Source organism: Azospirillum baldaniorum (genome assembly GCF_003119195.2).
GTDB classification, from domain to species: domain Bacteria; phylum Pseudomonadota; class Alphaproteobacteria; order Azospirillales; family Azospirillaceae; genus Azospirillum; species Azospirillum baldaniorum.
On record NZ_CP022260.1, the window covers coordinates 332,436 to 447,778 of the forward strand.

At 67.2% G+C, this 115,343-nt stretch carries 100 protein-coding genes (2 of these 100 cut by a window edge); 67 read left to right on the forward strand and 33 right to left on the reverse strand.

The features are described from left to right. From Sp245p_RS28130 to Sp245p_RS28145, 4 genes are all read right to left on the reverse strand, one after another. Positions 1-622: the 5' end (the start) of a DUF6513 domain-containing protein gene (locus Sp245p_RS28130; protein ID WP_014242239.1), read on the reverse strand. It extends 746 nt beyond the left edge of the window; 622 of the gene's 1,368 nt are visible here — the first part of the coding sequence; it begins with the start codon at positions 620-622; its stop codon lies off the left edge, out of view. After that, positions 615-1,256: an amino acid kinase family protein gene (locus tag Sp245p_RS28135; RefSeq protein WP_014242240.1), complete on the reverse strand. Its 642-nt coding sequence runs from the start codon at positions 1,254-1,256 to the stop codon at positions 615-617. Before Sp245p_RS28135 ends, Sp245p_RS28130 begins: the two co-directional genes overlap by 8 nt. Then, complete coding sequence (locus Sp245p_RS28140; RefSeq protein ID WP_014242241.1) at positions 1,253-1,687, reverse strand: dihydroneopterin aldolase; 435 nt, start codon at positions 1,685-1,687, stop codon at positions 1,253-1,255. The genes Sp245p_RS28135 and Sp245p_RS28140 overlap by 4 nt, the downstream gene beginning before the upstream one ends. A gap of 63 nt (positions 1,688-1,750) precedes the next feature. After that, positions 1,751-2,323, reverse strand: coding sequence for a DUF3280 domain-containing protein (locus Sp245p_RS28145; protein WP_246119826.1), 573 nt, complete (start codon positions 2,321-2,323; stop codon positions 1,751-1,753). On the opposite strand from Sp245p_RS28145, the gene Sp245p_RS28150 reads away from it, so the two are divergent. Next, entirely contained in the window at positions 2,322-2,951 is a 630-nt protein-coding gene (locus tag Sp245p_RS28150) for a hypothetical protein (RefSeq protein WP_014242243.1), read from the forward strand. The genes Sp245p_RS28145 and Sp245p_RS28150 overlap by 2 nt on opposite strands. Before the next feature lie 15 nt (positions 2,952-2,966). On the opposite strand, the gene Sp245p_RS28155 is transcribed toward Sp245p_RS28150, so the two are convergent. From Sp245p_RS28155 to Sp245p_RS28165, 3 genes are all read right to left on the reverse strand, one after another. Beyond that, entirely contained in the window at positions 2,967-4,277 is a 1,311-nt protein-coding gene (locus tag Sp245p_RS28155; RefSeq protein WP_109139107.1) for a quinoprotein dehydrogenase-associated putative ABC transporter substrate-binding protein, read from the reverse strand. Positions 4,278-4,298: 21 nt separating this feature from the next. Beyond that, the gene (locus Sp245p_RS28160; protein WP_082188271.1) at positions 4,299-4,751 is read right to left on the reverse strand and encodes a c-type cytochrome; all 453 of its coding nucleotides are present in this window, start codon (positions 4,749-4,751) and stop codon (positions 4,299-4,301) included. Positions 4,752-4,851: 100 nt separating this feature from the next. Then, entirely contained in the window at positions 4,852-6,735 is a 1,884-nt protein-coding gene (locus Sp245p_RS28165) for a methanol/ethanol family PQQ-dependent dehydrogenase (RefSeq protein WP_014242246.1), read from the reverse strand. 479 nt (positions 6,736-7,214) lie between these two features. On the opposite strand from Sp245p_RS28165, the gene Sp245p_RS28170 reads away from it, so the two are divergent. Together Sp245p_RS28170 and Sp245p_RS28175 are read left to right on the forward strand one after the other, a co-directional pair. Beyond that, positions 7,215-7,409 (forward strand): hypothetical protein, encoded by a 195-nt coding sequence (locus tag Sp245p_RS28170; protein WP_014242248.1) that lies wholly within the window; start codon positions 7,215-7,217, stop codon positions 7,407-7,409. A 327-nt stretch (positions 7,410-7,736) separates the two neighbouring features. Further along, the gene (locus Sp245p_RS28175; RefSeq protein WP_041813178.1) at positions 7,737-7,955 is read left to right on the forward strand and encodes a hypothetical protein; all 219 of its coding nucleotides are present in this window, start codon (positions 7,737-7,739) and stop codon (positions 7,953-7,955) included. A 30-nt stretch (positions 7,956-7,985) separates the two neighbouring features. On the opposite strand, the gene Sp245p_RS28180 is transcribed toward Sp245p_RS28175, so the two are convergent. Then, positions 7,986-9,389 (reverse strand): UdgX family uracil-DNA binding protein, encoded by a 1,404-nt coding sequence (locus Sp245p_RS28180; RefSeq protein WP_014242252.1) that lies wholly within the window; start codon positions 9,387-9,389, stop codon positions 7,986-7,988. Between the two features lie 2 nt (positions 9,390-9,391). After that, positions 9,392-10,606: a putative DNA modification/repair radical SAM protein gene (locus tag Sp245p_RS28185; protein ID WP_109139108.1), complete on the reverse strand. Its 1,215-nt coding sequence runs from the start codon at positions 10,604-10,606 to the stop codon at positions 9,392-9,394. A gap of 147 nt (positions 10,607-10,753) precedes the next feature. Between Sp245p_RS28185 and Sp245p_RS28190 the strand changes: the two genes are divergently transcribed. Further along, positions 10,754-11,806 carry a serine hydrolase domain-containing protein gene (locus Sp245p_RS28190; protein WP_014242255.1) on the forward strand — a complete coding sequence of 351 codons (1,053 nt, stop codon included), beginning with the start codon at positions 10,754-10,756 and terminating at the stop codon, positions 11,804-11,806. Positions 11,807-11,818: 12 nt separating this feature from the next. On the opposite strand, the gene Sp245p_RS28195 is transcribed toward Sp245p_RS28190, so the two are convergent. The 4 genes from Sp245p_RS28195 to Sp245p_RS28210 form a co-directional block, all read right to left on the reverse strand. Continuing rightward, complete coding sequence (locus tag Sp245p_RS28195; RefSeq protein ID WP_109139109.1) at positions 11,819-14,359, reverse strand: ABC transporter permease; 2,541 nt, start codon at positions 14,357-14,359, stop codon at positions 11,819-11,821. A 143-nt stretch (positions 14,360-14,502) separates the two neighbouring features. Next, positions 14,503-15,057, reverse strand: a complete 555-nt coding sequence (locus Sp245p_RS28200) for a thioesterase family protein (protein ID WP_014242258.1) — start codon at positions 15,055-15,057, stop codon at positions 14,503-14,505. Beyond that, positions 15,054-15,971, reverse strand: a complete 918-nt coding sequence (locus tag Sp245p_RS28205; RefSeq protein WP_109139110.1) for a LysR substrate-binding domain-containing protein — start codon at positions 15,969-15,971, stop codon at positions 15,054-15,056. The genes Sp245p_RS28200 and Sp245p_RS28205 overlap by 4 nt, the downstream gene beginning before the upstream one ends. A 137-nt stretch (positions 15,972-16,108) precedes the next feature. Next, positions 16,109-17,311 carry a CaiB/BaiF CoA transferase family protein gene (locus tag Sp245p_RS28210; RefSeq protein ID WP_041813185.1) on the reverse strand — a complete coding sequence of 401 codons (1,203 nt, stop codon included), beginning with the start codon at positions 17,309-17,311 and terminating at the stop codon, positions 16,109-16,111. 404 nt (positions 17,312-17,715) lie between these two features. Between Sp245p_RS28210 and Sp245p_RS28215 the strand changes: the two genes are divergently transcribed. The 10 genes from Sp245p_RS28215 to Sp245p_RS28260 all read left to right on the forward strand — a co-directional run bounded on the left by Sp245p_RS28215 (position 17,716) and on the right by Sp245p_RS28260 (position 28,507). Further along, positions 17,716-18,921, forward strand: a complete 1,206-nt coding sequence (locus Sp245p_RS28215) for an acetyl-CoA acetyltransferase (protein ID WP_420867247.1) — start codon at positions 17,716-17,718, stop codon at positions 18,919-18,921. A 29-nt stretch (positions 18,922-18,950) separates the two neighbouring features. Continuing rightward, positions 18,951-19,343, forward strand: coding sequence for a Zn-ribbon domain-containing OB-fold protein (locus tag Sp245p_RS28220; protein ID WP_041813188.1), 393 nt, complete (start codon positions 18,951-18,953; stop codon positions 19,341-19,343). A 12-nt stretch (positions 19,344-19,355) separates the two neighbouring features. Continuing rightward, positions 19,356-19,805 carry a MaoC family dehydratase gene (locus Sp245p_RS28225; protein ID WP_014242262.1) on the forward strand — a complete coding sequence of 150 codons (450 nt, stop codon included), beginning with the start codon at positions 19,356-19,358 and terminating at the stop codon, positions 19,803-19,805. Continuing rightward, a complete protein-coding gene (locus tag Sp245p_RS28230; protein ID WP_014242263.1) occupies positions 19,802-20,572 on the forward strand; it encodes an SDR family oxidoreductase in 771 nt (256 codons plus the stop codon). Before Sp245p_RS28225 ends, Sp245p_RS28230 begins: the two co-directional genes overlap by 4 nt. Before the next feature lie 68 nt (positions 20,573-20,640). Then, positions 20,641-21,696: an ABC transporter substrate-binding protein gene (locus tag Sp245p_RS28235; protein ID WP_014242264.1), complete on the forward strand. Its 1,056-nt coding sequence runs from the start codon at positions 20,641-20,643 to the stop codon at positions 21,694-21,696. A 155-nt stretch (positions 21,697-21,851) separates the two neighbouring features. Then, positions 21,852-23,645: an ABC transporter permease gene (locus Sp245p_RS28240; RefSeq protein WP_165360010.1), complete on the forward strand. Its 1,794-nt coding sequence runs from the start codon at positions 21,852-21,854 to the stop codon at positions 23,643-23,645. Beyond that, positions 23,642-24,724, forward strand: a complete 1,083-nt coding sequence (locus Sp245p_RS28245) for an ABC transporter ATP-binding protein (protein WP_014242266.1) — start codon at positions 23,642-23,644, stop codon at positions 24,722-24,724. Before Sp245p_RS28240 ends, Sp245p_RS28245 begins: the two co-directional genes overlap by 4 nt. 30 nt (positions 24,725-24,754) lie before the next feature. Further along, the gene (locus Sp245p_RS28250) at positions 24,755-25,570 is read left to right on the forward strand and encodes an enoyl-CoA hydratase (RefSeq protein WP_014242267.1); all 816 of its coding nucleotides are present in this window, start codon (positions 24,755-24,757) and stop codon (positions 25,568-25,570) included. Between the two features lie 143 nt (positions 25,571-25,713). After that, on the forward strand, positions 25,714-27,294 hold the full coding sequence (locus Sp245p_RS28255) for a tetratricopeptide repeat-containing sulfotransferase family protein (protein WP_109139112.1): 1,581 nt from the start codon (positions 25,714-25,716) through the stop codon (positions 27,292-27,294). A gap of 10 nt (positions 27,295-27,304) precedes the next feature. Beyond that, on the forward strand, positions 27,305-28,507 hold the full coding sequence (locus Sp245p_RS28260; RefSeq protein ID WP_014242269.1) for a glycosyltransferase family 9 protein: 1,203 nt from the start codon (positions 27,305-27,307) through the stop codon (positions 28,505-28,507). On the opposite strand, the gene Sp245p_RS28265 is transcribed toward Sp245p_RS28260, so the two are convergent. The 3 genes from Sp245p_RS28265 to Sp245p_RS28275 form a co-directional block, all read right to left on the reverse strand. Next, on the reverse strand, positions 28,476-29,000 hold the full coding sequence (locus Sp245p_RS28265; RefSeq protein ID WP_014242270.1) for an invasion associated locus B family protein: 525 nt from the start codon (positions 28,998-29,000) through the stop codon (positions 28,476-28,478). The genes Sp245p_RS28260 and Sp245p_RS28265 overlap by 32 nt on opposite strands. A gap of 5 nt (positions 29,001-29,005) precedes the next feature. Continuing rightward, positions 29,006-32,776, reverse strand: coding sequence for an autotransporter domain-containing protein (locus tag Sp245p_RS28270; RefSeq protein WP_041813191.1), 3,771 nt, complete (start codon positions 32,774-32,776; stop codon positions 29,006-29,008). Between the two features lie 519 nt (positions 32,777-33,295). Continuing rightward, entirely contained in the window at positions 33,296-33,721 is a 426-nt protein-coding gene (locus Sp245p_RS28275; RefSeq protein ID WP_014242273.1) for an OsmC family protein, read from the reverse strand. A gap of 223 nt (positions 33,722-33,944) precedes the next feature. On the opposite strand from Sp245p_RS28275, the gene Sp245p_RS28280 reads away from it, so the two are divergent. The 6 genes from Sp245p_RS28280 to Sp245p_RS28305 are packed head-to-tail and all read left to right on the forward strand — an operon-like array spanning position 33,945 to position 41,644. Then, complete coding sequence (locus Sp245p_RS28280; RefSeq protein WP_109139203.1) at positions 33,945-34,289, forward strand: acyl carrier protein; 345 nt, start codon at positions 33,945-33,947, stop codon at positions 34,287-34,289. Next, entirely contained in the window at positions 34,286-35,494 is a 1,209-nt protein-coding gene (locus Sp245p_RS28285) for an acyl-CoA dehydrogenase family protein (protein WP_014242275.1), read from the forward strand. Before Sp245p_RS28280 ends, Sp245p_RS28285 begins: the two co-directional genes overlap by 4 nt. Positions 35,495-35,511: 17 nt before the next feature. Further along, on the forward strand, positions 35,512-36,459 hold the full coding sequence (locus Sp245p_RS28290) for an amino acid--[acyl-carrier-protein] ligase (protein WP_082188272.1): 948 nt from the start codon (positions 35,512-35,514) through the stop codon (positions 36,457-36,459). A 20-nt stretch (positions 36,460-36,479) separates the two neighbouring features. Beyond that, complete coding sequence (locus tag Sp245p_RS28295; protein ID WP_014242277.1) at positions 36,480-37,382, forward strand: DUF1839 family protein; 903 nt, start codon at positions 36,480-36,482, stop codon at positions 37,380-37,382. 6 nt (positions 37,383-37,388) lie between these two features. Then, positions 37,389-39,830: a glycoside hydrolase family 2 protein gene (locus Sp245p_RS28300; RefSeq protein WP_165360011.1), complete on the forward strand. Its 2,442-nt coding sequence runs from the start codon at positions 37,389-37,391 to the stop codon at positions 39,828-39,830. Then, the gene (locus Sp245p_RS28305; protein WP_109139116.1) at positions 39,827-41,644 is read left to right on the forward strand and encodes a serine aminopeptidase domain-containing protein; all 1,818 of its coding nucleotides are present in this window, start codon (positions 39,827-39,829) and stop codon (positions 41,642-41,644) included. The genes Sp245p_RS28300 and Sp245p_RS28305 overlap by 4 nt, the downstream gene beginning before the upstream one ends. Here the strand turns inward: Sp245p_RS28305 and Sp245p_RS28310 are convergent. The 3 genes from Sp245p_RS28310 to Sp245p_RS28320 all read right to left on the reverse strand — a co-directional run bounded on the left by Sp245p_RS28310 (position 41,613) and on the right by Sp245p_RS28320 (position 43,472). Beyond that, positions 41,613-42,296 (reverse strand): phage tail protein, encoded by a 684-nt coding sequence (locus Sp245p_RS28310; RefSeq protein ID WP_014242281.1) that lies wholly within the window; start codon positions 42,294-42,296, stop codon positions 41,613-41,615. The genes Sp245p_RS28305 and Sp245p_RS28310 overlap by 32 nt on opposite strands. 79 nt (positions 42,297-42,375) lie before the next feature. Further along, positions 42,376-42,696: a DUF6916 family protein gene (locus Sp245p_RS28315; RefSeq protein WP_014242282.1), complete on the reverse strand. Its 321-nt coding sequence runs from the start codon at positions 42,694-42,696 to the stop codon at positions 42,376-42,378. Between the two features lie 107 nt (positions 42,697-42,803). After that, a complete protein-coding gene (locus tag Sp245p_RS28320) occupies positions 42,804-43,472 on the reverse strand; it encodes a phage tail protein (RefSeq protein WP_014242283.1) in 669 nt (222 codons plus the stop codon). A 422-nt stretch (positions 43,473-43,894) separates the two neighbouring features. Between Sp245p_RS28320 and Sp245p_RS28325 the strand changes: the two genes are divergently transcribed. The 6 genes from Sp245p_RS28325 (at position 43,895) to Sp245p_RS28350 (ending at position 63,310) form a co-directional block, all read left to right on the forward strand. Further along, positions 43,895-44,464, forward strand: a complete 570-nt coding sequence (locus Sp245p_RS28325) for a GNAT family N-acetyltransferase (protein WP_014242284.1) — start codon at positions 43,895-43,897, stop codon at positions 44,462-44,464. A gap of 502 nt (positions 44,465-44,966) precedes the next feature. Further along, complete coding sequence (locus Sp245p_RS28330) at positions 44,967-56,894, forward strand: DUF4347 domain-containing protein (protein WP_281291757.1); 11,928 nt, start codon at positions 44,967-44,969, stop codon at positions 56,892-56,894. Positions 56,895-56,963: 69 nt separating this feature from the next. Further along, on the forward strand, positions 56,964-58,823 hold the full coding sequence (locus tag Sp245p_RS28335; protein ID WP_014242288.1) for a TolC family protein: 1,860 nt from the start codon (positions 56,964-56,966) through the stop codon (positions 58,821-58,823). Between the two features lie 139 nt (positions 58,824-58,962). After that, positions 58,963-59,751, forward strand: a complete 789-nt coding sequence (locus Sp245p_RS28340; protein ID WP_244439498.1) for an efflux RND transporter periplasmic adaptor subunit — start codon at positions 58,963-58,965, stop codon at positions 59,749-59,751. Further along, the gene (locus Sp245p_RS28345) at positions 59,741-61,105 is read left to right on the forward strand and encodes an efflux RND transporter periplasmic adaptor subunit (RefSeq protein ID WP_244439499.1); all 1,365 of its coding nucleotides are present in this window, start codon (positions 59,741-59,743) and stop codon (positions 61,103-61,105) included. The genes Sp245p_RS28340 and Sp245p_RS28345 overlap by 11 nt, the downstream gene beginning before the upstream one ends. Before the next feature lie 3 nt (positions 61,106-61,108). After that, positions 61,109-63,310 (forward strand): site-2 protease family protein, encoded by a 2,202-nt coding sequence (locus Sp245p_RS28350; RefSeq protein WP_014242291.1) that lies wholly within the window; start codon positions 61,109-61,111, stop codon positions 63,308-63,310. A 15-nt stretch (positions 63,311-63,325) separates the two neighbouring features. Here the strand turns inward: Sp245p_RS28350 and Sp245p_RS28355 are convergent, their stop codons facing one another. After that, positions 63,326-63,706, reverse strand: a complete 381-nt coding sequence (locus Sp245p_RS28355; RefSeq protein ID WP_014242292.1) for an RT0821/Lpp0805 family surface protein — start codon at positions 63,704-63,706, stop codon at positions 63,326-63,328. A gap of 456 nt (positions 63,707-64,162) precedes the next feature. On the opposite strand from Sp245p_RS28355, the gene Sp245p_RS28360 reads away from it, so the two are divergent. Further along, positions 64,163-66,112, forward strand: a complete 1,950-nt coding sequence (locus tag Sp245p_RS28360; protein ID WP_165360012.1) for a mechanosensitive ion channel family protein — start codon at positions 64,163-64,165, stop codon at positions 66,110-66,112. Between the two features lie 6 nt (positions 66,113-66,118). Here the strand turns inward: Sp245p_RS28360 and Sp245p_RS28365 are convergent, their stop codons facing one another. Beyond that, positions 66,119-66,559, reverse strand: coding sequence for a hypothetical protein (locus Sp245p_RS28365; protein ID WP_014242296.1), 441 nt, complete (start codon positions 66,557-66,559; stop codon positions 66,119-66,121). Positions 66,560-66,695: 136 nt separating this feature from the next. On the opposite strand from Sp245p_RS28365, the gene Sp245p_RS28370 reads away from it, so the two are divergent. Continuing rightward, on the forward strand, positions 66,696-67,484 hold the full coding sequence (locus tag Sp245p_RS28370; protein ID WP_014242297.1) for a DUF3750 domain-containing protein: 789 nt from the start codon (positions 66,696-66,698) through the stop codon (positions 67,482-67,484). Between the two features lie 3 nt (positions 67,485-67,487). Here the strand turns inward: Sp245p_RS28370 and Sp245p_RS28375 are convergent, their stop codons facing one another. Next, the gene (locus tag Sp245p_RS28375) at positions 67,488-68,348 is read right to left on the reverse strand and encodes an LOG family protein (RefSeq protein WP_014242298.1); all 861 of its coding nucleotides are present in this window, start codon (positions 68,346-68,348) and stop codon (positions 67,488-67,490) included. 229 nt (positions 68,349-68,577) lie between these two features. Here Sp245p_RS28375 and Sp245p_RS28380 point away from each other — a divergent pair, with 229 nt between their 5' ends. Continuing rightward, positions 68,578-70,992 carry a hybrid sensor histidine kinase/response regulator gene (locus Sp245p_RS28380; RefSeq protein WP_014242299.1) on the forward strand — a complete coding sequence of 805 codons (2,415 nt, stop codon included), beginning with the start codon at positions 68,578-68,580 and terminating at the stop codon, positions 70,990-70,992. Between the two features lie 65 nt (positions 70,993-71,057). Further along, positions 71,058-71,552 (forward strand): type 2 periplasmic-binding domain-containing protein, encoded by a 495-nt coding sequence (locus Sp245p_RS28385; RefSeq protein ID WP_144019313.1) that lies wholly within the window; start codon positions 71,058-71,060, stop codon positions 71,550-71,552. Here Sp245p_RS28385 and Sp245p_RS28390 read toward each other — a convergent pair whose 3' ends face one another. Further along, complete coding sequence (locus tag Sp245p_RS28390) at positions 71,553-71,996, reverse strand: group III truncated hemoglobin (protein WP_014242302.1); 444 nt, start codon at positions 71,994-71,996, stop codon at positions 71,553-71,555. A gap of 321 nt (positions 71,997-72,317) precedes the next feature. Further along, complete coding sequence (locus Sp245p_RS28395; protein ID WP_014242304.1) at positions 72,318-72,941, reverse strand: helix-turn-helix domain-containing protein; 624 nt, start codon at positions 72,939-72,941, stop codon at positions 72,318-72,320. A 419-nt stretch (positions 72,942-73,360) separates the two neighbouring features. Between Sp245p_RS28395 and Sp245p_RS28400 the strand changes: the two genes are divergently transcribed. After that, positions 73,361-73,675, forward strand: a complete 315-nt coding sequence (locus tag Sp245p_RS28400) for a hypothetical protein (RefSeq protein ID WP_014242308.1) — start codon at positions 73,361-73,363, stop codon at positions 73,673-73,675. A 14-nt stretch (positions 73,676-73,689) separates the two neighbouring features. Here Sp245p_RS28400 and Sp245p_RS28405 read toward each other — a convergent pair whose 3' ends face one another. Further along, positions 73,690-74,346: a hypothetical protein gene (locus Sp245p_RS28405; RefSeq protein WP_014242309.1), complete on the reverse strand. Its 657-nt coding sequence runs from the start codon at positions 74,344-74,346 to the stop codon at positions 73,690-73,692. A gap of 90 nt (positions 74,347-74,436) precedes the next feature. On the opposite strand from Sp245p_RS28405, the gene Sp245p_RS28410 reads away from it, so the two are divergent. Continuing rightward, positions 74,437-74,628: a hypothetical protein gene (locus Sp245p_RS28410; RefSeq protein WP_014242310.1), complete on the forward strand. Its 192-nt coding sequence runs from the start codon at positions 74,437-74,439 to the stop codon at positions 74,626-74,628. A gap of 109 nt (positions 74,629-74,737) precedes the next feature. Continuing rightward, positions 74,738-75,535 (forward strand): AcrVA2 family anti-CRISPR protein, encoded by a 798-nt coding sequence (locus tag Sp245p_RS28415; protein WP_041813197.1) that lies wholly within the window; start codon positions 74,738-74,740, stop codon positions 75,533-75,535. Positions 75,536-75,545: 10 nt separating this feature from the next. Here Sp245p_RS28415 and Sp245p_RS28420 read toward each other — a convergent pair whose 3' ends face one another. Then, a complete protein-coding gene (locus tag Sp245p_RS28420) occupies positions 75,546-76,439 on the reverse strand; it encodes a GIY-YIG nuclease family protein (RefSeq protein ID WP_014242312.1) in 894 nt (297 codons plus the stop codon). A 479-nt stretch (positions 76,440-76,918) separates the two neighbouring features. Here Sp245p_RS28420 and Sp245p_RS28425 point away from each other — a divergent pair, with 479 nt between their 5' ends. The 4 genes from Sp245p_RS28425 to Sp245p_RS28440 all read left to right on the forward strand — a co-directional run bounded on the left by Sp245p_RS28425 (position 76,919) and on the right by Sp245p_RS28440 (position 80,711). After that, the gene (locus tag Sp245p_RS28425; protein ID WP_014242314.1) at positions 76,919-78,046 is read left to right on the forward strand and encodes a hypothetical protein; all 1,128 of its coding nucleotides are present in this window, start codon (positions 76,919-76,921) and stop codon (positions 78,044-78,046) included. 5 nt (positions 78,047-78,051) lie between these two features. Next, on the forward strand, positions 78,052-79,641 hold the full coding sequence (locus Sp245p_RS28430; protein WP_129557249.1) for a primase-helicase family protein: 1,590 nt from the start codon (positions 78,052-78,054) through the stop codon (positions 79,639-79,641). Positions 79,642-79,903: 262 nt separating this feature from the next. After that, positions 79,904-80,176, forward strand: coding sequence for a hypothetical protein (locus Sp245p_RS28435; protein ID WP_014242316.1), 273 nt, complete (start codon positions 79,904-79,906; stop codon positions 80,174-80,176). A 79-nt stretch (positions 80,177-80,255) separates the two neighbouring features. Beyond that, entirely contained in the window at positions 80,256-80,711 is a 456-nt protein-coding gene (locus Sp245p_RS28440) for a hypothetical protein (protein ID WP_014242317.1), read from the forward strand. 68 nt (positions 80,712-80,779) lie between these two features. Here the strand turns inward: Sp245p_RS28440 and Sp245p_RS28445 are convergent, their stop codons facing one another. Then, on the reverse strand, positions 80,780-81,454 hold the full coding sequence (locus Sp245p_RS28445; RefSeq protein WP_014242319.1) for a recombinase family protein: 675 nt from the start codon (positions 81,452-81,454) through the stop codon (positions 80,780-80,782). Between the two features lie 277 nt (positions 81,455-81,731). Between Sp245p_RS28445 and Sp245p_RS28450 the strand changes: the two genes are divergently transcribed. From Sp245p_RS28450 to Sp245p_RS28465, 4 genes are all read left to right on the forward strand, one after another. After that, the gene (locus tag Sp245p_RS28450; protein ID WP_014242320.1) at positions 81,732-82,049 is read left to right on the forward strand and encodes a hypothetical protein; all 318 of its coding nucleotides are present in this window, start codon (positions 81,732-81,734) and stop codon (positions 82,047-82,049) included. After that, entirely contained in the window at positions 82,046-82,588 is a 543-nt protein-coding gene (locus tag Sp245p_RS28455) for a hypothetical protein (protein ID WP_041813201.1), read from the forward strand. Before Sp245p_RS28450 ends, Sp245p_RS28455 begins: the two co-directional genes overlap by 4 nt. A gap of 307 nt (positions 82,589-82,895) precedes the next feature. Further along, entirely contained in the window at positions 82,896-83,090 is a 195-nt protein-coding gene (locus Sp245p_RS28460) for a hypothetical protein (protein ID WP_014242323.1), read from the forward strand. A gap of 153 nt (positions 83,091-83,243) precedes the next feature. Next, complete coding sequence (locus Sp245p_RS28465) at positions 83,244-83,558, forward strand: hypothetical protein (protein WP_014242324.1); 315 nt, start codon at positions 83,244-83,246, stop codon at positions 83,556-83,558. A gap of 18 nt (positions 83,559-83,576) precedes the next feature. Here the strand turns inward: Sp245p_RS28465 and Sp245p_RS28470 are convergent, their stop codons facing one another. Beyond that, positions 83,577-84,449 (reverse strand): LAPAL motif-containing putative phage structural protein, encoded by an 873-nt coding sequence (locus Sp245p_RS28470; RefSeq protein WP_014242325.1) that lies wholly within the window; start codon positions 84,447-84,449, stop codon positions 83,577-83,579. A 213-nt stretch (positions 84,450-84,662) separates the two neighbouring features. Between Sp245p_RS28470 and Sp245p_RS28475 the strand changes: the two genes are divergently transcribed. The 26 genes from Sp245p_RS28475 to Sp245p_RS28590 all read left to right on the forward strand — a co-directional run bounded on the left by Sp245p_RS28475 (position 84,663) and on the right by Sp245p_RS28590 (position 111,660). Beyond that, positions 84,663-85,133, forward strand: coding sequence for a hypothetical protein (locus tag Sp245p_RS28475; protein WP_014242326.1), 471 nt, complete (start codon positions 84,663-84,665; stop codon positions 85,131-85,133). A 415-nt stretch (positions 85,134-85,548) separates the two neighbouring features. After that, a complete protein-coding gene (locus tag Sp245p_RS28480) occupies positions 85,549-86,856 on the forward strand; it encodes a terminase large subunit (protein ID WP_014242328.1) in 1,308 nt (435 codons plus the stop codon). Between the two features lie 86 nt (positions 86,857-86,942). Next, the gene (locus Sp245p_RS28485; protein ID WP_041813203.1) at positions 86,943-88,229 is read left to right on the forward strand and encodes a DUF4055 domain-containing protein; all 1,287 of its coding nucleotides are present in this window, start codon (positions 86,943-86,945) and stop codon (positions 88,227-88,229) included. A gap of 3 nt (positions 88,230-88,232) precedes the next feature. Beyond that, positions 88,233-89,279, forward strand: a complete 1,047-nt coding sequence (locus Sp245p_RS28490) for a phage minor head protein (RefSeq protein WP_014242330.1) — start codon at positions 88,233-88,235, stop codon at positions 89,277-89,279. A 62-nt stretch (positions 89,280-89,341) separates the two neighbouring features. Continuing rightward, positions 89,342-90,070: a hypothetical protein gene (locus Sp245p_RS28495; RefSeq protein WP_014242331.1), complete on the forward strand. Its 729-nt coding sequence runs from the start codon at positions 89,342-89,344 to the stop codon at positions 90,068-90,070. A 78-nt stretch (positions 90,071-90,148) separates the two neighbouring features. After that, entirely contained in the window at positions 90,149-91,147 is a 999-nt protein-coding gene (locus Sp245p_RS28500; RefSeq protein WP_014242332.1) for a major capsid protein, read from the forward strand. A 50-nt stretch (positions 91,148-91,197) separates the two neighbouring features. Continuing rightward, entirely contained in the window at positions 91,198-91,368 is a 171-nt protein-coding gene (locus tag Sp245p_RS35215; protein ID WP_014242333.1) for a hypothetical protein, read from the forward strand. Then, a complete protein-coding gene (locus Sp245p_RS28505) occupies positions 91,369-91,893 on the forward strand; it encodes a DnaT-like ssDNA-binding protein (RefSeq protein ID WP_014242334.1) in 525 nt (174 codons plus the stop codon). A gap of 3 nt (positions 91,894-91,896) precedes the next feature. Next, positions 91,897-92,256: a hypothetical protein gene (locus Sp245p_RS28510; protein WP_014242335.1), complete on the forward strand. Its 360-nt coding sequence runs from the start codon at positions 91,897-91,899 to the stop codon at positions 92,254-92,256. After that, on the forward strand, positions 92,253-92,573 hold the full coding sequence (locus Sp245p_RS28515) for an HK97 gp10 family phage protein (RefSeq protein WP_014242336.1): 321 nt from the start codon (positions 92,253-92,255) through the stop codon (positions 92,571-92,573). The genes Sp245p_RS28510 and Sp245p_RS28515 overlap by 4 nt, the downstream gene beginning before the upstream one ends. A 3-nt stretch (positions 92,574-92,576) precedes the next feature. After that, positions 92,577-93,002 (forward strand): hypothetical protein, encoded by a 426-nt coding sequence (locus Sp245p_RS28520; RefSeq protein ID WP_014242337.1) that lies wholly within the window; start codon positions 92,577-92,579, stop codon positions 93,000-93,002. A gap of 87 nt (positions 93,003-93,089) precedes the next feature. Next, the gene (locus Sp245p_RS28525) at positions 93,090-94,283 is read left to right on the forward strand and encodes a phage tail tube protein (protein WP_014242338.1); all 1,194 of its coding nucleotides are present in this window, start codon (positions 93,090-93,092) and stop codon (positions 94,281-94,283) included. A 58-nt stretch (positions 94,284-94,341) separates the two neighbouring features. Next, positions 94,342-94,758, forward strand: coding sequence for a hypothetical protein (locus tag Sp245p_RS28530; protein WP_014242339.1), 417 nt, complete (start codon positions 94,342-94,344; stop codon positions 94,756-94,758). Positions 94,759-94,856: 98 nt separating this feature from the next. After that, positions 94,857-95,129, forward strand: a complete 273-nt coding sequence (locus tag Sp245p_RS35515) for a phage tail assembly chaperone (RefSeq protein ID WP_464882550.1) — start codon at positions 94,857-94,859, stop codon at positions 95,127-95,129. Continuing rightward, positions 95,122-97,809, forward strand: a complete 2,688-nt coding sequence (locus tag Sp245p_RS28535) for a tape measure protein (protein WP_129557250.1) — start codon at positions 95,122-95,124, stop codon at positions 97,807-97,809. The genes Sp245p_RS35515 and Sp245p_RS28535 overlap by 8 nt, the downstream gene beginning before the upstream one ends. Beyond that, positions 97,802-98,137 carry a phage tail protein gene (locus Sp245p_RS28540; RefSeq protein ID WP_158310429.1) on the forward strand — a complete coding sequence of 112 codons (336 nt, stop codon included), beginning with the start codon at positions 97,802-97,804 and terminating at the stop codon, positions 98,135-98,137. The genes Sp245p_RS28535 and Sp245p_RS28540 overlap by 8 nt, the downstream gene beginning before the upstream one ends. Then, positions 98,137-101,463, forward strand: a complete 3,327-nt coding sequence (locus Sp245p_RS28545) for a hypothetical protein (protein WP_014242343.1) — start codon at positions 98,137-98,139, stop codon at positions 101,461-101,463. The genes Sp245p_RS28540 and Sp245p_RS28545 overlap by 1 nt, the downstream gene beginning before the upstream one ends. Then, positions 101,463-102,902, forward strand: coding sequence for a hypothetical protein (locus tag Sp245p_RS28550; RefSeq protein ID WP_014242344.1), 1,440 nt, complete (start codon positions 101,463-101,465; stop codon positions 102,900-102,902). The genes Sp245p_RS28545 and Sp245p_RS28550 overlap by 1 nt, the downstream gene beginning before the upstream one ends. After that, on the forward strand, positions 102,902-104,692 hold the full coding sequence (locus tag Sp245p_RS28555; RefSeq protein WP_041813211.1) for a WD40/YVTN/BNR-like repeat-containing protein: 1,791 nt from the start codon (positions 102,902-102,904) through the stop codon (positions 104,690-104,692). Before Sp245p_RS28550 ends, Sp245p_RS28555 begins: the two co-directional genes overlap by 1 nt. Positions 104,693-104,696: 4 nt before the next feature. Beyond that, complete coding sequence (locus tag Sp245p_RS28560; protein ID WP_109139124.1) at positions 104,697-106,796, forward strand: phage tail protein; 2,100 nt, start codon at positions 104,697-104,699, stop codon at positions 106,794-106,796. Between the two features lie 10 nt (positions 106,797-106,806). Next, complete coding sequence (locus tag Sp245p_RS28565) at positions 106,807-107,148, forward strand: hypothetical protein (RefSeq protein WP_129557251.1); 342 nt, start codon at positions 106,807-106,809, stop codon at positions 107,146-107,148. A gap of 29 nt (positions 107,149-107,177) precedes the next feature. Further along, on the forward strand, positions 107,178-107,531 hold the full coding sequence (locus Sp245p_RS28570; RefSeq protein ID WP_014242348.1) for a hypothetical protein: 354 nt from the start codon (positions 107,178-107,180) through the stop codon (positions 107,529-107,531). Further along, positions 107,528-109,486 carry a hypothetical protein gene (locus Sp245p_RS28575; protein WP_014242349.1) on the forward strand — a complete coding sequence of 653 codons (1,959 nt, stop codon included), beginning with the start codon at positions 107,528-107,530 and terminating at the stop codon, positions 109,484-109,486. The genes Sp245p_RS28570 and Sp245p_RS28575 overlap by 4 nt, the downstream gene beginning before the upstream one ends. A gap of 11 nt (positions 109,487-109,497) precedes the next feature. Further along, positions 109,498-109,950 (forward strand): hypothetical protein, encoded by a 453-nt coding sequence (locus Sp245p_RS28580; protein WP_014242350.1) that lies wholly within the window; start codon positions 109,498-109,500, stop codon positions 109,948-109,950. A gap of 41 nt (positions 109,951-109,991) precedes the next feature. After that, entirely contained in the window at positions 109,992-111,191 is a 1,200-nt protein-coding gene (locus Sp245p_RS28585) for a hypothetical protein (protein WP_129557252.1), read from the forward strand. A gap of 124 nt (positions 111,192-111,315) precedes the next feature. Further along, entirely contained in the window at positions 111,316-111,660 is a 345-nt protein-coding gene (locus Sp245p_RS28590) for a hypothetical protein (protein WP_014242352.1), read from the forward strand. A 627-nt stretch (positions 111,661-112,287) separates the two neighbouring features. Here Sp245p_RS28590 and Sp245p_RS28595 read toward each other — a convergent pair. The 5 genes from Sp245p_RS28595 to Sp245p_RS28615 all read right to left on the reverse strand — a co-directional run. Beyond that, positions 112,288-112,971, reverse strand: coding sequence for a hypothetical protein (locus tag Sp245p_RS28595; protein WP_014242353.1), 684 nt, complete (start codon positions 112,969-112,971; stop codon positions 112,288-112,290). Continuing rightward, entirely contained in the window at positions 112,968-113,249 is a 282-nt protein-coding gene (locus Sp245p_RS28600) for a hypothetical protein (protein ID WP_014242354.1), read from the reverse strand. The genes Sp245p_RS28595 and Sp245p_RS28600 overlap by 4 nt, the downstream gene beginning before the upstream one ends. Next, on the reverse strand, positions 113,236-113,514 hold the full coding sequence (locus Sp245p_RS28605; RefSeq protein WP_041813221.1) for a hypothetical protein: 279 nt from the start codon (positions 113,512-113,514) through the stop codon (positions 113,236-113,238). The genes Sp245p_RS28600 and Sp245p_RS28605 overlap by 14 nt, the downstream gene beginning before the upstream one ends. A gap of 86 nt (positions 113,515-113,600) precedes the next feature. Then, on the reverse strand, positions 113,601-114,017 hold the full coding sequence (locus tag Sp245p_RS28610; RefSeq protein WP_014242356.1) for a hypothetical protein: 417 nt from the start codon (positions 114,015-114,017) through the stop codon (positions 113,601-113,603). 331 nt (positions 114,018-114,348) lie between these two features. After that, positions 114,349-115,343: the 3' portion of a hypothetical protein gene (locus tag Sp245p_RS28615; protein WP_014242358.1), read on the reverse strand. The gene runs 442 nt beyond the window's last position; the window shows 995 of its 1,437 coding nt (coding positions 443-1,437); its start codon lies beyond the right edge, outside the window; its stop codon occupies positions 114,349-114,351.

The window sequence follows — 115,343 nt, forward strand, 5'->3', positions numbered from 1 at the left end:
TCTCGCGGGCGACCCAGGCGGTCTCCTCGGTCAGGCTGAGCAGGTAGGAGGCGCCCGCAGCGGCGCCGCGCAACAGCTCCCTGGGGTCGAGCGAGTCGACGCTGACCGCGTGGCCGGCCTCGCGCAGAGCCGTCACCGCCTCCTCCAGATGGGGAAAGGGGTGGTCGGGCAGCCCGCCGAGGTCGATCACGTCGGCCCCGTCCGCCGCGAAGCGGGCGGCGCGCTCCAGGATCGCCGGGACGCCGAGCAGCGGCGCCTCGACGATCTCGGCGAAGATCTTGGTGCGGTAGCGGCTGAGATCGAGCGGGGCGGCCTGACGCCGGAAATGCTGGGGCAGATCATCCAGCTCGTCGGGACCGCGCTCGAAGGGCACACCGAAATGGGCGGACAGCCGGTCGAGGTCGCCGCGGAACCGCCCCGGCAGCAGGACGAGGTCGGCTCCCTCGGTCGAGGCGAGGCGGCGCAGCACGATCTCCGTCGTCGCCAGCGCCGCGACCTTGATGCCGAGATTGACCACGGTGGCCTGGAACTCAAGCGGCTCCAGCGCGGCGAGCACATGGCGCAGGCGCGGTTCGGCCAGCGCTCCGGTCAGGAACAGGATGTGCTTGGGGCGCTCAGCCATCGGCGTCCTGTTGATCGGCGGGCAGGGCAAGGTGGGTGCCGCACGGGTTGCCCTGGTCCAGCGCCTTGGCGAAGCGCCGGTGCTCGTCCCGCGACACGCACCAGACGGCCCCGCCGTAGCGCGCCATGCGGTCCGGCAAGGCTGGATCGACGATGCCCTCCGTTACGAGCCGGGTCACGGGGGCGACGGCGTCCGGCAATGGAGCGGACTTGACGAGGACCGCGCAGGTGGCGCCGAGCGCGCCGGCCAGCCAGACCGCCAGACTGTCGGACGTGACGTCCCAGCTTTCCGCCACGTCGGCATCCTCCGCCAGGGGAAGCGGCATCCAGACGGTCGGGCTCGGCCGGCCGCGCAGATCGGCGAGGCTGCGGGCGGGTGTCAGCCGCGGCTCCAGGTCGGCCAGGGCGGTTCCGTACTGCTCCATGGCGAGCAGGGCCATGCGGTGCGCGGCGCGGTCGCCAAAGCCGAGCGCCGGCTGGGCGTCGCGGACGGCGTCGGCGAAGGGACCGCCGCCGGGGACGATCACGACCCGCAGGCGCCGCGCCGCGGCCAGGATCTCCAGCCAGCGTCGCAATTCCGGGGCGCGCCACAGGCTGCCGCCCAGCTTCACGACCCACAACGGCGCGCTGCTCATGATGCCGTTCGCGCTCCCTCGGGGCGGGAACGCTCGATAACGATGCCGACGCCGCCGGATTCCGGGACGACGTCCAGCTTCTCCACCTGCACCCGCGCGCGGATCACATCCGGGTTGGAGAAGCACAGCACGAGGATCCGGTCGCCCAGCGTCTCGACAAGGTTCACATGGGCGCCGTCGCGCAGGGCGCGGATGCCGTCGATCAGGAAATCGTAGGACAGCACCTCGTCCAGGCTGTCGGTCATCGGCCGGTCGGGCCAGGGCAGCGTCAGCGAGACGTTGATCCGGACGCGCTGCGTGCGCTCCTTCTCCTGGTCCCAGACGCCGATCCGGAACTGGTCCACATAGTCGCGCAACGTGATGTCGTAGTACCGGACGCGGCTCGCCGCCGGGCGGTACGGCACATAGGAGAGCAAAGCGTCGTCGGCCAAGCGATCCTCCTCCCCGTGTCGGACGAAGGTTGGCTCCCCCGCCTCGGATGTCGTCAGGGTTCGTCACCGGTCGGACGGCGGTGCGGCCAGCAGGCGGTGACGCAGCAGCCATTCGACGCCGCGCCGCCAGGACCGCTCGTTGTCGCCGCGGATGTCCGCGTTCGCGACGGCGATGACCTCGCCGTCTCCGGTGCCATCTCCGGTGCGGCGCATTATAATCTGCATGTTGAGGATCAGCGTGCTGATCTTATGGATGAAACCCGTCACCACGATGTCCGCGCCGGCCCGGCGCCCGAGGTCGCGTTCGCAGCCGTTGCACCGATAGAGCGACGCCGGCACCTCCGCGGCGACGGCGCTGTCGCGAACGCCGGTCACCGCGTAACCGCCGTCCTTCAGCCCGTCGCGCAGCAGCGCCGTCACCCGCTCCAGCCGTCCGGCATGGTCCGGATCGGAGGGTTCCCGGCTGGTGTCCACCAGTTCCAGATCGAAGACCAGAACCTTGGCCGGCGCCTGCGCCGCCGCCGGAACCGCGCCGCTCAGCAGCAGGAACAGGAGCACCGTCGCGGCGAACTCCGTCGGCCTCATCCGAATGGGTGGATGGGCAAGGGCGCCCGATGTCCGGCAGAATCCCATCATGCGTCACCGCTCCGCTGTCCTTGCCGTCGCGTTGCTCACTCTGGCGTCTGTCCCAGCGGCGTCCGTCCCGGCGGGGGCGGCCGGGAGCGATCCGGATTGGCCCTGCGTCCAGATCCTCGTGCCGACCCTGTCGTCCGGCCAGATCTGGCCCGGCGATCCCATCGAGGGGAAGGAAGGCGACTGGCGCGATATTCCCGGCACCGAACCGGTCCTGAAGCAACTCCTCGACCGCCGGCTCGATCCGGAGCAGGAGCAGGCGGCGATCGACCGCTTCGCCGACCATCTGGAGGCCAACGGCGCGGCGGCGGACCGCAACGCCGCCCTCACCGCCCTGTTCGCCGGCGCCTTCGACGCGCTCAACCAGGATCGCGGCCAAGCCATTGCGGCCATCAAGCGCTACGCCCACCAGCAGCGCGTCCTGCTCGACAGCATCGATGCGGCGCTGACCCGTCTCCAGACGCTTCCCGCCGACGCCCCCGAGGCGACTGCGTTGCGTGAGGAGATCGCGTGGCGGCGGCGTATCCTCGACGAGCGGCGGCGCAACCAGACGGCGCTGTGCGAGCAGCCGGTCCAGTTCGAACAGAAGGCCGGCCGCATTGCCCGGGACATCGCCGCCCGCCTGGATTGAGGCGAGCGGGTTCGCTCAGTTCGACGCGCCGCCGGCGAAGGGTTCGACCGTTTCCAGCCCGTATCCCGCCTCCTGCCAGCGCATGGCGCCGTCGGAATACCAGTAGACGTTGCCGTAGCCCCACTCCACCGCGCGCTTCGCGGCGTTCCAGGACATCCAGCAATCCGGCTCGCAGAAGAAGACCAGCCGGGCGGCCCGATCCCCGTGACTCACGGTCTCCAGCCCGGCGCGGAAATAGCGCTCCTGCTCGCCCGACAGGCTGCCGTAACCGACGTTGGGCAGCCAGACCGCTCCCGGCAGGCTGCGGCGTGGCGGCGGAACCCACACGGCCGGCGCCGGACGGTCGGCCGGGCGCGGCGGCGCCGGCATCACGTCAACCAGCCGCGTGTCGGGGAAATGCTCGATCAGCCGCCGCAGCTCCGCCAGGGTCACGGTGGAGGCACCGGTCAGGCCGGCGGGGGTCGGGGCGCGGTACTGGTCCATCCGGTAGCCCGGCGGCTCGATGGCGGCGGCGGTCTTCAGCGCACCGTCGGGGCCGATGATCGGGACGTGGTAGCGCAGCAGGATGCGGTCGATGTCGTCCTGGCGGCGCTTGATGAAATCGTTGAGCCAGTGCTTCCACTCCGGCTCGTCGGAGCGGATGCCCATGGAGATGTTGAATTGCAGCCGGGCGACCGCCGGTTCCTTGACCAGCGGCACGACGGTCAGCGGCTCGGTCTGCTGGGCGGCGAAGTAGCCGGCGATCGGCCCCCAGATCACCGCGGCGTCGGTCCTGCCGGCGGCCACATCCTCGATGGCGTCGCGGGCCGGGTTGTTGGCGCGCGTGTCGGTGTTGAGCTGGTAGGGCTCCGTCCGGGTAATGCCGTAGAGGCGCAGCAGATTGACCGCGGGCGTCTTTTCGACAACGCCGATGCGGGCGTCCTTCAGGGTCGGATCGCCCACGCTTTCCGCCCGGATGCCCGACTTGGTGCGGTAGACGAGGGAATAGACGGTGCGGTAGTAGGGGTTGGTGTTCTGCATCAGCTCTTCGCCGGACGCCGTTCCCATCACGAGGTCGCACTGCCGCGCGCGCAGCGTGTTGCGGACGAAGCCGATGGTCTGCGGCCACCAGTAATAGGTCACTGGTTTCTTCAGATCCTCGCCAATGAGCCGGGCGATCTCGTTTTCGAAACCCTCCATTTTTTCGTTGGAGTAGGGCAGGAGGTTGCCGTCGGCGCAGACGCGCACGGTCTCGCGCTCCGTCACCTCGACGGCGTGGGCCGGCAGGGTGACGGACAGCAGAGCCGCGGCGATGGTGACGACGGTGAGCACAGAAGGAAATGCCATGAAGGGTCTCCCTCCGCCGGATCAGCCGCCGATGCGTTGCGGGCGTCCGCCGGGCAGCGCGCCGTCGGCCCGCGCCTTCAGGTAGCGGTAGATGTCGTCCAGATGATCCATGATGTTCGGGTCGAGGCCGAAGGAGGGCATCACCTTGTCGCCGGTGGCGCCCTGGTTCTGGCGGCCGTTGACCACGACCTCCTTGAACTCGTCGTAGCTGAGGCGTTTGAGCGAGTCCGCGAGGCTGGGGGCGAAGGACGACCCCGACGCGTCGAAGCCGTGGCAGGTGTGGCAGGTCGCGTGGAAGCGGCGGTAGCCGTTGTAGGTTCCCTTGTCCACCTGACCGTCCTTGACGATGTAGGTCGGTGTCCCGTCGGGGGTCGTCGGCGCGTCCTGCGCCAGGGCGGCGAAACAGGCGACGGTGCCCACCGTCAGCGCACCGGTCAGCAAGCCAAGTCTGCGTTGCACAAATCTGCGTTTCATGGATGTCGAGATCCTCGCCCGGAAGCCGGGTCCCAGTAAATGCCGAAGGCTCTAAAGCAAAACCCCCGGTGCGTTGCGGCACCGGGGGCAGGTCTGCCGATCACTTCTGGTCGGGAACGTGGAACACCGTCAGGACGCCGCCGAGCTGGGTGTATTCGCCCAGCGACTGGTGGGCGCCGACCGCGCCGAGGCCGGCGGTCGCCACTCCCCCGCCCTCGGTGTGGCCGGGATGGACGGCGTTGTGCCACGCCTGCGCCCCGGCCTCCTGGGTCAGGCCCGCGGCGAGGCCGATGCCGGCCCAGCCGCCGACGCCCGACAGGACGGCCACATACTGCTTGCCGTTGTGGGTGTAGGTGTTGATGTTGCCGATGATGCCGGACGGAGTCTTGAACCGCCACAGCTCCTTGCCGTCCTTCATGTCGACGGCGACGAGGTAACCTTCCAGCGTCCCGTAATAGGCGACGCCGCCCTTGGTGGACAAAGCGCCGCTCCACACCGCGAAGCGCTCCGGCCGCGACCAGACGATCTTCCCGGCCGCCGCGTCCCAGGCGATGAAGTTGCCCATGCCGCCGTGCGAATTCGGCGTCGGGTACATGGACACGGTCGAGCCGACATAGGCCTGCCCCGCCGTGTAGGAGACGGAGAACGGCTCATAGTCCATGCAGATGTGGTTGGTCGGGACGTAGAACAGGCCGGTGTCCGGCGAGAAGGAGGCCGGCTGCTGGTCCTTGCTGCCCAGCGCCGCCGGGCAGACGGCCGCGGTGTTCTTGTCCTCGCCGTTGGCAAAGGTGCTGTATTTGTCGACGACGTTCGGCCGTCCGGTCTTCATGTCGACGTCGGTCGCCCAGTTGACCGTCGGGTCGAATTTCTGCGCGACGAGCAACTCGCCGGTCGCCCGGTCCAGGGTGTAGGCGAAGCCGTTGCGGTCGAAGTTGACCAGAACCTTGCGCTGCTGGCCGTTCATGTTGATGTCGGCGAGGATGTTCTCGTTGACGCCGTCGAAGTCCCATTCGTCGAAGGGCGTCTTCTGGTAGACCCACTTCGCCTCACCGGTGTCGGGATCGCGGGCGAAGATGGTCATCGACCATTTGTTGTCACTCTTGGCCCGATCCTTGTCGACGGCCCGCTGCGTCGGGTTCCAGGTGCCGGGGTTGCCGGTGCCGTAATAGATCAGGTTGAGCGCCGGGTCGTAGGTGTACCAGCCCCAGGTGGTTCCGCCGCCGCGCTTCCATTCCTCCCCCGGCCATGTCGAGACGCCGAGATCCTTCTGCCCGATCGGCTTGCCCATCATCATCGTCTTCGACGGGTCGATCTTCACGTCGGCGTCGGGACCGGTCGAGAAGGCCCGCCACACCATCTTGCCGCTGTTCGTGTCATAGGCCGTCAGATGCCCGCGCACGCCGAACTCGCCGCCGCTGATGCCGACGAAGACCTTGTCCTTGACCACCAGCGGGGCCGCCGTCAGGGTCTCGCCCTTGGTGTGGTCGCCGTTCTTGGCCTTCCAGACCTCCTTGCCGGTCTTGGCGTCGAGCGCCACCAGCGTGTTGTCCGCCTGCGCCAGGAAGACCTTGCCGTCGGCGACCGCGACGCCGCGGTTGACGGTGTCGCAGCACATCACCGGAATGACGGTCGGGTCCTGGACCGATTCATATTTCCAGATGACCCGCCCCGGGTTGTTGAGATCCAGCGCGAAGACCTTGTTGGGGAACGGCGTGTGAATGTACATCACGTCGCCGACGACGATCGGCCCGCCTTCATGGCCGCGCAGAACCCCGGTCGAGAACGACCACGCCACCTGGAGATTCTTGACGTTGTTGGTGGTGATCTGGTCGAGCGGGCTGTACCGCTGCCCGGCATAGTTGCCGAGCTGGGACGCCCAGTTGTTGGGGTTCGCTTCATTCTTGAGAATACTGTCGTTCGCAGAAACCGAGCCGGCTGCGACGACAGCGACAGACGCCAGAAGCCAGCGAGACAATACCTTCATGACGATCCCTCCCGTGATGGCGCTTATTGTTTACCCAAAAACCAATGGGCTTCTTGCTTATGAGCACAGCGCTGAGTGCAAAAGGGCGTTGTCGCGCGGATGTTGTCGAGCGGTATGTTCGGTTCTGAATTCAATATTCAGAAAAGCTGACGCCAAATTGGTACTTAATGCTATATTGGGACCATCTTCTCGTCAAGGCTCTGCCGAATAGAAAACGTCAAACAATCGCCTTGTGCCAGATTTATCCGGGACCGACCGCAAATTGGGAGTAAGTGGATAATCCTTCAAAACAAGATTTTGTAATTTATTTATTTGCAGTTTTGAACGCGAATTTTGTGCAGGGCAGCAATATTTGCTGCAAAGCAGCGTGGCCCGATCCGTGACGCCGGCTGTTGATGCATGCGTTCCGGCCTTCGTCCGCCTTGGCGGAAGCGCCGAAGGCGCCGGCTCATCGAGCTTTCGTACAGGAAACGCGAACCATGTTTGAACTGGTTCTGGTGATTTGTCTGGCCGTGCGGCCGGACCACTGCGCCGTCGAGCGTCCACTCTCCTTCGAACGGTACCCGACCGCGGTCGAATGCACGCACAACAGCTACGTCCACGTCGTGCATTGGCTCATGGAACATCCCAACTGGAACGTCCGCCAATGGCGGTGCGAGCAGCCCGGGGCCTGACGCCAGCGCCGGTTGCTTCAAGGATAGAACACACGTCACTCAACGTTCCGTTGACCTGCGGCGCGCCGACTCCAGACTTGCGCGAAGGCTTCTCTGGACCTTGCGGCCCGTTCCGTTTCATCCGCTGCACCAACAGCTTTGCAAACTCCCAACGTTTAGGCATTGGTTAACCTTCGATGCCTAATGATTCGGCGCCCTGTGGTTTGGCTCATTTCCGAGCAGCCGGAATCGCGCAATCCTGTCCTCGTCCTGGGCATGGCATGCGGCTTGCTCTCGCTGATCCACACGATGTTGGCACAGCCGTGCCGTTGCGTTTTGGAGCGCCCGATGTTTGTTACCCTGTCGATGATCTTCTGCCTGGCGTCCGACCCGACCCAGTGCCAGACCATCAACCCGATGGTTCCCGACACCGAACCCCTGACCATGTCGAGCTGCCCGATCGCCGGTCAGATCGAGAGCGCCAAGTGGATCAACGACCACCCGAAGTACGAGCTTCAGCGCATCCAATGCACGGTGGGCAAGCGGTTCAAGCAGCAGGGCGTGTGAGGGTTTGGCAGGGGACGGTCGGGTGCCGCCTCACGCCAGCGCCGCGGCCCGTCGCAGGTCGGCCACGAACTCCGCCTGGGCCCGCCGCCGCTCCTCGTCTCCGGGAAGCCTCAGCAGGTAGGAGGGGTGGACGGTGACGAAGCCGTCCCACCCGTCGAAGGCCATCGGACCCCGCTCGCGCAGCACCGCGACGGGCCGGCCGCTCAGCGCCAGGGCCGCGGTGGCTCCCAGCGCGACGACGAGGCGGGGGCGGACGAAGCCCAGTTCCGTCATCAGCCACCAGCGGTAATGCTTGACCTCGCCGGCGGTGGGGGACTGGTGGATGCGCCGCTTGCCGCGCTGGACGAATTTGAAATGTTTGACGGCGTTGGTCAGGTAGAGGCTGCCGCGGTCGATGCCGGCCTCCTCCAGCGCGGCGGTCAGCAGCTGGCCGGCGGGGCCGACGAAGGGGCGGGCCTCGCGGTCCTCCTGGTCGCCGGGCTGCTCGCCGACGATGGCGATGGCCGCACCCTCAGGCCCCTCGCCCAGCACCGCCTGCGTCGCGCCCGGCACCAGCGGTTCGGAGCGCTGGATCAGGCGGTTCAAGTCGGCGAGGCTTTCCGGGGCCTGCCGGGCCATCGCCGCCACGGCCTTTTCGGGCGTGCGGCGGCGCGGGATGGCGGCCTCCGCCTCCAGCATCGCCTGGACGCGGGCGGGGGCGGAGCGGACCATGGCCGGGATAGCCGCCGTCTCCGGCATGTTGACCCAGTATTTCCGCGGCATCTCCGCCCGCATGGCCGTCGGGTTGACCCGCGCCGGGTTGAAGGTGCTCTCGTAATAGCGCAGCCAGCCCTCGGCGAAGCGGTCGTCGGCCAAGGAGTCCGGACGTTCTGCGGGCGGGCCGGTCATCAGGTGTTGGCGGTCCCAGTGCAACGAGCCTTTCGGCGTCAGGATCGTCCACACCATGCTTTCGAAACGCTCGACGAAGAAGGGAGCGACCGCCTCGACGATGTGATGGTCGGGCTCGAACCACGCGACGTAACGCTCTCCGCCGTCCGGGTCCGGTAGGGCGCGGAAGCGCAGGAAGGCGTGCATTTTGTGGATGTCCCGGCGCACCGCCTTGTCGAGCCGCTCCAGCCGGTGCACCAGCGGGTCGGCGTGCTGGTCGAGCAGCGCCCTCTCCCCGTTCAGCACCCGCCAGACCAGCCGGTGCAGCAGGGCGTAGCGTTCCGGATCGCCGTGGCAGACGACGGTTTCGATCAGTTGCCCGACCGCATGGGGCAGGAAGAGCGGCAGGCCGTTTTCGGAAGCGGGCGCCGCATCGTCGCCAAACAGCGACGGCGCGCCGACGCTCCACAGCACCGTGTCGGGTTCCGTCCGAGAGGCGGCGAGGCGGCGCACCGCCCGGCGGAAGCCGTCGAGGTCGGCACCCTCCCGCAAGGTGATCGTGTGCATCGTCAGAACAGGCTCAGCTGGCTGGACGGCGTGACCAAGCGCTGGCGCAGGTCCAGCCGGTCGGTCAGCCCGCCCACGGGATGGTAGTCGGCGGCGATCAGGAAGGGGCGGGCCCGCCGCAGCCCGCTCGAGAGCCGTCCCAGATCCTCCATGCGCAGGCGGGTGTGGCGGCGCGCCGACAGGATCTTGTCGACGGCGCGCGCACCCAGCCCCGGCACCCGCAACAGCATCTCGCGGTCGGCGCGGTTGACGTCGACCGGGAAGCGCTCCCGGTTCTTCAGCGCCCAGGCCAGCTTGGGGTCGATGCCGAGGTCGAGCATCCCACCCTCGCCGCCGGACGCGATCTCCTCCACCGTGAAGCCGTAGTAGCGCAGCAGCCAGTCGGCCTGGTACAGCCGGTTCTCCCGTTGCAGCGGCGGCGGCTTGACCGGCAGCACCGAACTGGCCTCCGGGATCGGGCTGAAGGCGGAATAATAGACGCGGCGCAGCCCGTAGCGCTGATAGAGCGTGCCGCTGGTCTCCAGGACCGAGCGGTCGGTGGCGTCGTCGGCGCCGACGATCAATTGGGTGCTCTGCCCGGCGGGGGAGAAGCGGCGGCGCTCCTCCTTGGCCTCGACGATGCGCTCGTTGACCTGTCCCATCACCGCCTTGATGGTGCCGCCGTTCTTCTCCGGCGCGAAGGCCTTCAGGCTGTGGTCGGATGGCAGTTCGAGGTTGATCGACAGGCGGTCGGCCCACAGCCCGGCCTGCTCGATCAGCCAGGGGCTGGCTTCGGGGATGGTTTTCAGGTGGATGTAGCCGGCGAAGCCGTGGTCGCGCCGCAGGGTCCGCGCCACCAGCATCATCTGCTCCATCGTGTGGTCCGGCGAGCGGATGATGCCGGAGGACAGGAACAGCCCCTCGATGCAGTTGCGCTTGTAGAAGCCCAGCGTCAGCTCCACCACCTCCGCCACCGTGAAGCGGGCGCGGCGGACGTTGGAGGAGCGCCGGTTGATGCAATACACACAGTCGAACAGGCAGTGGTTGGTCAGCAGGATCTTCAGGAGCGAGACGCAGCGCCCGTCCGGCGTGTAGGCGTGGCAGATGCCGGCACCGGTCGTCGAGCCCAGCCCCTCCTTGCCGCCGCTGCGCGGCTTGGCGCCGGACGAGGCGCAGGAGGCGTCGTATTTCGCCGCGTCGGCCAGAATGCCGAGCTTCTCGATCAAGGCGTCGTCCATCGTCCCATCCCACGCTGCTTGTGTGTTCTTAATATGTTCTCATGAGGTGTGGAGGCAAGCGGCGTGTGCGGCACTGGGTGGGACAAAGTCCGATCAGGGTCTCTGTGGCAATCTTGGATGGCAGCGAAGCGGGACCACATATCCGGGATGACCAGAAATCCGCCGCTCCGGCTCGGCCGCCGCACCGTCCTTACCGCCACCGTCGCGTCCCTTGGCTGCGTCTTGACCCGCCCGCTGCTTGCCGCTCAACCGGGGGTCGCGTTCGATCCGGTGCTGCTGGACCGCGCGATCAAGCGGGCGGCCGGGCTCGACCAGATCCACGCGCTGGTCATTGGGCGGAACGGGGCGGTGGTGTCGGCGGAAGCCTTCCGCGGACCGGCGGTGAACCGCGCGGTCAACGTGAAGTCGGTGTCCAAGACCATCGCCGCCTCGCTCGCCGGCATCGCCATCGACCGCGGCGTTCTGCGTGGCGTCGATGTGCCGTTGGCCGAGGCGGCGCCGGGACTGGTTCCGGCGGCCGTCGATCCGCGGGTACGGCGGATCACCATCGCCGACCTTCTGACCATGCAGGCCGGTCTGGAACCGACCTCCGGGCCGGGCTACGGCCGCTGGATCAACAGCCGCAACTGGGTCGTCGACGCGCTGCGCCGTCCCTTCGTCACCGAGCCGGGCGCGCGGATGCTTTACTCGACCGGGAGCTACCATCTGCTGGGCGCGGCGCTGTCCAGCGCGTCGGGGCGCAGCCTTCTGGACTTGGCGCGGGAGTGGCTGGGTGAGCCGCTGGGCATCGACGTGCCGTCCTGGACGCGCGACCCGCAGGGCTTCTACCTCGGCGGCAACAACATGGCGCTGTCGCCGCTCGACCTCTTTCGCTTCGGCGAGTTGTGGCGGCAAGGCGGCCTGTGGAACGGACGGCCGGTCATCAGTGCCGCTTGGGTGGAGGCGTCGTGGGTGCCGCGCACGCGCTCCCCCTTCTCCGGCGACGACTACGGGTACGGCTGGTTCCTCGCCACGGCGAAGGGGCACCGCGTCGCCTACGCGCGCGGCTATGGCGGTCAGATGCTCTATCTGGTGCCCGGGCTGGGGCTGACCGTCGTCGTCACCTCCGACCCCGGCCGGCCGGCGCGGTCGGACGGCCATGTCGGCCTTCTCAACGCCCTGCTGACCGACGCGATCATCCCGGCGGCGGAAATGGCCTGACCGGCCGGTGGGTCAGGCGGACAGCGCATCGCTGCGCAGCCGCCGCATCACGTCCCGTCGCGGCAGCCAAGCCACCAGCACGGCTCCGACCGCCGCCATCGTGGTGACGGTGCCGAGGAAGGCGGCCAGGGGAACAGCGCCTCCGGGGAGGGGCGCGCCGTCGGCAAGGCTGGCGACCACCGCTGCGCCGCCGGCCCAGCCGAGCGGAACCGCGACCGCGGCGACCGCGGCCCCCAGGAGGACGAATTCCAGCACCACCGCCTGGACCATCGAACGTCGCCCGATTCCGAGGGCGTGCAGGATCGCCATGTCCTGAAGGCGCCGCCGGGCGCTGCTGGCGATGGCGCCGAGAAGGACCACGGCCGCCGCGCCGAGAGCGACGGCGGACAGGCCGTCGAGAAGCCCGCGCACGGTCTGGACGGTCGAGCCGAGCGTGTCCAGAACCTCCGCCACGCGGATCGTGGGGGCTTGCGGAATTGCCTGCGTCACCGCCGCCTCAACCGCCGGAACCGCTTCGGGCGAGGACCAGACGGCGGTGACGAGGCTGTGCGGCGGCGGTTCGGGGAAGGGGGAGAGGAGAACCGGAAAATCCAGGTCGAGCCGCGTCCAGTCGATGCGCCGGAGGTTGGCGACCGTCGCGGTCAGTGGGCCGCTCGCCAGGGCCAGCGTGAGGCTGTCTCCCACCGCCAGCCCCAACCGGCGGGCGACCTGCGCGTCCAGCGAGGCGAGCGGCGGGCCGGTATAGCCCTCGGGCCACCAACTCCCCGCGACGATCCGGTCGGTAGCGGCGGGGCGGTCGCGCCAGGACAGTCCACGGTCGCCGCGCACCGCCCAGCCGACGGAGCGCGGGGCGTCCGCCTCGGTGATGGCGATGCCGTCGAGGCGGCTGATCCGGGCGTGCAGAAAGGGCGCCGTCTCGACCCGCCCGACGCCGGGCAGGGCGGACAGGCGCTCGCTCAAGCCGATGCCGTCCGGCGGGGGAACGTTCAGCGCGACGACGGAGGGCGTCTGCGTCGGCAGTGTCGCCGCGACATGGCTGGTGGCCGACCGTCCGACCACGCCGACCGCCACCAGCAGGGTCAGGCCGATGCCCAGCGCGACGGCCACCGGGACCGTCGGCGCGCCGGGCCGACCGAGGTTGGCGACGGCCAGCCGGACCACCGGTCGCCGTCCGCGCGCCAGCCGGCGTGCCATACTGGCGAGCCCGCGCCCCAGCAGCGCGAAGCCTGCCGCCACCAGCCCGGCGAGGAGCAGGAAGCCGGCGACCGCGAGTGGCATGCCCGTCCAGGCGGCGAGCAGACTGGCGAGCGCCAGCCCGAGCAGCACGACGGCGCCACGGGTCCGCCAGCCCAAGGGCCGGGACAAGCCATCCACCGCCCCCCGCCAGATCGCGGCGGGGCTGGTCCCGGCGGCGCGGGCCAGCGGCGGCACGGCGCAGAGCAGCGCGGCCAGAAGCCCGACTGCCCCCGCCAGCAGCAAGGCCGCCGGATCGATGGCGCCGCCCGTCTCCGGCATCCAGTCGAGCGGCAGCGCCTTCACCGCCATGGCGGCCAGCACAGCGCCGGTCGTCACGCCGATGAGCAGCGCCACGCCGACCACCCCCAGAGTCTGCAGCAGGAAGGCGGTGAAGAGATGGCGTGGCGAACCGCCCAGCGCCTTCAGCGTCGCCAGGACCGGCAACCGCCGGACAAGGTGCGCCGACAGCGCCCGGCCGATGCCGACGCCGCTGATCAGCAGGATGGACAGGGACCCGAGAAGGAACAGCGCACGGGCGAGCTGCACGGTGCGGTCCACGCCCGGAATGCCGTGCGAGGCGTCGACGATCCGCCATCCGGCGTCGGGGAAGCGGTCTTCCAGATTGCGCAGGACGGCGTCGGATCGGACGGTTTCGGGCAGGACGAGGCGATAATACCAATAGACGGGCATCCCCGGCTCTGCGAGGCCTGTCGCGTCCAGCGCTTGGCGGTCGATGACGACGCGCGGACCGAGCGAGAAGGCGCGGAAGGCCCGATCCGGCTCATGCTCCAGAACGGCGCGGATCGCGACCTCGGCGGCCCCGAGCCGCAGCCGGTCGCCGACGTTCAGCGCCAGAGCGTCGAGCAGATCGGCGGACACCGCCGCACCCCACCGCTCGTCCCGCCGGGCCAGCGCGTCGGCCAGGGACAGGGTGCCGGATACTGCGGCCGTGCCAACCAGCGGATAACTTTCTTCGACCGCCTTCAACTCGACCAGGGTGCGGGCGCCGCCGGTCACCATCGAGGCGACGGGCCGCAGTTCCGCGGTCTCGCCGACCCTGCCCATCGTGTCGAGGACGGCCCTTTGCTCCGGCGTGGCCGGTGCGTGGAACAGGCGCAGGGAGAGGTCACCGCCGACCGCTTCGCGCGCGGTGGCCCGCATCCCCTCCAGCATGCCGCCGCTGAGCGAACCGACGGCGGCCATCATGGCCGTCCCCAGCGCCACCCCGAGGACGACGATCCAAAGTCCGGCGACGCCGCCCCGCAGGTCCCGCCAAGCCAGCCGCAACGCGATGCGCAGATGAGTCATGGCGGACATATCGTGAAGGTCCCGCCGGCCGGCAACCGGTTCCGTTGCCTACGACGTCCCTCTCCCGTCCCGGGAGAGGGAAGGGGCCCATGCGAAGCGTGGGAAGGGTGAGGGTGAAGCCGAGAATCAGCGCCCTGATCCTCGCACGACCCTCACCCGGCGCCTTCGGCGCCACCCTCTCCCGGGGCGGGAGAGGGATTGGGCGCCAGATGCAGCCGCCGCCGGTGGCGGGGCGGCAGGGGATGGGCGGATTGGACCGCCGCCAGGGCGCGCAGGCGCTCCGCCAGGGCGGGCGGGAAGGGCGTCACCTTGCGGGTGCCCAGATCGACGTGGATCGACAGTTGCTCCATGGTCGCGGCGACCGTTCCGTCGTCGGCCCGGCGGATCTCCAGCAGGCTCAGCAGCCGCTTGTCGTCGGCGTCGAGCAGCCGCAGGGCCACTTGCAAGGGCGTTCCGGCGCGCAGTTCCCGCCGGTAATGCACCGCCACGTCGACGACGAACAGGCCGAGCCCCTCGTCCCGCGTGTAGGTCTCGCCCAGCCCCCAATGCTCCATCAGGGCGTAGCCGACCTCGTCGAACAGGGCGACGTAGCGCACCATGTTCATGTGGCCGTAAAGGTCGATCCAGCTTTCGTCGACGGTGTGCACGCCGGACAGCAGGATGTCGGGCGGCAGGATGTCCGGCGGCAGGGCGTGGTCCTGGGTCATGGGGTGCCTTGGAGGGGGGAGGTCTGGTCCGGCGGGAACACGCCGCGCAGCCATTGCCGGATGGCCGATATGACCGGCGTGTTCCAGCGGTGGACTGGGGCGATGAAGTAATAGCCGCCGATGGTCACGTTGCTGTCGACCATCTCCACCAGCTCGCCGTTGGCCAGCGGCTCAGTCACCAGCAGGTCGCTGACCAGGGCCACCCCGCGCCCCAGCCGGGCCGCCTCGATGGTCAGGTGCGCCTGCCACAGCCGGGGGCCGCGCAGCCGGGGGATGTCGGCGATGCCGGCCTCTTCCAGCCAGGCTTCCCACATGCCGGTGGACTGCTCGTGGATCAGCGGCAGGCCGACGAGGTCGGAGGGCGTGCGCACGTCGGGGTAGCGCGCCTTGAACTCCGGGCTGGCGATGGCGAGGATGCGCGGCCGCGCGAACATTTCCGAGCGCAGCCCGTCGGCGACGGAGCCGCCGTCCTCCAGATACATGATCTCGGCGTCGGCCTCCTCCCGGCTGAAGTCGGGGCGGGTCGATGTCGGCTGCAGGATCACCTCCCGCCCGGTCAGCGCCTCCTCCAGCTCCGGCAGGCGGGCGAGCAGGCAGCGCGAGGCCAGCCCGGCGAGGCAGCAGATGTGCACCGCCTCCATCCCGCCGTTGCGCAGCTCGTTGCTGGCCTCGCCGATCAGGTCGAAGGCGCGGCGGAGCTGGGCGGCGTAGCGGATGCCCTCGCGGGTCAGGGACAGGCCGCGCCCCGACTTCGCCACCAGCTTCACCCCCACCGCCTGCTCCAGATTCTGGATGTGGCGCGACACCACCGTGTGGGACACCGCCAGCTCGTCGGCGGCGGCCCGCACCGTGCCCTGGCGGGCGAAGATGTCGAAAGCGCGGAGGGCGAGAAGGGGCGGAAGGCGGCGCGCCATGCGGACCTTTGGGCTGTGGACGGAAGCCGGGGCGAGGCTGGGTGCGATCCCGGCGGCAGTATGAAACATTTCCGCCAGCACCGCACGCGCCCCTTCGCCGCCCGCCACCCGCCGCTCTCCCCCCACGCCGCCGGCCATCACACCACCGCGTCGCGACGGAAGGCGCCGATTTCGTCGGGACTGAAGCCGAGATCCGCCAGGATGGCGTCGGTGTGCTCGCCCAGCCGCGGTGCCGGGCTCTCCGCGGGCAGCGGAGCCTCCGGCATGGTGATCGGCACGGCGGCGAAGCGCTTGCCCGACCCCTCCGGCACCTCGACGACCATCTTGCGGTGGATCACCTGGGGATCGTTCAGCGCGTCCGGCACGCTGTTGATCGGGCTGGCCGGCACGTCGGCGTCCTCCATCGCGTCCAGCCAGGCGTCGCGCCCGCGGGTAAGGAAGACCTCGCGCAGCAGCAGCTCCAGCTCCGCATGGTTGGCGTTGCGGGCCGAGCCGGTGGGAAAGCGCGGGTCGGACAGCAGATGCTCCAGCCCCATGGCGCGGCACATGCGCTCCCACTGCTCGTTGGTGTCGACGCAGATGGCGATCGGCTTGTCGGCGGTGGGGAAGGCCTGGAAGGGGGCGATCAGCGGGTGGCGGCTGCCCAGCGCCCGCGGCGTCTCCCCGGCGTTCAGGAAACGGGCGATGGCGTTCTCCATCAGGGCGAGCTGGCAATCCAGCATCGCCACGTCGATGAAGCTGCCCTCGCCGGTGCTCGCCCGCTTCTGCAGGGCGGCGAGGATGCCGACGGCGGCGAACAGGCTCGACCCGATGTCGCCGATCGACGCGCCGACCCGGCAGGGATCGCCGCCCGGTTCGCCGGTGATGCTCATCATGCCGGACATCGCCTGCGCCACCACGTCGAAGCAGGGCCGGTGGCGGTAGGGGCCGTCCTGCCCGAATCCGGAGATCGAGGCGTAGACCAGCCGCGGATTGACCGCCTTCAGATCGGTGTAGCCCAGCCCCAGCCGGTCCATCGCCCCGGCCCGGTTGTTCTCCACCAGCACGTCGCAGGTCGCGACGATTTTCTTGAAAATCTCCTTCCCCTTTTCCTCCTTCAAGTTGAGCGTCAGACTCCGCTTGTTGCGGTTGACGCTGAGGAAGTAAATGCTTTCCTCCTCGCTGAAGGGGGCAATGATGCGGGTGAAATCGCCCTTGCCGGGACGCTCGATCTTGATGACCTCCGCCCCCAGCGCGCCGAGCAGCCACGTGCTGTAGGGGCCGGCCAACATGTGCGTGAGATCGACCACGCGCACGCCGGCCAAGGGGCCTTCGCGGCGTTGCGTATCGGTGTTGAGCATGCATGATCCTTCGGATGGCCGGACGCCGCGCAGGCGGTCCGGGCGGGGCCGCGCGCCCGGCTGGAAACCGGTCCGGTCCAGGGCGGCGGCGGGAATGCGATACCCAAAGGCTTGCGCCACGGCGGCCGGAAAACAATCGCTTAGTTTGGCCCAATCCGGTGCATGGAAGGCACCGTTCCGCGGATTTGCCCTGTGTGGTATTGGTGCGTTCCGTGCACCGGACCGCATCGTTTTTTCTGCTTGTGACACGAACTGTGTCCGGTAGTCTTGATCTTGCCGGGAGCGGATCGGCCTGATCGAAATCTCTGCCGGACATCGGAAAGTCTTCATGATTTCCGAGGCGGGCGGCCTCTTTACTCTCATCGCCTGTCCACTGAAGCCGCTCGGCGCGCGTCGCGGCAGCGATGCGCGGCCTTCCACAACCAGGAAAGGACAACCCGCGCGTGATCGATCTTTCGGGAAAGGCGGCCATTGCCGGCGTTTTTGAATCGCCCCGCCGGGATGCGCCGCGCGTCCACCCCTTCGCCCTTCAGATGGAGTGCATCCTCGGCGCGCTGGACGACGCCGGGCTGACGCTGAAGGACGTGGACGGGCTGTGCGCGGCCTCCGGCGACTGGGCCGAGGGCGGCAGCACCATGGATGTGGTCGAACTGGCCGAATACATCGGGATCGCGCCGACCTACGTGAACAGCACCGACGTCGGCGGCTGCTCCTACATCCTCCAGGCCGGGCAGGCGGCGGCGGCCATCGCCACCGGGCTGGCCGAGGTGGTGGTCATCAGCTACGCCGCCTGCCCGCGCTGGTGGCCGCTGAGCAGCCCGTCCTTCGACCCCTTTGTCTTCCCCGCCGGCCCCGGCCAGTACGAGATTCCCTACGCGCCGACGCTGATTTCGACCTACGGCCTGTTCGCCCGTCGCCATATGGACCTGTATGGCACCACACCGGAACAGCTTGCCCAGGTGGCCGTGACCTTCCGCGAGCACGCGGCAAAGAACCCCGACGCCCGGCTGCGCAAGCCGATCACGGTGGACGACGTGCTGGCCTCGCCGATGATCGCCTCGCCGCTGCACCGGCTGGACTGCTGCGTGGTGACCGACGGCGGCGGCGCCGTCGTGATGACCAGCCGGGAGCGGGCGCGCGACCTGAAGAAGCCGCCGGTCCATGTGGTCGGCTACGGGGCCGCCGTGGCGCGCACCCAGAACAGCCAGATCCCCGACGACCTGACCACCCCGGCGGCGCTGTCCGGCCCGCGCGCCTTCGCCATGGCCGGGGTGACCCCCGGCGAGATCGACGTGGCGCAGATCTACGACGCCTTCACCATCACGCCGATGCTGGCGCTGGAGGATCTGGGCTTCTGCGGTCGCGGGGAGAGCGGCGCCTTCGTCGCGGACGGCAACCTGACGCTGGGCGGCAGCCTGCCGACCAACACCGATGGCGGCGGGCTGTCGTCCAACCATCCTGGCAAGCGCGGCATCTTCACCCTGATCGAGAGCGTCCGCCAACTGCGCGGCGAGGGGCCGGGCGTCCAGGTGCCCGACGCCCGCATCGCCCTGGCCCATGGGCTGGGCGGCACCTTCTGCTCCGCCGCCACCGCCATCCTTGCCCGGTAAGGTGCCCGATGACAGCCCCAACGACCAGCATGACCATTCCGCCCGTCCAGGACGAGACCTCCGCCCCCTTCTGGGACGCGGCGCGCGAGGGGCGCTTCCTGATCCAGCGCTGCCCGGAGACCGGGCGGTTCCAGTGGTACCCGCGTGCGCACTCCATCCACGCCCCGCACGCCCGCCCGGAGTGGGTCGAGGCGAGCGGGCGCGGCGAGTTGCTGACCTATTCGGCCGTCCATCGCGGCAACCAGCGCGGCGATCCCTACGTCTGCGCCCTGATCCGGATGGAGGAGGGCGTCACCGTCTTCTCCCGCGTCGAGGGGGTGGCGGAGGCCGATCTGCGGGCCGGGCTGCCGCTCGCCGTGGCCTTCCACCAGCTCGACGAGACCACCAGCCTTCCCGTGTTCCGCCCGCGGACTCCCGACTGAGGGTGCCTTGACATGACCGCCATCCATCTCGACGACATCAAGCCGGGCGACCGGACGCGCTCCTCGCGCGTCACCGTCACCGAGGCGCACATCGTCTGGTTCGCCGGCCTGACCGGCGACTTCAACCCGCTGCACATGGACGCCGAGGCCGCCAAGGCCAACGGCTTCGGGCGGACCATCGCCCACGGCATGCTGACCCACTCGCTCAGCACCGGGCTGCGCTCGGCCATCGACGACTGGGCGATCCTCGCCTTCCTGGAGACGCGCCGCCGCTTCGTCGGGCCGGTCTTCGCCGGCGACACCGTGCATTACGAGGCGGAGGTGGCGGAGGTCCGCCCCAGCGCCTCCAAGCCCGACCGCGGCATCGTCCGCGTCGCCATCACCGTAAAGAACCAGCGCGGCGAGACCGTGCAGGAGGGTGAGGACGTGCTCTCCATCGCCCGCAAGGAGGCGCAGGCATGAGTGCCCCAACCACCCATCCCCGCCGTCTCGCCGGCCGTGTCGCCTTCGTCACCGGCGGCGGCGGCGGCATCGGTCGCGCCGTCTGCGAGCGGCTGGCCGCGGAGGGCGCCGCGGTCGTCGTCGCCGACATCGGGGCCGAGGTCGCCGAGACCGTCGCCGCCGCGCTGCGCGCCGAGGGGGCTCAGGCCCACGCCACCGCGCTGAACGTCGCCGACCGGGAAAGCTGGGGCGCCGCCGTGACCGGCCTGCCCGAGGCATTCCGGGGCGTGGACATCATGGTCAACGTTGCCGGCATCGTCCGCGACCGCTCGCTGCCCAAGATGACCGACGCGGAATGGAGCGCCGTCATCGACGTGAACCTGCGCGGCACGTGGCTGGGTTGCCAGACGGCCTTCCGGCTGGTCGGCGACCGCGGCTGGGGGCGCATCGTCAACATCGCCTCAACGGCGATCCTGGGGACCTTCGGGCAGGCCAACTACTCCGCCTCCAAGGCCGGGGTGGTCGGGCTGACCCGCACCGCCGCCCTGGAAGGGGCGCGCCGCGGCATCCTGGTCAACGCCGTCGCTCCGGGGGTCGTGGAGACCGCCATCGTCGAGGGGGTGCCCGACGCGGTGCGCTCGCAATGGCTGGAGAAGACGCCCATCGGGCGCCTGGGCAAGCCGGCGGAGATCGCCGCCGTCGTCGCCTTCCTGGCGTCCGACGACGCGGCCTACGTCACCGGCCAGACCATCGTCGCCGACGGTGGGGCGACCACCGGCGATTACTGACTTTTACTGAAGAACGAAGAACGACGCCGAAACGGCGGTACCGCAACAACAAGACAGGGATTGGCAACATGATGGAATTCTCTCGCCGCCGCCTTCTCCAGACCGGCGGACTCGTCGGCACCGCCCTGGTGACCGGCGGGCTGGCCGGCACCGCCTTCTCGCGCATCGCGTCGGCGGCGGACGACCCGCTCTACGCCGCCGCGAAGAAGGAAGGCGCCCTGACCCTCTACTGGGGCTCCTACGAGCAGCAGACGATGGAGGCGATCCGCGACGCCTTCAAGGCGAAGTATCCGGGCATCGAGGTCAACCTGCTCCGCCAGGCCTCGCAGACCGTCTACACCCGCCTGCGCATGGAGCTGCAGAGCGGCGTCCACGAGTGCGACTCGCTGGGCACCACCAACATGCTGCACTACACCGAGCTGAAGAAGATCGGCGCGCTGGCGCCCTTCGAGCCGGTGGACGGCGTGCACATCCCGGACGCCTTCCGCAACCTCGACCCCGACAAGATGTTCCATGTCGGCGCCATCAGCCTGACCAGCATCAACTACGCGCCGGGCAAGGTCCAGACCCCGCCGGCCAGCTGGCAGGCGCTGCTGGAGGACCAGTGGCAGGGCAAGATCACCACGGGCAGCCCGGCCTTCTCCGGCGACGTGGCGAACTGGGTGGTCGCCATCCGCCGCAAGTACGGCGACGACTTCCTGCGCGCCTTCGGCAAGCAGAAGCCGAAGGTCGGCCAGTCCAACGTCGACACCGTGACCGACATCCTGGCCGGTGAGCGCGTCGTCGGTTCCGGCGCGCCCTTCAGCTACACGCTGACCCAGAAGGCCGCCGGCAACCCCATCGACGTGGTGGCGCCGTCCGACGACGCCATCCTGAACCTGGGCGTCACCGGCATCCTGGCGAAGGCCCCGCACCCGAACGCGGCCCGTCTGTTCACCAACTTCCTCTATTCCACGGAGGTGTCGATGATCCTCCAGAAGAACTACTGGCCGACATTGCGCAAGGACGTGCCCTGGGCGGAAGGGCGGTCGCTGGACCAGTTGAAATGGTACCGCAACACCGGCGACGACCTCGGCCCGGAGGTCGCGGAAGGCATCGCCAAGTGGAAGGAACTGGTGCGCTGATCGCTGTTTCCCTCTCCCCTTGGGGAGAGGGGTAGGGTGAGGGGGTTGCACGTGTCGGTGCGTTCGGCAAAGGCGCAACCCCCTCACCCGCCTGCTTCGCGGGCACCCTCTCCCCGGAGGGGCGAGGGACAGTACGGACAATGGAGGCGGACCCTATGGGGGTCATTTCAACGGACAGCCCAGACAGCGCAGCCGCGGCAACCGCGCGCCCGGCGATGGCCCGCGTGCCGCTCGCCAGGACCGTGGTCTTCGGCGCCGTCGCCCTTCTTCTCTTCCTGCTGGTGGTCCTGCCCTTCGGCTGGGTTCTCAACAACAGTTTCCACGACGACCTGACCGGCGCCTGGACGCTCGGCAACTATGCGCGGATCTTCCAGTCGGTGGACCTGCTGGAGCCCCTGTTCAACTCGCTGCTCCTCGCCGTGGCGACCGCGGTGATCGCCGTCGGCATCGGCGTGCCGCTGGCCTGGCTAGTGTCGCGGACCGACCTGCCGTTCCGCCGCACCATCCGCGTGCTGACTCTGACCGCCTTCGTCACCCCGTCCTTCATCGGAGCGACCGGCTGGATTCTGCTGGCAGCCCCCAACTCCGGCTGGCTGAACGCGCTGTGGCGCTCGCTGGCCGGGGCGGAGGCGGGGCCGCTGCTGAACATCTACTCGATGACCGGGGCGATCTTCATCTGCGGCATCTACACCGTCCCCTACAGCTTCACCATGGTGTCGAGCGCGCTCGACGAGATGGCCGTGGAGCTTGAGGACGCCGCCGCCACGCTGGGCTCCGGCACGCTGCGCACCATGCTCAGCATCACCATCCCGCTGGTTACCCCGGCGGTGATCGCCAGCTTCATCCTGTCCTTCATCCAGGGGCTGACGCTGTTCGGCGTTCCGGCCTTCCTGCTGACGCCGACCGGCATCCCGGTGGTGACGACCAAGCTGGCCGAGTTCTACCAGCTCTTCCCGCCGGAAATCTACATGGCGGCCGCCTATTGCATGCCGCTGCTGCTGGTCACCGCCATGCTGTTCTGGATGCGCCGCCGCATCCTGGGCCGCAAGCAGTTCGTCACCATCTCCGGCAAGAGCCGGGCGGGGCGGCGGATCGCGCTGGGCGCCGCCCGCTGGCCGGCCTTCGGGGCGGCGCTGCTGCTGCCGCTGGTCTCGGTGTTCCTGCCCTACGCGGCGCTGCTGCTGGTGTCGCTGACCCGCGCCTGGGGCCAGGGCCTGTCGTGGGAGAACCTGTCGCTGCATTGGTACTGGTGGGCGCTGTTCGGAAACTCGGAGACGCACACCGCCATCGTCAACTCGCTGGTGTTCTCGACGCTGGCGGCGACGCTCTGCGTGATGCTCGGCACCGTCGTCGCCTACATCGTGGAGCGGCGGATGGTCTTCGGCGCCAGCCTGTTCGGCGCGGTGGCGACGGTTCCCATCATCATCCCCGGCATCGTCATGTCGGTCGGCTTCTTCGCCGCCTACACGCGGGCGCCGCTGAACCTCTACGGCACGCCGCTGCTGCTGGTCGCGGCCTTCGCGGCGACCTTCCTGCCCATCGCCTATGCTCATGGCGGGTCGATCCTCAAGGGCATCGGGCCGGAGCTGGAGCGCGCCGCCCGCAGCCTGGGTGCGGGGGAGGGACGGACCTTCCTGTCGATCACCATCCCGCTGATGGGCGGCGGGCTGCTGTCGGGCTGGTTCCTGGTCTTCATCCCGATCATCCGCGAGCTGTCGGTGGCCGTTTTCCTCATCACGCCCAAGACCAACGTGATGACCACGCTGATCTACAACGCCAAGGACGGCGGCAATTACGAGGCCGTCTGCGCCATGAGCGTCCTTCTCCTCCTCATCACGCTGGCGCTGGTGGCCGCCGCCGGTCCCCTGACGCGCCTGACCACCGTGCGCCGCACCTCTCGCAAATCCGGTCGTAAAACCGCCCCGGCGGAAGGAGTTCTCCCTACATGAGCGGGATCCGCATCAAGAACCTCCGCAAGTCCTTCGGCACCTACACCGCGCTGCACGGCATCGACCTGCAGGTCCCCAACGGCACGCTGCTGGCCCTGCTGGGCCCGTCCGGCTGCGGCAAGTCCACGACCCTCCAGCTCCTTGCCGGGTTCGAGGCGCCGACGGAGGGGGAGATCTGGGCCGACGACGTGCTGCTGTCCTCGGCGCGCGGGGTGCTGCCGCCGGAGAAGCGCGGCATCTCCCTGGTGTTCCAGAACTACGCGGTGTGGCCGCACAAGACGGTGGCGGAGAATGTGGCCTTCGGCCTCGCCATCCGCCGCCTGCCCAAGGCGGAGATCGCCGAGCGGCTGGACCGCACGCTGCGCACCGTCCGGCTGGAGGCGCTGCGTGACCGCTACCCGTCGGAGCTGTCGGGCGGCCAGCAGCAGCGCGTGGCGCTGGCCCGCGCGCTGGCGGTGGAGCCGCGCATCCTCCTGCTCGACGAGCCGCTGTCCAACCTGGACGCCCATCTGCGCGAGGAGATGCGGTTCGAGATCCGGCAGGTCCACGACCTGCTGGGGCTGACCACCGTCTACGTCACCCACGACCAGTCGGAGGCGCTGGTCACCGCCGACCGCATCGCCGTCATGAAGTCGGGCCACCTCCAGCAACTCGGCTCGCCGGAGGACATCTTCGAGCGGCCGTCCAACGCCTTCGTCGCCACCTTCATCGGCGCCAACAACGAACTGGCCGGGACCAGCGAGGGCAACGGCGCCATCCGCGTCGGCAGCCATGTGCTGACCGCCCCCGACCGCAGCGGGGCGGCGCATGGCGGGACGGTGTCGCTGTGCGTGCGGCCCTCCCAGGTCCGGCTGTTCGGCGCCGAGGAGACGGGACTGCCGGCCGAGGGCTGCAACGTGCTGTCCGGCACGGTCCAGCGCTCCGCCTATCTGGGCGAATACCGCGACGTGCTGGTGGATCTGGGGGGCGGGCGGACGCTGCGCGCCTTCATTCCGCCCGCTCAGAGCTTCGCTCCGGGCAGCGTGGTGACGGCGCTGCTTCCCATCGGCTCCTGCCAGATCCTCGGGCCAGCGGCCTGATCGCGGCTTAAAACTAAGAAAGTCCGAACGATGACCATCGCCACGACTGGCGAGGCCGACGCCTTGCCCGAAATCCTGACCGAGCGGCGCGGAGCCGTCCAGTGGGTGATCTTCAACCGGCCCAAGGCGCGCAACGCCATCACCCCCTGGATGGAGGACCGGCTGATCGAAATCTGCCGGGAGGTCGACGCGGACCCGGCGGTGAAGGCCCTGGTGCTGACCGGTGCGGCCGGCGACAAGCCCGCCTTCATGGCCGGCGCCGACCTGTCCTGCCTGCAGAGTGTCAAGACGCCGGAGGACTACACGATCCTGGAGGACCGCGCGGAGACCGCGGCGATGGCGCTGGAGGCGGTGCGCGTTCCAACCATCGCCGCCCTGGCCGGCGCCTGCGTGGGGGAGGGGGCTCTGCTCGCCGCCTGCTGCGACGTGCGCATCGCCACGCCGTCGGTGCGCTTCGGCTTTCCCATCGCCCGCACGGTCGGCAACTGTCTGAGCATCAAGAACCTTGCCCGGCTGGCCGCCATCCTCGGCACCGCGCGGACCAAGGAGATGATCTTCAGCGCCCGCCTGCTGACCGCCGACGACTTGGCCGGCGCCGGCGCCCTGCGCGGCGTCGTGCCGGACGACGACCTCACCGAGCGCACCCAGGAGTTGGCCGAGGAGCTGGCGGGCCTCGCTCCGCTGACCCTGTGGACGACGCGTGAGGCCCTGCGGCGCTGGCGCGACCATGGGCTGCCGGCGGACGGCGACGCCGACCTGCTCCGCCTCTGCTACCTCTCCGCCGATTATCAGGAGGGCATCGCGGCCTTCCTGGAGAAGCGCCGCCCGGTCTGGGTGGGGCAGTAGGTCCGGCACAAGCGCAACCCCCTCACCCTAACCCTCTCCCCGGAGGGGAGAGGGGATTCCTTGCCGCCATCCATACCCTTCACTATCCTGCCGCCGCACCACGCGCCCATGCGGGCGTTCAGCCGCCATGGGACCCGCCTGTCATGCCGACCACGCCCGACGACCTTCCGAGCGGCGCCCCCGACGTCGCGGCGCTGGAGCGGCGGTTGCGGGCCGCTCCCGACGATCTCGCGGCGACGCAGGAGTTGGCGGGGCTGCTGTTCCAGGCCGGCCGCGCGGTTGACGCCGAGCCTCACGCCCGCAACGCGGTCCGGCTGGCGCCGGAGGACGCGCGCTCCCACACGCTGATGGCGCTGGTGCTGGCCGACACCCACCGGCCCCAGGCCGCCGAGTTCCATTACCGCCGGGCGCTGGCCCTGGCGCCGCCGGACGCCGCGACGGTCGCCAACCTTGCCTGGAGCCTGACCCGGCAGGGCCGGCTGGAAGAGGCGCGGCGGACCTACCGCCGGGCCGCGGCGCTGCATCCGTCCATCGCCCTGACGTGGCACGGCTGGGCGCAGACCGAGGAGGCCGCCCGCGATCTTCCCGCCGCGCGACGGCTGGTGGACCGCGCCCGGCGGCTCGACCCTGGCCACCGTGGCGCCGACACCTTCGCGGCGGCTCTGCTGGCCCGGCAAGGAGAGGAAGAGAGGGCGCTTGCCGTTCTGGACGCCTCGGCCGCCCGCCATGGCGGCCCCGACCCCGACGCGCTGCTTGAGGCGGGGCGCATCCTCGACCGGCTGAGCCGGCACGACGAGGCCTTCGCTGCCTTCGCCGCCGGCAAGGCGCTGCTGCGGCAGGCCGGGCGCCGCTACGGCGAGGAGGAGGCGGTGGACCTCATCGCGCGCCTCGCCGCCTTCTTCGTGGCGCCGCGCCTGCGCCTGATGCCGCGGCCCGCCACGCCCGCCGCCGGACCGCAGCCGGTCTTCATCGCGGGCGCCCCGCGCTCCGGCACCACGCTGGTCGAGCAGATCCTGTCCAGCCATCCGACCATCGCCGCGGGGGACGAACTGCCTTCGCTCGGCGCGGTGGTCCGGGCGCTGCCACAGACGCTGGGCAGCCCGCTCGGCTATCCGGAAGCGCTGTCGGAGCTGTGGATGGGCGACCAGCGCGACGGGCTGGAGCGGCTGCGCAACGCCTACCTGCGCCAAGCCCGCAAGCTGGTTCCGGTCAAGCCCGGCCACACGCTGTTCACCGACAAGATGCCTTTCAACGAGACGCATCTCGGTTTGATCGCGCTGATGTTCCCCTCGGCACCGGTGGTGCATGTGCTGCGCCATCCGCTGGACGTCGTGCTGTCGATGATGGGCACCAACCTGACCCACGGCTTCCATTGCGCCAACGATGTCGAGACCGCGGCGCGCCATGTCCTTCTGGTGTTCGATCTGGTGGAGCATTACCGGCGGGAGATGCCGCTGCGCTACCTGCCGCTGCGCTACGAGGATCTGGTGCGGGAGCCGGAGCCGGCGGTGCGGCGCTTGCTGGGCTTCCTCGGGCTGGGCTTCGACCGGCGCTGCCTGCGCTTCGAAGAGAACCGGCGCCACGCCCGCACGCCCAGCCACGCCCAGGTCGCGGAAAAGCTCTACAGCCGCTCCATCGACCGTCACCGCGCCTACAGGACCCATCTGAAGCCGGCGATCCCGATCCTGGAGCCGGTCATTCTCGGGCTGGGCTACAGCCTGTAGCATGCCCCCCATGCCTCCGTCCGACAGCGACCTCTGCGAAATCCGCCGCCGCGAAGGCCGGCTGGACGAGGCCGCTGTCCATGGCCGCCGCGCCGTCGCGCTCGATCCCGGCGACGCGGCGGGCTGGTACAATCTGGGTGTGGCGCTCTACGACCGGCTGGAGGTCGCGGCGTCGATCGCCTGCGAGCGCCGCGCCGTCCGGCTCGCCCCGGATGCGCCGGGGCCGCATTTCGAACTGGCCGAGGGGCTGTTGCTCTCCGCCCAGTGGAAGGAGGGATGGCGGGAGTATGACTGGCGCTGGCGCCTTCCCGGCGTGCCGCCGCTGATTCCGCCCGCCATTCTGGAGCGGCATGGACACTCCGCCGCACGGTCCTGGGATGGCCGCCCCTTGCCCGAGGACACCCTTCTTCTGGTCGCCGACCAGGGCTTCGGCGACACCATCCAATTCGCCCGTTACCTGCCGATGGCGGCGGCGCTCTGCCGGAATCTCGTGGTCGCCTGCAGCCCGGACATGCGGCCGGTGATCCGGTCCCTTCCCGGCGGATACCGGACGGTCACCGACTGGGAGGAGGCGCCGCCCTTCGCCGCCCACGCCGCGCTGTCCAGCCTGCCGGGGCTGTTCGGCACGAGGCCCGACAGCGTTCCGCCGCCGCTCCCCGGCCTGCGGGCCGAGCCGGAGCGGGTGCAGCGCTGGACGGAGCGCCTGGACGGGCTGTTGCCCCGCGGCTACCGCCGCGTCGGGCTGGTCTGGGCGGGGCGCCCGACCCATGGCAACGACCGCAACCGCTCCCTGCCTCTCGCGCGGCTGGCACCGTTCTTCACGCTGGAGAAGACCGCGCTGGTGTCGCTCCAGAAGGGGCCGGCGCAGGCCGAGGCCGCCCGCTATTACGGGACGTCGCCGCTGGTCGATCTGGGGCCGGAGCTGGAGAGTTTCGCCGACACCATGGCGGTGCTGGGGCAGCTCGACCACGTCGTCTGCGTGGACACGGCGGTCGCCCATCTGGCCGGGGCGATGGGGCACCCGACCGCGGTCCTGCTGCCTTACGCGCCGGACTGGCGCTGGCTGCTCGGCCGCAGCGGCACGCCCTGGTATCCCACCGTCACGCTGCACCGGCAGCCGGCGCCGGGGCGGTGGGAGGAAGCCATCCGCGGTGCCGTCGCCGCGGTGACCGGAAGCAACATCAGGGCTTCAGGGCGGCCAAGCCGTCGGTGATGCCCTTGGTGGAGAGCGGGAAGGCCACGGCCTGCGTCCCGCCGTAGGGGCGGACGGTGATCTGCGCCCCTTTGGAGCGGCGCAGCGCGGTCAGGGTTGCCTCGTCCATCGGGGCGTTGGCGAGGCAACCGTCCTGGATGCACTGCTGGTAGGTCAGCGGCAGCGGCTTGCCGTCGTCGATGGTCAGGGCCGCCCCGGCGCGCAGGTCGACGCCCAGCGGCAGGATCACCACCATCACCCCCTTGCCGTCGGGGGCGAAGTAGCCCACCGACGCTTTGAGGATGCGGGTCGCCTGCTTCGCCTCCTTGTTCTCCATCACGCGGGTCTGCGACAGGAAGCAGCGCGGCTTGCCGTCCGGGGGCGTCTCGCATTCGGTCTGCCAGTCGCCGAAGGTCTTGCCCGGCTCCACCGCCCCGGCGGGAGTTCCGCCCGCGATGAGGAGGGGGAGCGCCGCCAGCGCCCCCGTGATGATGGCCTTGCGCATCGCCGTCATGCTCCTCACAGCTTCCATTTCAGGCCGGCGGTCGCCGACACCGTGTTCTCGCGGGCGCGGATCGCGTCCTGAACGCCGATGGTGGCGGTCAGCCGGTCGTCCAGTGCCACGCCCAGCCCGGCGCCGATCACCAGGGCGTCGCGGCCCGGCTTGCTGGCGTCGGCGGTGAAGGCCACCCCGCCCAGACGGTTGGTGGTGGAGGCCGTGGCGTCGGCGAAGTCGTGCTCCCACGCCAGGGCGGCGTCGGGCAGCAGGCGCCAGCCGCCGACCGTCACGCTGGTGCCGGCGCGCACGCCGACGGCGCTGCGCAGGCTGGTCCAGCCCGCCGCCTCGACGTCCAGCGCCACGCCGCCGCCGGACTCGCGGAACGCCTCGCGGGTGATGCGGTCGAAGCGCAGGCCAGCCCGCGGCTCGATCCACGCGCTGTCCGACCCGGCGAAGGCCATGCGGTGCCCGGCGGCGATCTCGGCGGAGAAATCATGGCCGTTCGCGCTGCCGCTGGCGCCCTGGCCCAGCGTGCCGAAGGCGATGCCGCGCGAGGCGTCGTAGTTGGCGTAGCCGTAGCCGATGGCGCCTTCGACGAAGGGGCTGTCGGCCGTGCCGCGCAGGCTCCAGGAGCCGTAGAGGGTCGCCTGATAGCTGTCCACGTCGGCCTTGCCCAGCCCGTCGCGCGAGGTGACGCGGTTGCGCAGGTAGCCGAGCGCCACACCGCCGCTCACGCCGTTCTCGTAGCTGTGGTCGGCGCCGAGCAGGAAGCCGCCGATCCGCTCGGTGGTGCCGGCGGCGTTTCCGTCCGAGCCGGTCCGGCTGTAGGCCGCCAGCGGCTGGCCCCACACGCCGCCCGAGCCACGGGTCTCGCCCGTCTCGCCGACGGCACGCGTGCCGTTGCCACCACCGGCCAGCCGGACGCCGGAGGACGCGGCCTCACCGCCGCGGAGCGCCGACAGGCGGCTTTCCACCGCGCTGCCGAACAGGCGGCGGTTGGTGCGGTCGGCGGCCAGCGTGTCGGCGTGCAGCTTGCCCGAGAGCTGGTCGAGCGCCCCGGCGATGCCGCTGCCCGGCAGGCCATAGAGGCCGCTGAACAGCGGGGCGGCGACGCCCTCCAGCCGCGCCCCGGCGGCCGGACGAAGCGCGTCCACCGCCGCGCCGGCGGCCTGCTGGTTGCGGGTGCCGCCGCGCACCGCGTAGTTCGTCGGCGTGACCACCAGCCGGACGGTGTTGGCGCCGTACAGCGTGTCGAAGCGGGTGCCGGCCGGCAGGCCCGCCGCCGGCTGGGTCACCGCGGCGAAGCTGCCGGACACCCCGCCGTCCGCCTGGACGATGGTGAAGCTCTGCCCCAGCGTGGCGGTGTAGGCGTTGGTGGCGTCGCCGCTGATGCCGCGCAGCACCGGAGCCAGCGTGCCGCCGGCAGTGAAGGACGCTGTCTCGACGCGGATTTGATCGTGGCGGCCGGCACCGTTGCCGGCGGTCGGGCCGTCGATCTCGGCGCGCAGCACGCTGGTGCCGGTCAGCGTCACGGCGGACTGGAAGGTCAGCACGCCGGGGGAATTGCCGGGCGACAGGGTGCCGGACAGCACCGCCGGCCCGACGACCACGCCATGCCCGCCGAACGTCGATCCGGCGCTGGTGGTGAGCGATCCGGCGACGAAGCCGTCGACGGTGGCCGCGGCACCGTTCCCCAGGGTGACCGCGCCGGTGGTCCCGGTGGCGGCCACGGTGATGGTGCCCTCGCCGACGGTGACCGGGGCCATGACGACGCCGGCCAGGGTGGCGCTGCCGCCGGAGGTGACGGTGACCGCCCCGTTGACCGCGCCGTTGGCGGCGACGGTCAGGGTGCCGCCCTGCACCGCCAGCGTGCCACCGACGCCGCCGCCCTCGACCACGGTCATGGCGCCGCCGCGCGCCACCGTCACCGGAACGGCGACCACGCCGCCGACCGTGGCGCTGCCGCCATTGTTCAGGGCGAGCGTGCCGCCCGCCACCACGCCGCTCTTGGCGACGGTCAGGGCCGCGCCGTCGCCGACCGACAGGCCGCCGGCGTTGGCGAGCTGCCCGGAGACGACCACCGTGCCGGGGCCGGACGCGGCCAGCGCGCCGTTGCCGCTGACCGAGCCCGCCAGCGTGACGGTGCTGCCGTCCGGCGTGATGGTGCCGCCGCGGCTGGTCACGGTGACCGACTGGCCGACCGTCAGCGGCGAGGCCGGACGCAGCGTGCCGCCGTCGAACGTGACCGAACTGCCCTGGACCGCGCCGTCGCCGTTGGAGAAGCTGGGGCGGCTGGTGTCGATCACGCCGGTCGCCGGGGGCGTCGGGGTGGGCGTGGGATCGGGGTTCGGTGTCGGGTCAGGATTTGGGTTGGGGGTCGGATTGGGATTCGGATTCGGATTGGGATTCGGCTCGGGCTCGGGCTCGGGCTCGGGCACGGGCTCGGGTTCGGGTTCCGGCTGTGGGACCACCTTGGTCAGGGTGAGCTGGATTCGGTTGTTCGCCGTGTCCAGGGTGGCCGTCGGGGTCAGCGTCGTGTCGCTGTTGGTGACGGAGGTGAAGCCGCCGGACACCCCGCCCGCCGCGGTCAGGATGGTGTAGGTCGTGCTGTCGCCGTAGCCGCCGCCGGTGGAGGTGATGGCCAGCGCGCCGCCCATCGTGGCGGTGCCGGTGACGGCCAGCTTGCTGGCGGTGCTGGAGGTCGTCCGGATCGCCAGCGTGCTTCCGCTCTGCTGCGTGTAGTTTCCGGTGACGGTCAGCGTGCCGGGGGTGCCGGTGGCACCGGGGGTCAGGGTGGTGCCCGATGGGCTGGTCACGTTGCCGACGACGGTTCCCGTCCCGGTGAGCGCCGTGCCGCCGGCCAGCTGGAGCGCCGTGGTGAGGGTACCGTCGACGCGCAAGGTCCCGCTCTGGACGTCCGTCGTGGCGGCGGAACTCGCGCCGCCCAGCGTCCAGGCCGTTCCGTTCAGGGTCAAGGTGGTGATGCCGGACACCGGTCCCGCGATGGAGCCGCTTCCCTCCAGGTTCAGCGAGTGGGTGCCGCTCAAGGCCGTGATGCCGCCGATCACCACGCTGGCGTCCTTCAGCGTGATCGTGCCGCTGCCTTGCCCCGCGAAGGTCCGGATCGCGCTGAAGCCGGAACCGGCCACGATCGTTCCGTGATTGACGATGGTCGTGGGGCCGTTGGTGGCAATCGCGTCGGTGGTCGAGATGATCGTGCCGTAATTGACGACCGAACTGGCGCTTATCGCGTTGATCCGGATGGCGGGATAATTGATCTGCTGGAATTCCGTCGCCGGCCGCACGCTCTTGATGAGCGCCGTGCTGTTGCTCGGCGAGCCGTTCGTGATGTCGGCGGAATGCTTGATCTCGATGGCGGACCAGTTGCCGATGATGGTCCCGGTGTTCTGGACGACGGATTTGATGCCGCCCGCCGAGTTCTCGATGAGGATGCCCATGAAGGTGTTGGGCACGCTGATCAGCCCGGAATTGATGATCGTGCCGTAGCTGTGCGCGTAGATGCCGTCGGCCTGGCTGTAGTTCGTCGGCTCCGAGATCTTGATGGTGCCCTGGTTGGTCAGGGTCCATCCAGCGCTCGACTGAACCCAGACGCCGGTGGCCAGAGGATACTGGACCGATGGGCCGGTGTCGTCCACGCCGCCCGTGCTGGTGATCAGGATGTTGCCGGCGGTCGGGTAGAAGCTCTCGGTCGTCTTGACCGTCGACAGAGTCTCGATCGGTGCCGCGTTCGCGGCGAGCGACACGCCAAGCGCGAGGGGGGCGGCGACCATCGCTGGGAGGCGTCCGCCCGACATGAGGCTTCGGCGGATCGTCTCAAGGGGGGACATCGACGGCGGCATGGGCGACTCACCTTGCGAGCGGGGCGTAAGCGTTACGACCAATGGTTTACACCATCCGATCATAACGGGCATCTCGCATTGTCGCCAAGACAAAATATACAAACGTATGGGAATTTGAAATTTAATTTTTATCTAATCTTGCAAATTGCGCAGAAAAAGAGGCCATGAATTTATGGATACTTGCACAATGAACGGTGAAAGGGGGTCTTGTCCGTTGGGGGATGCGCAGGTTTAGCCAAACCGTGCGGAATGTTGACGTGTTCTCGATTAACGATTTCGAGAATGGGCTGATTTGAAAATGCAGAAAATTGTCAAAAGCCGTATTCACATCGGACCGCAGCCCCGTTTCGGCCGTGTCGATGCGGCAAATTACCACGTCGGAGGTTAATGGGCGAAGCGGTGCCGGCCCGGCAGCCGCTCCGTCCTTACGGGCCGCCGGGCCGGATGCGATCACGCAAGCCGGGCGTTCAGGGTGATCTCCGTGCCGGTCAGCGCCTTGGACACCGGGCAATTCTTCTTCGCACCCTCGGCCTGCTGCCGAAAGGTCTCGGCGTCGATGCCGGGAATCTCGGCCTCGCAGTCCAGTTCGATCTTCGTGATGGCGAATCCGTCGCCGGCCTTGTCGAGATGGACGCGGGCGGTGGTGTGCACGCGCGTCGGCGTGTGCCCGGCCTTCGACAGGCCGGCGGACAGCGCCATGGAGAAGCAGCCGGCGTGGGCGGCGGCGATCAGTTCCTCCGGGTTGGTGCCGGTGCCGTTCTCGAAGCGCGACGGGAAGGAGTAGGCGCCTTCGAACGCGCCGCTGCCCAGCCGCATCGTGCCGGACCCCTGGGCGAGGTTGCCGCGCCACTCCGCATCCGATTGCCGCACAGCCATGGTGATCTCCCGATCCTGTGATTGTTGGATGATCCGCCGCTCAAGTTAGAACCGACCGGAGCAACGGCAATCGCCACAGGAGTTAAGCAAGAGGAGCGTTTGGCACCCGAAAAGCACCCGGGGCATACGGAAAAGCAGAGGAAGGCGCAGAACAATTAAGGTTTTGTGGCGTTGTCCCGGCACAGGGAAAGCCAGAGGTTGAATGGGGGTAGGAGGAATGAGCATGCGCCAACCGGATTGGCAGATCGCGGCTGGAACGGCGCCACGGGGCGGCGATGCCCAGGCGGTCAGTGCCGCCGACATCCGGGCGCTTCTGGCCGACAGCGGCTGGTTGGCCACCGACGCTTCCGCCTTGTCCGACGAGGACGATCTCTACGCCGCCGGATTGACCTCCCATGGGTCGGTGAACCTGATGCTGGCGCTGGAGGAGCGCTACGGCGTCGAGTTCCCGGAACATCTGCTGCGCCGCCGCACCTTCGAGAGCATCGCGGCGATCCGGTCCGCGGTCGCCGGTCTGCTGGACGGCGCCCCGGGCGGGATGGAGGCCGGCGGGATGGGGGCCGGATGAAGGCGCCCGCGCCGGACAGCCTGCCCGCCATGGCCGCCGAGGCTGCCGCCGGAGCCGCGTCCGAGGCCGCCGCCATCGCTGGGCGCCATGCCGACAGCGTGGACCGCGAGGCGCGTTTTCCCGCCGAAGCCTTCGCCTCCCTGAAGGAGGCACGGCTGCTCGGCCTGATGGTGCCGCGGGCCTTCGGCGGCGGTGGCGGCGGTCTGACCGACGCCGCGGCGGTGGCCCACGCGCTCGCCCAGAAATGCCCGTCCACCGGGCTGATCTACGCCATGCACCAGATCCAGGTCGCCTGCCTCGTGCGCCATGGGCAGGGCAGCGACTGGCATCGCGGCTTCCTGAAGCGGTTGGCCGAAGAACAGCTTCTTCTCGCCTCCGCGACGACCGAAGCCGGGATCGGCGGTGACGTGCGCTCCAGCGCCTGCGCGGTGACCGGCACGGTGGAGGGCGAGACGGGCGGCGCCTTCCGGCTGGAAAAGCAAGCGACGGTCATCTCCTACGGGGCGGAAGCCGATGCGATCCTGGTGACGGCGCGGCGCACGGCGGATTCGCCGCCCTCCGACCAAGTCATCGTTCCGGTGCTGCGCGGGCAGACCCGGTTGGAGGAGATCGGCGGCTGGGACACGCTGGGCATGCGGGGCACCCGCAGCGTCGGCTACCGGCTGGTGGCGGAGGCGGAGCGGGCGCAGATCCTGCCGCTTCCCTACGCCGACATCTCCGCCCGCACCATGCTGCCGGTGACCCACATCCTGTGGAGCAGCGTCTGGCTGGGCATCGCGACGGACGCGGTGGCGCGGGCCGCCGCCTTCATCCGGGCGGAGGCGCGCAAGCGTCCCGGCACCCCGCCGGGGGCGCGGCGTCTCGCCGAGGCGACCGCCGGCCTTCAGGCCATGCGCGGCATGGTGCGCGGCGCGCTTGCCCGGTTCGAGGAGGCGGCGGACAATCCCGACCGCCTCACCTCCCTGGGCTTCGCGGTCGCCATGAACACGCTGAAGACCGAAGCGGCGGAGATGGTGGTGCGGATCGTGGGGCAGGCGATGCTGGCCGGCGGCCTGTCCGCCTACCGCAACGACAGCCCCCACAGCCTGGGCCGCCACCTGCGCGACGCCCATTCGGCGCCGCTGATGATCAACAACGACCGGATCCTGGGCAACACGGCGAACCTGCTGCTGGCGCACAGGGACAACGGTTCTCTCTTCGGCTGAGGCTTTCTCGGAACGGAATGCGGCGGATGGACATGCGGGCAGAGGGCACACCGGTGGAGAATGGGCAGGCGGCGTTCCGCGACGCGCTGATCGCGGCCGGGCTGCTGATCCCCACGGGGGTCGATGGGCTGTACGGCCGCAGCGGCGTCTTCGAGGACGTCGTGGAGCGCTTCAACGACCTGATCACCACCTGGGGCGGTGGCGATGGGGCGGACGTCATGCGCTTTCCCCCGGGGGTGGCCCGTCACCAGTTCGAACAGAGCGGCTATCTGAAGAGCTTTCCGCATCTGGCCGGAACCGTTCATGCCTTCAAGGGCGACGAGCGCGCCCATCAATCCCTGCTGCGCCGGCTGGAGGAGGGGGAGGAGTGGACCGACGCCCAGTTGGCGACCAACGTCGTCCTGACCCCCGCCGCCTGCTACCCCGTCTACCCCACCATCGCGGAGCGCGGGCCGCTGCCCGCTGACGGCGCGCTGGTCGACGTCTATTCCTACTGCTTCCGCCATGAACCGTCGCTAGACCCGGCGCGGATGCAGCTGTTCCGGATGCGCGAATATGTGTGCGTCGGCACGCCGGAGCAGGTGATGGAATTCCGGCAAAGCTGGGTGGAGCGGGGGCGGGCGCTGATGGAATCGCTGGCCCTGCCGGTCGCCGTCGATCTGGCGAACGACCCCTTCTTCGGGCGGGCCGGGCGGATGCTGGCGGCCAGCCAGCGCGACCAGGGCCTGAAATTCGAACTGCTGATCCCCATCGCGTCGGCGGAGCAGCCGACCGCCTGCCTCAGCTTCAACTACCACCAGGACCATTTCGGGCTGCTGTGGGATCTGCGGACCCCGGATGGCGCGGTCGCCCACACGGCCTGCGTCGGCTTCGGGATGGAGCGGGTGGCGCTGGCGCTGTTCCGCCATCACGGCTTCGACGTGAAGGCGTGGCCCGCCGCCGTGCGCGCCGTCCTTTGGGGCTGAGCGGGCAGGGGAGGCCGGGCATGGCGCATCCGCTCGACAGGCCGGACCGCGACTGGGCGGAGACCAACTGCTACACCGACCTGTGGCTCGGGCTGCTGCGGGCGCTGGGGATGGAGCCGATGGCCGCCCTGGCCTTCACCGTCGCGCAGGATTTCGAAGGCGACCAGTTCACCTTCTTCAAGGTGCCGCCGGAGGATCTGCGCCGCCTCTACGGTCTGGAGGTGCAGGAACTCGCCCTCTACGACCGGGTGGAGACCCACGCGGCGGTGCAGGTGGCGCGCGGCCGTCCCGTGCTGGTCGAGGTGGACGGCTATCATCTGCCGGACACACGGGGGACGTCGTATCGCGCGCAGCACGTCAAGACGACCATCGCGATCCTCGGCATGGACGCGGGCGCACGGCGGCTCGACTACATCCACAACGCCGGACGCTTCACGCTGGAAGGGGAGGACTACGACGGCCTGTTCGCCCCCGCCCCCCTGTTCCCCTATGTGGAGTTCGTGAAGCGCAGCGGCCCGGCCTTGGAGGGAGAGGCTTTGATGGACGCCTCGCGTGGGCTCCTGTCCCACCATCTGCGCCGTCGCCCGGCGGGCAACCCCATCGCCGCCTTCCGCGCCGCGCTGCCGGAGCAACTGGAGATACTGGCCGCCCGGCCCATGGACTATTTCCATCTCTACGCCTTCAACACGCTGCGGCAGGTGGGGGCGAATTTCGAGCTTCTCGGGATGCATGTCCGTTGGATCGGCGCGCCGGCGGACGCGGCGGAGGCCTGCGCCACCCTCTCCGCCACCGCCAAGGCGTTTCAGTTCCAGCTCGCACGCGGCGTGCACCGGCGGCGCTTCGGCGATTACGCGGAACCGCTTGAGGCGATGGAGCGAGCGTACGACCGCGCGCTCGGCGCGCTGACCCGCCGCTACGGGTGACGGACGATGGCGCGCCTTCACGCCGTGACCGGCCGCAGCGTGACGCCCCTGTCCGCAGGGTGGGAGCTGTGCGTGACCGAGCCGGGCGGAACGCCCGCGGGGGATTGGCTGCCCGCCCCGGTGCCCGGCACCGTCGCCCAGGCTCTGCGCGCGGCGGGGCTCTACCGGCTGGGCGAACCGCTTCCCCTCCACGACCGCGATGTCTGGTACCGGGTGACGCTGACCGGTGACGGGCCTTGCACCCTGCGCTTCCATGGCCTCGCCACCGTCGCGGAGGTCTGGCTGGATGGCAAGCGCATCCTGGCCAGCGACAGCATGTTCCAGCGCCACGACGTGCCCGTCACGCTGCGCGGGACGCACGCGCTGCGCATCGTCTTCCGCGCCCTGAACCCGGTGCTGAAGGCGCGGAAGGGGCGGGGCCGCTGGCCGGTCCGGCTGGCCAAGCCGGCGGGGCTGCGCGCGGTGAGGACCACGCTGCTGGGGCACATGCCCGGATGGTGCCCGCCCGTGCCGGCGGTCGGCCCCTGGCGCCCGGTGGAACTGATCACGGAGGACGGTCCGCTGCGCGTCCGCTCGGCGGACCTGCGCGCCACGCTGGAGGGGCGGGACGGCCGCCTGTCCCTGACGCTGGCGGCGGCCTGGAACGGGTCCGCTCCCCCGCCGGGCTGGCTTGAGGTGGGGGAGGCGCGGGCTCCGCTCCGCTGGACCGCGCCGGGGGAACTGCGCGGCGACCTCCGCCTGCCGGAAATCGAACCATGGTGGCCGCACAGCCACGGCAACCCGGCGCTCCACACCGTGCGCGCGGCGATCGGCGACGAGCGCATCGATCTCGGGCGCACCGGCTTCCGCCGCATCGAGCGCGAGCCCGGCGACGGCTTCTCCCTGCGCATCAACGGGGAGCGCATCTTCTGCCGCGGTGCCTGCTGGAGCAGTCCGGACATCGTCGCCCTGCCGGGGACGCGCGACGCCTACGCCCCCTGGCTGGAACTGGCGCGGCAGGCCGGCATGACCATGCTGCGGGTACCGGGCATCGCCGCCTACGAGGCCGATGCCTTTTTCGACCTGTGCGATGAGATGGGGATCCTCGTCTGGCAGGACTTCATGTTCGCCAATTTCGACTATCCGGCCGACGAGCCGTTCCTCGACGGCGCCCGACGGGAAGCGGCACAGTTCCTCGACCGTGTCCAGGCCTCGCCGTCGTTGGCCGTGCTGTGCGGCGGCAGCGAGACGGAGCAGCAGGCGGCCATGCTCGGCCTGCCGCGCGAGCGCTGGAGCCAACCGCTGTTCGACAGCGTCCTGCGGGACGAGGCGGAGCGGGGGAGGCCCGACGTGCCCTATGTCGCCAACTCCCCGACCGGCGGGCCGCTGCCCTTCGCCGCCGACGTGGGGGTGACCCATTATTACGGCGTCGGGGCCTATCTCCGCCCGCTGGAGGACGCGCGCCGGGCGAATGTCCGTTTCGCCTCCGAATGCCTCGCCTTCGCCAACATGCCGGCCGCCGGGGCGCTGCCCGGCGTGCCGGCGGTCCATGACCCGCGCTGGAAGGCGCGCGTGCCGCGGGACCCCGGCGCCCCGTGGGATTTCGAGGATGTGCGGGACCATTACCTGCGGACGCTGTACGGCGGCGATCCCATGGTCCTGCGCTACGAGGACCCCGACCGCTACGCGCGGCTGTCGCGCGCCGTGACGGCGGAGGTCATGGAGGCGGTCTTCGCGGAGTGGCGTCGGGTGGACTCTTCCTGCGCGGGTGGGCTGGTCTGGATGTTCCAGGACGTCTGGCCGGGGGCCGGCTGGGGCGTGGTCGATGCCGCGGGCGTGCCGAAGGCGGCGTGGCACGCTCTGCACCGCGCCTTCCGGCCGGTGCAGGTCCTGTTGACCGACGAGGGGGTGAACGGGCTGGCGATCCATCTGCTGAACGAGACGGCGGATCCGGTGGTGGCGGCGCTGACCCTGACCGCCCTGCGGCGGGGCGAGGTGCCGGTGCTGCGTGCCGAGCGGACGGTCACCCTGCCGCCGCGCAGCGCCCAGGTCATGCCGGCGGCGGCTCTGTCCGACCGTTTCGTCGATCTGACCGGTGCCTACCGTTTCGGCCCGCCCACCCACGACGCGGTGGTGGCGGCGCTCTCCGATGCGCGCTCCGGCGCTGCGGTGGCGGAGGCCTTTTATTTCCCGCAGGGCGGGCGGATGGAGCGCTCGGACGTGGGGCTGGACGCCCGCGTGGAGCGGACGGCGGAGGGTTGGCATCTGGTGCTGTCCAGCCGGCGCCTCGCCCGCTCCGTCCACATCGAAGACGACGGGTTCCGGGGGGAGGAGGAATGGTTTCATCTCCCGCCAGGGGTGGAGCGCCGGGTCAGGCTGATCGCGCGCCACCCCGGCGCTGCGGCGCCCGATGGTGACGTCCATGTATTGAACGGCCTGGACCCAACGCGCTACCGGGGGGCAGCATGACGCCCGATCCGTCCACACCCGTTTTGTTCGAGGGCTGCTTCGGGTGGCTGCACCCGGCCGGTGGGCGTCGCGGCGTCGTGCTGTGCGCGCCTTACGGTAGCGAGGCGTTGGCCACCCACCGGGCGTGGCGCCGCTTCGCCGAAAGCTTGGCCGCCGCCGGCTTGCCGGTACTGCGCTTCGACCATTCCGGGACAGGAGACAGCGTCGGCGAGGAGGACGATCCGGCCCGCCTGGAGGCGTGGCTCGGCGGCATCCGGGCGGCCGTCACCCATCTGCGCACGGTCACCGGGGTCGAGGAGGTGGCTCTGGTGGGCTTGCGGCTGGGCGCCCTGCTCGCCGCGGCGGCGGCGCGCGCGGCGGGAGCGGACGCGCTGGTTCTGCTGGCGCCTTTTCCCTCGGGCCGGATCTTCCTGCAGGAGTTGCGGGCGGTCGCCCTGCTCGCCGAACGGCCGGCGGACGCCCCGCCCGCGGTGGGGCCGGAGGGGATCGACAGCGCCGGTTTCCGCCTGACGCCGGAGACGGCGGAGGCTCTGCGGGCGCTCGACCTCGCGCGGATGACGGAAGCCCCGGCCCGGCGGGTGCTGATCCTCGACCGCCCGGAAGGCCGCGCCGCCGCTCTGGCGGAGCGGTTCCGTGCGCTGGGGGCCGATGTCGAGGAGGCGTCCTTTCCCGACCACGCGCGGCTGATCACCAGCGTGCAGCACGCGGCCTTCGACTGCTCGGCCTTCGCGCGGGCGGCGGCCTGGCTGGCGCAGGGCATGGCGCCGGCCAAGCCGGGCCGAACGGTGGAAGCGCCCTTTCCCCGTCTGCGGCTTCCCGGCGCCGTGGAGCGCCCGCTCCGCTTCGGTCCTGGAGCCGGTCTGTTCGGCATCCTCTGCGAACCCGCGACCGTCGCGGTCACCGGGTCGCCCGCCGTGCTGCTGCTGAACAGCGGCGCCACGCCACACAGCGGCACCGGGCGCATGTCGGTGCGGCTGGCCCGCCGGTTGGCGGCGCGGGGGATCGCCTCACTGCGCATGGACCTGGGCGGGTTGGGGGACAGCGCGTCGAAGCCGGGGCGCCGCGACGGGCTGATCTATTGCCGCGACATGGTGGAGGACGCGCAGGCCGGGTTGGACGCGCTGGCGGCGGCGGGGCATGGCGCCGCCGTGGCCGTGGGGCTGTGCGCCGGGGCGGCGGTGGCGCTGCACGTCGCGCTGGCCGACCCGCGCGTGGTCGGGCTGGCGCTGGTCAATCCGGGCCGTTTCGTGCTGGGGGACGGGGTGACGCAGGAGGAAGCGATCGGCAGCGCGGTGAAACCGACCGCGGCCTATCTTCCCCGCTTGACCGAGCCGGCGGTGTGGCGGGCCATCCTTCGCCAGGACCGCAAAGCGTCGCGCGTCGCGCGCGGCCTGTCGGAGCGCGCGGCCCGCCGCCTGCGCATCGGGGCCGGGCGGCTGCGCGCCGGGCTGACGGGGCGGGGCTACGCGCGGGACGACGTGCTCCACGCCTTCCAGGCGCTGTCCGAGCGTGGCGTCCGCACGCTGATGGTGCACAGCGCGGGGGACGTGACCCTGGGGGAACTGGAGGCGCAGGCCGGAACGGACGGCGGGCGGCTGCGCCGGATGGGCGGGCTGTGGATGGAGCGCCTCGCCGGGGCCGATCACAGCCTGATGGAGCGCGCCGCGCGGGAGCGCTTCGCCGATCTGCTGGATGACCTGCTGGACCGCATCGGCACAGGAGCGACGGGCACCGTGCGCGGGAAGGGCCCCGGCCCACCGGAAGGGACCGGGGCTCTCCGCGTCAATCACGCGACGGGAAATAGCCCAGCATGAAGATAAAGAAGAACAGCGACTGGTAAGGCTGCAGGTTGTTGAAGGGGGTCGGGCCGGCGACGCCGCCCCCCGCGCTCACGGCGATGCTGGCGCCCGTGGGACCCCCGCTGACCGTGCCCTGGGTGGAGAGCGCGCCGGTCAGCGAGCTTCCGCTGGGCGGCGTCGGCAGGCTCGAGGCTGGGATGTAGGGCCCGTTGAGGGTCACGTCGGTGCTCGGATCGATGAACTGTCCGCCCAGCACCACCGGGTTGCCGGACGGGCTGTTGCTGTTGCCGACGGCAGGGTTCAGCGGGACCGAGACCGTCGCGTTGAACGGCACGCTGCCGCCCACGCTGCCGCCCTGGAAGGCCGCGCTGTGGGTGTGCACCGGCAGGTTGGCGCCGCTGACCGTCGTGTACTGCGTGCCACCCGAATTGCCGGGGTTGAGCGTGCTGCTGGTGTAGGGGCTGATCCCCGGCCCCACCATCACGCGGCCGCGCAGGTCGGGCAGGACGAACGTCGAGGCGCCCGGCGTGCCGCCGAAGGCGCCGGCCGTGACCGCCCACAAGGCTTGGTACTGCTGGGAATTGACGGTCTGTCCCAGACATTGCTGGGTGTTCACCGGGGCGAAGTTGCCGGCGAATGGAAAGATGGTGCCAATGTAGAAGTCCATGGCGAGATCTCCGGTGGATTCGATGCGCTGGGGCGGACGGTGTGCGGTGATGCCGCGAAAGGGAGCGTGGCGGCCGGACTCAGTTCAGGATCAGTTCGAAACAGCCCCGGTCGTGGGCGCGAGGGATGACGCGCACGATGTAGAACGGACCCATCAGTCCCATCGTCGGATGGTCGATCTGGTAATTGCCGTTCCACAGCTGGCTGGGGCCGTAAGTTTCGAACAGAGCCGAGAAGGACGTGCGCTTCGCCCAGCGCGGCGTGCATTCCGGACGCGCCGTCAGCTTCGTCAACTCGACGTCCGTGATCACGGACCCGTCTTCCGGGGCCAGGAAACGGAACGTCTGGCCGAGATGCGGGGCGAACATCTCGTGGGACAGGGTGGCGATGTCGATGGTCATCTCAAAGGTCCGGGCTCAAGTTCTGAAGATCCGGCTGTCGTTTCGGGCATAGGAAGCCGACGCGCCGCATCCGTCCATCCGCTGTTCGACGATCAAAGGGGCCTTGATCAGTCGCGCATCGGGTAGATGCCGCTGGTGACGATCAGCATGGTCAGCGCCAGATAAGGCTGCATGTTGTTCAGCGCCGTCGGGCTGGAGACGCCGCCACCGGCCGAAACGCTCACCGTGCCCGTCAGCCCGCCCATCGTGACGGTGCCGGAGGCCGAACCGATCAGCGCCGAGCCGCTCGAGGCGGTGCCGGAGCTGTAGGGGCCGTCCATGGTGATGCCGATGCCGGGATCGTTGAGCTGGAACGCGCCGAGATAGTTGTTGCCGCCCGCCGGGGTGGCGCTGGAGCCGACGCTGGTGCTCACGGGGATGGCCGCGGCGGCGGTGACGGTCGCGTTGGTGCTGCTGCCCGACGGCGTGAAGGATGCGGCGTGGGTGTGCAGGGGCAGGTTCTGGGCGGTGATGAGATTGTTTGCGGCGCCGCCGTTGTTCCCCGGATTGAGCGTCTGATTGTTCAGGTAGGGGCTGGTGCCCGAACCGACCATGACGCGGCCGCGCAGATCCGGCAGATTGAAGTTGGTGGTGCCGTTTCCGCCGTACATCGCCCCCGTGATGGCGAACAGGGCCTGGTTCTGGCTGACCTGCATCTGCTGGCCCAAACACTGGGCGGTGAACTGCGGAGCGTAGGCGCCGGCGAACGGAATGACCAGACCGAGGTAAACTTCCATGGTGAAACCTCCTGTGTATGAAACCGGTTGCGGCGGCCTGTGGCCAGCGTCCCCCTAAGGACGCGCCACTCCGCCGAATGTGATAGAAAGCATACCGGTATATTCTCCTGAACGGCTAGTGCCTGAGCAACAGACGATACAAAAAGTTACTTTTTTCGATTGTTGTCTTTGCATTACAATCTTGTGGTTGCATATTTGTGTATGTGCCCGGCCGCAGCCGGATCGTGGGCGATGCGTCCGCTCGGTCGCCGGCGGTGTCGGGTCGTCCGCAGTTATGGCCGCCCCGCACCGGAGCCGCGCAGAAGTGGACGACTCGAACGGCACCCGCCGCCATGCATGGTTCGCAGCGGCGATTCTTGCGTCGGGTCCGCATCTTCGGCTATTCAGGGCGCACGCTTGTGCTACCGGAAGGGGTGTGGCCGATGGCCGTTCTGAATGGGTCGCTGCCGCTGCTCGGCGGGTTGACGGTGCGGTTTCCCCGCCCATCGGACGACGACTTCCTGATGGGCCTGTTCATGGACGCGCGCCCCTGGCTGGCCAAGGCGCATCACGACCGCGACTTCATCCGGACGCTCTACGAACAGCAGTACGGCGCGCGGCGGATGGGGCAGGAGAGCCGGTATCCGGAACACCTGGATTTCGTCGTCGAGAAGACGGGCCAGCCGGTGGGGCGGATCGTCATGGATCTGGGGCGCTATGACTGGCGCGTGTCGGAGGTGGAGATCCATCGTCTGGCCCGCGGCAAGGGCATCGGCACCGATCTCCTGCGCAGCTTCCAGGGGACCGCGGCGCAGATGCGCATCCCGATCACCTTGTCGGTGGCCGAGGTGGATACGCGCGTTCATTGGTTCTATCACCGGTTGGGCTTCGATCTTCTGGCGAAGACGTCGCCGTCCCTTGAGCTGATCTGGCTGCCGCCGGGTCATCCGGGAATTCAGCACTTGCCGCCGCAGATTCTGCCGGCCCAGATGCAGCAGGGCGGCGCGTCCTGACGCTGGTTTCTCGGGGACGCGACCGGGCGTTCCACTTCCTCCGAGGCGGGTACCGGCACGGTCACGGCTTTCCCAACCTGTGACATCGGTGCGCGGTGTTTCGCACGCAAATGTTTGATCCTGCCACGTCGTGCGCTCGCCAGGGGCAAAATGGAGGCGTGAAAAGCATACCAATATATGAGTTCATTTCATTCATGAAATAGAGAGCGCAGCGCAGAAACAAATGCGTCAAATTATGACGCTCCGCTCTCCTCGACGATGCGAATCGACGCAAATCGGGCGCCTCTTTTGCTGTCTTTATAGACGCATGCGCTGTCAACCACTGCGAAAAGGTGGTACTCTTCCGCAAGCTATTCACTCTTTGGTGACCGCTTTGGACGTAGGGTCGGGCGGTGTCGCGTATGGCGGGAGACGGATGATGGCGCGCAAGCGTGGTTCGAACGGCAACGGTGTGACTGGGCGGTCCGGCAAGACGCACAAGCCGTCCTCATCGATGTTCGCGATGGCTCTCGAACCGCGCTTCATGTTCGACGCCGCGGGCGCCGTCACGGTTGCCGAGGTTCATCATCAACCCGATCAGCCCGCGCCGGGGGACAAGGGCGCCGCCAAGGCCGCCGACGCTGACAAACTCGTCGATTGGGCCATCAAGGAGTCGACCGTTCCCGCCGCGGCGTCGTCCCCGGCCGCCTCCACTCCATCACCCACCGAACCTGCGGCGGTGACGGCGCGGCTCGCCGAAATCCAGGGGGCGGTCCGGTCGGTGGTGTTCGTCGACACCAGCGTGTCCGACTACCAGACGCTGCTCAAGGACATCGCCCCCGACGCCAAGGTCGTCCTGCTCGACTCCCAGCAGGAGGCGCTCGGCCAGATGGCGAAGGCGCTGTCCGGGATGTCCGGCCTGGATTCCGTCCAGATCGTCAGCCACGGCAACGAAGGCCATCTCTACATCGCCGGCCGCGCCTATTGGGCGGACGGGCTGGCGAATCGCGCGCAGGATCTCCAGGCGATCGGCGCCGCGCTGAAGCCCGGCGGCGACATTCTTTTCTACGCCTGCAACGTCGGCGCCGGACAGGCGGGACAGGAGTTCGTTCAGACGATCCATCGGCTCACCGGGGCCGACGTGGCGGTGTCCAGCGACGAGACCGGCAACGCCGCCGGCCAGAACTGGACGCTGGAGGTGCAAAGCGGGGCCATCGAGGCGGCGATTCCCTTCGCACGCGCGTCCATGCAGACCTTTAGCGGTCGGCTGGGAACCGTCGTCGTCACCTCGGCGACCGGAACGGCGGCGGGATCGTTGAACCACGCGATCGTGAACGCGGCTGACGGGGACGTGATCGAGTTCGACTCGGCGCTAACGTCCAGCAAGATTTCCCTGGGCGTCACGACAACCATCCTGACGGCGGCGACTCAGAACTTCACGATCAACGGCGACGTGAACGGCGACGGTATCGCCGACATCACGATTTCCGGCGACAACGGCGACAGCACGACCACATCGGCGGACTACCGGGGCATCGTCTTCAATGCGTCCGGCAAGACGCTGACGGTCAAGAATGTGATCATGGAGCGCTTTTATTCGGCAAACGCCGTGCAGGGCGCCTTGACGGTGCAACTCGGGTCGCTCGAAGTGGATGGCGTCACCTTCAGGGACAATCTGAACAACCCCATCGCCACGTACGCCACGACGACATCCCTGACGATCAGGAACTCGGTTTTTCGTGACAACGTCGCTGTGGTGAGCGCTGCGGCGGGCTTCGCGGTCGTTAAATCGCAGGTGACCGGAACGCTGACGATCGAGAACAGTCTGTTTGCGGACAACAACTATGTCATGAACATGGGCTCGGCTTCGGTTCTCTTTCCAGGCTCCACCATTGTGCAATACAACAACAGCAACACGGCTGCCTTCACGGTAAACATACGCAACGTCACTATTGTTAACAACAGCTACATCAACAATGATGCCGGCGCCGCCAGTGTCAAGACGGCGGGCATCGGCGTCTATTCCGGTGGACCGGCGGGCGCGGCGACGCTGAATGTTTACAACACGATCATTGCGGGGAACTCCGGCAACCTTGCCGGGACGAGTTTTGCCGATCCGAACGCCATCATTTACAACTCTAGCGGCGTAAACTTCAATCAAAGCAACAATTATCAGGGCGCCATAACCGGCAACGCGACCTTCGTCGACTCCACCAACGCCACTAAGAGCCTGCGCGATTATCGTCCGGCCTCGATCGCGACGACCTTCATCAACGCCGGCGACAGCAGCAACGCGAACCGCTACGGCGGTAGCTACGACATCCGCGGCATCGACCGCATCCGTGACGGTGCCCTCGACCTCGGCGCCTACGAGGTGCATTGGAACGCGGGCGAGCCGTCCGTCGATCTGAACGGCGCGGGCGCGGGCACCGGGGAGTCCGTCAACACCTCCACCCCCGCCTCCGGTGTGCTGATCGCTCCCAACGCCGTTCTGACCCAGACGGACAGCGACACCCGCCTGCTCGGCGCCACCATCGCCCTGTCCGGCACGTCGGACGGCGCGGCGGAAGTGCTGAGCATGCTGGCGGCCTCCGTGGCGACGGCCAAGACCTACGGCATCAGCGTCACCGGCAACGACACGTCGACGATCACCCTGCGGGGCGCGGCCAGCGTGGCGGGCTATCAGGCGGTGATCCAACTCATCCAGTACAAGAACACCGCCGGCAGCGCCACGGCGGGCACCCGCACCGCGACGGTCACCGTCAACGACGGCGAAACGACCAGCACCGCGCGGACCAGTTCCATCACCCTTGGGGGGGGCTCCCCCTCCAACGGGGCGCCGGTGAACAGTGCGGTTCCCACGGTGACGGGGACGGCGACGGTTGGCAACGCGCTGAGCGGGGCGACGGGGACCTGGAGCGATCCCGACGGCGACCCGCTGAGCTACAGCTATCAGTGGTACCGGGCGGACGACAGCAACGGGACCAACGCCGCTTCGATCGCCGGGGCGACGAGCGCCAACTACACGCTGACCACGTCGGACGCGCACAAGTACCTGCGGGTGGCGGTGATCGCCAACGACGGCAACTCCAACACGACGACCGCCTATTCCACCTACACCGAGATCACCAACAGCCTGCCGGTGAACAGCGCGGTGCCCAGCGTGAGCGGCACGGCGACGGTGGGCAGTGCGCTGTCGACGACCAACGGCATCTGGAGCGACGCGGACGGCGACAACCGGACCTACACCTATCAGTGGTACCGGGCCGACGACAGCAACGGGACCAACGCCACCTCGATCAGCGGGGCGACGAACTCCAGCTACACGCTGGCGGCCGGCGACCTGAGCAAGTATGTGCGGGTGGTGGTGACGGCCAACGACGGGAAGGGGGGCACGCAGACGGCGACCTCGACCTATTCGTCGCAGGTGGCGGCGGCGGGCAACGGGGCGCCGGTGAACAGTGCGGTTCCCACGGTGACGGGGACGGCGACGGTTGGCAACGCGCTGAGCGGGGCGACGGGGACCTGGAGCGATCCCGACGGCGACCCGCTGAGCTACAGCTATCAGTGGTACCGGGCGGACGACAGCAACGGGACCAACGCCGCTTCGATCGCCGGGGCGACGAGCGCCAACTACACGCTGACCACGTCGGACGCGCACAAGTACCTGCGGGTGGCGGTGATCGCCAACGACGGCAACTCCAACACGACGACCGCCTATTCCACCTACACCGAGATCACCAACAGCCTGCCGGTGAACAGCGCGGTGCCCAGCGTGAGCGGCACGGCGACGGTGGGCAACGCGCTGTCGACGACCAACGGCATCTGGAGCGACGCGGACGGCGACAACCGGACCTACACCTATCAGTGGTACCGGGCCGACGACAGCAACGGGACCAACGCCACCTCGATCAGCGGGGCGACGAACTCCAGCTACACGCTGGCGGCCGGCGACCTGAACAAGTATGTGCGGGTGGTGGTGACGGCCAACGACGGGAAGGGGGGCACGCAGACGGCGACCTCGACCTATTCGTCGCAGGTGGCGGCGGCGGGCAACGGGGCGCCGGTGAACAGTGCGGTTCCCACGGTGGCGGGGACGGCGACGGTTGGCAACGCGCTGAGCGGGGCGACGGGGACCTGGAGCGATCCCGACGGCGACCCGCTGAGCTACAGCTATCAGTGGTACCGGGCGGACGACAGCAACGGCACCAACGCCGCTTCGATCGCCGGGGCGACGAGCGCCAACTACACGCTGACCACGTCGGACGCGCACAAGTACCTGCGGGTGGCGGTGATCGCCAACGACGGCAACTCCAACACGACGACCGCCTATTCCACTTACACCGAGATCACCAACAGCCTGCCGGTGAACAGCGCGGTGCCCAGCGTGAGCGGCACGGCGACGGTGGGCAACGCGCTGTCGACGACCAACGGCATCTGGAGCGACGCGGACGGCGACAACCGGACCTACACCTATCAGTGGTACCGGGCGGACGACAGCAACGGGACCAACGGCGCCTCGATCAGCGGGGCGACGAACTCCAGCTACACGCTGGCGGCCGGCGACCTGAGCAAGTATGTGCGGGTGGTGGTGACGGCCAACGACGGGAAGGGGGGCACGCAGACGGCGACCTCGACCTATTCGTCGCAGGTGGCGGCGGCGGGCAACGGGGCGCCGGTGAACAGTGCGGTTCCCACGGTGGCGGGGACGGCGACGGTTGGCAACGCGCTGAGCGGGGCGACGGGGACCTGGAGCGATCCCGACGGCGACCCGCTGAGCTACAGCTATCAATGGTACCGGGCCGACGATCCCAACGGCACCAACGCCGCTTCGATCGCCGGGGCGACGAGCGCCAACTACACGCTGACCACGTCGGACGCGCACAAGTACCTGCGGGTGGCGGTGATCGCCAACGACGGCAACTCCAACACGACGACCGCCTATTCCACCTACACCGAGATCCTCAACAGCGCGCCGGTGAACAGCGCGGTGCCCAGCGTGAGCGGCACGGCGACGGTGGGCAACGCGCTGTCGACGACGAACGGCACCTGGAGCGATCCGGACGGCGACGGCCGGAGCTTCAGCTACCAATGGTACCGGGCGGACGACAGCAACGGCACCAACGGCGCCTCGATCAGCGGAGCGACGAGTTCGAACTACACGTTGACCACCTCCGACGCCCATAAGTACCTGCGGGTGGTGGTGACGGCCAACGACGGCAAGGGCGGCACGCAGACGGCGAGCTCGGGCTACACGGCGATCCTCAACAGCGCGCCGGTGAACAGCGCGGTGCCGAACGTGACGGGCACGGCGACGGTGGGCAACGCGCTGTCGACGACGAACGGCACCTGGAGCGATCCGGACGGCGACGGCCGGAGCTTCACCTACCAGTGGTACCGGGCCGACGATCCCAACGGCACCAACGCCGCCTCGATCAGCGGGGCGACGAGTTCGAACTACACGCTGACCACCTCGGACGCGCACAAGTACCTGCGCGTCGTGGTGACCGCCGACGACGGCAAGGGCGGCACGCAGACGGCGAGCTCGGGCTACACGGCGATCCTCAACAGCGCGCCGGTGAACAGCGCGGTGCCGAACGTGACGGGCACGGCGACGGTGGGCAACGCGCTGTCGACGACGAACGGCACCTGGAGCGATCCGGACGGCGACGGCCGGAGCTTCAGCTACCAATGGTACCGGGCGGACGACAGCAACGGCACCAACGGCGCCTCGATCAGCGGAGCGACGAGTTCGAACTACACGTTGACCACCTCCGACGCCCATAAGTACCTGCGGGTGGTGGTGACGGCCAACGACGGCAAGGGCGGTACGCAGACGGCGAGCTCGGGCTACACGGCGATCCTCAACAGCGCGCCGGTGAACAGCGCGGTGCCGAACGTGACGGGCACGGCGACGGTGGGCAACGCGCTGTCGACGACGAACGGCACCTGGAGCGATCCGGACGGCGACGGCCGGAGCTTCAGCTACCAATGGTACCGGGCGGACGACAGCAACGGCACCAACGGCGCCTCGATCAGCGGAGCGACGAGTTCGAACTACACGTTGACCACCTCCGACGCCCATAAGTACCTGCGGGTGGTGGTGACGGCCAACGACGGCAAGGGCGGCACGCAGACGGCGAGCTCGGGCTACACGGCGATCCTCAACAGCGCGCCGGTGAACAGCGCGGTGCCGAACGTGACGGGCACGGCGACGGTGGGCAACGCGCTGTCGACGACGAACGGCACCTGGAGCGATCCGGACGGCGACGGCCGGAGCTTCACCTACCAGTGGTACCGGGCCGACGATCCCAACGGCACCAACGCCGCCTCGATCAGCGGGGCGACGAGTTCGAACTACACGCTGACCACCTCGGACGCGCACAAGTACCTGCGCGTCGTGGTGACCGCCGACGACGGCAAGGGCGGCACGCAGACGGCGAGCTCGGGCTACACGGCGATCCTCAACAGCGCGCCGGTGAACAGCGCGGTGCCGAACGTGACGGGCACGGCGACGGTGGGCAACGCGCTGTCGACGACGAACGGCACCTGGAGCGATCCGGACGGCGACGGCCGGAGCTTCAGCTACCAATGGTACCGGGCGGACGACAGCAACGGCACCAACGGCGCCTCGATCAGCGGAGCGACGAGTTCGAACTACACGTTGACCACCTCCGACGCCCATAAGTACCTGCGGGTGGTGGTGACGGCCAACGACGGCAAGGGCGGCACGCAGACGGCGAGCTCGGGCTACACGGCGATCCTCAACAGCGCGCCGGTGAACAGCGCGGTGCCGAACGTGACGGGCACGGCGACGGTGGGCAACGCGCTGTCGACGACGAACGGCACCTGGAGCGATCCGGACGGCGACGGCCGGAGCTTCAGCTACCAATGGTACCGGGCGGACGACAGCAACGGCACCAACGGCGCCTCGATCAGCGGAGCGACGAGTTCGAACTACACGTTGACCACCTCCGACGCCCATAAGTACCTGCGGGTGGTGGTGACGGCCAACGACGGCAAGGGCGGCACGCAGACGGCGAGCTCGGGCTACACGGCGATCCTCAACAGCGCGCCGGTGAACAGCGCGGTGCCGAACGTGACGGGCACGGCGACGGTGGGCAACGCGCTGTCGACGACGAACGGCACCTGGAGCGATCCGGACGGCGACGGCCGGAGCTTCACCTACCAGTGGTACCGGGCCGACGATCCCAACGGCACCAACGCCGCCTCGATCAGCGGGGCGACGAGTTCGAACTACACGCTGACCACCTCGGACGCGCACAAGTACCTGCGCGTCGTGGTGACCGCCGACGACGGCAAGGGCGGCACGCAGACGGCGAGCTCGGGCTACACGGCGATCCTCAACAGCGCGCCGGTGAACAGCGCGGTGCCGAACGTGACGGGCACGGCGACGGTGGGCAACGCGCTGTCGACGACGAACGGCACCTGGAGCGATCCGGACGGCGACGGCCGGAGCTTCAGCTACCAATGGTACCGGGCGGACGACAGCAACGGCACCAACGGCGCCTCGATCAGCGGAGCGACGAGTTCGAACTACACGTTGACCACCTCCGACGCCCATAAGTACCTGCGGGTGGTGGTGACGGCCAACGACGGCAAGGGCGGCACGCAGACGGCGAGCTCGGGCTACACGGCGATCCTCAACAGCGCGCCGGTGAACAGCGCGGTGCCGAACGTGACGGGCACGGCGACGGTGGGCAACGCGCTGTCGACGACGAACGGCACCTGGAGCGATCCGGACGGCGACGGCCGGAGCTTCACCTACCAGTGGTACCGGGCCGACGATCCCAACGGCACCAACGCCGCCTCGATCAGCGGGGCGACGAGTTCGAACTACACGCTGACCACGTCGGACGCGCACAAGTACCTGCGCGTCGTGGTGACCGCCGACGACGGCAAGGGCGGCACGCAGACGGCCACCTCGGGCTACACGGCGATCCTCAACAGCGCGCCGGTGAACAGCGCGGTGCCTAGCGTGAGCGGCACGGCGACGGTGGGCAACGCTCTCAGCACGACGAACGGCACCTGGAGCGATCCGGACGGCGACGGCCGGAGCTTCACCTACCAGTGGTACCGGGCCGACGATCCCAACGGCACCAACGCCGCCTCGATCAGCGGGGCGACGGGCTCCAGCTACACGCTGACCACCTCGGACGCGCACAAGTACCTGCGCGTCGTGGTGACCGCCGACGACGGCAAGGGCGGCACGCAGACGGCCACCTCGACCTACACGGCGATCCTCAACAGCGCGCCGGTGCTGAGCACGGACGCGCGCAGCCTGACCGCCATCAACGAAGACGCCACAGGCAACAACGGCGACACCGTGGCGACCATCCTGGCCTCTGCCGGCACGGCCACCGATGTTGACGGCAACGCGCTGGGCATTGCGATCACCGCGATCGACAGCAGCAACGGCACATGGCAGTACAAGACCGGGGCGGGGACCTGGACCACCATCTCCGGGGTCTCGAGTGCGTCGGCCCTGTTGCTCGCCGGCACCGACCGTGTGCGCTTCGTCCCGAACGCCGACTACAACGGATCGGTCGTCAACGGCATCACCTTCAAGGCGTGGGATCAGACCTCCGGCACGGCTGGCACGACGGTCGGCAATGACACCACCGCGAACGGAGGGCTGGGCGCCGGCGGCCAGTTCAGCGCCGCCAGCGCGACGGCGGACATCGCCGTGACCGCGGTCAATGACGCTCCGGTGCTGACCGACGCCGCCCTCACCCTGCCCAGCGTCGCCCAGGCCGCGGGTGCGCCCAGCGGTGCCGTCGGCGCTGCCGTCTCGTCCCTGGTGGCGCTCGGCACCAACGTGTCCGACGTGGACAGCGGCGCCGTCACCGGCATCGCGCTGGTCGGCGTCGACACCTCGGAAGGGGGCACCTGGTACTACAGCACCGACGGCGGCACCAGCTGGACCGCGGTCGGCACGGTGAACGACAGCGGAAACGCGCTGCTGCTGCGCACCACGGACCGGCTCTACTACCAGCCGACGGGGGCCAACGCCGGCATCCTCAGCGCCGCGATCACCTTCCGTGCCTGGGATCAGACCAGCGGCACCGCGGGGACCAAGGTGGCGACCGCGGGCGGCGGCGGGATTTCCGCCTTCTCCGCGGCAACGGACACCGCCAGCCTCTCGATCACCCCGGCTGTCCTGGGGAGTGCCGTGTCCCTCGCGCCCGCGTCGGACACAGGCAACAGCAACACGGACAACATCACCAAGGCGAGCAGCGTCACCTTCAACGGCAGCGGCGCCAACGCCAACGCCAACACGACGGTGCGGCTCTACGCCAACGGCTCACTCGTGGCGACGACCACGGCCGACGCGTCGGGCGCCTACAGCTTCGCCGACGTGGATGTGTCCAGCCTCACCGGTGCGGTCGACTTCACCGTCCGTCAGGTCATCGCCGGTATGGAGAGCGCCGACTCCGCTGTCCGGACCGTCACCTTCGACCGCACGGCGCCAACGGTCGCGATCACCACGGTGACGGGCGACAATGTGCTGAACGCGGCGGAAAGCGCCGTGGCCCAGACGGTGGCCGGAACCACCACGGGGGTCGAGGACGGCCAGACGGTCACGGTGACGCTGAACGGCAAGACCTACAGCGCGACGGTGACCAACAACGCCTGGAGCCTGTCCATTCCCCCCGCCGATCTGCAGGGGCTGACGGATGGGGGCCATTATACCATCACGGCCGACCTGACGGATGTGGCGGGCAACGCGGCGGTCCAGGCGACGCGCGGCGTCTCGGTCGACCGCACCCCGCCGACCCTCGCCATCGCCACGGTGGCGGGCGACAACGTGCTGAACGCCGCGGACAGCGCGGTGGGACAGACGGTGTCGGGCGTCACCAACGGTGTCGAGGACGGCCAGACGATCACGGTGACGCTGAACGGCAAGACCTACAGCACGACGGTGACCAACAACCGCTGGAGCCTGACGGTCCCCTCCACCGACCTGCTGGAACTGACCGACGGCACCAGCTACACCGTCACCGCCAGCCTCACCGACGCGGCGGGCAATCCCACCCAGGCGACCCGGAACGTGTCGGTGGACCGCACGCCGCCGTCGGTGGTCAGCGTCACGCCTCCCCCGGCGCGGACGTATCTGCCGGGCGAGACGGTCAGCTTCTTCGTGCAGCTCAGCGAAGCGTCCATCATCAACGGCGGCAATCCGGTTCTGGAACTGGCGGTTGGAAGCGAGATCCGGAACGCCGTCTACAACGCGGCGGGCAGCACCGGCACGTTGCTGCGGTTCGACTATGTCGTCCCGGTCGGCGACCGCGCGCCGCAGGGCATCGCGGTCCTGGGGCTGGCGCTGAACGGCTCGATCGTGACGGACGCGGCCCAGGGACCGCTGGTGACGACCCTGAAGGGCGTCGGCGACACCAGCCAGGTGCGCATCGACACACCGATCCCGGCGAAGCCGGTGGGAACGGCGCTGAGTGGCTTGTCCGACTCCGGCGTGTCGGCGACGGACCGGCTGACCAACGTGACGAGGCCGACGCTGTCCGGCACCGCGGAGGCGAACGCCACCGTGACCGTGCTGGTGGACGGCAAGGCGGTGGGGACCACCGTGGCCGACGAGAACGGCTTCTGGGTCCATCGCCTCCAGACGGCGCTGACCGACGGGACGCACAGCATCACGACCACGGCCACCAACCGGTTCGGCATCGTCAGCGATCCGTCCGACGCGTTGGCCGTGGTGATCGACACCGCGGTGCCGGTGGCGCCGGCACCGTCGGTGACCAGCGCCACCGTCGCCGGTGCGGCGGGAGGCGAGCGGATCTCCGGGATCGCCATGCCGTCCCTCGCCGGGACGACGGAGGCCGGCAGCACGGTGAATGTGCTGGTCGATGGCAAGGTCGCCGGAACGGCGGTCGCCGACGCCAACGGCGCCTGGACCTTCCAGTTCACGGCGGCGCTGGCCGACGGCACCCACAGCGTCCAGGTGCAGGCCACCGACAGGGCCGGCAACGTCAGCAGCCTGTCGGCGGTTACCACCCTGACCATCGACACCACGCCGCCGCTCGCCCCGACGGTGACGCTGAACACCACCGCCGGCAACACGCCGGTCGTGCAGGGCACCGCCGAGGCGAACAGTCTGGTCACCGTGACGATCAATGGGCAAACCGTCGGCACGGCGCGCGCCAGTGCGTCCGGCGCTTGGCAATTGGCCCTGGCCGCTGACCTGAGCGTCGGCAGCTATGTGATCGCGGCAAAGGCGAGCGATGCCGTGGGCAACACCGGCAACGCCGGCACGACCACCTACTCGGTGGCTCCGCCGCCCCCGCCGCCGGCCGTGATGGCGGCGGCCTCCACAGGGAACACGACGACGGTGGCGTCCTCGTCCAACTCGGCGGTCGCGACGGCCACCGGGATCGGGACAACGCAGACGACCGGGCCGACGCTGGGCACAGCGCCGACCTTGCCCGGCCTGCAAACGAGCAGCGACGCGGGTCGTGTCATCACCAGCTCGTCGATCGGCAACGGGAGCGGCGCGGGCAACGGGAACAGCAGCACGGATGCCGGGCGCTCGATCACCATCGGCAACATCGGCAACTCGACCAGCAGCGACGCCGGGCGCTCGATCACGATCTCCGCCATGGGCGGCGTGCCGTCCGGCGGCGGCACGGCCAGCTCGTCGAGCGGGGTTCTGGGCGGCGGTACCGGCGGGTCCAGTGGCTCCGGGTTGAGCGGCGTCGTCAGCGGCGGCAACGGTCTGGGCAACGGCGGCCTTGGTGGGGGTGGTCTCGGTGGCGGGGTCGGCGGCGGTTCCGGCTTGGGCGGCTCCGCTTCGGGCGGAATCGGCGCCGGGTTGGGTGCCGCAGGTGCCGGAGCCGGTATTGGTATCGGTGGCGGTCCAGGCGCTGGCCTCGGCGCCGGAGGACCAGCGATGGGCGGACCGGCGACGGGTGGGCAGGCCACCGGTGGACCGACGACAGGCGCCGGAGCGGGCAATGGCGGCCTGAATGGTGGCGTTAGCGGCCCGGTCGGCGCGCCCGGCACGGCGTCCGGTGGCACGCCGGGAGGCACGGCCCCTGGAGGCGCCGGCACCGCCGGCGGCGGGCTTGGTGGCGCACCGGGCAACCGGCCCGGCGGCGCGACGGGGCCCGGTTCGACGATCGAGAACGCACCGACCAACCGGCCGGCTGGCCAGGGGGGAGCGCAGGGCCGGTCCCCGGGGCAGGGGCAGCCGCCGGCCGGAGACGCGCCGGCGGGTGGCGATCCGAGCAACGCTCCGGCCGCTCCGGACGGCCCGGGGCAGGCCCCCGGCCCGCGCGCCGACCTCGACGGGGCATCGCCGGCCCGGCCGACCTTCTCCCGCCAGGTGGCTCAAATCCATGGCGCCGCCGACGCCCAGACCGCGGCACTGCTCGCCGCACTCACCTCGCATGTCCCGCCGGGAAGTCGGGCGGCTTAGCGCCGCCCGCCCCTCCCACCGCCTTCATCCCCGCCTAAGCTTTTCTTTTCAAATGGATTGCCGACGAGAATGACCCGGTTCGCTTCCTCCCTCCGGCCGCGGGGCCACACGGTCCGCGCGTCCTTCGCCCTGGCCGCCGCCGCGCTGCTCGCCAGCGGATGTTCGATCAGCCCGAAGCCTCTGACCGATGATGAGAATGTGTCCCGTCTGCGCGAGGACATGTCGGTTATCATGGCGCCGCAGGAGCCGATCGCCGGCCCGGTGTCGATGCACGAGGCGATGGCGCGGGCCATCAAGTACAACCTCGACGAACGCGTGAAGCTGATGGAGATGGCGGTCGCCAACCAGCAGCTCGACCTGTCGCGGTTCGACATGCTGCCGCGTCTCGTGGCGGGGGCCGGCTACACCGGGCGCAACAACGAATCCGGGTCGGAAAGCCTCAATCTCGCCACCGGCCGCCGCACCGGCGAAAGCACCACCGCCACGGACCGGTATCGCCGGACCGCCGACCTGGGCTTCACCTGGAACATTCTCGATTTCGGCGTCAGCTACCTGCGCGCCCGCCAGAACTCCAACCTCGTCCTGATCGCCGACGAGCGCCGCCGCCGCGTCGTCCAGGGCATCCTCCAAGACGTGCGCACCTCCTACTGGCGCGCCGTCGCCGCGGAGCGGTTGCTGAAGCGGATCGAGCCGCTGGAGAAGCGCATCGAGGCGGCGCGCAAGAACGCGAACGACCTGGAGGCCCAGCGCGTCCAGGCTCCGTTGCAGACCCTGTCCTACCAGCGCGCGCTGGTCGACACGCTGCGCCAGCTCCAGACCCTGCGGCGCGAGCTGGTGGCCTCCAAGTCGCAGCTCGGCGCGCTGATGGGCCTGCCGCCGGGCGAGAACTTCACCCTTCAGATGCCGCCGGACGTCACCGGCAAGGACGTGCCGGCGATCACAGCGTCGGTCGAATCCCTGGAAACCTACGCGCTCCTCAACCGTCCGGAGTTGCTGGAGGAGTCCTACAACGCCCGCATCACCGCCGACGAGACGCACCGCGCCCTGCTGAAGCTGCTGCCGGGCATCGACCTGAACGCCGGCCTGCATTACGACAGCAACAGCTTCCTGCTGAACCAGCGCTGGGCCGATTACGGGGCGCGGGTGTCGTGGAACATCCTGTCCCTGGCCTCGGCCCCGGACACCCACGCCTTCTCCAAGGCGCAGGAGGAACTGGTCGCCTTCCGCCGTCAGGCGCTGAGCGTGGCGGTGCTGAGCCAGGTGCGGGTGGCGATGGTTCAGTTCCGCGAGCTGTCGCAGGAGTTCTCGCTCAACGCCGACCAGGCGTCGATCGACCGCCGCATCCGCCAGCAGTATGTCAACAGCAGCACGGTCGGCCAGCAGGGCGACATGAGCGTCATCCAGGCCGAGGTGTCGGAACTCGTCTCCGATCTGCGGCGCGATCTCGTCTACGCCGACCTGCAGAACGCCTACGCCCGCGTCATGGTGTCGGCGGGCGTCGATCCGATGCCGGAGGCCGTCCCGTCCCAGGATCTGACGACGCTGCGTCAGGCCGTGTCCGACGGGTTGGGCGCTTGGCAGCAGAAGGCCGGCGGTACGGCACGGCTCCAGGATCTGCTGGTTCCCGCCGCCACGACCTCCGAAAAGGCTCCGGCAGAGAAGGCTCCGGCAGAGAAGGCTCCGGTTGAGAAGGCCGCCGAGCCGCAGACCGAACCGAAGGCCGCCCCGCTCGCTGCTCGCAACGACGAGCCGGCGGAGCGCAAGGCTGCGGTGCCGGAACGCGTGACGGTGGCCGAACTGCCGCAGGCCGCCTCCATGTCCGCGCCGATGACAGTGTCCTACAGCCCGTCATCCCGGTCAGAGCCGGCGAAGGTCTATTCGGTGCCGTTGAGCGCGCTGGCCCCGATGGGGCGTGCCTCCGCGCGTTGATGCCGACGGGGTGGCGCACCGGCGCCGCCCCCTTGCGGCTGTGCCGGTGCACTGGTGCTGAAACAAATAAGCGTACAGGACTGCTTGCCGATCCTGGATCGTTGCGCTTCCGGAGCAAAGGGTGCAGAAAATCTCTGCCATGATGTGCCGCTTTCGCCCCTCACGCTTCCTCGCCGCGCTGTCTATCGCGCTGCTTCCCCTGCCGCTTGCCGCCGCGGATCCGGCACCGGCCCCCGAAGGTGGGGTCCGCGCGTTGATCGAGGCGCGGCAGCACGCCGTCCTTTCCAGCGAGATCGCCGGGCGCATCGGGCGGATCACCGTGGAGGCGGGCCAGTCCTTCAAGGCGGGGCAGACGCTCATCGCCTTCGACTGCAGCCATTATCAGGCGGCGGTCGACGCGGCCCGCGCCAACCTGCGCGCCGCCGACGTCACGGTGCGGCAGAGCCGCCGCCTGGAGCAGCTGAAATCCATCGGCGGGGCCGAGGTCGAGATGGCCGAGGTCAAGGCCGAGGCCGCCCGCGCCGATCTGCGCAAGGCGGAGATCGAGGTCCGCCGCTGCGACGTGAAGGCGCCCTTCGACGGCAAGGTGGTGGAGCAGCGGATCCGCGAGCATGAGTCGGTGCCCGCCGGCACGGCCCTGCTCGAAGTGCTGTCCGACCGCGATCTGCGCGTCGAACTGATCGTCCCGTCCTCCTGGCTGATCTGGCTGAAGCCCGGACAGCGGTTCGAGCTGCGCATCGACGAGACGGGTGAGGCTCTGGACGGCGAGGTCACTCTGATCGGCGCCCGCGTCGACCCGGTCAGCCAGTCGTTGAAGGTTACGGGCAAGCTGCTGGCGGACAAGCAGGGCAGTGCCCCGAATCTGGTCGCAGGCATGAGCGGAACCGCCCGCTTCAACCCGGCGGAGGAGGCCAAAGGTGCCCGATGACGTCACATCCGTCCGGATGGAAGCGGCCAACCCGCTGAACAGCCTCCTGCTCCTCCTGAACTTGCAGCAGGAGGCCCGGCAGGCCCAGAATCCGGAAGCGCTGCGCTTCCTCATGGTCAACCAGACGCGGCGGATGATCGCCTACCAGCAGGCGGTCTTCCTGGCCGTCGCGCCGTCGGGCAAGGCGCGGCTTGAGGCCGTGTCCAACGTCGCCGTTCCAGAGCGCGATGCCCCCTTCACCCGCTGGCTGGAGGCCGCGGCTTCGGCCATCGCCGCGGGAGCGGAGGCGCGCAACCTGCACGGCATCGCCCCCACGGAGGTGCCGCCCGCGCTGGCCCGCGACTGGGGGCAGTGGGGACCGGCGCAGGCGCTGTGGGTGCCTCTGCCGGGTCCGGACGGCACCTTGACGGCGGTGTTGTGGCTCGCCCGCGACGATGCTTGGACGGAAGGGGAAAAGGTGCTGCTCGGGCAGCTTTCCGGCGGCTATGGGCACGCCTGGTGGGCGTTGACTCGGGCCGGGCGCCGTTCCGGAGTGCGGGCGCGCAAAGGAATTTGGGCGCTGGCGGTGGTGGCGATCCTGGGGGCGGTTCTGGCCATCCCGGTTCCGCAATCGACGCTGGCTCCGGCGGAGGTAGCGCCGCGCGACCCGCTGATCGTCAGCGCGCCGCTGGAGGGCGTCATCGAACGCTTCCACGTCCAGCCGAACGAGCCGGTGACCTCCGGTCAGCCTCTGTTCACGTTCGAAGCAACGGTTCTGAAGAGTCGTCTGGAAGTCGCGCGCAAGGCGCTGGCTTCGGCGGAGGCGGAGTTGCTGACCGCCTCCCAGGGGGCTTTCACCGATCCGCAAAGCAAGGCCCGCATCGCCCAGCTGAAGACTCAGGTGGAGCTGCGCCGGGCGGAAATGGACTTCGCCCGCGACCTGATGGACCGCGTCACCGTGAAGGCGGAGCGGACGGGCATCGCCGTCTTCACCGACGCCAACGACTGGCTGGGCAAACCGGTGGCGGTCGGCGAGCGCATCCTGACCCTGGCCGATCCGCAGGTTGCCGAGGTCGATGTGCATGTCCCGGTCAACGACGCGATCGTGCTTCAGGAGGGGGCCGAGGTCAGCCTCTATCTGAACGTCGATCCTCTGCGTCCGCTGCGCGCGACGGTGTCCCACGCCAGCTATGAACCGGGACTCACCCCCGGCGGTGTCCTGGCCTACCGCGTCCGCGCCGATCTGGCGCCGGACCAGCCGACCCCGCGCATCGGGCTGCGTGGCACCGCCAAGATCCAGGGCGAGCGGGTGCCGCTGGCCTTCTACCTGTTCCGCCGTCCGCTGGCGGCGCTGCGCCAGACCGTGGGGCTCTGAGCCATGGGCGCCGCCGCCATCGGCATGACGACGGGGCCGGCGGTGGTCACGCCGGTGGATCCGCTGGACAGCGTGCGGCTGCCGCCGCTGCGCGAGGAGCTTCAGCTGCTGCCGGCCCCACCGGCCGTGGACGGCTCGCCCTGCTGGACGATCCACGATCCGGTGCGCAACCGCTATTTCCGCATTGGCCATGGCGCCTTCGAGGTCATCGCCCGCTGGCATCACGGGTCGCCCCGCGCCATCGCCGCCGCGGTGGCCGCGGAAACGGTCCTGCAGCCGGAGGCGGAGGATGTGGTCGGCCTCTACAAATTCCTGGCCGGCAGCAACCTGACCCAGGGCGCCGACGTCGATTTCCTGGCGAAGCAGACGGCGGCGCGGCGCACCTCCTGGTGGATGTGGCTGCTGCACAACTACCTGTTCTTCCGCATCCCGCTGGTCCGCCCCGACGCCTTCCTGAACGCCACGGTGCGCTACGTCGCGCCCTTCTACAGCCGCGCCTGGTTGTGGACGGTGATCGGTGCGGGAATTCTGGGCCTCATCCTGGCGATGCGCCAGTGGGACAGCTTTGCCCACACCTTCCTGCACTTCTTCACGCTGGAGGGCATGGCGCTTTACGGCCTGACCCTGCTGGTGACGAAGACCCTGCACGAGTTGGGGCACGCCTACACCGCGAAACGCTTCGGCTGCCGGGTGCCGACCATGGGGGCGGCCTTCCTGGTGATGTGGCCGGTGCTCTACACCGACACCAGCGACGCGTGGCGGCTCGTCTCGCGCCGCGCCCGGCTGCACATCGCCGCGGCGGGCATGCTGACCGAGCTGGCGCTGGCCGCCTTCGCCACGCTGGCCTGGAGCTTCCTGCCCGACGGGCCGTTGCGCAGCGCCGCCTTCTTCGTGGCGACGGTGAGCTGGGTGACGACCCTGACGATCAACCTCAGTCCCTTCATGCGCTTCGACGGCTACTACCTGCTGGCCGACGCGCTGGACGTGCCGAACCTGCAGGACCGCGCCTTCGCGCTGGCCCGCTGGCGGCTGAGGGAATGGCTGTTCGGGCTGGGCGACGAGGTGCCGGAGCGGTTCGATCCGTGGATGCACCGGGTGATGCTGGCCTACGCCTTTGCCACCTGGGTCTACCGGCTGGTGCTGTTCATCGGCATCGCGGTGCTGGTCTATCACGTCTTCATCAAGGTGCTGGGAATCGTGCTGTTCGCGGTGGAAGTCGGCTGGTTCATCCTGCGCCCCTTGGTCAACGAGGTGATGGAATGGTGGGAGCGGCGGGGCAGCCTGCGGCCCAACCGGAACCTCCTGATGACTTTGGGCGTCCTTACCGCTCTGGTCTGGCTGGCCTTTGTCCCGGTCACCGGCACCATCGCCGTACCATCGGTGTGGCGGGCGGAGGGCTTCTCGACCCTGTTCGCCCCGGTGCCGTCGCGCATCGCGGAGGTGCTGGTCCAGCCCGGCCAGCGCGTGGCGGCGGGCGACCTGCTGTTCCGCCTGGAGGCGCCGGAACTGACCAGCAAGCTGCAGCAGTCGGAACTGCGCATCGCGCTGGCCCAGGACCGCATCGACCGCATGCTGGCCGCCCGCGACGGGCTGGACCGGGTGCGCGTGATGGAGGAGGATCTGGCCGCCGGCTTGGCCGACCGCCAGGGTCTGCTGGACGGTCTGGCGCGTCTGGAAATCCGCGCGCCCATCGCCGGAACGGTGGTGGACATCGCCGACGCGCTGCGCCCCGGCCGCTGGGTGGGACCATCGCTGGCGCTGGGTCAGATCGTGGCCGACGGCGGCGGGGAACTGGTCGGCTATGTGGCCGAGAACGACCTCACCCGCGTCACGGTGGGGGCCGATGCGGTGTTCCACGCCGACGACCCGCTGCGCCCCCGCATGGCGGCGCGGGTGGCGGCGGTGGATCGGGTGAGTGTGAAAGGGTTGGATGTTCCCGCCCTGGCCTCGATCCACGGCGGTCCGATCGCGGTTGAGAGCCAGACCGGCCCGTCGATGGGACGCACGAACGCCGAGGCGGCGCGCTCAAACCTGAAGCCGGTGGAGGCCGTCTACCGGGTGACCCTGGCGCCGCTGGACCGGACTCAGGCGGGCCCCGCCCACCAGATGCGCGGCGTGGCCCGCGTGGACGGCGAGGCGCGCAGTCTGGCCGACCGCTTCTGGCGCACCGCGCTGGCCGTGCTGATCCGCGAAACCGGGTTCTGACGGGAAGATTGCCCGTCAGGGAGCGATTGCCCACCGCCCGTTGGCCATTTTGCAAAAGGTCAGTCTGTAGGGCTGGACGGTCCGCCGAATGAAATTGGCCTGAACGTCCCCGCAGGGGGCACCGTCGCGCTCGTGGATCTTCTCCACGACCACATCGCCGCGCACCCCGGTCTTCGGGTTGTTCCATTCGGTGCGCCGACCCGCTTCCATCGGGGTCAGGGCGTCGCTGAGCGCCTTGCGGAACAGGTCCCAATCCTCGTCCGTCAAATCCACCCCGCCGCGTCCGCCGAGGAAAAGGCCGAACTGCGCCTGCGCCGGGGCGGCGACATCCAGCGTCGCGACCAGCGCGGCGGCGTAAAGCCCGAAGGCAAAGGACGGGATGGGTAACAAGCGCATGCGGCGACTCCTTATGACCGTTTTCGAATCCGGGCATTTTAGGAACGATTTATGATGACCGCATGTGAAGGCAGGTCACGAACCGGGCTGTTACGGTAACATACGCTCCACCCATCGGCGGGCGGCGGCCTCCGGCCGTTTTCATGCTCCGTTCCATGCTCCGGCCATGCTCCGCGATCTTCCAAAGTCAGGATCACGGTGCGCGTTCCGCCGCGGGACCGTCCGATAGGCAACGGTAACGTACTGGCTTCCTCATCGAGGGATAGACGAGCGTTTCCCATTGTCGGTCCACGTCATCGGCGCGGACTTTTCCGCCCGATGGGCACCGCTCCGTCGCTCTCCGGCAGGATGGCCCCTATGAACGAAGATTCGGGGACGCACCGCAGGTTGGCCCGGTGGCCGGCCCTTGCCTTGCTTGCCGCCCTGCTGTTTGCGGCTTGGCCGTCCGGATGGGCCGTGGCGCAGACGCCCGATGCCCATGCGCCCGCGGCCGGGGCACCGGCGACGGCGCTGGAGGTGTATGCCGCGCGCCTGGAGGCGGTCGCCGCCACCTATCCACAGCTTCCCACCATCCTGTCGGACGCCTTCGCCCGCCCCAACGGGCGGGAGGCGGCGGTGCACCCGCTGCGCCTGCTGCGCGGGCTGCTGATCCTCTTCGCGGCGGGGACGGCGGCGTTGCTGCTGACGCGCCGGGTCCTGGCGGGGCCGGTCCGCAAGCTGGAGTTGGACGATGGGGCGCCGCTGTTGACCGGCGCGCTGCGCTTCGTGCTGGGGCTGGTGCCGGTGGGTGCCTTCGCGCTCGGCGTGCTGGTCGTCTATGCAATCGTGCGCCCGCCGCATCCCGCGGCCCCGGCCGTCCTTCTGGCGGTGCTCCAGGCGGCGCTGACCGTTCTGGTGACCGACCGTCTGATCCGCTTCCTCTGCGCGCCGAGGCGCCCCAGGCTGCGCCTGATCCCGCTGGAGGACGCCGACGCGCGCGCTCTGCACCGCACGGGCGTGGTCACCGTGACGTTGGCCGCAACGGTGCTCGGGCTGATCGATCTTCTGCTGGCACTGGGGGTCGGCGGAAACGCCATCGTCGCGATCGGCCTGCCGCTGAGCACCGTGCCCTTCCTGTATCTGCTTTACCGCGTGTGGCGCGGGCGTGCTCCGGTGGCGCGGGCCATCGCCCGCCCTTTGGGCGTCGAGGTGAAGGACCACCCCACGCTGGGACTGTGGGCGGTGGCGGCGTCGGTCTATCTCGTCGCCTTGTGGCTGGTCGTCGCGGCAGCGGCGGTGCGGCTGGAGCCGGCGACGGGGCCGCGGATGCTCGCCAGCCTGTTGGTGGCGTTGGCCGTGCCGGCCGTCGCGCTGATGGCCCAGCGCCCGCTCGCGCGCTTCTACCGGGGGGAGGAGACGGAGGCGGGGAAGGCCGCGGTGGCGCGGGTGATGCGGGCGCTGTGGTCGGCCCTGTTCGTCGTCGGCGTCTTCGCCACCGCGGCCATCTGGGGGTTCCGGGTGGAGAAGGCCAGCGGGGCGACCGGCATCGCCCTGCGGCTGCTGTTCAACGTGACGGTCGTGCTTTTGCTGGGCTACGTCGCCTGGACGATGGTGGTGCGGGCGATCGACCGGACGCTGGAGGAGGCCCGGAACGACGGGGTGTCGTCGCGCGGCCAGCGCTTGGCGACCCTGCTGCCGCTGCTGCGGAAGTTCCTTCAGGTCGTCCTGGTCGTCATCGTGGTCATGATCGCTCTGTCCTCGCTGGGCATCGAGATCGGGCCGCTGCTCGCCGGGGCGGGGGTGGTCGGCATCGCCATCGGGTTGGGCGCGCAATCGACCATTGCCGATATCCTGGCCGGCGTCTTCTTCCTGCTGGAGGACGCGTTCCACATGGGCGACTATGTGGAGGTCGGCAACCTGCGCGGCACGGTGGAAGGCATATCCCTGCGCTCCTTGAAGCTGCGCCACCACCGCGGCGCGGTGCACACGCTGCCCTTCGGCCAGATCAAGGCGCTGACCAACTACAGCCGCGACTGGGCGCTGATGCGCCTGGAGTTCCGTGTCCCGCCGGAGACCGACATGGGGCTGGTCAAGAAGCTGGTGAAGGACGTCGGCAAGGAGCTTTCCGCCGACCCGGAGATGGGGCCAAGCTTCATCGAACCGTTGAAGTCCCAGGGCGTGCGGCGGGTGGAGGACGACGCGGCGATCATCGGCGTCAAGTTCATCACCAAGCCCAACGAGCAGTTCGTCATCCGGCGCGAGGCGTACCATCGCCTGATCCGCGCCTTCCAGGACCATGGCATCCATCTGGTCGGGCGCGGCGTGGTGGTGCGGGTGGACGATCCGGACGCCGCCAACCGAATCATCGGCTTCGCCGCCGCCCAGGCCATGAACGGCACCGGCAAGGAGAGCGGAGCCGCGGAGTGACTCCCGTCACGCCGCCGCCTTAACCGACAGCCATACCGCGATGACGAAGGCGGGCAGGCGGCCGAGCGCCGCGTCGTCCCGGCCGGTCTCCTCCTGCCACGCCCGGTGACGGTCCAGCGCGGTCCGCAGGGTGGCCGCCCGCTCCGCCGCGGGGACGGCGGACAGGGCGGTGTCCAGGCTGGTCAGATAGGGCGGGAACTCGGCGTTGGGGCCGGCGAGGCCGCGCTCCGTCCCCTCGGGATCGAACCACGCCTCGGCGGCGGCGGTGTCGGCGCTGGGCGGGACAACCATGCCGCCGACATAGCCGGTGGGCTGGACCACCTTCCATCCCTTGCGGCTCGGCCCGGTGGTCCAGCCGAGCGCGCGGGCGACCTCCATCGTCGCGGCGCGGGTCGGCGCCTGCCGGGTGATGCGGTCCAGAAGGTCGGTCAGGTCAGCGGCGGGCATCGGTGCGCTCCTTGGATAACCATCCGGCGATGAACCGATTGGATGGTCCTCAACGTACAACATCGGTGGCGGGCAGGGCGATGACAGCCTATCTGGGAAACGGCCCATCAGGCGAGAGGGAGCGGTGCGGAAAAGAATGACGGCCACCATCCTGGTGATTTTGATGACGCTGGTCCTGCTGCTGGCCGGTCCGGCCTTCGTGATCGCGTCGGGAACGGCGACGCTGGGGGTGGACTGGAGCCGGGCGGACCGCGCGTCCGTCGGCCTCGCCCCCGATCCCGCCACGACGCAAGAGGCGGTGGTGCAGGTCTACGCCGCCCGCGCCCTGTCCTGGCGCGGCGCCTTCGGCACGCACCCGTGGTTCGCGGTGAAGCCGGCGGGGGCGTCGGCCTACACCGTCTATGAGGTGATCGGCTGGCGGGTCTACCGCGGTCTGCCGGCGGTGGCGGTCAGCAACCGCGATCCGGACGGGCGCTGGTTCGGCTCCGCCCCCGCCGTGCTGGCCGAGTTGCGCGGCCCCGCCGCCGAGGCCGCCATCCCCAAGATCGCCGAGGCGGCCCAGAGCTACCCCTACGCCGGGGAATACCGCATCTGGCCCGGCCCCAACAGCAACACCTTCGCCGCTTGGGTGGGGCGGGCGGTGCCGGAGCTGCGGCTCGACCTTCCCTCCACGGCGCTCGGCAAGGACTATCTGGGCACCGGCCTGATCGCGCGGGCGCCCAGCGGCACCGGCTGGCAGGTCAGCCTGTTCGGCCTCGCCGGCCTCCTCCTGGCCAGGGAGGAGGGGTTCGAGGTGAACCTGCTGGGCATGACCTTCGGGGTCGATCCCTTCGATCTCGCGGTCAAGATCCCGGGCGTCGGGCGGGTGGCGCTGAGCGCTCCCGCGCCGACGGCTCCGGCCGCCGACAGTCCGCCGCCCGGTTGAGCCTCAGCTGTCCTCGGACGCCGACATGCCGGTGCCGGCGGGGCCGAGCGGCGGGTTGCCGCGCTTGAGGCCGAGCCGGGTCATGCAGTCCCACGCCTCCTCCGCCGTGTCGGCGATGTCGAACAGTTCCAGATCGCCGGCGCTGATCATGCCGTGGTCGGCCAGCGCCCGGAAGTTCACCACCTCGTTCCAGTAGTCGCGTCCAACGAAGACGATGGGCAGGCGGGACGCCTTGTTGGTGTTGCGCAGGTTCAGGATCTCGAACGCCTCGTCGAAGGTGCCGAAGCCGCCGGGGAAGATCGCCAGCCCGTTGGCGCGCATCGCCAGATGCATTTTCCGGATGGCGAAATAATGGAAGCGGAAGGTCAGCTCCGGCGTGCTGTAGGGGTTGGGGTGCGGCTCCTGCGGCAGGCTGATGTTGAAGCCGATGCTCGGCGCCCCGGCCTCCTGCGCGCCGCGGTTGGCGGCTTCCATCAGGCCGGGGCCGCCGCCGGTGGCGATCACGTTGTCCCGCTGCCCGTCCTCGGTGGGCGCCAGGGCGCCGCCGCGCTCCGACACGATGCGCCCGAAGGCCCGCGCCTCCTCGTACCAGGCCGCCTGCTTGGCCCGCCGCTCGGCCAGTTGCCGCTCCTCCGGCGTCCGGGCGTCGCGGAGAAGCTGCTCCGCCCGCTCGGGAGAGGGCACCCGCGCGCTGCCGTAGACCACAATGGTGGAGCGGATGCCCCAGGCCTTCAGCTCCGATTCCGGCTTGGCGTATTCGAGCATGAAACGCACCCCGCGCATCGGCTCGCTCAACAGGAAATCGCGGTCCTCGAAGGCGATGCGGTAGGCGGCGGATTCGTGGTTCGGCCTGCTGTCCTTCATGCTGTGCTCCGGGTGGGGACGGGGAACGGCTTCTGGTCATGTGGGGGCCCGGGCGGTCCATTGCCCGGACTCAAAGGGTTTGCATTCGAAGCAATTGTGCCGCAGACCGGAGGGAGGCGGAAGGGAAAGCGGTTGCGCGTCTTTCCATAAGCCTTGGCCCTGCCCACATCATGGTTCAGGCGCGTCTGCGCCCGACCTTCAGCGTCTTATCCGCGTCTGTTCTTAAGGGGTGACGTTGAGCAGCATCGAGCCGCCATGGCCATCGGATGAGCGCGCCCGGCTCGACCGGCTGAAGAGTTATGGCGTGCTGGACACGCCGCCGGAGGCGTCCTTCGACCGGTTGGCCCGGCTGGGCGCCCGCCATTTCCGCATGCCCATCGTGATGGTCAATCTGGTGGACGAGACACGGCAATGGTCCAAGGCCGGCTATGGGCTGGATACGATGGTCGTTGAGCGCCGGCTGTCCTTCTGCGCCCACACCATCCTCGACGACGCGGTGCTGGTCGTGCGCGACACGCGGGAGGACGAGCGCTTCGCCGACCATGAGCTGGTGGCCGGGCCGCCGCACCTGCGCTTCTACGCCGGGGCGCCGCTGATCACGCCGGACGGGCTGCGCATCGGAACCTTCTCCCTGCTCGATCACAAGCCCCATCCGGAGTTCAGCGCCGAGGACGAGCGGGACTTGGAGGAGTTCGCCCGTCTCGCCATGCACGAGATGGAATCCCAGGCCGCCCACCGCGCCGCCCAGGCGGCCGAGGCGCTGCTGCGGGACAAGAACGCCCTGCTGGAAAGCCTTCTGGAGAGCGTCACCGACCCGATCTTCGCCAAGGACCGCGAGCGACGCTTCACCCTGGTCAACTCCGCGACCGCGCGCCTGTTGGGACGGACCCGGGAGGAGTTGGCGGGCCTGACCGACGAGGACCTGTTCCCGCCGGAGGACGCCGCACGGCTCGACGACCTGTGCGGGCGGGTGATCGCCACCGGGCGGGAAGAGACGGTCGAGGAGGAATTGCCCTTCCCGACGGAGGAGGGCAAACGCGTCCTGATGATCAGCGTGATGCCCCTGCGCGACGCCTGGGGGGCGGCCATTGGCGTCGTCGGGGTGGCCCGCGACATAACCGCCCGCAAGCGGGCGGAGGAGGCGCTGCGGTCGAGCGAGGCACGGTTCCGCACGCTGGTGGACAACACGCCGCTGCTCATGTGGATCAACCGCTCGGACGGCACCCCCGAATACTACAACGAGGAATTGCGCGCCTACACCGGCCAGGACCCGGACACCATGTCCGCCTGGCAGGGGTTCCATCCGGACGACCGCTCCGCCTATCTGGAACTGAGGACGCGCTCGATCGCCGCGGGCACGCCCTACCAGAGCAACATCCGGATGCGGCGCGCCGACGGGGCATGGCGTTGGCACCAGTGCCGCGTGGTGCCGGTGCGGGAAAGGGGCGCCATTGTTTCCTGGATCGGCACCGCGGTGGACATCCACGACATCCGGCGCGCCCAACAGGCGGCGGAGGAGGCCGACCGCTCGAAGGGCCGCTTCCTGGCGGCGGCCAGCCACGACCTGCGCCAGCCCATGCAATCGATCCTGCTGTTCGCCGGGGCGCTGGGCCCCCATGTCGCTGGCGACGCCGGGCAGCGGGCGCTGGACCGGCTCCAGCAGGGGCTGGACACGCTGAAGGATCTTCTGGACAGCCTGCTCGACGTGTCCCGTCTCGACGCCGGGGTGGTGGCGCCGCAGATCGAAGAGTTTCCGGTCGCCGACCTGCTCGGCCCGCTGTCCGCCGCCTATGCCCCGCTGGCCGAGGCCAAGGGGTTGGACTGGCGGGTCGTGCCCTGCACCGGCACGGTGCGCAGCGACCGGGTTCTTCTGGGGCGGATGCTGCGCAATCTGGTCGACAACGCCATCCGCTACACCGACCGGGGCCGTGTGATGGTCGATTGCCGGCCCCAGGGAACGCGCCTGTGCGTCGAGGTGCACGACACCGGCCTGGGCATCCCGCCCGACCAGCGGGAGCGCATCTTCGAGGAGTTCCACCAGATCGGCAATCCGGAGCGCGACCGCGACCAGGGTCTCGGCCTCGGCCTCGCCATCGTGCGCCGGCTGTCGCGTCTGCTCGACCATCCGGTGGATCTGGTGTCCCGTCCGGAGCGTGGCTCGATCTTCTCGGTCAGCGTGCCGCTGGTCCGCCAAGACGCGCCGCGTCTTCCGCCAGCCGCCACCCGGATGGCGCGGACCGACGCCATGACGGCGACCGGGGACGGGCGGCTGGCCGTGGTTGTGGAGGACGACGCCATCGTTCTGATGGGGCTAGCGGTGATGCTCGGCGAATGGGGATTCGAGGTGCTGACCGCCGGGAGCACCGGCGAAGCGCTGGAGCGCTTGCGCGGCGGCGGGCGGCGGCCCGACATCGTGCTGGCCGACTACCGGCTGCGCCAGGGCCGGGTCGGCACCGAGGCCATTCTGCGCATCCGCGACCTGTTCGGCGCCGACGTTCCGGGCCTCATCGTCACCGGGGAGATCGGGCCGGAACCGCAGCGCGACGCCGCGCGGCACGGTCTCGGCTTGATGCACAAGCCGGTGACGCCGCGCCTTCTCGAAGCCGCGCTGGTCCGCCATCTTGGAGCCATCGGGCCGGCTTGAGCGTTGCTATCACCAGCGGCGCCGATGGCGCCGCGCCGTGCGAAGGTTATGGAGGAGACAACAGAGTGCCATCCCTGTCGAAAGGCCTTGCCATGGTCGCCGTCGCGGCGGCGCTCGCCGGGTGCCAGTTTCCCGGCTTTCCGTCGCCGCAGCAGACGGCCACCCTGCCGCCCCCGACCGTGCCGAAGCCGCCGCCCGAGGAGCGCGGGATCTGGATCGTCGGCAGCCCGTCCATGCGGGGGGCGGTCGGCACCGCGGCCAGCCGCTTCAACAGCACGCCCGACACCCAGCCGCGCCTCGTCGCCGAGGGCGCCAACAGCGGATTCCGCAGCTTCTGCGCCGGGGTGGGACTGGAGCATCCCGACATGGTGGTCTCCGACCGCCGCATCGGGGCCGAGGAGCAGAAGCGCTGCCGGGCCAAGGGCATCACCATGACGGAGTACGAGCTTGGCCCCAAGCAGTTCGTCTACGTCAAGGACGCCCACATGATGACCATCCCCGGCGTGCGCGACTTCACGGACAGCTGGGGTGTGAAGGGCAAGCCGGTGCGCGGGGCCTGATCAGCGGGCAACGCTGGCGTCGGCGGCGGCCTGCTTGCGGAAGAAATCCACCCCCATCTGGATGCTGCGCCCGATGTTGGCGGCGCGGTCCTCGAAGAAGGCGGCGGCCTCGGGTGTGCAGACCTCGGCCGTCGTCTCGCGGAACAGCTCCAGCCAGCGCTCGAAATGCGCCGCCCCGATGTCGAAGCGGACATGGGCGGGCAGGGGGCGCCCATCGTAGCGGTGGGTCAGCAGGGCGACCGAGGACCAGAAGTCGATCATCTTCAGAAGATGCGGCTCCCAGTCGGTGATCGCCGCGCCGAACACCGGGCCGAGCAGGGCGTCGTCGCGGATCTTGCCGTAGAAGGTGCGGACGAGGGCTTCGATCATCGCCTCGTCGATGCCGGTCTTGGCGACCCGCTCGGCGATGGTGGCGGCTTGCGGCGACAGAAACTCCTTGTTCATCAGTATCTTATCTCTCGCTGTCTCGCGTCACGGTCCTGGGCTCTCCTGCGGACAGAGCCGCTTTCCCCACGCTTTCCCCAAAATAATCGGCCTTCTGGGGTCCCCGAATACTCAGAAGAGTGGCCTCGTCGGTCTTGCCGGGCACGCACCATATCGCTATTGTCTTGGGGAATTCCAGAGGTGCGGACGCACGCCTGGGATGCGGCACCCCAAGCTTTGGGGTGCCGGGCCGTGGAACGCCACCGGGGCCGCGTCGAGCGGACCGGGGGTCAGTACCGCCGGATCATGGACATCGTGAGGTTAGCGTCGGTCGCCCTGGGGTCATCCAGGGCAGAGTTCCACTCCGCCGAACTCGTTGATCATCACGACGCCCCGCTGGATCAGCCCGGCGAGGTGCTGGACGATCTGTCGGCGGGCGTCCCACGGGACGGGACGGACGCCCAGCACTCGCTGGGCCGCCTGCTGGACGTGCATGCGGTCGGTCACGCTCGCCAGGGTGAGGGACTTGTAAGCCGCCACGGCGGCCTCCTGAATCTCGGGTTCCACCGGCTCCTCCTTGACCTCCGGCTCGCTGTTCAGTGGTTCTGATTCCTGGTTCTGTTCTGTGTTACCAGCAGTGACACCTGCTGTCCTTGGCCGGTTACACCTGCTGTCACTGTTGGTGTCACGTCGTTCCTTCACCAGAGCGGCATGGCCAACCAGCCGGTAGGTCAGCCCCCGGCCCTCGTTCTTGATCACCTCGACTAGCCCCTTGAGCTTCAGCCCGCCGATCACGCTGTTGACCCACTTTCGGGACCGGCCGAGCATCGCGGCCAGTTTGGACTGGCGAGGCCAGCAGACTCCATCGGGGTTGGCCATCAGGGCCAAGGAGGTCAGCACAGCGATTTCGTTCGCGTCCGCATTGGGGCCGAACCAGTCGCCGTGGGCAACTGCAAAACGTGGCATTCCTATTCGCTCCCTCGGCTGGGAGCGAGGCAAAACCCTCCTGTTGTCACCCTCCGAAAGGAAGGTTGACCGCAGGTGTGGCGGTGAATAGGCTGAGGTCGCCAAACCTTTTCCAGCCTATTCACTTGTGGGGGTCTTCCCGGTCGGATTGCAGTCCGGCCGGGGGCCTCGCTCGATTCTACATCAGCAGAATTCTCCTCCGGCCGTGCCCACCACGGGCATAGCCGTAACGACCGACGCTAACTTGTCCGTTGCCGCTGGGCAAGCGGCCTGACTCGTCTACTCCATGTGGACGAGGCGATTTTCTGTGCATAAACGCCTATATCCGGTGACCTGCTGACGAAACCGATGGGCCACTCGCTGTGTACCCACAACCGAATCAGTGGCAAGCGGACCCCCGAAGCCCTGGTGCTGGAGGGATGAATGGGGTGAAGCTAGTCACCGCGGAGCCTTGGTGGGCTGACATCACCTTCGGGCTGTCTTGGGTTCCAGACGGCCAGGATTCCACCATCCAGGTCCACCTGGGACCGGCCGCGGTCGAGATCCCGGCCCGCTGGGTACCGCCGGACCCCGCGGTCAAGCACCACGTCGGTCGCTGGGCCGGCTGGCACGTCTACGCTTGCCTTGACGCCAGCTTTTGGGTGCTGGGCTGGCACTTGACCGCCGATGACTGCGGGCTCTACGTCGGCCCGTTCAACGTCCAATTCGAGACCCGCCCGCCGCTGTTGCATTGAGCGGGTCGCCCGTACTACCGGTAGATCTCCGAATGCGAGACCGGGACCGTTACGCCTCGTGGGTGGTACTCTACGATCCCGTCACCTTCAAACCCATAGATCCTCTGCTGGGGGAAGATTTGGTGGAGATCGTTGACGGTTGAGTCTATTGGGGCCGGTGTTGGACCAGAATACGGGACCGGGGAGCCGTTCGGAAGAGTGGGCGTCATGAAACCGTAGTACTGAATTGGGTCCGCCACAAACAACCCCCGGACAACGTAATCGGTCACATTCCATTCGTTGTAGGCGAAGGTGTTGCTGTCGGACCGCTTGTCGATACTATCGACGCAGTCCTGAATCGTGAGCGGCCGATGTTGTCGTGCGGCGTTGCTACCAGCGTCCGTCTCGCACACCGCCATGAGCGATTGCGGCTTCATCAGGTCCAGGATGATGCCTATCGACCCGGTGGCGTGGCGTCGGTGGGGCGGCGGGAAGTCGATAAAGCAATCGCCGGGCTTTACAACCGAGCAAGCCAACGCATACGTCGCCGCGTTGGCGATGGATTCCCGGAGGTCATCAGGGAACCCAATGGTGAAGCCGATCCCTTTAGGCGTTCCCGAAAAATGAACTACCAGTGCATTCCGTTCCCGCAAGACGCGATGAACGTCGGGTACGCTTCCGTTGGTCAGCATGGCTGTGCTCCTGAGTCAACCGCTCGTTATGATCTGGGCACATGGATAGCACGGGTCCCCGCGGGGTAAATACCCCCGGAGGTCACCATCATGTTCGACAATATCCTAACCCATGCCGACACCATCCTGACCGCCGTCGGGGCGGTGGTGATCGCCGCGTCCCTGATCACCAGCGGCACCCCGACGCCCGATCCGAACACCGCTCTCGGCAAAGTTTACCGGGCTGTCGAACTGCTCGCCTTGGTATTCGGAAAGGCCAAGGACCGCGGTCCGCAAGGCTGACCGGAATTTCGACTTGGGCTACCACGGCATGGTACCCCAGTTGGTCATGGGCAACGTACACGTCATCACGCATCACATTCTGGACGACTTGCGGAGCAGTAGCTCCAGGGTGGTCCCGACCCCGCACGCGACTGCGAAGAACAACGCCACGGTCACCCGCTGGCTGAACGCTCTCCGGGGCACCCTCGGGAAAGCCGAGACCTTCGTGCTCCCCGACGAGGTTCTGGAGTGGCCGCTGGAGGACCTCGTGCCGGTCATGGATTCCGCCGAGGCGATGCTCCGTGCGGGCATCCTCCGGGCTCCGTACCCGGTCTGCGTCGTCCAGATCGCTCTTACGATCTGGATCATCGCCGAACAGATCATGGATGACGGCAGCGTCGGCTTCTATGTCCAGGCGGCGACCCGCAAAGACGACGAGAGTCGGCTGTTCGGGTACACCACGCTGATCCATCCGACGCTGGTGGACGGCCCCCCGCACGAACTCGGGCTCGGCGGCCAGTTCGACATCGGCTACGACGCCGACCCGATCCCGCAGGGGGAATTGGACCAGACCATCATGGAATCGGCCCGCGTGGTCATGTGCTGGCTGGTCATGATCAACTGCCGCGGGATTGGCATCGACAAGGTCGAGCCGCCGGCCAAGCTCAACCGGGCTCGTGAGAAACGGGGCAAATCGGCGATTCCCGGCTACACGGTGGTGACCCTGCGGCCGGTCGGCGATGGCCAAATCCGGGATCGCTCCGCGGACGACGACCACGCCGAGGGCACCGTCCGGCGGTCGCCGCGGGTGCACTGGCGGCGGGGTCACGTCAGCACCCGTTGGGGCGAACCCCGCTGGGTCCAGCCGGTCCTGGTCGGTAGGTCCAACGCCTGGGTCGAGCACCGGGCCTACAACATCAAGGGCTGACGCCTCGTCCTCAATTTTTGTTCAGCCCGTGCTCGCGAGTATGGAGCCGGATCTTCCAACGGGTTTCGACCTCGCAGACTTCGGCAGCGTCCATGTCAGGTGATACCCGCTCCAGGATGGAGAAGCGGAAGTTCGCGGGGTTCCGGTCGAGGAACTTCTTGTTTCCGCCGTGGCCGGTGTCCTTGTAGTTGAGCCAACGGCCCAGGAGGTTGTCCCTGCCGGCGGCTGAGCCCACGTAACCCTGCTGGATCTCGGTGTCGAAGATGTAGTAGACGCCCCGCCACTCTTGGAGCTTCGCCTTCCAGGTTTCTGGAATGACCTTCAGTTCCTCCCATGTGAGAACGAGTTCATTCCATGGCGGTATCGCCAAGACCAGAACGCTGCTCGGGTGGATCGCCGTGATCATGAAGACGTTGGACTCGGCTTTCCGGAGACCGTTCCGGTGGGGGATCGGGCACTCCAACCTTCCGATCAGTTCTGGGAAGAAGTCGGTCACGAGTTCGTAGTTGAAGCGGTAAATTGTCGATCTGTTCGTAGGGTCGAACGCTTTGACCCCGAACTCTTTCAGTTGCTCGGCACCGGGGGCGTCCCAGAATTCGTCTACCGTGATTTCGTGCCCCGGATTCTGGCGGTAGAGTCCCACGAAAACGCACGGGCCTCCCGAATCCGGCCCGATGAAGGACGCCAAATAGGGCCGATTCTTCATCCGCTTCTCAGGATCTGGTTCCTGGGTGCTCTGGTAGGCTTCGAACACCTCGCGGTGCTCCGCGACCAGCCAGGGTAGGGCACGCCGAAGCTTCGGCTCGGTTGGGGTGTGCCGGATGATCAGCACGTCCTTGAGATCGTAGCCACGCTTGAGCAGCAGGTCGTTGAACTGGAGCCCGCGGAAATCCTGGTCGGTCATCACTGAATCGCCTTTGGTGTAACCAGCAGAGGTTTGATCGGCCTACACGACCCACGCACTCGGTTCAACTCGCGTGAATTGACACTGTGGTCCACGCTTTGACTCCGGATCGAACGACCTCGGGATCGCAAGAGCATTTTTAGAGGTGGATTCATGGCAACATTCTACCCAAGGCTCATGTCAAGCAGCAAGAGGGACTGTCGCCCCTGACTGTACTGAGCACAAGCAGTGCGTGATCATCTGTGCAAAGAAATAATTTCCAAAAGGTGAGCAAATCAAGGTATTGTCTACGTGTTGATGTCGGTACCCAAGAAGGCCCCCGCGGAAGCCCACGCCGCGGGGGCCTTTTTAATTTCGACTCCGGGTATTCGGCTGTGCATCCTGTCCACGTTGAAACAGTGGGCACGGCATCAACATGATCGAACAACTACACCAGAAGACCGTCTGCGTGCCCTGCGTAAATACGCCGGGGCCACGACATGACCGATACTGACACCAACGACCTGCTGGCTTTGGCCCTTTTCAAGTCGGCCGGCGACAACCGCGTAACCAAAGACGCGACGGCGATCCTCCCCTGGAGCCAAATCGTCCAGGACTTGAGTACCCACATCCTCACGGACGGCGAACTCGACACAGAGGCCGACAAGGACCGATGGATGTTCACGCTCGCCCTGTACAAGGACGAGACTTGGGGCGACTACGAGCCAGCGACCCAGAAGGTGTTCCTGCGGGACCCCGAGGGCAACCGCATCCTGGACGGCCAGGGGCTGCCCATGGTTAAGGAGATCATCACGCCGATCAACCCGGACACCGGCAAACACTACGTCAGGCGGAGTGCGGCGAACCTCCTGGGTTATTCGGCCTTGATGCTGGACTACGACGGCATCCGGAACATCCCGTGGGCGAAGGAGCGGTTCGGCCGTTACGCACACTGCGGGTACACGTCCTACAGCCACATGAAGGACGGGCGGGTGAACAAGTTCCGCCTCATCCTGCCGTTCGCGACACCCTGCCCAGTGCAGGAGTTCGAGTTGCGGAAGAAAGCGTTCCTGCGGTTTAGCGAGACCGACGATCCCAGCACGGTCGCGGTGAGCCGCGGGTTCTACCTCCCCCAGGTCCACCCCCGCCGGGCACAATTCGCGGAGACGTGGTCGGGCGACGGCCCCTGGCTGGACTGGACCACCTTCAAGGCCGAGAAACCCTACGTCCCGCCGCCGATCCCGGCGATGCCACTCCCCGAGGGGCCGGCCCGCCTGTGGGGTCGGAAGGAGTTCGACCGAGTTCTCCAGCGGATTCGCGACTCGGCCGAGGGGAGCCGGCACCACAACATCGCCGGGGCCTGCCTGCGAGCCGGCAGCCTGATCGCGGCCGGGGTCCTGGACGAGGGCCACGCCCGGCAGATGCTGGAGTACGAGGCCCTCCGGAAGGTCGGTCCCGGCCGCCGCTACGAGGTCGTGGACCTGATCGAGTCCGGGTTCAAGAAGGGCGGGCGAAACCCCGCCGCCGTCCCCGGCACCTACGTCACGACACCGACACCTGAACAGCAGAGGCACATGGCCGCCCTGAAGGACCGTCTGCGGCACCAGAAAAAGTGGGCAACGAAATGACCGCCATGATGAACCCTAAGGTCGCGGCTCTGGAATCGGAGATCAACGGCCTGTGCACCATGATCGCCAAACTGGAGGCCATCCCGGAGGATGCCCGGTCGGTGACCAAACAGAAGGAACTCGTCGCCGCCCAGACGAAGCGGCGGAAGCTCCAGGAGCAAATCGAGAACATGATGGGCTCGCCCGTCAGCGAGGGCGAGATCCTGACCGCCGAGGACAGCCTGGAACTGGACCTCCAGGCCCTCCTGAATGAGACGCGGGCTTTCCTGGAGCAGCATGAGGTCTACTACGTCGCCACCGGCAACCTGTTCATCGAGTACAACCCGGTCAGTAAGGACTGGACGATCTACCAGGAGCGGGAGTTCAAGGGCTACTACCACCAGTTCAAGGCGGCGAAAAACATGGCCGCCCTCGACATGGTCATGTGGGACATGGGCCGGAAATTCAAGCGGCTGACCTACACGTTCGACCGCGTCGATTCCGACACCCTCAACCTGATGCGGCGGGACCATTGGCTCCAGCCGATCCGTGGCCAGGAGCCCCACTGGTTCTTCCATGTCCTGGCCATCGCCCTGGGGGGAGAAAAGGCGGAGAACGTCGAGCACCTGGAGAAGGTGCTGTCGTTCAAGTACCGGCACCCCGAGGAGTACCGGCTACCCTGTCTGGTGATCTACGGCCAGGGCGGCGTCGGCAAGAGCCTGCTGGCCGAGTTGATCTTCCCGACCGTCTTCGGGGCGATCCAGGTGAAATCCTGCCGGCCACAGGAGGTCTTGGGCGACTTCAACGACGGCGTCAAGGGCAAGACGGTGGTTCTGCTGAACGAGGCGGTGGCCGAGCGGGTGGACATGGAGGCGTTCAAGAACCTGATCCACTCGCCGTACATGACCGTGAACGAGAAGTTCCTGCCGCGATTCCAATGCGGGAACACGCCCCTCTACATCTGCGGCGGCAACGGCGTCGCCGGTGCGATCAAGCTGGGCGGCGACGAGAGCGACCGCCGGTGGAGCATCATCCGGGTCACCCGGTCGCTCGTGACCATCCTGGCCGAGTTCATGGAGGCCATGGAGATGGACCTGGAGGGGTGCCCGTCCTACGCCGCCCTGGCGAAGAAGTGGATCGACGACAACAACGCGACGCGGCTCTGCCGGGACCCCGTCGAGGTCGCGAAGTGGCTGGGGTACCTGATCGACAAGCACCAGGAGGAGAGCGTGATCCCGGCCCTCGACAACACCGACAAGGTTGAGTTGTGGAACACCCAGAAGACCGAGGATCAGGTGGTGTTCGAGCACGTGTTCCTGGTTCCCGAGTTCAGCCACATCACCCTAGACACCCTCTACGAGGTCTACAAATGGCAGGCCCGCAAGCACAATCCCGGCGGCACGCTGAAGAAAATCGGGACGATCCGCGAGGCCGGCCTGGACTTCCTCCGGAAACACCGGCCGGAAATCGAATACCGGGAGGTGAAGATCGACAAGTCGTCCAAGATGGCGTTTGTCCACCGGCTGTCCGGAACCCGGCTGGAGGGGAATGACCGGACGTACGTGGACCGTCTGCCGAACGGGTCGGTGACCAATTGTTTCGTCGAATTCCTCTGAAGAGGAGGGGCGTCTGTCCGGCTTTTGGAGTACTTGTCCGGGTTTTGGCAACGAAATCCGGACAGCCCAACCCTTTGGGAATCCTCGGCTTGTCCGGAGTTTGTCCGGCTTTTCTCTATTTCTGTAAACCTAATAAAGAAAGAAGGAGGAATTTTCCTATGGGTGTAGAAAAGACGTTTTGGCTTGTATTATGGGGTTTCCCGGAAATGGTCAACAATCCGGACAAACGCCGGACAGCGTGGGATCGGAACGGAGCGACGTGATGGACGAAAACGACGCGGACAGCCTCCGGCCCCACCCACGTTTCTCCCAGGGGCGGCACGGGTTCGATCCAGGCCCGGCCCCAACGCGGCAGCGGGGCGAGGCCGAGGCCGCCTTCCAGGCCCGACTGTCGGCTTGGGCCGAGGCTGTGCGGGACCACAACGAGCGGGCCATGAACCAAGGGTTCCGCCGCCGGGTTTACGGGACCGACGACCCACGGGGCACGGCCATGAAGGAACGAGCCCTGGCCGCCCTGTGGAAAGGGGCGGAGTGACCCGAGATGACACCCGCGTCAACGTTCGGCGGCTGGGCCTAAATACAACCCGAGACCGCAAAAAACGGACCGACCTCGGATGACCGACGACCCCAAGACCACCGCGACCACCGGCGAGCCGACCGCCGCCGTACCGGCCGAACCCGAACGCAAGGGCAAGGCGGCGACGTATTTTTCCTCCACCAATCAACCGGCCGTGCGGGGCAAACGGGGCAAGGACAAGCTGTCGCTGATGTTCGACCTCCGGCAGCGACTCGCCGACCTCGACTTCGACATCGCCCACGAGATCGTCACCACCTACAAGGCGGCCACCACCGTCGGCGACAAGCGGAAGATCCTGGAACTGGTCGCCCGCCACACCCTCCCAACGTACTCGAAGGTAGAGGCCGAGGTGACGACCAACACGGCCGCTCCAGTCATCATGTGGAGAGACGAATTCGACGCGGCCATCGAGATGGCCCAGGCTGCCCTGGAAGAGGCTGGTCACGTGATCGACGTCGAATTCACGGAGCAACCCGAGGAGACCAAGTCATGAGGTTCCCGCGTCCGCTCCGCCGTGCCCTGAACAGGCCGACCACCTGTGCGTTCTGCAACAAGGTCAGGTCATACATTCCGGTCAGCATGTACCAGGAGTCGCCGGACCTGGGTGGCCGACCATTCACCGCCGCGAGCGGCCTTGATGCCCCTGAGGTTGAGAGCGTTGGCGATGCCCTCCAGCGTGGTGACGCCGCCGGCCTGGACCTGCCGGATAATCGGTAGCACGTTGCCGGCCCGCTGAGCGGCCCTGGATGCGGCCTGGGCTCGTCCAAGCTCTCCAGCCTCGCTCAGGTTCACCGGGTTGCCCAGCCTAGTCCCGCGGGCTTTGGCGGCCTGCAACGCGGCTTTGGTCCGCTCGCTGATTTTCCGGGCTTCCCACTCGCCGAACACCGCCCCCATCTGGAGGAAGGCTCGGTCGGCGTCCGGCTGATCGACGCAGATGAAGCGGACCCCGGCCTCCAACAGGTTCGCGACGAAAGCCACGTTGCGTGCGAGCCTGTCCAGCTTGGCGATCAACAGAACCGCCTTCTGTTTCTTGCACATGGTCAGTGCTTCGGCCAGCTTCGGGCGAGCACGTTTGCCCGTGCCCGACTCGATCTCGGTGAACTCGCCAATCAAAGACCAGTTGCCACCGTTCAGATACTGAGCAACTGCGTTGCGTTGTGCTTCCAGTCCTAGACCGCTGCTGCCCTGTTGTTGCGTGCTCACCCTGTAGTACGCAACGAATTTTCCGTTGGCCATGGCTGCCTCCATTGACTTGACAATTGTAAACCTCCGTTTGCCAATGTCAAATGGGCGTCCGCCCTACCCTTCGGCCTATGACCTCGGTCGCGAGCCCACCCCCACAGCCCCCTTGGGCCGGCCGGCCGAGGGGAGGGGTGTCTCCGCGGGGCAAAGACCGAATTCTGAAACAGGGGGGCTGTTCTTACTTTGGGTTGTGGGTTGTGTTGACACAATCCGGAAAACGGGGGCATGGTCGTGGACGCATTATCAACCCGAATAGCATGGGGGAGGGGCCATGAACAGTGGACAGCGGGTGGTGGTCCTGAGCGTCTGCGGAGTGGTGGCTCTTCTGCTTCACATCGCCTACTGGCAATGGGGGTGGGACTCGGATGTGCCATTCCCTCTCAGTCCCGTGGGGATCGGGATGATTCCGAAAGACTGGGTGGCGAGCCCCACCTTTGAGTTGAAGCCCTCGAATGACGTTGAACCGGTTTTCGGGGTTTGGGCTCGCACCGCGTTTGACCACGCCATCGTAGCCGGTGTGATCGGCCCGGTGCTGCTCATCGGGTTTGGGTTGTTCGTGTATCTGGGGCGGGATCGGGGGCAGTCATGAAGATCAGAAAGCTGCTGGGCCTGGGGATCGCCTTGATTTTGGTGAATGAGGCCAAGGCCGAAGACAGGCCATTCCTCGCGGGGTGGGGAACTGTAATCTTTGGCATGCCCCTAGAAGAGGCCGTACAGAAACTTGGCTCGTCCGCCAAGTTTACCACCGAAGGACACCATGAAATTGTCTATGACCTGACGATCAACGGCGTTCCGTTCCGGGCCTTTATTACATCGCGGCTGAGGAACAAGAGAGTCGATACCATCCGCCTTCGAGACATGTTAGTCGGTCCGGGCACTTCCGAAACCGAATGCGACACCGGATCGCGAGTGATCTTGTCGTCCCTGGAGAAGAAGTACGGGAACAAAGTAATCGCGAAAAGTGGCGAAGGGGGTGGGTGGAGAAGTCGAAGCTACTCTTACGTTTTTGAGAACGCATACATTTCCCACCAGCGAGGTTTCGCCCCCACGATGCCGGCATGCATCCTTGACGTTGTCTACCAGACGCTAGATGCACTCAACGAGGAAAACAAGGAGGGCAGCTTCTAGGTCCGCCACTCCGTTTTTCCCTGACAAGGACCGCCACGCTGTATCCGAGCTTGCAGCGAGGCAACAAATTTCGAACCCAGACTAAATACCGGAACCGCCATGGAGCCACCATGCAAGATTCCGGCAAGACCTGCTCCCGCTGCAAGACCCAGAGGGCTCTTCTTGAGTTCCCCCGGCTCAACCACACCCGCGACGGCCGCGGTTCCTGGTGCAAGTTTTGCGTCCGCGACCACAACCGCCTGTCTGGCAACAATGCCCGCCTTGGCCGGGTCCGCCGGCAGCGACGCAGAGACCAGAAGGACGCCGAATGACCGCCGCCTACCGCAGCACCCCCACCGACGCCGCCCGCAAGGTCCTGGACGGCAGCACCGACCCGGACGCCCACGTCACCCTGGACAAGATGTCCCGCTCGGCTCGCGGCCGGAAGGAGATGGTCCGGGCATTCGTCGAAGAATTCCGCCGCCGGAATTTTGACTCTGCCGATGCCGCCCCCGCATCCTGACCTCGAAGCCGGCGGACGCACCATGTCGGGGCGAGCGGTCCCGTCCTTCCCAAGCTGATCTCCCGGAGCCTCCGCCGGTCCCTCCCGAGGGGTTCCAATGGTAGGGCCAAGGTCAGCCTGGACCGCACCACCATCAACATCCTGGGTATCATCATGACCAACATCACCACCGAACACCGCGAGGCCCTCGGGCCGCTGGTCGAGTTCCTGGACGACACCTACGCCGATCCTGATTTCGACATGCCGATCACGCTGAACAAGACCGGCCTGCCGATGCCGCACTCCGCCGCCATCGCGTTCCTCCGGGAGATCGCGGCCGACCGGCCGTGGACGATGGGATTCCGCGTCGGGTCGGCCGGCGAGATCATCCTGGTGTTCACCCCGCAGAGTGGCCTCGTCGCTGACCTGGAGGCCGCCCTGGCCCAGGATTTCGACCTCCTGTCGGACGTGGTGGCGGGGACCGCCTGAGCGGCGGCCCCGTCAGTTTCAAAAGAGCCGTCCCTGGGTCTGCTGGGCCGGGGTGTGGTCGAGGACTTCTTCAATCGTGTACTCGGCCCGCAGTTTGCCGCCGGCCTGCTTTTGCGTGGTCCGGAGTTTGACCAGCATGACATCGCCGCGTCCGAACCGTTCCTCACCCCGCTCGACCCGGCCGAGGAAGTCCAAGTCCTCAATTTGGGCGGAGAAGTGGTTCCGTCCGTCCGTGAACCTCCACCGGGTTTTGCCTTGCAACACCGCGGTGCCGACGGACAAGTAGACCTCGGCGGTGTTTTCGATCAGGATATTCGAGGCATCAATGGGCACGAAGCTCTGGGCCTCCTCCCGATTGATGTTTGCGACCTCTTGGCTGTCCACCATGATCTTGACCTCATCGGCTGACCGCTCAAGAGGTCGCTTCACAAATTTCTGGGCAGCCCGACTGACTTCCTTGTTCTCAAGGACCAAGTTGACGGTCAACTGGCCAATGTTGATCACCTGACCCGTATTGTTCTCAACGTATACGCTGCCGTGATCGGCTTTCTTGATACTCGCGGGCGGCTGACCGCCGAGGTGCTTCAGCAGTTTGATGCACTCGGTCAAGACCTTGATGAGGTCCATGGGCGATACGGAGGGAGGCCAGACGGAGGCCAACATCCCGGCCCCCTCGACCAGGAACTTGAAGACGAACTCAAATTCGACGCTGCCGTGGTGGATGCCCCGCACGGCACTCTGCACCTGGGCTTCTTTCCCACCGTAGACCGCCTCCGCCAAGCGGCGGGTGAAGTCGGCGAAGCCCCGGATGGATTCCGCAGCCTCATGGGCGTCCATCTCGCCGAATTTGGCACTCAATCCGTCGTACTTCAGGACGATGACCTGTTCCATAGGCACCCCTTTCGTCACCATCCGACATTGCCACTTTCGGACGACGCGGGAAAGGCGGTTGTGCCGTCCACCACGATCACACTTTTGAGTTCCGGACCTGCTCGCCGCAGCTTGGGCTATCGGCCAGACCTTCGGATCTGGAATTTTGCTTTTCGCCTTCGCCCCCGGTCAGGATGCCCTTACCCCCCGGCATCTCACCATCGACGGATCAACATGACCGACAACACCATCGACAATCGCATCACCCTGAAGCTGCTCGAAGCCGTCCGCCAGAAGGCCGCCAGTGCGGCCGAATCCCACCGGCGGGAGGAGCAGGAGGCCGACGACCGCAAGAGCCGCCAGCGGGCGGCCCGCGAGGCCCAGGAGTGGAGTATTCAGGTCCAGTACGAGGAAGTGCTCCAGACCGCCGAGTACTTCTTCAACCGGATGGCTGACACCTACGGGCTCACCCACGGCGACATCATCATCCGGGACATCGAGGGCAGCATGGAGGTCAGCGTGATGGGCTATCCGGCCGTCCTGACCGTGCCGTACCGGCCCTGGGCCGAGACCGCCCCGCGGATCGACGAGTTCCTCTCCCGCCTGCGGCCGGCCAAGCTGGAGGAAACCATCAAGCAGGCGTTCAACGCCGGGTTGGCGAACATCCAGGCGATCCGGGCCTCCAAGATCAACGTCGCGGGTTAAATACCCCCAAGGGCGGGTGCCCGATTCCGCCTCCGCCCTCGACTCCTCACGGTAGACCTGCGTGTGCGAACTGAACCCACGGGTCTCCCGGCCCGTGGGTCTCTTTCTGGGTAAATACCCCACGAACCATCCACCGCCGCGTCCCCAGGGTTCCGCCGGCCGATCCTCGAAGTGTTCCTGCCCAAGCCGCGGTGGAGTGAGCGAAAGCTCGGTTTGGTCATGGGTTACAAGGTGCACAGGCTGGCACTTCCCTTCCAGATATAAGTACTGGCGGGCTGCTGTTCTTGACCGGCGGGCTGCTCCTCGTCGGGAGGATGCCTCCTCCTCTTGCACTCCTTTGTGCCCATGACGGCTGCTCAAGGCGTCCTCCCGATCCCCATTCGGTAAATACGGCGAGTATTACCGAAGGGAACTCATGAACTCCCCACTTGCCGACAAGAACTACCTCAACGTCCACGTGGTCGAATTCAAACGGCGGCGGTGGCAACGCGAGGCTTTGTCACAGTTCACCCGCTTCGTCTGCCTGAACGTCCACCGTGGTGCCGGCAAGACCATTCTGGTCACCAACTACTTGATGCGGCAGGCCATCGAAATCCACGGTTCCCAGTACGTCTACGTGGTCCCGACCTTCGCCATGGGCATGCGGTCGTTTTGGGAGAACATGGTGAAGTTCACCCACGGGATTCCGGGGTGGTCGTCGAACAAGCAGGACAAGTACTGGGCTTACGATCCCGGCAACGGAATCTCGTCGAAGATCTGGATGGTCAGTTGCGACGACGGCGGTGACAACATCCGCGGCGTGCACCCCCACGGGCTCGTGGTGGACGAGGCCCAGAAGCTGCCGGTCACTTTGTGGCAAGAAATTCTCCGGCCGACCCTGAACAACCAGAAAGGTTGGGCGATCATCCTCGGGACGCCGAACGGCAAGGATAACCTCCTGTACTGGGCGTACGACAACGGCAACAACCCGGCCATGAAGGAGTGGTCTCAATTCACTTACGATGTCCACTCCACGAAGGTGTTCTCCGAGGAGGAGGTCGAGGCGATCCGCCTGGAGCAGGACGACGACACCTTCAAGCAGGAGTTCCTCTGCTCGTTCGTGAAGTCATCGAACGAGGTCGTGTTCAACCAGTTCGACCCGGCCGTTCACGTCCGGCCGCCGACCGACCTCCCCGATGACGACCGGCTACCCGTTTTGGTCGGCATGGACTTCAACATCAACCCGATGTCCGCCGTCGTCGCGATCCAACGGGGTGACCAACTCCACATTATCGACGAGATCGTCCTGCCGAACTCCCACACCGGAGATATGGCCGAAGAAATCGCCAATAAATACCGAGGGCGTCGAATCCAGATCTACCCTGACCAGAGTGGTCGTTCCGGTAGGACTTCGGCGGTCGGTGAGACGGATTTCACGATCCTGCGTCGTACCGGGTTCTACGTGTACGAGAACCGGTCGGGAAACCCACCGGTTCTGGAGTCGATCAAGACCGTCAACATGATGCTGCGGCCGGTTCAAGGCGGCGAGCCGAAGATCCTGATCTCGGCGAAGTGCAAGAACTTGGTGCAGTGCATGGATCGACTGCGGTTCAAGCCGGGATCGTCCATCGTCGATAAGACGCAGGGGTACGACCACATGACCGACGCCCTTCGGTACTTGATCACATTCATGTCCCCGTACGTGGCGAAGCGGCGGGCAACAGTCGAGGGGTTCAGGCTATGAGTTCACCCGCTACTCCGTCCACCGATTACACCGCGATGGCTCTCCGGTGGCAGCTTATTTCGGCCCTCCGGGCCGGTACGGCTGGGATGCGGGCCAAACGCGAGGTTTACCTCCCGAAGCACCCCAAAGAGACCGAGGCCGACTACGAGATCCGGCTTCAGAACAGCTACCTCGTGCCGTACCTCGACGACACCATCAACACCCTGGTGGGCCGAGCCTTCAGTCAGCCCTGGACGGTGGACTCCCGGCTTCCCGACGCCTGGATCGAGGACATCGACCTCGCCGGCAACCACCTGGAGCAGTTCGCCCGCTCGGCTTTCGACGACAGTCTCGCCTACGGCTTGACCCACATCCTCGTGGACCTTCCGCCGCGGCGGGGTGACGTTCCGGTGACGCTGGCCGACGACCGCCAGCAGGGTCGCCGCCCGTACCTCACCCACATTCCGGCTCGGAATCTGATCGCCTGGAGATCCGAGGTGATCGGAGGGAAGGACACCCTGACCCACCTCCGATACAAGGAGGTCGTTGACGTACCCGACGGCCGCTGGGCAACCCGTAAGGTCGAGCGAATTCGTGTGCTGGAGCCTGGTACCTGGGAGGTCTGGGAGGGCGACACTCTGATCAACGCCGGTGAGACCGGACTGCCCTACATCCCCCTGGTGACCCACTACAGCCGCCGGGTGGGGTTCATGACCGCGGTGCCGCCGCTGGAGAACCTGGGCTACCTGAACCAACGCCACTGGGTCTCCGCCAGCGATCAGAACCATATCCTCCATATCTGCCGGGTGCCGATCATCCAAGGATCGGGCCTCACCGACACGGACGAGATCGTGATCTCGCCGAACTCGTTCGTCCGCCTGCCAGTCGGTGCCGAACTGAAATACGTCGTGATGGATTCGGGTGGAATCGAAGCAGGTTATCGTGACCTGGAACGGCTGGAGATGCAGTGCCGCATCCTTGGCATGCAGCCACTGGCCCTGTCGGCCGGCGACCGCACGGCGACGGAAGCCAGCATCAACAACGCCAATACCCACACCAGCCTGCGAGCGATGGTGATCGGGCTCAAGGATGCTCTGGAACTCGCCCTGGCTTACATGGCCGATCTGGCCGGCCAGCCGGTCGAGAACGGCGGCACCCTCCAAGTCAATCTGGATTTCGGCGTCAAGGGTGACCCGCTGGAGGTCCAGAACCTCATCCTCCTGTACGAGCGGGGCGTCATCACCGGTCCGACTCTGCTGGCCGAGGCCAAGCGTCGCGGGCTGCTGAACGACGACGTGGTGCCGTCCGACGAGTATGAGGCGGCCCGTCTGGGCGGAGGCGTCGGCCAACTTCTGGGCGAACCGCTGGACCTCGGTCAGGAGCGGGGCCAGTAAGCCATGGCCACCTTCAACGAACTCCTGGCCGACACCCTGAGGGTCCGGACGCTCCGGCTCCTTCGGGTGGACGCCGGACAGCGGAAAGAGATCATCGGTCGGCTCCGCAGCCTTCAGCAGAACCTTCTGGGTGAATTGGCCAAGGCCGACTTCGGCACCCGGCCGGACCTTCAGCAGGCCCGGATCGACGCCTTGTTGGTCAACGCCACGGAGTTGATCCGCGAGACCTATGCCGGCATCCGGACGTGGTCGAAGTCGCAGTTGCGGGAGTTGGCCGAGATCGAGGCAGCATTCGCAAAATCGACGCTGAATCGCACCGCCAGGACCGAGATTGCCAGCAGGGATGTGCCCGCGGCGACGCTCGACATCCTGGCGACCCAGGTGGCCATCGACGGGTCCCCCGCGGAGGCGTGGTGGGCCAAGCAGGCCGGCGATTTCCGAGCCCGGTTCGCTGACCTGATCGTGCAGGGCGTCCCCGCCGGCCGCAAGATCGACGACCTCGTCAAGGACACCCGTAAGCTCGGGGAGATGTCCAGGCGGAACGCCGAGGCCCTGGTCCGCACCGCGGTGCAGAAGGTCGCCAATGACGCCAGGATCGAGAGCTTCCGGGCCAACCGGGACATCATCAAGGGCATCATGCAGCTTTCGACGCTGGACGGCCGCACCACAGTGACCTGTGCCGCCTACAGCAACGCCACGTGGGACCTCGACTTCAACCCGATCCCGCCAACCAAGCTGCCGTGGAACGGCGGCCCACCTCGGCACTTCAACTGCCGCAGCACCACCACCCCGATCACGAAGTCATTCCGCGAACTCGGAATCGACGCAGACGAACTGGAGCCGGGTGTCCGGGCATCCATGGACGGCGACGTGCCGGCCGACCTGTCATTCGACGACTGGCTGAAGTCGAAGGACAAGTCCTTCCAGGACGACCTCCTGGGCGTCGGCAAAGCTGACCTGTGGCGGCGAGGAAAACTCTCGATGGCCGACCTCCTGGACGAGCAGGGGCGGGAGCTTACTCTCGCCGAACTTAAACAGCGGTACTCGTGAATAAATAAACCGCAGAGGGACCCCGCGGGTCCCCACTTTTGGGCCAGCGGACAAAAGGCAACATGACGATTGACTTCAACGATCCTGAGGTTAAAGCCCTCTTGGATCAGAAAATCCTCGAAGCCAACAAGGCCATCGAGGAGAAGCGGAACGAACTGCTCCACGAGAACAAGTCCCTCAAGGAGAAGTTCAAGGACATCGACCTGGATGAGTACGTACGCCTCCGTCAGGAAGCGGCGGAAGCCCAGGAACGGCTTCGGCAGGCTGAGGAAGAAAAGCTCAAGAAGTCCGGCGATTTCGAGGCCATCAAGAAGCGTCTTCAGGACGACTTCCAGGCCCAGGTGAAAGTCAAGGACGAGCGGATCGCCACCCTGTACCGGAACCTGGAACAGAAGCTGGTTGACGCGGAACTGACCGCGGCCATTTCGGCCGAGAAGGGCATCCCGCAGATCCTGCTCCCGCTTCTGAAAAACCGGGTGAAGGTCACCGAGGTCGAGGGCCAGTTCATCACCGAGGTGATCGGCGAGGACGGCCAGCGGATGTACGGCCAGGACGGGAAGCCGGCAGGACTTGGGGACCTCGTGAAGTCCTTCAAGGCCAACGAGATTTACGGCCGCTGTTTCGAGAGCCCGATGGCGGGCGGCTCCGGCAGCCGAACGGTAAGCACCGGTGCCCTCGACGGGATCAAGAATCCCTGGTCGAAGGAAAACTGGAATGTCACGGAGCAGTTCAGGCTGATGAAGTCCAATCCGGAGCAAGCATCAGCCCTGAAGGCACAAGTGAACGCCTAGTCGCCCAGCGGGCGACGACGTGGAGGGCCAGCGGACTCCGCGTGAATCCAAACCCCTGAATTCATGTGGAGAACCACCATGAGTCTGACTCAGATCGCGGACATCATCGTCCCCAGCGATTTCGCCCGGTACTCGATCCAGGCGACCACTGCTCTCAACCGTTTCGTCGCCAGCGGCATCATGGCCTCGGACCCCGCGTTCGACGCGATGGCGGCCTCGGCTGGCCTGACCCACAACCTGCCGTTCTGGAACGACATCGACGTTGACGCCGAGCCGACCAACGACGATCCGTCGGACGTGCTGGTGCCGGCGAAGCTGTCCACCGGCCAGGACATCGCCGCCATCCAGATGCGTGCCCTGGCCCTGTCCGACGCCGACGTTGTAACCGACGTGGCCGGCTCGGACCCGATGCAGGTCGCGATCAGCGGCGACGCCAAGCGTTGGGCGACCAACTTCCAGCGGATCGCCCTGAAGACCCTGGACGGTGTGTTCGGCTCGGCCTTGGCCGGTACCCACGTCGCCAATCTGGCTGTCGAGGATGGCCTGGGCGGGTCCGCCGTCAAGATTTCCGCCAACGCGGTGCTCGACGCGGCCGGCCTCCTGGGCGACCGTGCCGACGGCCTGACCGCCATCAGCCTGCACTCGGACGTGTACCGGACGCTCCAGAAGCAGAACCTGATCGACTACATCCCGGATGCTCGGGGTGAGGTCAACATCCCGACCTACCTCGGCATGCGGGTGGTCGTGGATGACGGTCTGCCGAAGGTCGCTGGCAGCACCAGCGGCTTCAAGTACACCAGCTACCTGTTCGGTGCGGGTGCACTGGCCCTGGGTCAGGCTGCTCCGGCCAAGAGCCCGGCGGTCGAGTTCGTCCGTGAAGCCCTTCAGGGCAACGGCGGCGGCGTCACCACGATGGTTTCCCGCCGGAAGTTCATCATCCACGTCCGCGGTGTGAAGTGGACCGGCTCGCCGGCCGGTCTGACCCCGACCTCGGCGGAACTGGCCACGGCCGGGAACTGGGCTCGCGTCTACGATCCCAAGTACATCCGCGTCGTGAAGCTGGTCACCAACGGCTAACCAGCCAAAGGGAGGCCCTCCGGGGCCTCCCTGTTTCTCTGGGATACCCAATGATCAACTACGAATCCTTCCAGAAATCCCTGAACGCCGAGCAGGCCGCACGAGCGAAGCAGGCGTACCGGGCCATGGAAAACGAGATCGCGGACCTCCGGGCCGAGGTCGCCGACCTCCGCCGGATCGTCACCGCCCTGACCGAGACCTCCAGCCGCAAGGTGAAGTAAATGGCTCTGATCGTCGAGGACGGCACCGGCGTCGCGGCTGCCAACAGCTACATCTCGCAGGCCGACCTTGACGCGTTCTGGAGCCAGCGGGGCAATCCGTCGTTCGGCACCATGGCCGCCGATTCCGTCGAACTCCTGGTCATCCAGGCAATGGACCTCTTCCACGCCCTGTATGGGTCGTGGTTGCGTGGTCGCCGGGTGAAGGTTGATCAGGCCCTGGAGTTCCCGCGGGCCGACCTCTACGACAACGAGGGTCTGCTGCGGCCGAAGACCATGGTGCCGCCCGAGGTCAAGAAAGCCCTGTGCCTCCTGGTCCAGAAGGCCATCGACGGCGAGACCATCCCCGATTCCGACGCGTCCGCCACCGCCGTGAAGAAGCAGCGGCAGAAGGTCGGCGACCTCGAAATCGAGACCGAATACACCGGCAGCGGGGTGAAGGCGGTCGGTAAGACCTTCAACGAAATCGAGATGATCCTCGCCCCGGTCCTGGGTTCCAAGGCCATGGGCCGTGTGGTTCGGGGGTAACCGATGGGCCTGAAGGAAGACCTCCGCAGCATCCCCGGCCGCATCTTCGACGCCCTCGGGAACGTCGCCGAGAAGGTGACCTACGAGCGGGAGACCAAGGGGCCGGTGGACCCGGTGACCGGGCAGACTGTCACGGTGACCTCGAAGCAGGTCCGGGCCGTGTTCCTGACCTTCTCCGAGCAGCGGGTCGCCGTCGGCGACATCAAGGCCGGCGACATCCGCATGGTCGTGCCGGCCGGTGAACTGGGGTTCCAACCGCAGGCCCAGGACAACGTGGTCCGTGGCGGAGGCCGATACACGGTGATCGCCTACGAGACCGACCCGGTGCAGGCCCACTACAGCATCCAGGTGAGGAAGTCGTGACCGTCGAGTGGAAGGGCCTGGAGGATTTTGCCGCGAACATCGAGAAGGGCGGAATCGCGGTCAAGAAGAAGCTCGGCTTCGACATCCTGGCCGAGGCCACGAAGATGACCCCGGTGGACACCGGCCGGCTGCGGGCCGGCTGGAAGTTCGACCACGACGACCGTCTGGACGGCCGCTGGGAGATCAGCAACCCGGTCGAATACGCGGTCCACGTCGAGTTTGGGACGCCCAAGATGGCCGCCCGCCTGATGCTGACGCGGGCCGTGCAGCGGGTGATGGCCCGCTTCGACCAGATCGTCCGTTCCGTCATGAGGTGAGCCATGGGTTTGAAGTCGCAAGTCACGTCAATCCTGAACCGGTTCACCGCGAATTTTTCCGGCGTTCCGGTCAAGTACTCGAATTTCGAGACGGTCACCAACGGTGCCGCCACCCTTGCCGACCCCTCGTCTCTGCCGGAGTGGGTCGAGTTCCGCGTGGTCCCGAACATCACCCGGCAGATGGACCTCAACGCGGTCTATTGGAAGAAAACCGACGGGATCATCTCGGCCAACGTCTGGGTCCGGGCCGACACGGGCGTGATGCGGGCCTGGGAGATTGCCGATCTCGTGACCGCCATCTACGCCCGGAAGCGTTTCGACGGAATCCTGGTCAGTCACGAGGAGGTCAACGACCTCGGCGAAATCGACGGGTTCTACGGAATCGGTATTGTCTTTCCGTACTCGGCGTACGAGACAGCAACGGCATAGTACACAGAAGGTGTGAGTTTTGTAGTCGGCGAATTGCTCCCAGAACAGCCGAATAAATACGTGGCGTTCAATTAGGGAGCACGCCACATGGTTACTATCGCTGACGCCGCATCCGGCCAGCTTCGCTACGCCGAGGAAGTCACCCGCGGCGTCACGCCGGCAGTGGCCTTCAAGAATCTCCGCCTGACGCAGGAAAGCCTGGACGAGGGTTATGAAACCGTCGTCAGCCAGGAAATTTCCGCCGACGGCAACATCATCGACACCATCCCGGTCCGGGCGGGGTCGCAGGGTTCCGTCGAGGGTGAACTCTCGATTGGCACCTACGACGACTTCATGGAATCGGCCCTCCAGGGTGACTGGTCCGCGGCGATCAACCGCACGGGCACCGACCTGTCGATCACCGCGTCGTCCAAGACCCTGACCGCCGGTTCGACCAGCTTCTCGGGCATCGCCGCGGGCGATTGGGTGAAGCTCTCCGGGTTCGCCACCGCCGCCAACAACGGCATCTTCCACGTCGCCTCGGCCACCGCCAACACCCTGGGGTTCGACCGGGCTCTGGAAGGCACTCTGGCCCTGGTGGACGAGGCCGCCGGTGCGTCCGTGAGCATCCGGATGCAGAAGCTGACCAACGCCCGCACCCGCCACTTCTACTCCATCGAAAAAGAATTCAGCGACATCGGCCAGTTCCGCGTCTTTCGCGGGATGGAGGTCGATACGATGGCCCTGACCTTCAACGTCGGTGAGGTCCTGACCACGCAGTTCGGCTTCATCGGTATGTCGTCCGACGCTGGGACGACGACTTTCGGCACGGGTGCCCACATCGGGTCCTCGACCGCCCCGGTCCTGTCGCCGGTGGCCAACACCGGTCCGTTCGCCATCGACGGTGCTCCGTACCAGAACGGCATCCTGTCGATGACCCTGAACGTTTCCAACGGCTTGCGTGCCCAGGAGTCCATCGGCAGCTTGTACCCGGTCGGCGTCGGCCGCGACCGCGTCAACGTCAGCGGCCAGATGGAGTTCTACTTCGCCGACAACACCATCTACTCGAAGTTCAAGACCCGCACCCCGATGTCCGTGACTTTCTACGTCACCGAGGGCGTCGCCGCCGACGGCACCGCCGATCCGTCGCTGGGCAGCACCTACGTTTTCGAGTTGCCCAAGGTCAAGGTCACCTCGAACCCGACCAACCTGGAAGGGCTCGGCAACGACGTGATCAGCCAGTGCGATGTCCAGGCTCTGAAGTCGGACTTCGGGTACACGATGGCTGTGTTCAAGTTCTGATCGGTCGCCGACTAAATAGACCGACAGAATTTCTTCCACAGTCACCGTAGAGTATGCAATGGCTTTCAAGTTCGTTCGGTCACCAAAGGGTCAGGCGAAATGGTTTGAGTACGCGGAGGGCTTCGAGTTGCTCGTGGCCCCCGCGAACAACAACCACTGGATGCTCGAACTGTTCAACCAGATCAAGTTCGAGCAGTTGGCCCAGGTGTCGGGTGAGCAGGACCTGCTGGCCGGCGTATTCCGGGATAAGACCACCGCCGAAGCCCACGCGGTGGTCGCCCACCTGATGGCCAAGGCCATCCTGGTGGACTGGAAGGGCCTGGAGGACGAGGACGGGAACGAGATCCTGTACTCCGTGGAGAACGCCACCGAACTCCTCCGCCTGGAGGGTGACGTGCGGAACTTCGTCGAGCGGAAGTCCCAGGAACTCTTCGCGGCCGGCAAGGCCGCCGCCGAGGACATCAAAAAAAAGTAAAGGGTATCGTCCTCTGGCAGGGGTCCGCCGCGGGTAAGCACGAGAAGGCCCTGCGGCACCAACTCAAACAAAAGAAGTCCAAATACGAGGCTCCGCTACTGGCAGAAAAGCCGGCAGCGGAGCCTGTGGTGTTGGGACTCGTTCACGCATTCTATTTGCTCGACCGAGACAGGGTAAATACAGGCCAAGGGATCGGGTGCATCCCGCTGTCTGCGATCTACCGGTACTGCGAAGTCAACGCCCAGTACATCGACGACCGCGACTTCTTTGAGGAGGTCATCCTAGAGGTCGATGCGGCGTACGTGGGCGAGGTGAACGCACGGATACAGCGGCAGCTAAAGCAGCAGCAAAGAGGAGCGGTCCGTGGCTGATCTTTCTACCCTTACTCTTCGGTTGGACGACGCCTCGTTCCGGACTGCCCTGAGCCGCGTCGTCGCCGATGTCGGCAAGCTCAAGACCGAAACCGAGAAGGCCGACGGGGCCGTTGACGACCTCGGTACGTCCGCGGGCTCGGCGTTCGGCGGCATGAAGACGGCCCTGGCCGGCCTCGTCGCCGGCATCGGGTTTGGCTCGTTGATCTCCAACGTCGTCGGCACGATCCGGTCGTTCGAGGACCTCCGGGGCCAGTTGAACACCCTCACGGGCTCGGCCGAGAAGGGTGCCGACGCCTTCAAGATGATCACTCAGTTCACGGCCTCCACGCCGTTTGAACTGGAAGACGTGACCAAGGCGTTTGCCCGGCTGAAGACGGTCGGCATCGACCCCACGGAATCGACGCTGAAGAACCTCGGCAACGTCGCCGCGTCGTTCGGCAAGGACTTCACCCAGTTCGCCGAGGCGGTGGCCGATGCGACCACGGGTGAGTTCGAACGCCTGAAGGAATTCGGCATCCTGATGGGCAAGCAGGGGAACGAGGTCACCGTCACCTTCGACGGCGTGACGCAGAAGATCTTCGCGTCGGCGACCTCGATCCGGTCGTACCTGGAGGGCCTGGGCAAGACGAAATTCGCCTCGGGCATCGAGAACCAAGCGGCCACGGTCAGCGGTGCGTTCTCCAACGTCGCCGATTCCTTCAAACTGCTGGCCTACGAGATCGGCGAGGCGGGATTCCGTCAGGCCCTGAACGACGTTGCCCGTGACCTCTCGAAGTTCCTTGGGGACAACAAGAACCTTGCCCGCGAGATCGGCTCGTCCCTGGCGTCGGCGACCCGCACGGCCGCGGACCTGTTCAAGATTTTCGCCAACAACATCGACCTCGTCGTGGTTGGCCTCAAGTCGCTGGTCGCGGCCGGGGTCGCGGCGGCCCTGGGCGGTATCGTCATCCAGGTCCGGAACCTGATCGCCGGTTTCACCACCCTGAACGCTCTGGTCAGCAAGAACCCGCTGGTCATGCTGGCCATGACAGCCGGTCTGGTCGCGGCCGGCTACCAGTTGATGGGCGACAACATCGACACCACGACCGAGGCGTTGAAGCGGTCGGAAGCCATCATGAAGAGCATGGGGGCTGCCAACATCCCCCTGGATGACCAGCTTGCCAACGCCCGGCAGCAGGCGGACCTGTTCCAGCAGGACATCATCAAGCTCCAGAACACGCTGAACGACCGGTCCTGGCTCGACAAGCTGAACCCCTTCGATTCCGACGGTGACACCGAACGGCGGCTCGCCGAGGTGACAGCGAACTACGAGGCGTGGAAGCAGGTCATCGCCCAGGTGACCGAACAGATTAAGCAGCAGAAGGCCGCCCAGGATCAGGCCAATCAGTCGTCGGACCAGGACAAGATCCTCCGCGAACAGAACGTCGCGGCGATGACTGAGTGGCTGACCAAGGCCAAGGAGACCCACGCGGCCCTGCTGCTGGAGTACGAGGCCACGGTCGAGGGGGTACAGGTCACCGACGCGTACCGGCAGGCCAAGGCCCTGGCCGCCCAGTCGGTCTACGGGGTGAACTCCGCCCTCGTCGAGGAAGCCACCGCCCTGGCCCTGAACAACAGCCAGATGCAGGCGGCCATCGACCAGCAGAAGAAGCTGAGCGAGGAGAAGAAGCAGGCCGAGCAGCGGGTCAAGGGCTTCAAGGAATCGCTCCAGGAACAGGTGGCGACGCTCCAGGCCGAGGTCGCGACCTTCGGCCAGAGCATGGTCGCCCAGGAGGCATACAAGCTTGCCCAGCAGGCCCAGAAGCTCGGAATCAGCGAGGTCACCGCGGAACTGCGGAACAAGATCACCGCCCTTCAGGAAGAGAAGATGGCGATGGAGACCAACAAGTCCATCGCGTCCTACATCGACAACCTGAAGACCGAAGCCAGCCTGCTCCGGATGGGCAACCAGGAGCGGGAGGTCGCCCGCAACCTCCGCGAGGCCGAGAACATTGCCAAGGCCGGCGGCCGGGCTCTGACCCAGGCGGAGATCGACGACATCCGTCGGGCGTCCGTGCTGAAACAGGAAGCCGCCATCGAGAACGAGCGTCGGGAGCAGCGGGCACAGGAACTGACCCGTCAGTCCTCCGAGGCCGAGCGGCAGCGGCAGCTTGAGATCGAGCGGTCGGTGGAACTCCAGATCCGAGCGGAGGAGCAGCTTCGCCAGTCGCTCCAGCGGGTTGGCGACACCATTGCGGACATGGTCGAGAAGGGCAAATTCAGCCTTCGGACCCTGATCGCCGAATTCATCCGGCTCATCGCCACCCAGGTCATTGCCCGGTCGGCCATCGCCGGTGGAAACGGCGGATTCCTCGGTGGTCTGGCGACCGGTGCGATCCGCGGCCTGCGGGCCGGCGGCGGCAACGTCATGGCCGGTTCCTCGTACGTGGTCGGCGAGCAGGGGCCGGAGATCTTCACCCCGATGTCGTCCGGTTTCATCACGCCGAACAACCGGTTGGTGTCGGCCGGCGGCGGGTCCATGTCGGCGACTTTCGCCCCAAGCATCACGGTCAACGCCGCTCCGGGCTCGAACGAGTACGCCACAGTGGAACTCCTGAAGTCCGCGATGGCCGGTCAGATGAACATTTTCCGTCGAATGCTGATCGACGAGCAGCGTTATGGAGGGGCTCTTGCCTAATCCCTACCCCAACATCCCGGCGACCCCGCGGAGCACTGTCTCCGCTGCCCCCAGGCTCAAATTCCTCGAATACGGCGACGGGTACCAGCAGGTCGCCCGCGACGGCATCAACGCTTTGGACCGGGAGATGACCCTGGTCCACGAGTACCTGGATTCCGTCGTCGCCGGCACGCTGCGAGCCTTCCTGACGGCTAATTACGGACAGGTGGTCACCTGTCCGACCGTCGGCGACAACATCACGAGGAACTGGCTCCTCCGGGAGTGGTCCGAGCAGTTTGACGGCAACACCAGCTTCCAGTTCCAGGTCAAACTGATCGAGACCCACTGATGGCCATTCGCATCTCCAGCGGCTTGGGGAACGCCCTCAATACCCCGGCGAACCTCAACCTCGCCCTCTCGGAGGGCACGTTCTCCGCGTGGTTCCGGCGGCATACCACGGGCAACGGTGGGTACCTCCTGTACCTGGGCAAGACCGCGGCGGTTGGCGAGTTCACGATCCAGAACGCGACCAACTCCTTCATCATCGACGGGTACAACGCCTCGAACACCCGGACGCTGCACCGCGAGGTGTCGGCGACCGGCGTAACCGTCGGGCTCGGGACCTGGGTACACGTCCTGATGTCCTGGAAGCTCTCGACGGGGGCATTCCACTGCTATCTGAACGATACGGCGTTCACCTCGTCCACGTCGCCCGTGACGGTAACCGGTGGGGCGATCAGCAACAGCCAGACGACCAACCGGCTGACGCTCGGCGGGTACGACGGCGGTTCCGCCAACAACATGGACCTGGATCAGGTCTTCCTGTCTCTGTCCTACACCGACCTGTCGGTGGTCGCGAACCGCCGGAAATTCGTTGGGGCCGGCGGTACTCGCGTTGACCTGGGCGTCAACGGCTCCCTCACCGGCGTGACCCCCTATGTCTATTATCACGGTGCCGGCTCGGAATTCCTGACCAACCGCGTCGCTGCCGCACGTCACCTGACCTCGACCAATGGCGTCTACACGGTCGCTCCGACGCCGGAGATGACCGGGTTCGACGCATCGCCGGACGGGCTGGTTTTTACCGATCAGACCAACGTCGCCCGCAGCACCCTGACGACCTCCGCCGCGGCCACCGTGACCGGCCTGAACGCGTTGGCCAAGCTCGCCGTGGACGCTGGCACGTCCGATCCGTCGTCGCAGATGGCGGTCAACGGCGGGACCTGGGGCACCGGCCCGGTCTGGATCTACAACGGCGATACCGTGCAGATCCGCCACACCTCGGCGGCCGGATACGGCACCACTGTCCAGACCAACGTCCTGGTCAACGACACCCTGGCCGACACCTTCACAACGACGACCGCAGCGGCCGACGACCAGCCCGACACCGTGACGATCATCGGTTCATCCAACGTCGCCCTCTCGACCCACGTGACCAAGACCGTCGGCCTGACCGGGTTCAACTCCCCGGCCTCGGTGGCGATCACCGGCGACGGCACCCCGGAAATGTCCATCGCTGGCGGCCCGTGGGTGACCTCTGGGACGGTCAACCCCGGTGGGAGCCTCACCCTGCGGATGCTGTCGGCGGGCTCGTACGAGACCACCCAGACGGCCACGCTGACCTATGGTCCGACCGGGTCCTCGACCTGGACGGTGACGACCGAGGCGGACCACTACCCGGCCGCCTTCACGATCCCGGCCAAGACCAACGTTGCCCGCGGGACCCTGACAGAATCGGACCCGGTGACCCCGACCGGGTACACCCGCTACGCCACGATCAGCGTGACCGGCTCCGGCAGCCCGCAGGTCAGTGTCGCCGGGCGGACCTGGGCCACCTCCGGCACGATCTACCCTGGCGAAAGCTTCCGGGTTCGCCTGACCTCGTCCGCATCGTTCAGCACGGCCAACGTCGCGACCGTCACCATTGACGGCACGTCGGCGACCTACTCGGTCACCACGCTGGCCCGCGACGCCACGCCCGACGCATTCACGATCCCGGCCAAGACCGGTCAGGCCCGCAGCACCGTCGTGGAATCGGCGTCGGTCACCCCGACCGGATTCAACGACGCAGTGGCGATCTCGGTTACCGGTGGCACCGTCTACGTCAACCGCGGCAGTTGGGTCACGTCCACGACGATCAACCCCGGTGAGTCTTTCAGGGTCCAGGTGACCACGTCGTCGTCGTTCTCCACCTCGACCTCGGCGACCGTCACGGTGGGCGGCGTCTCCGCGACCTTCACGGCCACGACGCTGGCCGAGGACTCGGTCTGCGATCCGTTCAGCTTCTCCGCCCCGACCGGCCAGCCGGTCAGCATCCTTGTGGAATCCATGCCGGTCACGATCACCGGCATCAACACCACCGTCAACGTCACGGTGAGCGGCGACGGCAACCCGCAGATCAGCATCGCGGGCGGCCCCTGGGTGACCTCCGGCACGGTCCAGAACGGCCAGACCCTGAAGGTCCGGCACACCACGTCCTGGCAGGCGGCGACGCAGGTCACGTCCACCGTCAGCGTCGGCAGCGTGTCGGCCAGCTTCACCTCGACCACCACGACGGTGCGGGACGAGACGCCGGACCCGTTTTCCTTCTCGTTCGTGAGAGGCACAACCGCCAACACGCTCGCGACCTCGAACACCGTCACGGTCACGGGCATCAACGTGCCGGTCATGGTCTTCGTGGCCGGCTCGGGTAGTCCCGAGGTCAGCATCGGCGGTGGGGCCTGGACCGCGAACGGCGGAATGATCTCGCCCGGCCAAACCCTGGCCGTGCGGCACAACGTCGGTAGCGACGGCGAATACCGGTTTTCCACCGTCATGGTCGGCAACGGAGCGGCGAATTTCGAAACCGTCGCCGGCAACATCCCCCTGACCCCGGTCACCCAGCGACTCCAGGAATTGTCCCAGGACCCCATCGTCACCCTGTTCGAAATCGACTTCACCGGGATGGCGACCTACAGTGCTGCCCTGGGCGGCCCCGCCATCCTGCGGATGACCGCTTACAAGAACGGGTCCCAGGAGATCCGGTTCGGCGGCAACACCTACAAGTATGTGTCGGTAGACCTGAGCGGCGTCTACGCTGAACTGGGCGGCCGGATGCCCGAGCCGCATTTCTCGATCTACTCGCCCGACGCCGACTTCCGGACCGCGTTCTCGCTGTACTCCAGCGACTTCCGGGCGGCCCGTGTGACCCGCATCCGGGTCCACCAGCGGTACCTCGACACCGGGGCGACGCCGTCCACGTCTGATTGCCTGCGGGACGAGTGGTACGTGGACCGGCTGGACAAGTTCAGCAAGGTCGAGGTGTCGTTCGTCCTAGCGGTCAGCCAGGGCGTGGACCGCATGGACTCGTCGGGGAACCGGTCGGTCAGCACCAACCTGTGCTCGCAGATTTACCGCGAGCCCGACCCTGCCACTGCCGGTCAGTTCAAATACAAACCCTACCCTGAGGGCGGGTGCCCGTGGGGGCAGGTTATGCCCTGGGGTGCCCTAAATACGACTGGCACGCCCTACTACGACGCGACCAACACGCAGGTCTCGGACTGGAAGCAGGACTACTGCCCGAAGACCTGGGGGGCCTGCATCAAGCGGTTTGACCCGCAGGCGACCGGCAACGTCCCGATTCCACACCAGTCCACCCCGCGTATCAAGTCCGCCCGGACCGGAGACTGCATCTGATGGCCGACCTGAACGAAATCCTCGCCGACATCAACCGGGCAGCGGCCTCTGAGAGTCCCGAGAGTGTGATCGCCCAGCGGGTCGGCATCTTCGGGTCGTCCGGGCTGCTGACCCAGCGGTACACCACCACGTCCAACATCGCCGAGTATTTCTACGACGGCCCCGAATTCGGGGCCTCCATCGAAGCCGGCACCGTGCCGTTGATCTACGGTAAGAAAATGCTGGTTGCGGGCCAGACCGTGGACGGTGGCGACATCCGGTCCAACGTCGATCCGAGCCGCATCCAGAAGGTTTTCAAGATCCGCCTGGGCGAAGGTCCCGTCGGCGGCATCATCGGCGACACGCCGGAAGACCAGTTGAAGAACACCTTCATCAACTGCAACCCGGTCGTGAACGACGACGGGACCCCGAACATTAGCGACATCGCCCTGGCGTCGGTTGCCGGTGCGGCGATTCCGTACATCTTCAACGAGATCGCCGAAGCGATCATCGGCGACAAGGACCCAGTCACCGGCCTGCCGATCAATTCCGTCCTGAAAGACCCGAACCCCACCGGCATGAAGCTGGTGGACCTCAAGGACGTGGTGTCGTCGGGCAACTGCAAGGACATGGTCCTGATCAGCGACGGCGAGTGCAAATGGGTTGCCAAGCACTTCAATCAGGCCCTCCTCGACAGCGGCATGACCGCGGACGGCGGTGCGGCCCTGGAAAACGTCGGAGGCGGCAAGCGGGTCTACAAGGTCACCGAGAACGGCGTGGCCAAGCTCCGCACGCTGGTCGCCGGCACGGGCGTGACCATCACGGAGAACGCCGATACCATCGTGATCAGTGCGGAGCCCAACGCCCCGTCGCCGTACCCGGAACAGTGCTCCGTCGGTGTCTGCACTGATCCCGGCAAAGTGTTCGGTAACCAGGGCGACACCTACCAGTACCGCTGGATCGACGGCGTCGGCCGGACTGCCGGTTATACCGGCACTTACACCAACATGTCGTTCGAGACGACCCAGTACAAGACCGTGCCGAGCCCGCGGGGCAACGCCCTCATGGCCGACCGCAAGGTCCTGGGCGACCGCTGCTCCGGCTACACCTACGGAGACTGTCCCGCCCTCCCGATCACCATCGAACAGATGAACCCAATCTCGGGAAAATACGAGCAGATCAGCGGCGACTGTGACCCCTGTTCGCCGCCTGCGGCGACTCCAAAGAGCCGCACCGTGGTCAGCACCGACGGCGGGGTCAACGTCCCGTTCGCTGCACCGGCGACGGCGGTAAATACCCAGTACGCATACAACGAGGTCCACAACGTCGGGAACACGATGTACGCCCGTGGAACTGCAAACTCTTGGTACCGCTCGACCGACAGCGGGGCGTCTTGGCAGGCCAGTCCTCACGCGTTCACGGGGAATAACTACAACGTTGCAGCGATTGCGAGTGCTTGATGCCCACCACGATTTACGCCCGCACTGACGGGACCATGTTCCGTTCTACCGACAGCTTGAACTGGTCTCAGATCGCCTCTCCGACGACCAATGTCAGCCACCTGTTCAACGACGGAACCAAATGGTGGGTGTCCGATCATAAATTCTCGTCTGTGTTCGATGGGGCAAATCGAGGTCGGATGTGGTATTCGACGAACGCCGGGGGTTCGTGGACGCAGTTGCCCATCCATGAGGCATACCCGCTAATGTCCGCTCATCTGCGATATGCATCAAACGGCACGGGAGCGGTGGCGTTTGTTGCCCAGGATGGCAAGCTGTACTACTCGAACGACAGCGGCACCACATGGCAGACGCCCGTCACCCTGCCTTTCGACGTGCTGTCGGTGCTCCGATTCTACCACATGAACGGCACCTGGGTGATCACCACGGACGGCTGGCAGGGGTACTACGACAACAGCCACGCCGGTTACCCCATTGGCCAGCGGAAGACCGACACCGGAACGTCGGTGCCGGCCAAGGTTTGGTACTCGACCGACTTGATCTCGTGGGCAAGCAACTCTGGCCCAACGACGCTGGACGCTATCCGCGACATCGCCTGGAACGGCACCTATTGGATAATTTCGGCCCACACTGGCGGCAACGTCCACAGGCTATACAAATCAACCTCGCTCGCGGGGACATTTGAACTCTGCACCTACGGCAGCGGCACCGCGTACAACGGAGGCACTGGCATCTGGTGGGACAGCACCAACAGCCGCCTGCTCGCGGTTGGCGGCAGCATCGGTGTGCAATCCATCGCCGGGGCCGCCATGACGAACGCCCCGACCACGCTCGGTAACACCAGCGGCCTCAACTGGTCGGACATCAAGGGGAAAGTGCTGACGGGTAAATCCGGAAGCGGGTCCACCGTTGGGCTGTGGAAGCTGGATGCGGCGGACAACGTGACGATCCACGATCTGAACGCGGGGACCTACGACTACCAAGGCACGGTCCGGGGCATTCAATTGTTTCCCCAGAAGGACGGTTCGATCACGTTCGAATGCAACTATGACCCGAGCAACAACAACACAGGCGTCGCCCGGACGTACCGTGTCCTGGCCGACGGCACCGTGTCTGTGCTGACCGCGAGTCACCAGCAGTGGACGGCAGGGCTCGACTGCGAAAGCCAGTCCGTGGTCAATCCAGGAGGTGCGATCTGGATTAGTGCCAACTTCGACAAACGGTACCGCAGCACCAACTCCACCAGCACGTGGGAGGCCCAGTGGAATGGGTGGAACTACTTCGCGTATTTCTGCTACCACAACGGATACTACTATGTGATGTCCTGGAGCCAGAGCGACGGCAGCACGCTGACGGTGCCCAAAATCTACCGGTTCAGCGACCTCAACGTGCTGAAACAGCCGACTGAATACTGGGTCCGCACGCCGTACTGCGACCCACCTCCAGAATCCTACTACGCCACCCTGCCACCAACCGGGCGGATGGTGTCGCGGAGCGGTACACTGGTGATGCAGGCGTCCGGGTGGAACCCGCTGCCGCAACACTACCTGAACGGCAGTCTGGTGTGGACCGCAGTGCCAGCGGCTCCGGCCGGTGTCGGCAACAATTACGCAATCAGCGAAGCGGCGGACCGAACGGTCGGCATCGACGTGACCAACAACCGGTACTACTACCGCGACGGGATCGGGGCTTGGAGTGCCGCCCAGATGGTTCCCATCGGTGCGGGCGGGCTGAATTATTACGCCAAAGGCATCGCGTTCGACGGCACTCGCTTCATCATCATGGCGTGACCTCATGACTCTGCATATTCCCGATCCCAAACCCTGTCCGAACATTGCGGTCACCGGCAGCCCGACCAAGCTCTACACGCCCGGTCAGACGACGACGCTCCCGCAGGTGGACATCAACGCCGCCAAGGACCCGCTGGAGGTCACCTATGCGGTGACCACCGGCGAGGGCAACCTGACCGCGACCGCGTCCAGCGGGGCGACGGTCACCGGCAGCGGCACCAAAACCCTGAAGGTGACCGGGCCGCAAGCCGGGGTGAACCCGACGCTCCATTCCGTCGCGTACGTCAGCCCGGCGAACGAGGCGACCGGCAGCGTCGAGATCAGCGTCCGGGTCAAGGACGGCGACAATCAGGTCGGCAGCATGTGCAATGCCGCCAACGGGATCACGCTGATCAGTTCGACCGCGTCGAAGACGCCGAACAAGCCCAAGGCTACCGTCTGCATCAAGGGCAGCGGCGGTTCGATCCGGCTGTTCCTGAACGGCAACGCCCTGCACCCGGACCCGGTGCAGTACGCGGGTTCGATTCTGGCGACGTTGCAGTCGCTGGCGTCGTCGATCAACGGCAACACCTCCGCGACTCCGCCGATCACGGCCTCGGTGAACTCGTCGGCCCTGACCATGGTGCTGACGGTCGGCGTGGCCACGAGCGGCTTCAACGGCATGTCGGTCACGGCTCAGACAACGGGCTCGATGGCCCTGGACAGCAACTGCGGCAACAAATTCGAAGGCGGCACGGACGGCGGCCCGACCTCGCTGTCCGAATGGTTCGACGACTTCCTGGAGAAAGACCTCCAGAACCTGCTGGGGCAGGCCGCGGGCACGTTCGCGACCGGGCTGCTGTTCAGCCACATCCTGCCCAACGAGTCTGATGTTCAGATCAAGTTGCCGTCGGAACTCTTCGAAACCGAGAGTGAGATCCGCATCAGCTTCTTGGTCGAGGGCATGGTCCTCAAGGTCCCGAACACTTACGACGCGAACACCCACAGCTACGGCGGCGGTTGGGACGGCGTGACGTTCAAGGACGCCGTGACCGACGACCCCTGCTGGATTTTCCGCGACTACCTGACGAACAAGCGGTACGGCTGCGGCAATGACCTTCCCCTGACTCCGGCCCAGCAGCGGACGCTGGATCAGGACCTGTACCGGATCAGCCAGTACGGCAACCAAGCAGTGGATTCCGGCCGGCGGGAAAACGGGGCCGTGGTCATGGAACCCCGGTACACCTGCAACACCGTCCTGACTGGCGGTATGAGCAAAATCGAGATTCTCCAGGCTATTGCCAGCGTGTTCAACGGCCAGATGGTCGTCGGTGGGTTCGGCGTGCGGGTCTTCGCGGACATGCCGACCAGCACCAAGCTCCTGGTGAACCAGACCAACGTGCACAAGGACGGGTTCAGCTACTCGGGCGGTTCGATCCGCAACCTGTACAACGTCGCCATGGTGAAATGGAACAACCCGGCGAAGTTCTACGCCCTGGACTTTACCCGATCTGAGGACCGGCCGTCGGTCCTACGGTATGGCGAGAAGATCATCGAGGAGGTGGCGTTCGGCTGCACCTCGGCCGGGCAGGCCGTGAGAAAGGGTAATTGGCTGCTGGCGACCGAGAAGGCCAACCCGCTGCTGGTCACGTATCGGGCCGGTCTGGACCACTCCCAGGTCATCCCTGGCGACGTGGTCATGATCGAGGACAGCGACATCACCCTGTCGCCGCGGTCCGGCCGCGTGACCAGCACGGTCACCACCCACGTGACGTTCGATGCCCCGATCACGATCCCGGCCAGCGGGACCTGGAGCATCCACGTCATGATACCGGACGGCACCATCGCGACCCGGCAGATCGCGTCCTGGCGGGACTCCGCGGGAGCTACTGTCGGCAGCGGCGTGGCTTACGGCTGCAATCTCGCCTCGGCTCTGCCGGCCGTGCCGGTCAACCGGGCAGTCTACAACATCACCGGCACGGCCGCGACGGGTCCGTTTGCCCCGCGGTTGTTCCGAGTGCTGAAGGTAACGGAGCACCGGGAGTTCGGCTACGACGTGGTGGCCCAAGCTTACGACCCGAACAAGTACGCCGCCATCGAGCAGAACGTGCTGGTGTCCGCATAAAAGGAGAGCCATGAGCCGGCCAAAACCGACCATCTTGCACGAATACACGGACCGATCTTACCGCTCGGAGCAAGTACTAGAGGCCGAAGGGGTGTTTGCCGTCGTCCTCGACGGCAAACCCGTCGGAATCCGCACCGTCAACGTCCTGCTGGACTACCCCGGTCCCAAGTACAAGCGGTCGGTGTTCGTCAACAGTGGCCACGCCTTCAACCTCGCCGAGCGGTTGAACAAGATCTTCCGCACGGACGCCTTCAAGGTCATGAAGATGACGTTCGGCGACATCGTGACGGAAGAGGAACTCGCCACCCTGCGTGAATACGGTCAGGTAAATCTGGCAGAACGGCATTCATAAATACCTCCGATTCATTTCGGAGGTGACCGATGGCCGCCGGGCAGTACGACATCTACATCGAACAGGGGGCCACATTCACCCGTGAGATCGAGTGGCTCCAGTCCGACAACACGACTCCTGTTGACCTGACCGGCTACACCGCCCGGATGCAGGTCAGGAAGACGGCGAAGTCGCCCATCGTGGTTGCCGACCTCTCCACCGGAAACGGCCGTATCAGCCTGACCCCCGCTCTGGGGAAGATCAAGCTGATGCTGACCGCGACTGAAACCGCGTCCCTCAAAGACGGCGAGTACGTCTACGATCTCGAACTCCAGTCCGGGACTGGCGTCGTGGAGCGGCTGCTTCAGGGGACCTTTACGATCAACGCCGAGGTCACCCGATGAGCAACACCGTCAAGATCGCCGCCCCCGACAAGGTGACCGTCGTCTCCGTGGGCACCCAGGGGCCGGCCGGTGGTGGTGCCGGCGGGGCCATCACGACCATGACCGACGTGCCGGATGGCTATGGTTCGGCCGGCCAGATCCTGGTCAGCAACGGCGTGGACGGCTACGTCCTGGGCGGCTACACGGATCTCGCCGGGCGGCCGACGCTGGCCCCGGTGGCGATTTCAGGGGCCTACGGTGACCTGACCGGTCTGCCGGTCCTGGCGGCCGTGGCGACCACCGGAGCGTATGGCGACCTGACGGGCCTGCCGACGCTCTCCGCAGTCGCGACCTCGGGCAGCTACAACGATCTCCTGGACCGCCCGGTCCACGTTACCAGCGTCACGGCCGGTCCCGGCCTGACCGGCGGCACGATCACCTCGACCGGCACAATCTCGCTGGCGACCACCGGCGTCGAAGCCGGCAGCTACACCAACGCCAACATCACCATCGACCAGTACGGCCGCGTCATTGCCGCGTCGAACGGCACGGGCGGCGGCGGTTCGGGCAGTGTCACCGAAATCAACACCGGGGCCGGGCTGACGGGCGGTCCGATCACCTCGACCGGCACGATCTCGCTGGCCACGTCTGGCGTCACGGCCGGCAGCTACACGGCCGCCAACCTGACGGTGGACCAGTACGGCCGGCTGACCGCGGTGTCTTCGACCGCCCTGGCCGCTGTGGCGACTTCCGGGGCCTACAGTGACCTCTCGGGTCGTCCGGCTCTCTCTCTGGTCGCGACCTCCGGAGCCTACTCAGACCTCGTCGGGCGGCCGTCCCTGGCCGCTGTGGCGACCTCCGGGGCTTACGCTGACCTGACCGGCCGCCCGACGCTCGGAACGGCCGCGGCCATGGACAGCACGGCGTTCGCGACGGCCGGCCAGGGTGCCAAAGCCGATACGGCGGTGCAGCCGGCGTCGCTGGCGGCGGTGGCCACCTCCGGCCTGTACGGTGACCTGTCCGGCCGGCCGGTGTTGGCAACGGTCGCCACGAGCGGGTCCTACACCGACCTGACCTCGCGGCCGACGCTCGGTACCGCAGCGGCCCAGGACAGTACCGCGTTCGCGACCGCCGCCCAGGGTACCAAAGCCGATTCCGCCCTCCAGAACCTCGTCGAGGACCTGACGCCGCAGCTTGGCGGCGACCTGGACGTGAACGGCAAGAAAGTCGTTGGTGCGTCCGGTGTGATGATCGACGCTCCCGTGATCGCCGTCGAGAACGCCGGGCTGCCTCTGACCATCCAGAAGGGCGACGCCGGGCGTCTCACGATCCTCGGCCTGGAGGGGCTGGCCCTTGAGCCCAACGGGTTCAATGTGCAGGTCGGCGGCGTGCTGACCGGGACACCGGGCAACAATCTGTCGATCCAGGGCGACTCCGCGGCGGTCCTGATCGGCGGAGGCGGCACCAGCATCGTCGAGGTCCTGGGCGACTTGTACCTGTCGTCCGGCTCGGCTGTGACCGTGGACGGCATCAACGCCGACCTGACCCTGCGGCCGACCGGCACCGGCGTCGTGGTGGTTGATGGTTCGGCCGAGGTCCGCGGCAAGGTCGCCGTGGTGGCCGGCTCGGTGACCGCCGAGAAGATCCCGATGTCGGGTTCCACCACGTCTTCGACGCCGGTCAACCTGACCGGTACCACCATCACGCTCGGGGCCAGCACCGCGAAGAGCGTCGAGGTCGTCGTCAAGGGCGTTCGCACCGATTCGTTCGGCGAACTGGCCAAGTACCGCCTGTCGGCGGTGGTCAAGAACACCGCCGGCACCCTGTCCCTCGGCCCGGTGATGAAAACGATCATCCAAGAAGATGACGCCGCCTGGGACGCTGACATCGGCGTCAGCGGCAGCAACGTCGTGATCACCGTGACCGGAGCCTCGGGCAAGACCGTCGAGTGGTCGGCCGTGGTTGACGCGTTCTAAGGAGTAGCCCCATGGCCCTTGTCATCGACAACGCGAATACGAAGCTGAGCAAGACTGGGCTCGCCGACATCACCGTCGGCGATAACCTGACGTTCGCCGACAATTTCGTCAAGAAACCCCGGTTGCAGTCCTACGCGGTGGCGACCGACACCCCAACGATCATTGCCGGGACGGTCTCGCTGAACCTGGACAACGCCAACGCGTTCCAGGTCTCTCTGACCGCCAACGTGACCTCGATCTCGCTCCAGAACGTGCCAGCGTCCGGCCGGCTGGTCGAAATCGCCGTCCAGTTCACCCAGGACGCGACCGGCGGCCGTACCGTGGCGTGGCCGACGAGTTTCAAGTGGCAGGGCGGCATGGCTCCGACCGTGTCCAGTACGGCCAACGCCCGCGACATCCTGTTCGCCCTAACGGTGGACGGCGGGGCCACCTGGAACTGCTCGCTCGCGAAGGATTTCCGCTGATGCTGCTTGGGCGTGGGTTCCCCTACATGGGCGGAGCGTCCATGGCCGCTCCGATGACCTGGGCGACGTACGATGGATCGAAAGATGGCCAGCGTACGCAACTCTGGACTAACGACGCGGCGTGGGACGGCGAATCGTTCGCCCGTTCGACCTCGATGGGTGATGGGGTGTTCCTGTTCGTCCACTTCCGGTACGCCAGCGGGACCAGCCCCGGCACGGCCGGCATCTACGCGTTCGCGATCCGGGTCAACGAGGACAAAACGATCAGCGTCGGTTCCCCGACCGTGATCACCACATCCGGCTATCTGACGTGGGCCGCGTCGCTGTCGGTGCTGAAGGTCGAAGCTGGCAAAGCGGTGGTGTTCCACAACGGGGCTGCGTCACCGTACCCGATCTACGCGACGACCGTGACCGTCGCCAGCGACCTGACTGTGGCAGTCACCAACGGGCCGACCAACATCTCGTCCGTGCTGTCGGGCACCCGCATGGATCACTCCCACGCCATCATGCTCGATGCTTCCCGCATCCTGCTGGTGGGCCGCTCGGATTCCACGTCGTACCGTGTGCGGGCCTATGCCCTGACCTGGAACTCGGCCGCGGGGAAAGTGGACACGATTCCATCGACGACCTACACGGCCGCACACCTCACCATGGAAAACGGTAGCCGGCTGTTCAAAATGTCCGGCACCCAGGCCATCCTGGTGGGCACCAAAACCGGCACACCGTTCGGTCTGGCGGCGGCGGTGTTGACGTACAACGGCACCAGCCTCAGCACCACGAGCGTGTCCACCTTTGGGCAAACCAACGGCACCTGGGGCGACAACTTCGTTTCCAACGACACGACCATCACGCCGGGTGCCGGCGTCTACGGCGTGGGCGAATCCACCACCGGTATGCGGGCGTTTCCGATCAAAAACAACGGCGGCAGTCCGCTGATCGGAACGTCCACGATGCTGACGGGGTCTTCGACCGATTACCGGTTCAATCCGCTGTGGATGACCTCGACCCAGGTGATCGCCATCTGCTCCGACGCCAAGGTGGCAGGCGACAAGGTCTACGTCCACGTGCTCGACTACAATCCGGCGACCAACACCCTGGCCCAGGTCAACGGCCCGGTTCAGATTGAGCCATCCATCGGATCGTTCGGCCTGGAGAGTCACCGGATCGACGCCAACCGCGTCCTCGCCGTCTACACGTCGGACGACGGCGTCACGTCCGCGAAGGTCCTGAGCATTGTTTAGCTGGAGATAATGCGGACAACCATCTTTCACGGTTGTGCATTGGGGTTTATGGGGCAGCCGCGGCGAGTAAATACCCCCGGTGTCGTACCGGGCCTCGTTGCCCGTCGGGCAAGTGGAGGTAGGGATGGACAATACTGGTATGGCGGCCCAATCCAACCGCGAGTTGTACCTGATGCTCGGCCGCATGGAGAGCCAGATCAACTCGTTGATGCAGTTGCTCGAATCCCTCCGGGAGGAGGTCGTCACGAAAGCCGAGCACGCCCGGCTGGTTGACCGCGTGACCACCCTGGAACGGGTTCGCGAGGAATTCGAAGAGGAAATGCGAGACGCCAAGAAGGCGGTCATCAAGTGGGTGGCCGGCGTCCTGTCCGCCCTGGTTCTAGCCGCTGGCACGTGGGCGTGGTCGCACGTGGACATTGGCTGGAGCATCGCGAATCCGCCAGCCATCATCGAGCAGCGGAAGGGCTGAAAGTATCAACCCTTCCGTCCGGGCACGCCCGTTACATCAGCAAACGCCGTCAGGTCAGAACCTTCGTCCGACGTGCCGGACTGGCCCCAGGCAGGCCATCAGAGGGGCGAGGTCCCTTTCTACCGCCGAATGGTCTGAAAGGCGGAATGTCACGCCGACGGCGGAATACGGCGAGATCAATCAAGCTGTAGCCGAACTGGGAGGCGATGGCTTCTCCCGCCTTCTTGGTGGCGAATCCGAAACCCACCCCCCTGGAAGTAAACCGAAGCCCCCACCTGACCCGGCGGCTCAAGCAGGCGGAAATTATCTCTTCAATGTGCTTCTTGTCGGATTCTGACCGCCAAAACAGAAGAGTCGTTTTGCCGTCGTCGAGACAACTGCACTGCCACTGAGGACAGTCGGATTCGAGGTCAAGGTCGATGAAAAACGGCCACACCCTTCCTGTCAAACCACGAAGTCGCCATGACGGAACCGTCGTGGGTTCAACCGCGAAGGTCTTGCAGGGATAGCAATTTTTGTAGTTTCTCACGTACACAAACTCCTCCAGGTTCCGCCATCGTTGCGACGGCAGATTCTCAGCCTTCTTGAAGGCCAAGACCCCGAGGAGTGGGGTCGAACGTTTTCAGCCTACCCGAGGCCGTCCTGAATGTAAACCGGCTGCCCCCACTCCTGGCCTGCCCAGACCCAACCGCGGAATCCCAGGATGTCAGGCTGGGTCGAAAGAAACGGCCCGCACATGTGGAGGTCGCCGCCGTCGATCCGGCCGAATTCCAGCCACGCCAGGAAGTTGTCACCGGCCAGCCGCCACATCGGCTTCAGGCCGTGCAGGCGGGCGTTGCCGAGGTCGTCCACAACCACCTCGATTCCGCCGGGTACGCACGCCTGGACGGCCGCCAGGGCATGTTCGATCCGGCCGACCCGGACCCAAACCAGCCCGGTATAGAAGCCGGCCGGCAGGGCGTGCAGCCATTTCCCGAACGGCGGCCTGATCCGGACCCAGAACCCGTTCCTGCATCGCGTGCCGCCCAGGTCGGCCAGATCCCGGAAGCAGGTCGCCCAGCCAACGACCTCTCGGTGCACCAGGGCGTACCGTGAGGTGATCGGGATGTCGTGAATCCACCGGGCCATGGCCAGCAACTCGCGGCACCGGCAGGCCGGCGTCGCTGCCTGCAACGCGGCGATCCGCTCCCGTTTCTCGATGTTGAGTCGCCGCCGGATCACGCCCTTGCGGGCTCTGACCTGCCGGGCCGTGAGATCGCCGTGTTGGTAGCCTTCGTAGATTTCCATCCAGGCGTCGATCAGCCACGTCATTGTCGCCGCCGGAGGGCATGGAGGAGGTCTTCGAGTAGGTAGGACGCCCTCACGGCGTCACCGCCTGCCTCGTTTTCTGTGATGTAGGCCGTCAGGGCCTCCACCGCGGCTGTGGTCGCGTCGCCGCCCTCGAAGCAGTGGTGCAACTTCCCGCTGGTCGTCACCGCGTACAGGGCCAGCATGTGCTTGGTCGGTCGGGTGGGCGGTTCAACCAAGTACCACTTGATCGCTTCGAGCAACAGGTTGAGCCGGCCTGGGTCGTCTTCAGCCGCCCGCATTGGTGACTCCACGGGCTATATGGTCGCGGAGAATATTCCGGAGATCGCTCGCGGCCTTGCACTCCGCGGCGTTCTGGTTCTCGCTCTCGCGAAGGTCGGTGAGGTATTTGGTCAAAACGTCGCAGGCGACCAACGCCGATTTGGCGTCGGCGAAGCAGTCGGTCGCCGACCACTCGTCGCCGAGCCGCATCGTGATGTTGTAGTCGTCCAATACGTCGCGGTATTCGCGGTATTTCCGCTCCAGTCGGGCCTTTTTCCATTCCAAAACAGATCGAGCCGCCCTCGCCATCACCTGAGCGTAGGCGGGCGGGGGAGCGGGCGGCTGGGGTGAGGGTGGCTGGGGGCGGGCTCTCACAGCAGTTTCCCCACGAAGGCATCGGCGATGGCGTCCCCGAGGCCGCTGGGGAACTCGGACCCGGCCGCCGCTTGGTTCAGATGGATCGAGTGGGCGATCAGTTTCTCGCCCCGTACGTGCATCGGCATCAGGGTGACGATCACGCTCGGGACGATCTCCAGTACATCGTCCAATTTGCTGAAGATGACGCTGACGTTGCCGTTGGCCCCGAGCGTGATTCCGTAGCCCCTGTTGACGACGCGGAACAACACGTCGCCGAATTCCGGAAGGAACATGACGCCTGTGGCCGTGCCGTCCGGGTGTTTTATTTGGGCATGATCCAACGCCCAGTCGGCAGCCTGCTGGAATGCCGCCGTCTGCCGATTCGTGATCTGGTCGCTGGGGTCGAGCAGGAATAGTCTTCTGGTCCGCATGGCCGCCTCCTCGTTGTGCAACAAGGCTTCGCCAAAGCCGATCAGGCTTCAAACACTCATTGAGCTATACACGGGAAAGCACGACGCATACCACCATACTACATTTGGCGATATTAATGTATGCATACGTGCATTTTAGATTGTGGTTACTTGGGGTTCCACTCTGGAGTTGTCGATCAGTACTTGAGGTCGCCACAGAGTCAGGACTGGCATGCTGACGAAGAGTTGGTGGACGGAATTCTGCGAATTCTGGGTAGGTCGGCACGCGGTGGTGTCTCGGGCGGTCGGTGGACCGTTCTAAATGAGACCCAGGACCCCGTGCTGCCCTAGCTTAATCAGTGTCGCCAGCCTCCAGCAGCTTCCGCCGGTGGTCGTACTCAGCCCGCCGGACGCGGGAGGTTAACGGCTGGCCGTAGTGGTTCTGGATCATCTTCATGCTGGTCCCGGCCCAGTCGGCGATGATGTGGGGGTTCAAAGTCGTGGTTTCGATTTCTTCCGTGATGGCCGAGTGCCGGAGGGACCCAAGTGAATACAGGTTTCCCTGGGCGTCCTTTTCCACGCCGGCTTTCTTCAGCAGGCTCTCGAACCCGACATAGAAAGTCGTGATGGCCGTGCGGTTACGGTTGAGCCAGAGGGATTCATGGGGTTCCGGCCGGAAACCGTAGTGCTTCTCGTAAAAGCCCGGCAGCGTCTCGGCGATCCGGAGGACCTCGGGGATGAACCGAAAAATCGGCTCGACCACCCGCTCGTGCCCGGCGAATTTGATCGGCGGCACGTGCAGCATTAGCGTCCGCTCGCCGTTGTCCAGCACGGTGGGCCGCAACGATCCGAACGTCAGGCTGTAGCCCTCGGAGACCCGCAGACCGTACGCCCTGACGATGGTGCAGAACCACCAAAGGATCTGGCGGGAGCGTCGGGAATCCCCGAACAACTTCGGCGGGTCTAGCCAGCCGTCATGGACGAACTTGTCCAACCGGTCCCACTGTTCGCGGGTGAACGCCGGGCGTTTCTTCGGCGGGCTGACCCGCGTGTTCTGGATGGAATACCGGGGGATCTGACTTTTTTTGATCCAGCCCTGGGCCACGCAGAAATTGAACAGGCTGTTGAACTGTGACTGGTCGCGGGCCTTGGTCGCCAACGTAGGGGGCTTACGTTCTTCGGGCCGGATTTTTCGAATCAGCCGGGTATCCCCCCGGTAGTAGGGGATCTCATGCACCTCCTTGCCCGGCCCCTCGAACCAGTATGTCGTCCGCCAGTGCTGCCATCGCGTCAGGTGATCCTCCGTCACCTCGTCCACGGTCAGCTTGAAGAAGGGCTCATAAGGGA

Excerpts from the sequence above, each read along its gene's own strand:
- Sp245p_RS28135 (WP_014242240.1), bottom strand. The coding sequence starts at position 1,256 with ATGAGCAGCGCGCCGTTGTGGGTCGTGAAGCTGGGCGGCAGCCTGTGG.
- Sp245p_RS28150 (WP_014242243.1), top strand. The coding sequence starts at position 2,322 with ATGCGTCACCGCTCCGCTGTCCTTGCCGTCGCGTTGCTCACTCTGGCG.
- Sp245p_RS28145 (WP_246119826.1), bottom strand. The coding sequence starts at position 2,323 with ATGATGGGATTCTGCCGGACATCGGGCGCCCTTGCCCATCCACCCATT.
- Sp245p_RS28155 (WP_109139107.1), bottom strand. The coding sequence starts at position 4,277 with ATGGCATTTCCTTCTGTGCTCACCGTCGTCACCATCGCCGCGGCTCTG.
- Sp245p_RS28160 (WP_082188271.1), bottom strand. The coding sequence starts at position 4,751 with ATGAAACGCAGATTTGTGCAACGCAGACTTGGCTTGCTGACCGGTGCG.
- Sp245p_RS28165 (WP_014242246.1), bottom strand. The coding sequence starts at position 6,735 with ATGAAGGTATTGTCTCGCTGGCTTCTGGCGTCTGTCGCTGTCGTCGCA.
- Sp245p_RS28170 (WP_014242248.1), top strand. The coding sequence starts at position 7,215 with ATGTTTGAACTGGTTCTGGTGATTTGTCTGGCCGTGCGGCCGGACCAC.
- Sp245p_RS28175 (WP_041813178.1), top strand. The coding sequence starts at position 7,737 with ATGTTTGTTACCCTGTCGATGATCTTCTGCCTGGCGTCCGACCCGACC.
- Sp245p_RS28180 (WP_014242252.1), bottom strand. The coding sequence starts at position 9,389 with ATGCACACGATCACCTTGCGGGAGGGTGCCGACCTCGACGGCTTCCGC.
- Sp245p_RS28185 (WP_109139108.1), bottom strand. The coding sequence starts at position 10,606 with ATGGACGACGCCTTGATCGAGAAGCTCGGCATTCTGGCCGACGCGGCG.
- Sp245p_RS28190 (WP_014242255.1), top strand. The coding sequence starts at position 10,754 with ATGACCAGAAATCCGCCGCTCCGGCTCGGCCGCCGCACCGTCCTTACC.
- Sp245p_RS28195 (WP_109139109.1), bottom strand. The coding sequence starts at position 14,359 with ATGTCCGCCATGACTCATCTGCGCATCGCGTTGCGGCTGGCTTGGCGG.
- Sp245p_RS28200 (WP_014242258.1), bottom strand. The coding sequence starts at position 15,057 with ATGACCCAGGACCACGCCCTGCCGCCGGACATCCTGCCGCCCGACATC.
- Sp245p_RS28205 (WP_109139110.1), bottom strand. The coding sequence starts at position 15,971 with ATGGCGCGCCGCCTTCCGCCCCTTCTCGCCCTCCGCGCTTTCGACATC.
- Sp245p_RS28210 (WP_041813185.1), bottom strand. The coding sequence starts at position 17,311 with ATGCTCAACACCGATACGCAACGCCGCGAAGGCCCCTTGGCCGGCGTG.
- Sp245p_RS28215 (WP_420867247.1), top strand. The coding sequence starts at position 17,716 with ATGCGCGGCCTTCCACAACCAGGAAAGGACAACCCGCGCGTGATCGAT.
- Sp245p_RS28220 (WP_041813188.1), top strand. The coding sequence starts at position 18,951 with ATGACCATTCCGCCCGTCCAGGACGAGACCTCCGCCCCCTTCTGGGAC.
- Sp245p_RS28225 (WP_014242262.1), top strand. The coding sequence starts at position 19,356 with ATGACCGCCATCCATCTCGACGACATCAAGCCGGGCGACCGGACGCGC.
- Sp245p_RS28230 (WP_014242263.1), top strand. The coding sequence starts at position 19,802 with ATGAGTGCCCCAACCACCCATCCCCGCCGTCTCGCCGGCCGTGTCGCC.
- Sp245p_RS28235 (WP_014242264.1), top strand. The coding sequence starts at position 20,641 with ATGATGGAATTCTCTCGCCGCCGCCTTCTCCAGACCGGCGGACTCGTC.
- Sp245p_RS28240 (WP_165360010.1), top strand. The coding sequence starts at position 21,852 with ATGGGGGTCATTTCAACGGACAGCCCAGACAGCGCAGCCGCGGCAACC.
- Sp245p_RS28245 (WP_014242266.1), top strand. The coding sequence starts at position 23,642 with ATGAGCGGGATCCGCATCAAGAACCTCCGCAAGTCCTTCGGCACCTAC.
- Sp245p_RS28250 (WP_014242267.1), top strand. The coding sequence starts at position 24,755 with ATGACCATCGCCACGACTGGCGAGGCCGACGCCTTGCCCGAAATCCTG.
- Sp245p_RS28255 (WP_109139112.1), top strand. The coding sequence starts at position 25,714 with ATGCCGACCACGCCCGACGACCTTCCGAGCGGCGCCCCCGACGTCGCG.
- Sp245p_RS28260 (WP_014242269.1), top strand. The coding sequence starts at position 27,305 with ATGCCTCCGTCCGACAGCGACCTCTGCGAAATCCGCCGCCGCGAAGGC.
- Sp245p_RS28265 (WP_014242270.1), bottom strand. The coding sequence starts at position 29,000 with ATGACGGCGATGCGCAAGGCCATCATCACGGGGGCGCTGGCGGCGCTC.
- Sp245p_RS28270 (WP_041813191.1), bottom strand. The coding sequence starts at position 32,776 with ATGGTCGCCGCCCCCCTCGCGCTTGGCGTGTCGCTCGCCGCGAACGCG.
- Sp245p_RS28275 (WP_014242273.1), bottom strand. The coding sequence starts at position 33,721 with ATGGCTGTGCGGCAATCGGATGCGGAGTGGCGCGGCAACCTCGCCCAG.
- Sp245p_RS28280 (WP_109139203.1), top strand. The coding sequence starts at position 33,945 with ATGCGCCAACCGGATTGGCAGATCGCGGCTGGAACGGCGCCACGGGGC.
- Sp245p_RS28285 (WP_014242275.1), top strand. The coding sequence starts at position 34,286 with ATGAAGGCGCCCGCGCCGGACAGCCTGCCCGCCATGGCCGCCGAGGCT.
- Sp245p_RS28290 (WP_082188272.1), top strand. The coding sequence starts at position 35,512 with ATGCGGCGGATGGACATGCGGGCAGAGGGCACACCGGTGGAGAATGGG.
- Sp245p_RS28295 (WP_014242277.1), top strand. The coding sequence starts at position 36,480 with ATGGCGCATCCGCTCGACAGGCCGGACCGCGACTGGGCGGAGACCAAC.
- Sp245p_RS28300 (WP_165360011.1), top strand. The coding sequence starts at position 37,389 with ATGGCGCGCCTTCACGCCGTGACCGGCCGCAGCGTGACGCCCCTGTCC.
- Sp245p_RS28305 (WP_109139116.1), top strand. The coding sequence starts at position 39,827 with ATGACGCCCGATCCGTCCACACCCGTTTTGTTCGAGGGCTGCTTCGGG.
- Sp245p_RS28310 (WP_014242281.1), bottom strand. The coding sequence starts at position 42,296 with ATGGACTTCTACATTGGCACCATCTTTCCATTCGCCGGCAACTTCGCC.
- Sp245p_RS28315 (WP_014242282.1), bottom strand. The coding sequence starts at position 42,696 with ATGACCATCGACATCGCCACCCTGTCCCACGAGATGTTCGCCCCGCAT.
- Sp245p_RS28320 (WP_014242283.1), bottom strand. The coding sequence starts at position 43,472 with ATGGAAGTTTACCTCGGTCTGGTCATTCCGTTCGCCGGCGCCTACGCT.
- Sp245p_RS28325 (WP_014242284.1), top strand. The coding sequence starts at position 43,895 with ATGGCCGTTCTGAATGGGTCGCTGCCGCTGCTCGGCGGGTTGACGGTG.
- Sp245p_RS28330 (WP_281291757.1), top strand. The coding sequence starts at position 44,967 with ATGGCTCTCGAACCGCGCTTCATGTTCGACGCCGCGGGCGCCGTCACG.
- Sp245p_RS28335 (WP_014242288.1), top strand. The coding sequence starts at position 56,964 with ATGACCCGGTTCGCTTCCTCCCTCCGGCCGCGGGGCCACACGGTCCGC.
- Sp245p_RS28340 (WP_244439498.1), top strand. The coding sequence starts at position 58,963 with ATGATGTGCCGCTTTCGCCCCTCACGCTTCCTCGCCGCGCTGTCTATC.
- Sp245p_RS28350 (WP_014242291.1), top strand. The coding sequence starts at position 61,109 with ATGGGCGCCGCCGCCATCGGCATGACGACGGGGCCGGCGGTGGTCACG.
- Sp245p_RS28355 (WP_014242292.1), bottom strand. The coding sequence starts at position 63,706 with ATGCGCTTGTTACCCATCCCGTCCTTTGCCTTCGGGCTTTACGCCGCC.
- Sp245p_RS28365 (WP_014242296.1), bottom strand. The coding sequence starts at position 66,559 with ATGCCCGCCGCTGACCTGACCGACCTTCTGGACCGCATCACCCGGCAG.
- Sp245p_RS28370 (WP_014242297.1), top strand. The coding sequence starts at position 66,696 with ATGACGGCCACCATCCTGGTGATTTTGATGACGCTGGTCCTGCTGCTG.
- Sp245p_RS28375 (WP_014242298.1), bottom strand. The coding sequence starts at position 68,348 with ATGAAGGACAGCAGGCCGAACCACGAATCCGCCGCCTACCGCATCGCC.
- Sp245p_RS28390 (WP_014242302.1), bottom strand. The coding sequence starts at position 71,996 with ATGAACAAGGAGTTTCTGTCGCCGCAAGCCGCCACCATCGCCGAGCGG.
- Sp245p_RS28395 (WP_014242304.1), bottom strand. The coding sequence starts at position 72,941 with ATGCCACGTTTTGCAGTTGCCCACGGCGACTGGTTCGGCCCCAATGCG.
- Sp245p_RS28400 (WP_014242308.1), top strand. The coding sequence starts at position 73,361 with ATGAATGGGGTGAAGCTAGTCACCGCGGAGCCTTGGTGGGCTGACATC.
- Sp245p_RS28405 (WP_014242309.1), bottom strand. The coding sequence starts at position 74,346 with ATGCTGACCAACGGAAGCGTACCCGACGTTCATCGCGTCTTGCGGGAA.
- Sp245p_RS28410 (WP_014242310.1), top strand. The coding sequence starts at position 74,437 with ATGTTCGACAATATCCTAACCCATGCCGACACCATCCTGACCGCCGTC.
- Sp245p_RS28420 (WP_014242312.1), bottom strand. The coding sequence starts at position 76,439 with ATGACCGACCAGGATTTCCGCGGGCTCCAGTTCAACGACCTGCTGCTC.
- Sp245p_RS28425 (WP_014242314.1), top strand. The coding sequence starts at position 76,919 with ATGACCGATACTGACACCAACGACCTGCTGGCTTTGGCCCTTTTCAAG.
- Sp245p_RS28430 (WP_129557249.1), top strand. The coding sequence starts at position 78,052 with ATGATGAACCCTAAGGTCGCGGCTCTGGAATCGGAGATCAACGGCCTG.
- Sp245p_RS28435 (WP_014242316.1), top strand. The coding sequence starts at position 79,904 with ATGGACGAAAACGACGCGGACAGCCTCCGGCCCCACCCACGTTTCTCC.
- Sp245p_RS28440 (WP_014242317.1), top strand. The coding sequence starts at position 80,256 with ATGACCGACGACCCCAAGACCACCGCGACCACCGGCGAGCCGACCGCC.
- Sp245p_RS28445 (WP_014242319.1), bottom strand. The coding sequence starts at position 81,454 with ATGGCCAACGGAAAATTCGTTGCGTACTACAGGGTGAGCACGCAACAA.
- Sp245p_RS28450 (WP_014242320.1), top strand. The coding sequence starts at position 81,732 with ATGAACAGTGGACAGCGGGTGGTGGTCCTGAGCGTCTGCGGAGTGGTG.
- Sp245p_RS28455 (WP_041813201.1), top strand. The coding sequence starts at position 82,046 with ATGAAGATCAGAAAGCTGCTGGGCCTGGGGATCGCCTTGATTTTGGTG.
- Sp245p_RS28460 (WP_014242323.1), top strand. The coding sequence starts at position 82,896 with ATGACCGCCGCCTACCGCAGCACCCCCACCGACGCCGCCCGCAAGGTC.
- Sp245p_RS28465 (WP_014242324.1), top strand. The coding sequence starts at position 83,244 with ATGACCAACATCACCACCGAACACCGCGAGGCCCTCGGGCCGCTGGTC.
- Sp245p_RS28470 (WP_014242325.1), bottom strand. The coding sequence starts at position 84,449 with ATGGAACAGGTCATCGTCCTGAAGTACGACGGATTGAGTGCCAAATTC.
- Sp245p_RS28475 (WP_014242326.1), top strand. The coding sequence starts at position 84,663 with ATGACCGACAACACCATCGACAATCGCATCACCCTGAAGCTGCTCGAA.
- Sp245p_RS28480 (WP_014242328.1), top strand. The coding sequence starts at position 85,549 with ATGAACTCCCCACTTGCCGACAAGAACTACCTCAACGTCCACGTGGTC.
- Sp245p_RS28485 (WP_041813203.1), top strand. The coding sequence starts at position 86,943 with ATGCGGGCCAAACGCGAGGTTTACCTCCCGAAGCACCCCAAAGAGACC.
- Sp245p_RS28490 (WP_014242330.1), top strand. The coding sequence starts at position 88,233 with ATGGCCACCTTCAACGAACTCCTGGCCGACACCCTGAGGGTCCGGACG.
- Sp245p_RS28495 (WP_014242331.1), top strand. The coding sequence starts at position 89,342 with ATGACGATTGACTTCAACGATCCTGAGGTTAAAGCCCTCTTGGATCAG.
- Sp245p_RS28500 (WP_014242332.1), top strand. The coding sequence starts at position 90,149 with ATGAGTCTGACTCAGATCGCGGACATCATCGTCCCCAGCGATTTCGCC.
- Sp245p_RS35215 (WP_014242333.1), top strand. The coding sequence starts at position 91,198 with ATGATCAACTACGAATCCTTCCAGAAATCCCTGAACGCCGAGCAGGCC.
- Sp245p_RS28505 (WP_014242334.1), top strand. The coding sequence starts at position 91,369 with ATGGCTCTGATCGTCGAGGACGGCACCGGCGTCGCGGCTGCCAACAGC.
- Sp245p_RS28510 (WP_014242335.1), top strand. The coding sequence starts at position 91,897 with ATGGGCCTGAAGGAAGACCTCCGCAGCATCCCCGGCCGCATCTTCGAC.
- Sp245p_RS28520 (WP_014242337.1), top strand. The coding sequence starts at position 92,577 with ATGGGTTTGAAGTCGCAAGTCACGTCAATCCTGAACCGGTTCACCGCG.
- Sp245p_RS28525 (WP_014242338.1), top strand. The coding sequence starts at position 93,090 with ATGGTTACTATCGCTGACGCCGCATCCGGCCAGCTTCGCTACGCCGAG.
- Sp245p_RS28530 (WP_014242339.1), top strand. The coding sequence starts at position 94,342 with ATGGCTTTCAAGTTCGTTCGGTCACCAAAGGGTCAGGCGAAATGGTTT.
- Sp245p_RS28545 (WP_014242343.1), top strand. The coding sequence starts at position 98,137 with ATGGCCATTCGCATCTCCAGCGGCTTGGGGAACGCCCTCAATACCCCG.
- Sp245p_RS28550 (WP_014242344.1), top strand. The coding sequence starts at position 101,463 with ATGGCCGACCTGAACGAAATCCTCGCCGACATCAACCGGGCAGCGGCC.
- Sp245p_RS28555 (WP_041813211.1), top strand. The coding sequence starts at position 102,902 with ATGCCCACCACGATTTACGCCCGCACTGACGGGACCATGTTCCGTTCT.
- Sp245p_RS28560 (WP_109139124.1), top strand. The coding sequence starts at position 104,697 with ATGACTCTGCATATTCCCGATCCCAAACCCTGTCCGAACATTGCGGTC.
- Sp245p_RS28565 (WP_129557251.1), top strand. The coding sequence starts at position 106,807 with ATGAGCCGGCCAAAACCGACCATCTTGCACGAATACACGGACCGATCT.
- Sp245p_RS28570 (WP_014242348.1), top strand. The coding sequence starts at position 107,178 with ATGGCCGCCGGGCAGTACGACATCTACATCGAACAGGGGGCCACATTC.
- Sp245p_RS28575 (WP_014242349.1), top strand. The coding sequence starts at position 107,528 with ATGAGCAACACCGTCAAGATCGCCGCCCCCGACAAGGTGACCGTCGTC.
- Sp245p_RS28580 (WP_014242350.1), top strand. The coding sequence starts at position 109,498 with ATGGCCCTTGTCATCGACAACGCGAATACGAAGCTGAGCAAGACTGGG.
- Sp245p_RS28585 (WP_129557252.1), top strand. The coding sequence starts at position 109,992 with ATGGCCGCTCCGATGACCTGGGCGACGTACGATGGATCGAAAGATGGC.
- Sp245p_RS28590 (WP_014242352.1), top strand. The coding sequence starts at position 111,316 with ATGGACAATACTGGTATGGCGGCCCAATCCAACCGCGAGTTGTACCTG.
- Sp245p_RS28595 (WP_014242353.1), bottom strand. The coding sequence starts at position 112,971 with ATGACGTGGCTGATCGACGCCTGGATGGAAATCTACGAAGGCTACCAA.
- Sp245p_RS28600 (WP_014242354.1), bottom strand. The coding sequence starts at position 113,249 with ATGCGGGCGGCTGAAGACGACCCAGGCCGGCTCAACCTGTTGCTCGAA.
- Sp245p_RS28610 (WP_014242356.1), bottom strand. The coding sequence starts at position 114,017 with ATGCGGACCAGAAGACTATTCCTGCTCGACCCCAGCGACCAGATCACG.